We start from the raw sequence: 105,701 nt of genomic DNA on the forward strand, positions 1-105,701 counted from the left end.
AGGTGGGCGATGTGGGCCAGGAACTCGCCGCGGTCGTCCCAGCGGCCGTCGGTGCGCTGGCGGTAGTCGGGGGCGAAGTGCCGGTCGACGGCCTCGTGGAGGTCCAGGCCCGGGGTGAGGAGCAGGTCGGCGAGGGCGGTGGTGATGTCGGTGTGCTGCACGGGGTCCTCCGATGACTTGTCACGAGAAAGTGCGTGCCTCAGGCACGCATCTGACAGTACAGGAAAAGCGTGCGCAGCGCACGCTAATCTGAGGGGGTGACGAATCCGACCGGACACGAGATCGCCGAGGCCCTGGGACTGCTGCTGCGGCGCAGCACCCGCACCGGCCTGCACGCCCAGCTGACCGACGGCCTGGGGGAAGCCGTCGACGAGCTCACCTACCCGGTGCTCAGCGGCCTGGCCCGCACCGGCCCGTGCAGCGCCGCCGACCTGGGCCGCGAGATCGGGCTGGACCGCACCACCGTGACCCGCCGCGCCGACCGGCTGGAGGAGGCCGGGCTGCTGCGCCGCGAGGCCGACCCCGGTGACCGGCGCGCGACCCTGCTCGTCCTCACCGACCGCGGACGGGACGCGGTACGGGCCACCCGGCAACGCCTGGCGGCCCGCATCGAGGACTCCCTCGCCTCCTGGCCGGCGGACGACGCCCGGGCCTTCGCCCGGCTGCTGCGCACCTTCGTGGACGAGGGGCCGTTCCAGGGCTGACACCCCGGGCCCGGGGTTCCGGGCCCCGGGCCGTCGGACCAGGATCCGGGTCCGGGTCCGGGTCCGACGGCCCGGCGCGGTGATCGACCAGGCGGGTCACGGCGGGCGTCCGGCCGTTTCCCCGGGTCCGCGGGCGGTGATCCCTTGCCCCCGAACCACCCGGCCACCCGGCCACTGGCACCCGCACCGCCCTCCGGAGGATCCGTCATGTCACCGCGCCCCCGCCGCCGTCCACGGCCCGCCGTCACCGCCCTGCTGACCGCGTCGCTGGCCGCCTCGCTCGCGCTGGCCCCCGCCGCCGGCGCCGCCGCGGGCGGCGGGCCCGAGGGCCGCCAGGACGGCCGCCAGGACGGCGACCGGGCGCTGCGGGCCCGGCTGCAGGAGCTGGTGGACCGCCCGGACGGCCCGCCCGGCGCCATCGCCGTCCTGCGCGAGGACGACCGGGTCCGGGTGATCCGGGCCGGCACCGCCGAACTCGGCACCGGCCGCCCGCCCCTCGCCGAGGACCACATGCGCCTGGCCAGCGCCGCCAAGGCGTTCAGCGGCGCCGTCGCCCTGCGACTGGTGGACTGCGGACTGCTCGGCCTCGACGACACCCTCACCGCCCGGCTGCCCGCGCTGCCCGCCGACTGGGGCGCGGTGACGCTGCGCCAGCTGCTCAACCACACCAGCGGGCTGCCCGACTACAGCAGGGCCCCGGCCTTCGGCGACCTGCTGAGCGCCGACCCCCACCACGTCTTCGACTCCCGCCACCTGCTGGACTTCGTCGCCGACGAGCCCCTGGAGTTCACCCCCGGCACCCGCTACCAGTACTCCAACTCCGACAACATCGCCGTCGCCCTGATGGCCGAGGCCGCCACCGGGCAGCGCTACGAGGACCTGCTCGCCTCCGAGGTCTACCGCCCGCTCGGACTCACCCGCACCAGCCTGCCCTCCGGCTACCGGCTGCCGAGGCCCTACCTGCACGGCTACGCCGTCGAACCGCCCGCCCCGCCGCAGGACGTCAGCACCGAGTACGGCGCCTCCGGCTCCTGGGCCTCGGGCGGCCTGGTCTCCACCCCCGCCGACTTCAACGCCTTCGCCGCCGCCTGGGCGGGCGGCCCGCTGATCGGCGACGCCACCCGCGCACAGCAGCGGACCTTCGTCGACGGCGCCTCCGAACCCGCCGGCCCCGGCACCAACCACGCCGGACTGGCGATCTTCGAGTACACCACCCGCTGCGGCACGGTGTACGGCCACACCGGCAACACCCCCGGCTACACCCAGCTCGGCGCGGGCACCGCCGACGGGCGGCGCAGCCTGACCGTCTCCGTCACCACGCAGGTCAACCGGAGCGGCACACCGGACCTGCTGGCGCACCTGCGGGCGGTCGAGGAGGACTTCGTCTGCGCACTGCTGGCCCCCTGACCGGGCGCGGCCCCGGACGCGGACCGGGCGCGGGTACGGGGCTGGGCACGGGGCAGGCACGGGGGTCCGGGCCGGCGGCCGGGCCGGGATCGGTTACGGTCGACGGTCCGGCAGCGGCCGGGCCGGGAAGCGGAGCGGGAAGGGGGCGGCGAGGTGGCCGCGGTGACGGGGAGCGTGTTCCGGGGCGAGGGCGTGCCCGCGTGGGAGCGGTTCGACTGCTGGCGGGAGCTGATCGGGCGCACCCGGGCCAGCGAGATGACCAGCGAGCACGCCGACGACTTCCGGGCGGAGATGCGGCGCCTGGAGCTGGGGCCGGTGACCCTGCTGCGGTCCTCGTTCCCGCCGACGCGCTTCCGGCGCTCCGCCGCCATGGTGCGGCGCACGGACCCCGGGGTGTACCACCTGACGATGCCGCTCGACGGCGGGCTGTCACTGACCCGCGGCGCCAAGGAGCGCACCCGCACCTTCGGCCGGGGCGACCTGTACCTGGTGGACAGCTCCCACCCCTACGAGGTGCGGGCCCTCGGGGCCCGGGGCGGCGGCCGCCGGGAGCAGCGGACCGAGGCCGTGGGGATCGACTTCCCGGCCGCGCTGCTGCCGCTGCCGCCGCACCGGCTGCGCGACCTGCTGGGGCGGGGGTTCTCGGTGCGCGAGGGCACCTGCGCGCTGCTGTCGGACTTCCTGGTCGGGCTGGACCGGCAGGCGGCGGCGCTGGACCCGGCCGGGGCGGCCCGGCTGGGCACCATCGCGGTCGACCTGGTCGCCGCCTGGGTCGCCGGGGAGCTGGAGGCCGAGGCGGCCGTGCCGGAGGACACCCGCCAGCGCGCCCTGGTGGAGGCGGTGCGCGCCTTCGTGCGGCGCAACCTCCAGGACCCCGAGCTGTCGCCGGCGGTGATCGCCGCCGCCCACCACGTCTCCGTCAGCCACCTGCACCGGGTCTTCACCCGGCAGTCCGGGGAGTCCGGGGACGGCCGGACGCTGGCGGCCTGGATCCGCGGGCAGCGGCTGGAGCGGGCCCGGCGCGACCTGGCCGACCCGGCGCTGCGCACCCTGGCGGTCCAGGCCGTCGCCGCCCGCTGGGGCTTCCCCCGGGCCGACGACTTCAGCCGCGCCTTCCGGGCCGCGTACGGGCTCTCGCCCCGTGAGCACCGCCACCGGGCCGCGGCCGAGCGGGCGCGGGACGGCGACGCGTAGACGCATTGCCAAGGAAGTGGAGACGCAGGGACAACACGGGCGCCGCGCGCACTGGCATCCTCCACGAGGAACACCGCGACGCGCCGGGCCCGTCAGCCCCGCGCGGCAGAACCACCGGTGGCCCGGCACGCCACGGGGGAGCGTGCCGGGCCACCGGTTCTCCCCCAGCCGGCCGCTAGTTGCGGTAGCGGTAGCGGATCCGGCCGCGGGTGAGGTCGTAGGGGCTGAGCTCCACGAGCACCCGGTCGTGCGGGAGGATCTTGATGTGGTTCTTGCGGACCTTCCCGCTGATGTGGGCCAGGACGACGTGCCCGTTCTGCAGTTCCACCTTGAAGTTGGCGTTGCGCAGGCACTCGATGACGGTGCCTTCGACTTCGATGCCGTTCGTTGTCTTGGTCATGGTGTTCACCTCATTCTTCGTTCGTTCGTTCGGTGTCGGGGTCGTTCGTTCGATGCCGGGGCGGCCGGTGCGCGGGTCAGCGCCGGACCGGTTCCAGGGTGCTGCCCGCACGCCGGGCGGCGCCCTCCGGGGGCGCGGCGGCGGGGACGCTCGGGACAGCGGCGCTGGGGACAGCGGCGCTGGGGAGGGGAGCGCTCGGGGCAGGATGCGGCGCACTCATGGTGCTGCCTTTCGGAAGTGCCTTGCCTGAGGCGCTCCCGGGCGACGCCAACGTCAATCGCCCACCGTGGCGACGAGGGGGAGCACCCACGCGGTTCCTGCCTTCATGGGTCTCACCTCCTCGCATCGGTCGCACGGCTGGGCAGACGGTAGCAGCCGACGACCCGCCCGCCCAAACGATTTACGCCCCGGCGGGGCGCCACCGCGCTCGGCCGGACCCGGCCGCACTCGGCCGCGCTCAGCCGGACTTCTCGGCGAGCACGGGCTCGACCATGGACTCCAGGGCATCGTAGCTCTGGCCGCCGAGGGCGCGCGCCGCGAGACGGCCGCGGCGGTCGACCACCAGGGTGGTCGGGAGGGAGCCCGCGTCGAGGGTGCCCGCGGGGAACCTGAGCAGCTGGGTGCCGGCCGGGTCGAACAGGCTGGGGTAGGTCAGGCCCTGTTCCTGCTGGAAGCGCCGGGCGTTGGCGATGTCCTGGTCGCGGGTGTTGATGCCGAGGAACTCGACGTCCTGGCCCTGGTAGTGCTGCCGCAGGCGTTCCAGGGCGGGCGCCTCCGTGCGGCAGGGGCCGCACCAGGAGCCCCAGATGTTGACGACGACGACCTTGCCCCGGTGGTCGGCGAGGGCCGCCGGGCCGCCCTCCAGGGTCTGCCCGGTCACCTCGGGGGCGTCCCGGCGCCCGTCGGCGGCGGCCCGGCCGATGCTGGTGCCCTTCTCGGTGACGAAGACCGCGCCCTCGCCGCCGGAGGAGCAGCCCGCGAGGAGCGCGGCGGTGAGGGCGGCGGCGAGCGCGGCGGGGGCCGCCGCGGTCCGGCGGCGGCGCGGTGGTGGGTCGACGTCCATGGCCGAAGCCTCGCACTGCTGACGCCGGGCGGGTCATGAGGGTGCGTCATCCCCGCCGCGGGGGCGTGCTGGGACCGGCCGGTGGAGCACCTGACGCGGCGCCCGCGGACCGTACTGCCGTGCGGGGCCGGGGAGTTGACGGCCGTCGCGCCCGGGCGGTGCGGCGCGGGACGGGCGCTGAGGCGCGGCCCGGGCGCGACGGTGAGGGGTCGGTGCGCTCAGTAGCGCAGGTCGGCGGCGATGCCGCGGGCGTCGGCGAGGGTGCCGTCGGGGACGAAGGCGACCCGGGCCCCGGTGTCGAGGGCGCGCTCGACGACCTCGTCGACGATGTCCTCGCGGGCGCCGGCCTCGCCGGGCTCGGCGGGGACGAGGTGCTCGCCGGCGTCGCGGACGGTGGCGCGGTGGTTCTCCTCGACCACCAGGAGCGCGACGCGCCCCTCCCCCACCGCCTGCCAGACCTCGTCGAGGCCGGCGGCGAACCCGGAGCGGCCGCGGGCCTTGTCCAGCCGGGCGAGGGCGTCGGCGGTCTCCTGCTCGGCGTGGGCCCGCACGGCGGGCCCGACCACCTTGCGGACGGTCTCGACGTCGGCCTGGGCGAGGCCGCCGTGCGGGATCTGGGCGGTGGCCTCCTTGGCGATCGGGCCCGCGGCGTCCAGCAGGGCCAGGGCGGGCGCCTCCCCGACCACGTACAGCGGGCGGGGGTCGGCGGCCAGGACCTTGCCGAGCGCGGTGTCGGCCTGGCGCAGGAAGGTCTTGGTCTCCTCGTCGCGGAAGGTGCTGGGGGTGTCGCCGATGCGCTCGCGGCGCTCCGGGTCGGGGTTGTCGAAGAAGGCGCGGGTCAGCGGGAAGCCGTGGGCGCGGTCCTCGGTGACCCGCTCCGGGGTGCCGCTCCACAGCACGGCCCGGTCGGCGGCGACGGCCAGCACCCAGTAGGGGCGCTCGGCGGCCTGGGCGGAGACCAGGTTGCGGGTGAGGAAGGTGTCGGACAGCACCACCCGGGCGGGGGCCGTGCGGGCGAAGGTCCACACCTGGTGCTCGCCGGGCGCGGCGAGGATCGCCAGGCCGTCCTCGGCGTGCACCAGGTCGACCTCGGCGAGGGCCTTGTCGAGCTGCCCGACCACGTCGATCCGGTCGGCCCGGGAGACCTCGGGGTCGGCCTGGAGGCGCTCCTTCGCCTCGGCCAGCAGGTTGCGCAGCCGTACCGGGTCCTGGGTGTTGTCGGGTTCGCGGCGGTGGGTGGGCATCAGGACGGACACCGCCGGGTAGGGCCGGGGCCGGCGCAGTTCGGCGAGGACGGCGGGGCTGAGGGCGGGGTGCATGGGGACCCTTTCCGAAGGCGGTCGGCCTTCTCTGCGTGGGCGCACGGTGCCTGGCGCTGCTGCTGCCAAATGCCCCTAATGTAGCGATTTGCCCTCGATACCGCCGGGTCGGCCGGCCGCCGCCCCTTGCCGGCCGGGCGGCCGGGCGGCCTCCCAGCACCCAGCCCTGGCCCGCCGGCCCCCGGCCCTCGGCCCTCGGCCCCCGGCTCAGCCGACCGGGGCGGCCTCCCGTTCGGCGGCGGGCGGCCAGGGGCCGTGGGCGGCGACCTGGGCGCGCAGTCCGCGCAGGGCGCGGGCGGCGGCGATGCCCACCGCGCCGGTGACCCGGCCCTCCCGCAGACAGGCGGCGGCGAAGCGGTGCTCGGCGAGGCTGCCGTCGACCAGTTCGAAGCGGTCGGCGGCGCCCGGGCTGCCGAAGGCCTGCACCCGCAGGCCGTACTGGTCGGTCCACAGGTACGGGACCGGCGCGTAGGCCTGGCGGGTGCCGTCCGGGCCGGCCAGCAGGTTGCGGGCGGCGAGCAGGGCCTGGTCGGTGGCGTTGGTGCGCTGTTCGAGGCGCCGGCGGCGGCCGGTGCGCGGGTCGGGCCAGGAGGCGGCGTCGCCGGCCGCCCAGACGCCGGGGCCGGCGGCGCAGTGGGCGTCGCAGGCCACGCCGTCGGCCAGCGGGACCCCGCTGCCGGCCAGCCACTCGGTGGCCGGCACCGAGCCGATCGCCATCAGGACGGCGTCGGCGGCCAGCTCGCCGCCGTCGGCGAGCCGTACGCCGGCGGCCCGGCCGTGCCGCCGGAGCACGGCGGCGGCCGCGCCCCGGTGGATCCGCACCCCGTGCTCGCGGTGCAGGCCGGTCAGCAGCGCGGCCGTCTCGGCGCCCAGGACGGCGGCCAGCGGCGCGGCGGCCGCCACCAGCCAGGTCACCTCGGCGCCGAGCCCGACGGCGGTGGCCGCCGCCTCGGCGCCGAGCAGTCCGCCGCCGACCACCAACAGCCGTGCGCCCGGCCGTAGTTCCTCGCGCAGGGCGAGGGCGTCGGGCAGCGTGCGCAGCACGTGGGCGCCGGGCAGCGGCGTCTCGGCGCCGGGCAGCCGGCGCGGGCGGACGCCGGTGGCCACCACCAGGGCGTCGCAGCGCACCTGCCGGCCGTCGGCCAGGTGCAGGGTGCGGGCGCCGCGGTCCAGGCGTTCGGCCGCCACCCCCAGGCGCAGGTCCAGCCGCAGCTCCGCCAGGGCGGCGCTCCCGCGCAGGGCCAGCTTGTCCGCCGGCAGCCGGCCGTCGAGCAGCTGCTTGGACAACGGCGGCCGGTCGTACGGGGGTTCGGGCTCGGCCCCGACGAGGGTGAGGCGGCCGTCGTAGCCGGCCCGGCGCAGCGCCTCGGCGGCGTGCAGTCCGGCGGCGCCGGCCCCGACGACGGCCACCTCGCGCAGTGCGGTCACACGTTCTCCAGGGTGATCGCCGCGGCCGGGCAGACCGCGGCGGCGTCCTGGACGGCCTGGTGGAGGCCGGCCGGGGGGCGGGCGTCGAGCAGGACGACGATGCCGTCCTCGTCGCGCTGGTCGAAGACCTCGGGGGCGGCGAGCACGCAGTGGCCGGCGCCGCAGCACTTCTCCTGGTCGATCAGGACGAGCATGGGGTTCCCTTCGGGGGTGGTGGGGAGTTCGGGGGCGAGGGTTCGGGGGTGGGGGCGGGCCCGGACTACCAGGCGATGGGCAGCTCGTGGACGCCGTAGATGAGCATCTCGCCGCGGAAGCGGACGTCCTCGAAGGCGGTGGCCAGGCGCAGTTCGGGCAGGCGCCGCAGCAGGGTGTCGAGGGCGATCTGCAGTTCCAGCCGGGCCAGCGGCTGGCCCAGGCACTGGTGGACGCCGAAGCCGAAGGCGAGGTGGCGGCGGGCGTCGCGGGTCAGGTCGAGGCTGTCGCCGTCGGTGAACTGCGCGGTGTCCCGGTTGGCGGTGCTGATCATGCAGACGACGCCCTCGCCGGCCCGGATCCGCACCCCGCCGAGCTCGACGTCCTCGGTGGCGACCCGGGTGAGGCCGGAGTGCACGATGGTCAGGTAGCGCAGCAGTTCCTCGACGGCGCCGGGGACGGCCTCGGGGTGGCGGCGCAGGTGGTCGAGCTGGGCGGGGTGGCGCAGCAGGGCGAGGACGGACAGCGCGGTCATGTTGGCGGTGGTCTCGTGCCCGGCGACCAGCAGCAGCCGGCCCATCGCGCCGATCTCCGCCGTGTTGAGTTCGCCGCGTTCGACCAGGCGGCTGAGGATGCCGTCGTCGGGGTGGGTGCGCTTGGTGTCGGTGAGTTCCTCCAGGTAGTCGGTCAGCCGGGCCTGGGCGGCGATGACGTCCTCGACCGAGGAGTCGCGGCGCAGCAGGACCCGGCTGCACTCCTGGAAGAACTCGTGGTCCTGGTAGGGGACGCCGAGCAGCAGGCAGATGACCAGGGAGGGCAGCGGCAGGGCGAACTCGCGGACCAGGTCGGCCCCGGTGCGGCCCTCGGTCATCCTGTCCAGCAGTTCGTCGGCGATGCGCTGGACCTCGGGGCGCAGCGCCTCGACCTTCTTGATCATGAATTCGCCGGTGAGCATCCGGCGCAGGCGGGCGTGCTCGGGGTCGTCCATCCGGATGAAGACGGGCTGGCCGTTGTTCAGCTGGCGGGCGCCGGCGCTGACGAAGGGGAAGCCGGGGCGGGTGGAGTCGGAGCTGAACCGGGCGTCGGAGAGCACCGCCTTGATGTCCTCGTGGCGGGTGAGCAGCCAGCTGGGGGAACCGTCCCAGAGGGAGATGCGGCTGATCGGCTCGTCCTGCTGGGCCTGCTGGTAGGCCGGCGGCGGGGCGAAGGGGCAGGTGCCGCGGGCGGCGGGGTGGGTGAAGCGGGGGGTCTGTGCGGCGGTGGCCATGGGGGGCTCCCCTCTCGGAGCTGGCTGTGCCGGATGGGTCGGTCCGGTCCGGCCCGCGGTGCCGTGCGGGGCACGCGAGGGTGCGGCCGTGCGGGGCACGCGGGTGCGGCGGGCGTGCGGGCCCGGAGCATTTACGTGCCAAAAGCAACTAACTCGCTGTCACGCTAACTCGCGGTCCGTGGCGGCGAAAGGGCCCATCCGGTGGGCGCCGAATCTGTCCGAAATCCGGTGACCGGTCTGCGCCGCAGCCGGGAGGCGCACCGGCCGCTAAAGTTCCCCCATGTCGGACGCCGCAGACGATCGGACCGCCACCGCGGACACCGCCACCGCAGACCTGGAGGCCGTACTGGCCTCGCTGGCCTACCTGCTGACCCGCTCCCAGGAACACGAGCGCCGCACCGCCAAGGCCGGCATCACCGCCGCACGCTCGGACGTCTACCTGCTGCGCGCCCTCGCCGAGGCCGACGGGCCCAGCCGGGTGGGCGACCTGGCCGCCCGGCTGATGGTCAAGCCCTCCCACGTCACCCGGCAGATCGACCGCCTGGAGAGCCAGCACCTGGTGGCCCGCACCCCCGACGCCCTGGACCGCCGGGCCCGCCGGGTCGCCCTCACCCCCGACGGCCACGCTCTGCTCGAGCGGCTGAAACAGGCCAACATCACCGGCCTGACCGACGCCCTGGACGGCGTCCCGGAACCGGACGTCGCCGCGACCGTCAGCGTGCTGTGCCACCTGATCGAGCGCTACGTCCAGCGTGTACGGGGCTCCCTGCTCTCCGAGGACGACCCCGCTCCCCCGCCCCGCCCCGCCCTGCGCGACCCCGTCGAGTCCTGAGCCCGCCCCGCGCGGGGCGGGCGGTCAGGGGAGGGGGACGGCGGCCGCGGCGGCTTCGGCGGTGTTGGCGTGGTGGGCGGCCTGGCGGGTGACGGGGAGCCAGGTGGGGCGGAAGCGGTGGCGGTAGTGGGCGCACCAGGTGTCGAGGAGGGCGGCGGGGCGGGGGTCCTGGGCGGGGATGGCGCGGCGCAGCAGGGCGGCGGCGCGGACCGGGATGCGGTGGGCCCACAGGTCGATGCCGGCCAGGTGGGCGCGGGTGAGCGGGGGCGGTGCCGGGCGGGGGCCCTCGGGGGTGCGCGGGTCCCAGGCGTCGGCGAGTTGGCGCAGTGCGGTGAGCTGGGTGCGGGTGGCGCGCAGCAGCGGGGTGTCGTGCGGGTCCTCGTGCGGGGGGAGGGCGGTCAGCAGGGCGGTGAGCTGTCGGCCGCGCTCGCGCAGGTGGTCGGCGGCGGCGCGCAGGTGGCGGTCGGCGTCCTGGGCGGGGACGGGGGCGTCGTCGCCCAGGTGGTGGCTGGTCCAGGCGGGTACCTCGACGACGACGGTGCGCCCGCCGTGGCGCCGGGGGGCGAACCAGGTGGCGGCCCGGGCGCCGCCCCGGGCCTCGTCCTGGTCGGTGAGCATGCCGGTGGTGTTCTCCTGGGTGTCGATGTGCTCGGGCTCCATCAGGAAGACGCCGGGGCTAACGGCGGGCAGCCGGTGGGTGTCGAAGGAGCCGGTCTCCACCGGGATGCCGAAGGCGGCGGCGGAGCGGGCGAAGGGGGCGGCGAGGGCGGTCGGGTCGGCGGTGGCCTGGAGGAAGGTGCCGCCGACGTCCGCGGTGTGCAGGGAGAGCTGGAGGGCGGGCCGCAGTTCGTCGATCAGGTCGAGCAGGATCCGGCTCTCGGGGAGGCGGCCGCCGATCGCCGGGGCCCATTCGGGCTGCTCCTCGGCGGCGGGGCGGTAGTAGCCGGCGAAGTAGGCGGGCAGGGTGCGGGCGAGCAGGCCGCCGCCGGCCAGGTGGGCGCCGTCGGGGTCGAGGCAGAGCAGCAGGTGCCAGGTGGTGGCCGGGTGCCGGGCGGGGCGGGCCAGGGCCCGGTGGGCGAGTTCGACGAGGCCGGCGCGGCCGGAGAACTCGTCGGCGTGGGCGCCGGAGACGACCAGGACGTCGGCGCCGGGGCGGGGGCCGTCGGCGGGGCGGGGGTCGGCGGGGCCGATCGAGAGGAGCTGGAGGGGGCGCCCGGCCCGGGAGGTGCCGAGGGTGCGCAGCCGGCAGCGTCCGGGGTGGCGGGCGGCCAGGTGGTGGGCGGTGGCGGTGAGCTCGTCGAGCGTGGGGTAGCGGTCGTGGAGCAGGATCGCCCTGCCCGCGGCGGTCGAGGTGTCGGTCAGCATCGGTCCCCTGCCCTGGTGTCCGGAGGTGGTATTGGATCCGATCGGGTACGGGTCCGTCCAGGGCGCCGGGCGGGGTGGTGCGAGGTGCTCCGGACAGGGGGCACCGTGTGTTATCGACAGATCCCTTACTGTCATATGCTTGTTATATTTGCTGGTCAGGTGGGGGCGTTGGTGGACTTCCGGTTGTTGGGCTCGGTGGCCGTGGTGACCGCGGACGGGCGGGAGCTCGCCCTCGGCTCGCCCAAACGCCGCAGCCTGCTGGCCACGCTGGCGCTGAACCCCGGCGCGCCGGTCGGCATCGACCGGCTGACCGAGGCCCTCTGGGAGGAGGAGCCGCCCCGGCACGCCCGCACCGTCATCCACAACCACGTCTCCGGGCTGCGCGCGGTCCTGGCCGAGCACCGGGCCCCCGAGGCCGGGGTCGAGCTGGCCACCGACGGCAGCGGTGGCAGCGGCGGCTACCTGCTGCGGGTGCCCGAGGCGGCGGTGGACGCCCGGCGCTTCGAACGGCTCGTCCAGGAGGCCGACGCCGCCCGTGAGCCCGACCGGGCGGTGACGGCCCTGCGGGAAGCGCTCGCGCTGTGGCGCGGACCCGCGCTCGCCGGCACCGAGCCCAGCCTGCCGCTGCAGTGCGCCGCCCGGGCGCTGGAGGAGCTGCGGCTGTCCGCCGTGGAGGAGCTGGCCCGCGCCCACGGGCGGCTCGGCGACCACGGCGCGGCCGTGGGCGTGCTGGCCGCCGAGGCCGCGCTCAATCCGCTGCGGGAGTCGCTGGTCGCCGCGCTGGTGACGGCTCTCGGCCGGGCCGGACGGCGCCCGGAGGCGCTGGAGTGGTTCCACCGCGCCCGCCGCACCCTGGCCGAGCAGCTGGGCATCGACCCCGGGGCGGAGCTCGCCGAGGCCCACGAGCTGGTGCTGCTCGGCGACGTGGCACCGGGGCCCGCGACGGCATCCGGGCCCGCGACGACGCCCGCCCCCGCCCCCGCGCCGGTCCCCGCCCCCGCCCCCGTGCCGGCGGAGCCCGTCCCCGCGCCGTGGCCCTTCCCCCGGCGGCCCCGGGGGTTCTCCGGGCGCGAGGACGAGCTGGCCGCGCTCGACCGGGCCGCCCGCGCCCCCGGCGCCATCACCGTCGTCACCGGCGGGGCCGGGGTCGGCAAGACCGCCCTCGCCGTGCACTGGGCGCACCAGCGCCAGGCCGACTTCCCCGACGGGCGGCTGTTCGTCGACCTGTGCGGGCACAGTCCGCTGCCCGAACGCGCCACCGGCGCGGTGCTGCGCGAACTGCTGCTCGCCCTCGGCCTGCCCGCGGAGCAGATGCCCTCCTCCCCCGAGGCGCTGGCCGCCCGCTACCGGGAGCTGACCGCCGGGCGCCGGATGCTCATCGTGCTCGACAACGCCCGCCGCTCCGAGCAGGTCCGCCCGCTGCTGCCCGACGGGGACGGCTGCGTCACCCTGGTGACCAGCCGCGACCGGCTCGGCGGGCTGGTCGCCTCGGACGCCGCCCGGCCCGTCCCGCTGGCCGAACTGTCCGCCCCGCAGTCCGTCAGCCTGCTCGCCACCACCCTGGGCCCCGACCTGGGCCCCGACCTGGTCGGCGCCGAGCCCGAGGCCGCCGCCCGGCTCGCCCGGCTGTGCGACGGGCTGCCGCTCGCCCTGCGCCTGGCCGCCGCCCGCCTCGCCACCTGCCCGCACCAGGGGCTTGCCGCGCTCGCCGACGAACTCGCCGACGAGCAGGGCCGGTTGGGGCTGCTGGAGGTGGAGGACACCAGTGTCGCCGCCGCCCTGGCGCTGACCGTCCAGCACCTGTCCACCCCCGCCCGCCGGCTGTTCCGCCGCCTGGGCACCCACACCGGCACCACCCTCGACAGCCGCACCGCCGCCGCCCTCGCCGACGTCGAACTTCCCCACGTCGCGGGCGCGTTGGGGCAGCTGGCCACCGCCCACCTGGTGGTCGAGATCGACCGGGACGCCTACACCCTGCACGACCTGGTGCGCCTCTACGCCCGCAGCCTGCGCACCCCGCCCGAGGAGGACGACTCCGACACCCTGCCCCGGCTCCTCGACCACCTGCTGAACACCCTGCTCGCCGCGAGCGCCGCCGCCGAGCCCGGCAGCGAACCGTGCTGCGAGCTGCCCGCCGGGGCCCGGCGGCCCGTCGAGGTGCGCCCCTTCCCCGACCGGGCGAGCGCCCTGGCCTGGTACGCCGCCGAACGCGACACCCTGCGCGGCGCGGTCGAGGCGGCGGTCGGGGCCGGACTGCACGACCGGGCCTGGCGGCTGGTGCTGCTGCAGTGGCCGCTGATCGTGTGGCAGGTCCGGGACGGCTGGGTGCCGCTGCTCGAACACGGGCTCGCCGCCGCCGAGGCCGACCTCGACCCCGGTGCCCAGTCCCGGGCCCGGGCCCTGCTCGGCTGGGTGCTGCTGGAGGAGGGCCGGCCCGAGCAGGCCCTGGTCCACCTCGAACGGGCCCCCGGCCTGGCCGCCCTGGCCGGCGACCGCAGCGCCCAGGCCGTCGCCCTGGTCAACCTCGCCGCCGCGCTCGCCCGCTACGGCCGGCCCGGGTCCGGGAACGTCCCCGCCCGGGTGCGGGACCTGCTGGGCAGCGCCCTCGCCCTGGCCGAACAGGCCGGCCGCGCCGACCTCGTCGCCCTCGCCCGCCAGCACCTCGCCGACACCTGCCTGGCCGGTGGCGACCCCGAGGCAGCCGCCCACCACGCCGCCTGCGGCCTCGCCGTGGCCGAACCGCCCTTCCCGGCCGCCCGCCGGGTCGTCCTGCAGACCCTGTACGGCCGCGCCCTGGCCGCCAGCGGCCGCCGCGCGGAGGCCACCCGCCACCTCGACGCCGCCCTGCTCGCCGCCCGCGCCCACCAGTACGACGAGGGCGAGGCCGCCGCCCGGGCCGCCCTGCGGGCCCTGTCCGGCGGCGCGGGCGCGGCCCGCGGACACCACCCGGGGCCCGACCGGCGCTGCTGACGGCGGCGCAGCGGCCCGTGCCCGCCCTTCCGTTCACCGCGCGGCGGCGACAGAGTGCTGCCATGGACTGCGACCTCTACCCCGACGTGGCTGCCGCGGGCAGCCTGGCCGCGCTGCTGGAGCGGACGGCGGCCGGCCTCGGCATCGCCCTCGCGGTGACGCCCCGAGCACCGGGCTCGCTCACCGCGGCGCGCATCGCCTCCTCGACCCCCGACCGCGAGCCGCTCTCCGTCTACATCGACGAAGCCCCGCGCCGACGGTTCGGCATCGCGGGCCGCAGCGGGAGCAACCAGCTCATCGGCGGCGGGACGACCGACCTCGCGGCCGTCGTCCGGGCGGGCGTGGCCTGGGGAGCGGGCCGGAGCCTGCGGGAGATGGCGGCGGAACTGCCCTTCGAGTGCGCCGTGGAGTTCGCCGACGCCCTCGCCCAGGGGGCGGCCGCGGTGGTGGCCCTGCAGTGGCGGCACGTGCGGGAGCACGCGGCCCGGACCGAGGACTTCCCCGAGTTCACCGCCCTCGTGGAAGCGGCCCACGCCGAACCGCGGCTGCGGCGGCTCTCCGTATACCTCAGCCACTGGACGGTCGCGTTCAGCTCCTGCACCGACTTCCCGTTCCGCGACGAGGTGGCCGTCACCCCCTCGCCGAACGGCCCCTACTACGTCCGGGACAACCCGCTCTACAACTCGCCGGGCAAGGAGCCGCTCTCCCGCGTCCTCGCCGAAGCCCCCTCGGCCGCCGAGGCCGTCGCCCTGGCGGCGGGCCACCTGCCCGCCGACCTCGGCCCGGCCGTCCTGGGCCGCGGGCTCGACGACGACTGACCGCAGGACCCGGCCGGGCGTCAGCGGTAGACGCGGGCCGCCCGCCCGGGGGCGGCCAGGACGTCGGCGGCGAACAGGCCGTAGGCGTCGAAGTCCTCGGCCTCGACGAACGGGGTCGGGTCGTCGGCCAGGCCGTACCACTCCGGCGGCACCGGGTAGCGCAACTCGACGGCCTGGCCGACGGTCAGCACGCACTGCGGCTCGGCGATCCGGTGCCGGACGGTGGTGGCGGTGTCGAGGAGCAGGTCCCGCTCCCCCACCCGGATCCGCAGCCCGTCCCCGGCCCGGTAGAACACCACCAGGGTGCCGCCGAGCCGGCCGTAGTGGCCGTGCGTCGGCTGCCCGGGGTCGGCGGTGCGGTCGGGACCGAGCCGTCCGGTCGCCGGGTCGAAGTCGGCGACCCGGCCGTAGGCGTCGAAGTCGGCGATCAGCACGGTGGACCATCTCCTTGACGGGGCCGGTGCTCGGACGGCGCCCGGGGGCGGGGCTCCGGATGCCCCGCCCCCGGGTTTGCCACGAGCTGTTCCTACCAGCTGTTCCTGCCAGCTGTTCCTGCCAGCTGTTCCTACCTAGATGGCCGTGCAGTTGGGGTAGGCGTCCTTGGAGCTCCACCAGTCCAGCTGGCCCCAGGTCTGCGGGCCGACCTGGCCGTCGACCTGGAGGTTCGGCATACAGTTCTGGAAGATGCGGACGCGGCGCAGGGTGTCGTCACCGAAGACCCCGTCGACGGTGGTCTTGCCGAAGACGTCGGGGTTGAGCGAGTAGTTGAGCTCGCACTGGAGCTCCCTGACGGCGTCGCCGGTGGCGCCGTACTTGAGCAGCGGCTCGGCGGTGCTCCAGTCGCCGCAGCGGGTGCCTGCGGCCTCGGCGGTGCCGGCGGTGGCGACGGTGCCGGCGAGGAGCAGACCGGTGGCGGCCAGCCCGATGATGATCTTGCGCATGGGTTCCCTCCCGTTGGCGTGCGCCCGTTCTCGCGGCGCAGCGTGTGCCTCGACCCTAGCCAGGACCGATGCCCCAATGGGGTATCCAATTGACCGCCGGATCTGTGGGCCATTCGGGCCGGACGGGGCGGTCAGGACGGTTGTCAGGGCCGGTAGCCGGCGAGGGTGTGGCGCGGGTGCCGATCCTCGGGGTCGCTGCCGGGTGCACGGCCCCATGCTGGTGCGCGCGGCGCCGGGCCCACCCGAGTACGGGTACTCGGGTGGGCCCGGGCGGACACCCGCTCGGGTAGTGCGGGCTACCCGGACGGGAGTCGGGGGCGGCCTCAGGGGGCCGCCTCGGGGACGGCCTCAGCGGGCGGGGGTGCCCTCGGGTGAGGATGCGTCAACTGTTGTGAATGGCTTGTCCGAAGAACATTCATATCAGTTCGCGGCGACCGGCGCGGAACGGCGCCGGCCACGGCGTCGGGCGAGGGCGGGCGGCGGGGTGTCGGAGCGGCCGGGCAGACTGGGGGTGGATCACCCATACGAACCGAGGACGAGACCATGGCCGACCGGCCCCTGACCCTGATGGCAGTGCACGCCCACCCCGACGACGAGGCCACCGGCACCGGCGGCGTCCTCGCCCGCTACGCCGCCGAGGGCGTCCGCACCGTCCTGGTCACCTGCACCGACGGCGCCTGCGGCGACGGCCCCGGCGGCGTCAAGCCCGGCGAGGACGGGCACGACCCGGCCGCGGTCGCGGCGCTGCGCCGCAAGGAACTGGAGGCCAGCTGCCGGGTCCTGGGCGTCGAGCACCTCGAACTCCTGGAGTACGGCGACTCCGGGATGATGGGCTGGCCCGCCAACGACGCCCCCGGCTCGTTCTGGGGCACCCCGGTCGCCGAGGGCGCCGCCCGGCTGGCCGAACTGCTGCACCGCTACCGGCCGGACGTCGTCGTCACCTACGACGAGAACGGCTTCTACGGCCACCCCGACCACATCCAGGCCCACCGCATCACCATGGCCGCCCTGGAGCTGGTCCCGGACGTGACGTCCAAGGTGTACTGGACCACCGCGCCGCACTCGTCGATGAAGCGCTTCTTCGAGGCGATGCAGGAGTTCGGCACCGACTGGGACGAGCAGGCCGGCGAGGCCGCGGACGCCGGGGAGGCCGGGGAGGCCGCCGCCGGGGCCGGGCGGGCCCCCGAGCCCGAGCTGCCCCCGATCGGGCTGCCCGACGAGGAGGTCACCACCTGGGTGGACACCCACGCCTTCGGCGGCCAGAAGTACGACGCGCTGGCCGCGCACGCCAGCCAGGGCGAGAACATCTTCTTCCTGCGGATGGGCAAGGAGCGCTTCACCGAGCTGATGGGCACGGAGACCTTCGTCCGGGTCCGCGACACCACCGGCGCCGCCCTGCCGGAGCAGGACCTCTTCGCCGGCCTGCGCTGACGCGGGCCCGGTCGCCCCGGCCGGAGGGCGACCGGGCGCCCCGGGTCAGCCGCCCGGGGCGCCCGGGGCCGCCCGGGCCTCCAGGAGCGGGCGCGGCGCCGGTGCGCCGGCCCGGCCGGCGAGGCGGTGCACGAGGGGGTTGACCGGCAGGGTGGCCGCGAGGGCGGTCAGCAGCAGGACCGTGAACAGCCGCTCCCCGATGATGCCCAGGTCCCGCCCCAGCGTCAGGATGAGGACCTCGCCCAGGCCCTTGGTGTTCAGCAGCACCCCCAGGGTGGCGGCCTCGCGGCGGGGCACGCCGGTGAGGCGGGCGCCGAGGACGGCCCCGGCGAACTTGCCGCCCCAGGCCACGGCCAGCAGCAGCGCGGCGGCGAGCAGGCCAGCGGCGTCGATGCCGTGCAGGTCCACGGACAGCCCGGTGAGGGCGAAGAAGACCGGGACGAGCAGGGCGCCGGCGTTGCGCAGCGGCAGCTGGACGGCCCGGCGCAGCTCCTCCCCCGCGTCCCGGGGCATGGCCAGGCCGAGGGCGAAGGCGCCGATCACCGCGTGCAGGCCGAGCCGGGAGGCGGTCCAGGCGCAGAGCAGGGCGGCGCCGGCGACGGCGAGCAGGACCAGCAGCGGCCGGTCGGTGACGGCGCGCCGGGCGGGGCCGAGCAGCAGGCGGCGCAGCAGCGGGCGGACCAGCAGGACCAGGGCGGCCGCGCAGCCGGCGATCCGGGCGAGGGCGGCCGGCAGGCCGCCGTGGTCGGGGCCGTGGGCGGCGGCGGCCACGGCGGCGACGGCGCACCACAGGAGGATCTCGGTGAGGGCGCCGCAGGCGGTGGCGAGCACGCCGGTGCCGTCGGCCTGGAGGCGGTTCTCCTCGACGATGCGGGCCAGGACGGACAGGGCGCTGGCGGACAGCGCGATGCCGAGGAAGACGGTGAACAGGGCCGGGGTGGCGGCCGGTCCGGCCAGGGCGGGGTGGCGGGCGAGCAGGGCGGCCGCGAGGACGGCGGCGAGGGCGAAGGGCAGGGCGAGGGAGGCGGTGGTGACGGCCAGCACGGTGCGGGCCCGGCCGGCCAGCCGGCGCAGGTCGAGCTCCCAGCCGGCGGCGAACATGAAGAGCACGATGCCGAGTTGGGCGAGGACGGCGAGGTGGGCGCGGGCGGCGGGCGGGAAGAGCCGTTCGGTGGGGTCGCCGGGCAGCAGGCCGAGCACGCCGTGGCCGAGGACGACCCCGACGGCGATCTCGCCGACCACGGCGGGCTGGCGCAGCCGGGTGCGCAGCGGGGTCAGGGCGACGCCGGTGAGCAGGACCACGGCGACGTCGGCCAGGACGGTCGTGGCGGAGGTGCTGTCCATCGTGGCGTTCCCCTGGTCGCACGTACACGGTCGTGCACGGTTCACCGCATTGTGTGCGGTCGGCGTGGGGGCGGGTGGGGTGCGGCGCGGGCGGATCGGGGTGCGGTGCGGCGCCGTACGCCCCGGAACGCGTGCGCCCGCCCCGGCCCGCGTGGGGTGCGGGCCGGGGCGGGCGGTGCGGTTACGGGCGGTGGCAGTGGCGCGGGGGCGTCAGGCGGGGACGATGGCGAAGGCGCCGTTGCTGAGCGGGGTCTCGGTGTACTGGCCGCTGTTGATGGCCTGCGGCGAGTAGCTGTCGAAGACCTGGCCGTTGACGGTGACGCCGGAGAAGTCCAGGCGGTCGAAGGACGGGTAGCTCTGGCTCGGGGACTCTATGACGGCCTCGGCGCTGACGTTCTGTCCGTCGAGCTGCTGGTCGGTGGTCTCGGTCCAGCCCTTGGTGGTGTCGGTGATCCGCAGCGTGTAGGTGGAGCCGCCGCTGTTGACCACGGAGGCGGTGAAGCTGTCGCCGGCGTCCACCGGGTCGTTGAAGTACTGCGGCGGGTCGACGTTGGCTGCAGGAGCAGCGAGCACGAGATTGCCGATGCGGGAAAGGGTCGTGACTCCTCCCCCAGCTGACGCCGGGGGCTTCTCGCTAACCCTTCCGAGCGTCGCGACGGACCAGCCCGGCCCGTAGAACATTGACGGCTCCCACCGTGTCAGCGTGCGCCTGGTAGCCGCACACGACGCAGTGGAAGGTGTCCTGGGTGGGCCGGTTCTCCGCCGCAACGTGCCCACACTGATCACGGGGGCAAGTGCGGGAGGTGTTGCGGGGGTCCACGGCGATCACCTCCCGTCCGGCGCTTTCAGCCTTGGCGTGCAGGATCGTCAGGAACACCCCCCAACCGGCATCCGAGATCGACCGATTGAGCCCGGCCTTCGCTCTGGCCCCGTTGGGCTGGAAGCTGCCTGGCCGGTCGGAGTCGGGCTTCGGCACGGGAGCCTTGACCATGTTGCGGATCTTGAGGTCTTCGTGCGCGATCAGGTCATGTTCACGGACCAGGACTAAGGCGGTCTTGTGGGCGTGATCGAGACGCTGGCGACGAACCTTGCGGTGCAGGTCGGCTAGGGCCTGTCCGGCGGATCTTGGCAGATCAGCGCGCGGCGTTGGGCGCCCGGCTGGGCGTGCGCCCGAGTCGGCCTCGCACTGGACGTACTTGGGCGATTCGGGCGTGCGTCCAGGCGGGATGCCCGGCGTCGCGCGCCTGGCAAGATCCGCCGGACAGGCCCTAGGCGCCGGACGGCCTTCTTGCGGCGGTTGCCACGCCGCTTGCATCGTGACAGGGCCTGCTGCGCGGCTTCGAGTTTCGCGGCTGCCTTGGCCCTGTGGCGGGGGTTGGGGACGAACTCACCGTTGGAGTCGGCGAGGAAGTTGGCTATGCCCATGTCGATGCCAACCACGGAGCCGGTCGCGGGCAGCGGCTCCGGTTCACCCTGTTCGGCAGTCAGCACCACGTACCAGCGCCTGCCCTCACGCTTGACCGAGAGGGTCTTGACATTCCCCATCACCAGCCGGTGCCGATTGACTTTGACGTGTCCAACACCTTGGAACCGGACACGGGTGACCGGATCATGTGGTGTGGAATCCCAGCGGCAGCCGTCCCCGTCCCTGGGGAAGTCCACCGTGTCGAACCAGTTCACCCCACGAAAGCGCGGATAGCCCGGCGTCTCACCGGACTTGACCCGGCGGAAAAATGCGGCAAACGCCTTGTCCAACCTGCGCAACGTGGCCTGCTGCGAGGAAAACGACCAGCGGCCCTGACGCTCCGGATCGAACGCCCGGATCTCCTTGAGCTGCGCCGACTGATCGCCGTACCGGATCGTGGTCTTCGACCCGTGCCCGAAGGCGTCACGCCGTTCCTGCAACGCGCCATTGTAAAGCGAACAATGATCCCCCAACATCTGAGCAAGCGCTTGCTGCTGACCCATGGTCGGCCGCATGAGGAACTTATACGCACGGATCACCCGGCCAACCCCCTTTCGGTCAACGCGATCACCATAATGCGCCCCACTGACACTGATAGTCGCAACTGGGTCTCCGGTGGTCGTGGCTCTGCCACTGACTGACGCTCTGCTGGGCTGTCCAACGCCAGGAATACGGTGCTTCGCGCATACCCATGCGAGATCAGGTGATGGACCGCTTCGGGGCCCGGACCCGGTTCCAGACGGGCATCCAGGCGGCACGGGCGAAGCTGCTGTGACGTCCCGTCGGCATCTCCTGCGAGCGGAGCGTGCTGTCGGTCGAGGCCGTGCTGTCGGTCGAGGCCGTGGTGCCGGTCGGCGTCGTGGCGCCGGTCGGGGTCGTGGTGTCAGTCGAGGCCGAGGCGCTTGTTGAGGGCCTCACCCGAGGGCAAGGGGTCGATGAACCGGTGCAGGAAGGCGAGCATCGCGTCGGTGTCCAGGCCCTCGGCGGCGGCGTCCATCCCGGCGTATAGAGACTCCTCGATCTCGGCGACGGCGGTGGCCAGGCGCACGCCTTCGGGGGTGAGGCTGAGCTGGAGGTAGCGGCGGTCCGCCTCGTCGGGGCGGCGCTCGACCAGCCCGGCCGCGACGACGCGCTCGACCAGGCGGCTGGGGTTGGTGCCGCTCTCGCACACCAGCAACTGCCCGAGCCCGTTGAGGCTCAAGGTGCCGTGCTGCTGGAGCAGGCGCAGCACCTCGGCCTGCGACGGGGTGATGCCGTGGGGCTTGAGAGCCTGGATCAGCAGCCGGTTGCCCTCGCGCTGGGCCGCCAGGATCGCGAACCGCAGGTGTTCGGCCTTACGCACCGGCGTCCTTCCGGGTGGTGGGGTCGATGGTCGGCAGGGTGTCGAGGAAGTCCTCGACCGCAGCAGCGTAGGTGGCCGGGTGGGAGAAGCGGAACATGTGACCGGTGCGCGGCAGCACGACCTCCCGGGCGTCGGGGATGCCCGCGAGCATGACCTTGGCGGCGTCCTCGCCGATCAGCACGTCGTGCGAGGGGCTCAGAAGCAGGGTCGGGACCTGGACCCGGCCGAGCACGCCCACGTAGTCGGCGGTGAGGACGGCCCGCAGTCGGGCGCCGAAGGAGCCGGCCGGGGTGTTGACGAGGAACAGCTCACGGCTGCGCGCCTCGCTCCAGGGCACCTGCCCCTCGCCGTCGAACGGGGAGGCGAGCCGGTGGGCGTGGGCGCGCAGCGTCAGCTGCCGGTACAGCGGGCCGCGGGCCGAGCCGATCGCCCGCATCAGGGCCTTCCACGCCGTGGAGTCGACCGGGTTGGCCGCGAATCCGCCGGACAGGACCAGGGCGCGCAGGCCGCGCGGGCGGCGGGTCGCGAGCGCGAGGGCAATGTTCGCGCCGAAGGAGTCGCCGACCAGCACGTAGTCGTCCAGGTCAGCGACCGCGTTCTCGACGTGGTCGGCGTAGCGCTCGATGTCGTCGACGACCTCGGGCAGGCGCAGCGTCCGCCGGGGCGCCTCACCGTAGGGGGCGAGCTGCTCGGCGCTCCACGGAGCGCCGGAGAAGCAGGGGACGAAGACAAGGGTCGGGGTTTTCGCTGTAGTGCTCATACCGAAGACGGTACACGATATATGTCACGACACATGTGTTGTGACATATGTAATACGGATCACATTCAAGGGCCGGCGGCAGGCGCTCAGGCGAGCAGGTCGTCGAGTTCGGCGGCGTAGAGCAGGGCCGGGTCGAAGCCCATCCCGGCGAAGTGGCCGGCCAGCTCCAGGGACAGCACGCCGTGCAGGCGGGTCCACAGGCTCAGGAAGCGGTGCAGCGCCTCGGGCGGGGCGGGGTGGCCGGAGGCCCAGTCGCGGTGGTCGGCGAGGTGGTCGGCGAGCGCGGCGGGGGGCGACTCCCGCCCGGCGGGGGCGGCGGCGCAGGCGTCCAGCAGGACCGTCATGATCTCGCCGGAGATCGCGGTGGTGTCCTCGGGGGCGTGGTAGCCGGGCACGGGGGTGCCGTAGATCAGGAAGTAGCGCTGGGGGTCCGCGAGGGCCCACAGCCGCAGGGCGTGGGCCAGCGCGCGCGGGTCGGCGCCGCCCTCGGCGCCCACCCGCAGGGTGTCGGCGAGGCTGCGGTAGGCGTCGCGGACGAGTGCGGTGATCAGCTCGTCGCGGCCGGCGAAGTAGCGGTAGAGCGCGGGCCCGCTCAGACCCATCCGCTTGGCGATGGCGTTGAGGGAGAGCGCGGAGGCCCCGGCCGTGGCGATCTGCTCCCGGGCGTGCCGCTTGACCTCCTCGCGCACCTGGGCGCGGTAGCGCTCCCTGGGGGTCGCGGTGTCCGCCTCCGCCTTCGCCATGCTCCGCCGCCTTCCGTGCCGGTGGGCTACATCCTCACGTTTTGGTTAGAGGCTATCACTGGCCCTGTTGACCCCGGCCGGACTCAGGAGTTACAACTTCTAACGAACGACAGAACACCTAACGGATCCACCAGACCTCCGTCGACCCAAGGGGACCGCCATGTCCGGCATCCGCACCGCCCTGTCCGCCGCCCTGTCCGCCGCCGCCCTCGCCGCCGCCCTCGCCGCCGCCGTGCTCGGCACCGCCGCCGTGCCGGCCCAGGCCGCCACCGCCGCTTCCCCCGCCGCCCCGCTCACCTGCCGGGGACAGGGCGTCGACCCCGCCGCCCGGGTCCGCTACCGCACCGAGGCCGTGATCCACGCGCCGCTGTCCACCGTCTGGCGGCTGCAGACCGACGTCGCCCGCTGGCCGTCCTGGCAGCACGCCGTGTCGGGCGCCGAGCGCCTGGACCGCGGTCCGCTGCGGGCCGGCTCGGCGTTCCACTGGACCACCCCGCTGCCGCCCAACCCCGCCACCACCGCCCCCGCCCTGGACATCACCTCCACCGTCCGGCAGCTGCGCCCCGGCGCCTGCATCCGCTGGACCGGCCCCGCCGTCGCCGAGGGCCTGCACATCGACGGCGTGCACGTGTGGACCTTCACCCCGGTGCGCGGCGGCGTCCTGGTGCGCACCGAGGAGACCCACACCGGGCCGCAGGTCGACGCGGACGTCCCGGCCGCCACCGCGATCCTGCGTCAGGGCCTGGACGCCTGGCTGGGCGACCTGGCGAACGCGGCCGTCGACGCCCGGGGCTGACGCCCCGTCGTACTCCCCCGGCCCCGGCCCCACCCCCGCCGCCCGCGTGCGAGTGCGCAGGTCAGGAGCGGGGCCGGTGGCGCGATCCGGGGCCGGGACGCACCAGAATGGTGCGGACACCCCCCGGAAGTTGACAGAAAGTGAACCCCCACATGGATCTCGGCGTGCGCTGGAAGCTGCACGGTGACGGGCGGACGCCCGCACCGGGAGCGGTCGTCCGCCCCGACGAACGGCTCTCCTGGCCCCGTACGGCAGGGCTCGGCGCCCAGCACGTGGTCGCCATGTTCGGGGCGAGCTTCGTCGCCCCGGTGCTGATGGGGCTCGACCCCAACCTGGCGATCATGATGTCCGGCGTCTCGACCGTGATCTTCCTGCTGGCCACCCGCGGCCGGGTGCCCAGCTACCTCGGCTGCTCGCTGTCCTTCGTCGGGGTCGCCGCGGTGATCCGGGCCCAGGGCGGCACCAGCGCGACGGTGACCGGCGCGGTGCTCGTGGTGGGCGTGGTGCTGTTCCTGGTGGGCCTGGCGGTGCAGTACTTCGGGGCGCGGATCATCCACGCGACGATGCCGCCGATCGTCACCGGCGCCGTCGTCATGCTGATCGGCTTCAACCTCGCCCCGGTCACCGCCTCCACGTACTGGCCGCAGGACCAGTGGACGGCGCTGCTGGTGATGCTGTTCACCGGTCTCGCGGTGGTGTGCCTGCGCGGCTTCTGGTCGCGGGTGGCGATCTTCCTCGGGCTGGTCTTCGGGTACGGGATCTCCTGGGTCTTCGACCGGGTCTTCGGCAGGATCCACTCGGTGGGCCCGGGCGGGCAGCTGACCGACCACTGGCGCCTGGACCTCTCCGGCGTCGGCAAGGCGGACTGGATCGGCCTGCCCGCCTTCCACGGCCCCTCCTTCCAGTGGTCCGCCGTCCTGGTCGCGCTGCCCGTGGTGATCGCGCTGGTCGCCGAGAACGCCGGGCACGTCAAGGCGGTCGGCGAGATGACGGGCGAGAACCTGGACGACAAGCTGGGCACCGCGATCTCCGCGGACGGCATCGGCTCGGTGCTCTCCACCGCGCTCGGCGGCCCGCCCAACACCACCTACTCCGAGAACATCGGCGTCATGGCCGCCACCCGGGTCTACTCCACCGCCGCCTACTGGGCCGCGGCCGGCTTCGCCCTGCTGTTCGGCGTCTGCCCGAAGTTCGGCGCCGTCGTGGCGGCCATTCCGGGCGGGGTGCTCGGCGGCATCACCGTCATCCTGTACGGCATGATCGGGCTGCTCGGCGCCCAGATCTGGATCAAGTCCGGGGTCGACCTGCGCAACCCGCTGAACCTGGTGCCGGCCGCGGCGGGCATCATCATCGGCATCGGCAACGTGACCCTCAAGTTCAGCGACACGTTCAGCCTCAGCGGCATCGCACTGGGCACCCTGGTCGTCATCACCGGCTACCACGCGCTGCGGGCGCTGGCCCCCGCGCACCTCAAGACCCAGGAGCCGCTGCTGGACGAGGGCACCTCCTCGTACGACGCGCCGCCGCCCGGAAGCTCCCGGGGCGAGGGGGACTCCCGGGGCTCCGGGGGCGCAGGGCAGCGGCCCACGCCGTAGGCAGAATTGACCCGGACATGACCTAAAAGTACTTCCGCCGGTCGTTCCGCCTGGTCGGCCCGGCCGTCGGGTGGTCGAATCGCAGCCAGCGATTTCGACCACCCGATTTCCGTTGGGAGCGTCATGTCCCCCCTGTCCCGTCACCGCCGGCTCGCCGTCGGGGCCCTGGCCCTGGCCACCTGCGCGGTCTCCTGCGGCTCGGCCGCCGCCGACAGCCCCGCCGCCGCCCCGGCGGCGGCGGGCAAGGTCCTGTGGACCCCGAGCACCAAGACCGGCCCCTCCTCCTTCCCTGGCGTGCAGTGCGCCGCCCCGAGCACCTTCGGCGTCGTCAAGGACCCCGCCAAGGGCGACGTGTGGCGGGCCTTCCAGGCCGCGAACCAGGAACGCTGCGAGACGGTCGGCCCGGACCTCAGGAGCGGCGACACCTTCTACCTGGGCTGGTCCTCCACGGTGGACATCAAGGACGACCAGAGCCGGTACGTGTTCCAGCTCAAGTGCTCGCCCAGCGAGGGCACCGCCAACCACCCGATCGAGATCGACATCACCAACAGCCGGGTGCGGCTCCAGGAATGGGACACCGAGCACGTGGCGCACCCGCTGTGGACGGCGCCGGTGAACAACGGCGAGTGGCACGCGTACGCGCTCAAGATCCACCTGGGCCGCACCGACGGGACGATCGACTTCTGGTTCGACGGCAAGAAGCAGACGTTCAGCACCGGCGCGGGCACCTTCAAGGGCACCACCTGGGACGGCGACCGCAACTACCTCAAATGGGGCTCCTACCACCAGAACCCGGGCGCCGCGACGAACACCTTCACCAGCCCGGTGATGGCCACCACCCTGGCCCTGGCCACCGCCGGCTCGTAGGCACGCCCACGGCCCCGGACCCGGTCCCGGACCCGGACCGCAACGGATGCGGGCGATCGCCGCAGCCGTCCCGTCGGCCCGCCCGCCGCCCGCGCGGGCGGGCCCGTTCCCGGTAGCGTCGCGACGACCGTGGGGGACGAAAGGGGCAGGCGGACATGGCGCAGGAACAGGGTGACGTACGGGTGGTGCGGACCGAGGACGAACTGCTGGAGCTGCTCGACGGGCTGTTCGCGCAGGCCCGGCGGGAACGGGCGCCGCGACACGCCGACCGGAGCCGGCCGGTGCCGGCCCTCAGCGGGAAGCCGGACGAAAGCCTGGCGGACCTGCTGGACCGCGGGGTGATCGGGGCGTCCCCGGGTGGACGCGGACTCGACCTCGGCTGCGGCAACGGCCGCAACACCCTCCACCTGCGGATGCACGGTTTCGCCATGGACGGGCTCGACCGCGACCAGCGGGCCCTGGACCAGGCGCGCAGCCGCCAGGAGCAGTTCGAGTACCACCTCGGCTTCGACCTGGGAGTGCGCTTCCACCACGGGGACGCCTTCGGGCCGGTGGCGGCCGCCCTGACCGGTCCGTACGACCTGGTCTACGACTCGGGCCTCTTCCAGCACCTGCCGCCGCACCGCCGGCCCGGCTACCTCGCGCTGCTGGCGCGGCTGACGGCGCCCGGCGGACACCTGGGACTGGTCTGCTGCGCGCCGGACGGCGACGGGGCGGGGACGCGGACCCCGGACGCGCAGCTGTACCGGGACGGCGCCCCGCACGGCGCCCCGGCCTACACCGCCGACGAACTGCGCCGGATCTTCGTCGAGGGGCCGCTGGGCCTCCAGGAGGTGGAGCTGCGGCGGATGCGCGACGAATCGGCGCCGGACGCGAGCCGGTTCGGCCGGCCCGGCCTGTGGGCCGCACTGTTCCGGCGGCCCGAGCGATGAAGCGCCCGGCCCGCCCGCCCCAGGCGACGACGAACCGCCCGCCGAGGGCCCGGCACGGTCCCTGACGGAGCCGAGCCGAGCGCGGGCGCCCCGCCGCCGCGGGGGGGCGTCAGCGGATCCGGGCCACCCTGGCCGCCGCCACGGCTACCAGCAGGCCCAGGCCGACGCAGGCCGCGCAGACCAGGAACATCGTCCGGTACCCGGTCGCCTCGGCGACCAGCCCGAGCGAGCCGCTGCCCGCGGCGAGGCCCACGGTGAAGCAGGCCCCGAAGGTCGACAGCGCCGTGGCACGCCCGCGTTCGTCGACCGAGCGCACCACGAACAGCCCCAGCACCGGGTAGATCTGCCACATGCCGATCCCGGTGAGCACCCCGCCGACCACGCCCAGGACGAGGCCGTTCGACAGCCCGATGAGCGCGACCCCCAGGGCCTCGACGAGGAACAGGGCGGCGAGCGCCACCGGTCGCGTGGCCTCCCAGCGGATCCAGGTGCTCGCCACCCGCAGCAGCACCACGGTCAGCGAGTAGGCGGTGACCACGGCCGCTCCCCCGGCGACCCCGAGGGCGTCGAACTTGGCGACCGCGAAGCCGGAGACGGCCGCGAAGCCGAACGCGGTGAACACCAGCGCCACACTGGACAGCACCGTACCCAGCAGCGCCCGACCCCGCTCGATCCCGCCCGCCCCCTCCTTCGCCTTCGGCGGCACCCGCACCTCCGGCACGGCCAGGGCTATGGGGATGACGAGCAGGGCCAGCAGCCCGGCGATCACGAACGTGGTCGTCGTGCCCACCAGGTGCTCCACCAGCGTGCCCAGCGGGGCACCCAGGCCGATCGCCACGTAGATGACGGTGCCGGCCAGCCCCAGCGCCCAGCTCTGCCGGTCCTTGGCGACGAGTTGGACCGGCCAGACCCCGGTCGCGGCCAGCATCACGCCCATGCCGATGCCCACCAGCATGCGCAGGCCCACGAGTTGGGCGATCGACCCGGCGAGCGGGTAGGCGATGGTGGCGAGCGTGGTCACGATCGCGCCGCCGACGGTCAGGACCCGGGCACCGAGGCGGTTCATCAGCACGCCCGACACCGGGCGCGCCAGCAGGGCCGTCAGCGCGTAACCGCCGACGACGGCGCCGACCTCGGCGGGCCCGCCGTGGAGTCGTCCGGTGACGTGGCCGGGCAGGATCGGGATGGTCAGGGCGAACGGCATGTAGCCGATGCCGCTGGCCAGCGAGATCAGCAGGGCATGCCGGACGGATCTCTTGTCGGTGGTCTCGGTCGCAGGCTGCTGCGACAGCTGATCGGTCTGCACGCGCACAGGTTTCACTCCCGTTGATTGATCCTCAGCGATTCTCACACTGAGTCTCTTCCTGCTTCACCGACCTCCGCCAACTCCGGAGAGTAAGGTCTTACGTGGTCTCCACGAGGCGTTTTTCCTCTCCGGACAACTCCCCGGCGAGGGTTCTCAAGTCAGTCAGAAGTTCGGGTCGGCGAGCATCGCCGCGAGGAGGTTGCCTGCCGCGTTGTCGTCCCGGTCGTGGTGGACACCACACCCGGGACAGACCCATACGCGGTCCGAGAGGACCAGGCCCTGATTGATCCGCTTGCAGTCTCCGCAGGTCTTGGAGGAGGGGAAGCAGCGGTCGGCTGTCCAGATGCGGGAGCCGTACCAGTCGGCCTTGTACTCCAACTGCCGGACGAACTCCCCGAACCCGGCGTCACTGATGGCGCGGGACAGCCTGCGGTTCTTGACCATGCCCTTGACGTGCAGGGTCTCCACGGCGATGGCCGACTTGGTTCTCGTCAGCTCGGTAGTGGTCTTGTGCAGAAAGTCTTTACGCCGGTCGGCGACCCGCAGGTGGATTCGGCTCACGCGTCGGTGTGCCTTACCCCGGTTCTTCGATCCCTCCTTGGACTTGGACAGCTTCCGGTTCGCTTTCCTGAGAGCACGCAGAGCCGCCTTGAGTGGCTTGGGGGCGTCGATCTCCCTGCGGGTGCCATCGCTGTCGCGGATGACCGCGAAGGTCTTCGATCCGAGGTCGATGCCACACGCGGGAGCGTCGTGGCTGACCTGGCGGCGCTTGTTGACGCCATCACGGTCCACCTCGATCTGCAAGGAGACCCACCACCGTCCGGCCTGTTCGCGGACGGTCGCGCCGAGTATGCGCGCCTCGCCGGTAGCCATTCGGCTGGTGAGCCAGGACATGTCCTCACAGGTGGTCACGTCCCCGATGGCGGGCAGCCGCACGGTATTCGAGTCCAGGGGTTTGGCACGGTCGGCGTCGTAGCGGAACCGCGAACCGTCCTTGCGCTTGCGCCAGCCCGGGAAGCCCACCTTCGCGCCCTTGCGCTTGCCTTGTTTGGACTTGAGGTAGTTGGAGAATCCGGCCGCCCGGACCCGGCACGCTTCTTTCGGGATGCGGGAGGACAGCCCCTGCGGCCTACCGTGGAGTTCTCCACCACTCGGGACAGCCCGCAGTGCCGCCCCATCGACACGGCCTGGTCCGAATCGGGCGCGAGCTCGAACCTGACTCCCTGCTTGTGGGTCACTCGGTACTCTCCGCAGCCGCAGTCAACGCCCTCTCCGCTCGGTCGCGGGCGACGCGGCGACCGTACAGGCGCGCGCAGAACGAGGTGAGGACGTCCGTCATGTCCCACACCTGATAGTCATCCACCTCATCGTCGTCCACAACACGCACGGTATGGCCCTGCGCTGACAGCGCGGGTTCGATGTGCCCCACCCCGAAACAGGCCGGCCGGTAGCGGTGCTCCACCACGATCACGGGTTGACGAACGCCCTCACCGGTTGGTGACGGCCCGGACCGCAGGGGGTGCGGTCCGGGCCTACCGTTTCAGACGCTCCCGAACTCCCCGCTGCGGACGGCGGCAACGAAGGACTTCCACGCCTCGGACGGGAAGACCAGGGCCGGGCCCTGAGGGTCCTTCGAGTCGCGGACGGGAGCCAGGCCGGGGAAGTTCGGAGCCACCTCGACGCAGGTTCCGCCGTTGTTGCTGTAGGAGGACTTGAACCACCGGGCATCGGACAGATCAAGGCGGTCGGACATGGCATTCCTCTCAGATCTCGCCGAACTCGCCACTGCGCACGGCAGTAACGAACGACTTCCACGCCTCTGCCGGAAAGACCAGAGCCGGGCCGCTGGGATCCTTGGAGTCACGAACAGGCATCACCCCTGGAAAACCTGGCGCAACCTCCACGCAGTTGCCCCCGTTGTTGCTGAAACCGGACCTTCGCCATCTGGCGTCGGTCAGGTCGAGAGTGGGGCCGGTCATTCAAGGTCCTTCCGAACGGCACGGATCACATCGAGCGAAGGCATCTTGGGCAATGACTCCACCTGGAGTTGATCGTAGTCACCGTCCCAGGCTTCCACCGCCCTGTGCCCCCGCTCCACGATCCCACGTGCCTGGGACTCGGCATAGCCGACGACCGAGCGGTCGCGAAGGGTCAACAGGACTATCGGCATCGTGAACGGGACGTGCTCCCCGAGGGAGAAAGGGGCCACCTGCAGCGTGATGTGCGGAAGCTCGGCCAAACCCTCAAGGTGCAGAAGTTGCTGGAGCATGACATCACGCCCTCCCACTGACCGAAGCAGACAGCTCTCATCCATGACGGCATGCACCACTGGCGGCGGGTCGCGACGAAGCACCAGCTGACGCCCCATCAGGAAGTCGACTCGCTCCTTCGCCTGGGACTTGGTGATGCTGCCACGAAGGACGGCCGCACGAGCCAGGGCCGACGCGTACGCCTCAGTCTGAAAGAGGCCCGGCATGACGTTCAACTCAAAGGTGCGGATCTTTCGGCACCTCGCTTCGGCCTCGACGTACTCGTCGAATCCTTCCAGCAGGCTGGCGTTCGAGATTCGCCGCCACAGCTCGACGAACACTCCACCCGTCTCGAACACCTGGTCGGCCGCAACCGCAAATTTACGTGTTACAGGCTTCTTCGCTCCTTCGATGTACGAGATCAGCCCATGGCTGTAGCCCATGCGCCTGCCAAGCGCACTCTGAGACCAGCCCCTTGCGCGCCGCTGCCTGCGGAGTTCATTCCCGAAGCGCACGGCAGGAGACAACGACTGATCGTCTTCATCGATCCCCACGATCTTCCTCGTCTTGTCACTCGGCAGAACTGTGAAGGTTGAAGCCTGGCGATCGTAGAGGACGGAACGCCATCATGGCTACACCCGGTGATTCGCCGGACGCGCAGTGCAACCTCCGGAGACCCCCATGCCTTCTCCCCCCTTCCAACTCCACGAAGTGGTGCGTGACTTCAGCAATCCGAAGGAGCCTCACGAAGGGGTCTTCGTGGAGGTGCTGTTCGGCAAGGCCGTCCTTCGTCCCCTCGGGGCGACCGGGCCGGAGTGGAAGGTCGACCCGTCCTTCCTCCACTCCCTCACCCCCCGGGAGACCGCGCCGGGGACCTGTGGGAAGCCGCGTCGTCGGCCGCTGTAACACCATCGAACTCCTCATACCTGGAGCAGAGTTGAGCAGGATCCTCCTCAAGCACCGTCCGCCCGCGCGGCGTTCGGGCCACCATGTCTTCGTCCTCACCGAGGACCCCGACGGGTCGGGCGAGCCCCTCGTCCTCCTCGCCGATCCCGTCCACCAGGACGGCTTCACGCTGCCCGGCGGCAGCGCCGAGCAGGACGAGCTCCCCCACCTCGCCGCCCGCCGGCACCTCGACACCCAGACCGGGCTCGTCCTGGGCCTGCGCACCGTCCTGACCATCGACTACGTGCCCGCCGCCGAGTTCCCCGAGGGCCTCGACTTCGTCTACGCGGGCGGCACGGTCACGCCCCAGCAGGCCCAGGCCGTCCGTCGCCACGAGCCGCCGGGCGACATCCGCGGCCTCCACTGGGTCCCGCAGTCCAGGCTGCGCGAGGTCATGGCCGACGACCAGTACCGCCGCGTCGACGACGCCTGGGACGCCTGGGACCACGGCGCCTGCCTCCCCCTCCTCATCCGGGGCGTCCCGGTCCCGGTGGGCTGACCGGCACCCGCCGCACCGCGCCGCGCGGTCCGGGCCCGCGGCTCACGGTGACTTCTGACGTGCCGCCGCGGACTGGCTCCGCTGGAAACGGGACCACGCCGCGGCGATCCACAGCAGCGAGACCCACCACGCCATCCCCACCACCGCGATCACACCGGTGCCGACCATCCCGAGGAGCGCCCACCACCCGGTCCCGTCGACCAGCAGCACGAGGAAGCCGACTATTGCGAACGGCGTGGACCCCAGCAGCGCCGCGAGGCCGTAACGCGGTTTGGCGTCCGTTCCCCCACCACCACCGACAAGGCGTGGCCAACAGTGTCCCCACGGCCCGGCAGCGGGTCCTGAGTACGGGTACTCAGCTTCACTCCACCGTGCGGCGTGCGCTTCCCTCCCCTACGGTGCACCAGACCAGGACACGATGAGGGTGGGCAGGGCGGTGAGGTCCAGCGGCGGCAGGGCCCCGAGTCGTAGGCCCACCCCGACCAGTCGTAGATCCAGGCCGGTTCGGCGCCGTTCCGGTTCATCGGGGACCTCCGTGCATACCCCAGGCTTTGGCCGGGGGTGGGGTACCTCCCGCTTACGGGGGAGAAACGGACTGCCTGCGGAGCAGGTCAGGTGGCGGTGTTTCGCTGTCAGGGCGGACCGCTGTGCGGGTGGCCGCATCTGGTTGTCAGTGCCTGTCGGTAGGTTGATTTCGTGCATCTCAGGTACTCCTATCGCATCTATCCGACGAAGGGTCAGCGGCAATCGCTGGCCCGGACGTTCGGATGTGCGCGGGTGGTGTACAACGATGCGCTCGCCCTGCGGAAAGCCGCGTGGAAGGCGGACGGGTCGAGGATCCCGACCGGTGCCCTGGCCAAGTCGGTGATCACCGAGGCGAAGAGGACGGATGCCCGGTCGTGGCTGGGGTCGGTGTCGGTGGACGCGTTGCAGTCGTCCCTGCGCGATCTGGATACCGCGTACCGCAACTTCTTCGACTCGGTGTCCGGCAGGCGGGCCGGTCGCCCGGTCGGGCTGCCAGTGTTCAAGTCGAAGCGCGATGCCCGGCAGTCGCTGCGGTTCTCCCGCAACGGGTTCCGGCTGCGGGGCAACGGGAAGCTGAACCTGGCGAAGATCGGTGACGTGCGGGTGAAGTGGTCGAGGGCGCTGCCCGCCGACCCGTCGTCCGTGACGGTCGTCCTGGATGCGGCTGGCCGGTACCACGCCAGTTTCGTGGTGGACGTCGAACCCGAGCACCTGCCCGAGGTCGATGCCGAGGTCGGCATCGACCTCGGGCTGACCACCTACGCCGTCCTCTCCGACGGCAGCGTAATCGACAACCCGCGCTTCCTCCGCAAGGCGGAGAGGAAACTCAAGGCCGCGCAGCGGGCGCTGTCCCGCAAGGCGAAGGGGTCGAAGAACCGGGCCAAGGCCCGCCGCAAGGTCGCCAGGGCCCATGCCAAGGTGACCGACACCCGCATGGACTGGCTGCACAAGCAGACCACCAGGATCATCCGCGAGACCCAAGCGGTGCACCTGGAGGACCTGAACGTGCGCGGCCTCGCCCGGGGCCGTCTGGCCAAGTCCGTCCACGACGCCGGATGGGCCGCCTTCCGGCGCCTGCTCGAAGAGAAAGCGGCCCGGTACGGGCGGCACGTCGGGATCGTGCCCCGCACGTTCCCGTCCTCCCAGCTCTGCTCGGAGTGCGGACACCGCGACGGACCCAAGCCACTCGCGGTGCGCGAGTGGGTCTGCGGTGCGTGCGGTGTGCTGCATGACCGTGACCTCAACGCTGCTGTCAACATCCTGGCCGCCGGGCAGGCGGACAGGCAAAACGCCTGCGGAGGACCGGTAAGCCCCGGCGTGGCGATCCCACGCCGGGCACGGTCTGTTGAAACAGGAACCCACCGGAACACCAGCGGACCGGGGCGCAGGTCCCGTGCCGCAGGCGCGGCCGGAATCCCCGCGCTTCAGCGCGGGGAGGATGTCAACAACGACAACGTCATCGACCTGCCCCCCAGGGGCAGCCCGCCCAGTTGAGCTGGCGCCTCCCGGATCCAGGACCCCGACGCGTTCGGGCGCACCGCCGCCCGGCACCGACACACTCTTCTGCACCACGAACTGCCCGGCCAGGGGCAAGGTCTTCGCCAAGCCCGGCACCATCATCGGCTTCGGCTGGCTCAACCAGCAGTTCGCCATCAACGCCCAGAGCTACGCGGGCTACCTCCAGGCGGACGACGGCCACCTCTACACCTTCTTCGTCGGCGTCAACGGCGCGGCCGTCCCGAACATCCAGGGCTTCTTCGACGTCAACGACGACGTCGACCAGATCGCCGTCCTCCTCCAGCAGGAGGCCTGCAAGCAGGACCGCGCCGCCGGCCCGCACCGCCCGACCGCCTCCTGAACTCCGCTGCCCCGCCCGGCCGGTGGTACCGGCCGGGCGGCACCACTGAGTTCCCAGTTTCTGGACTTGTGGGTCCATTTTCGGGCGCCTACCGTGCTGGACGTCCCCTCCCGGGACGAACCCGCACAGGAAGGTGTCACCCCATGCACGCGATCCGCATCCAGGAGCACGGCGGCCCCGAGGTCATGCGCTGGACCGAGCTGCCCGACCCCGTGCCCGGCCCCGGCGAGGTGCTGGTGCGCCTGGGCGCGGCCGGGGTCAACTACCTGGACGTCGGGGCCCGTTCGCAGGGCACGGGGGGCTGGGCGGCCCCCGTCGTGCTGGGGGCCGAGGGCATGGGGTACGTCAGCGCGCTCGGGGCGGGGGTGACGGACCTGGCGGTCGGCGACCGGGTGGCCTGGTTCTACCACCCGGGCAGCTACGCCGAGTTGCTCGCGATCCCGGCCGCCGCCCTGGTGAAGGTGCCCGAGGGCGTCGACGACGCGACGGCGGCCGGCCTGCTGATGCAGGGCCTGACCGCCAACCACCTGAGCACCGAGACCTACCCGGTCGGCCCGGGCGACACCGCCGTGGTGCACGCCGCGGCCGGCGGGGTGGGCCTGCTGCTCACCCAGCTGGTCAAGGCCCGCGGCGGCCGGGTGATCGGGCTGGTGTCCCGCGCGGAGAAGGCCGCCGCGGCCGAGGAGGCCGGCGCCGACCACGTGCTGGTCCACTCCGGCGCCGGATTCCAGGAGCGGGTACGGGAGTTGACCGGCGGCCGCGGGGCCGACGTCGTCTACGACGGCGGCGGCGCCGACACCTTCGCCTCGTCCCAGCTGGCCCTGCGCCCGCACGGCGTGCACGCCTACTACGGGCCCTTCATGGGCGTGCCCACCCTGCGGCCCACCGACCTGCCCGACAGCATCCTGCTGACCTACCCGGTGGTGCACCACCACGTCCCCACCCGCGAGGCCCTGGCGCGGCGCAGCGCCGAGGTGTTCGACCTGGTGCGGGCGGGGCGGCTGACCCAGCGGATCACCGGCCGCTACCCGCTGGCCGAGGCGGCCCGGGCGCACGCGGACCTGGAGTCCCGGCGGACGACCGGCAAGCTGGTGCTGGTGCCCTGAGCGGGAAGGGCGTGGACTCCGGGAGGTACGAGGTGGCACTGACCCGCAAGGGCGTGGCGACCAGGGCGCGCATCGTCGAGGGCGCGGCCGGGCTGATCCGCGAGGAGGGGGTGTTCGCGCTGCGGCTGGAGGACGTGATGGCCCGCACGGCGACGAGCAAGAGCCAGTTGTTCCACTACTTCCCGGACGGGAAGGACGGGTTGCTGCTGGCCGTGGCCCGCCACGAGGCGGCGCGGGTGCTGGAGGACCAGCAGCCGGAGCTGGGATCGCTGGACGACTGGGCGGCGTGGCAGCGCTGGCGGGACAAGGTGGTGGCCCGCTACCGCGCCCAGGGGGTGAACTGCCCGCTGCACACGGCGCTGTCGCAGCTGGGCTCGACCACGCAGGCGGCGCGGGCGGTGGCGGCCCGGCTGCTGGAGCAGTGGCAGGAGCAGCTCGCGGCGGGGATCCGCCGGCTCCAGGAGGGCGGCGCGGTCACGGCGGAGCTGGACGCCGGCCGGGAGGCGGCGGCGCTGCTGGCCGGGATCCAGGGCGGGGTGCTGATCCTGCTGACCACGGGGTCCGTCGTCCATCTGGAGGCGGCGCTGGACGTGGGCCTGGAGCGGCTGCGCGGGGCCCGTCCGGGGGCCTGAAAGTGGCAGGTCCCACACCGTTGGGCGCCGAAAGTGACGAGGGTCACCCGTGGCGGTCCGCCGGGCGGGCGGAGGGCGGCAGGGCCCGTGAGGACTGGGCGGGGCGTAAACCGGCACGGGCGAAGGGCCTGTCCGCTTCGGGACCTTGGGCACGAATCCGGCCGACCTTCGCCCCGGTGGTTCACCCTCCGTACCCGGGCAACCGTGGACGGTCGCCCGGTGTGATCGGGCGATGGCGTCGTCCACGGTGGGCGGCGTCGTTCCCCGCCGTCTACCCGGCGCACGGCGACGCGTGCAGAGCACGTGGCCGCCGTACGTCCCGGAGGACCCGCAGACCCATGTCCCAAACGATCGACAACGCCCCGTACACCGCCTTCCACCGCAGGCTGGCCCTGGCCTGTTCCGGTGGGCCGCTGCTCGACGGCTACATCCTGAGCATCGTCGGTGTCGCCCTGATCGGGATGCGCCCCGAGCTGGGACTGTCCACCGCCGAGGTCAGCCTGATCGGCGCCGCCGCCCTGGTGGGCATGTTCGTCGGCGGCGCCGTGTTCGGCGTGCTGACCGACAAGATCGGCCGGGAGGTGATGTACACCGCCGACCTGCTGGTGATGGTCGCCTGCTCGGTGCTCTCGTTCTGGGTCGACTCGGTGTGGGCGATCACCGTGCTGCGCTTCGTGCTCGGCATGGCGGTGGCCGCCGACTACCCGATCGCCACCTCCCTGCTGGCCGAGTGGCTGCCCGCCAAGCACCGCGGGCGGCTGCTCGGCCAGCAGATCGTCGCCTGGTACGCCGGCTCGGTGCTCGCCTACGTGGTGGGCTACCTGTTCCTGGAGCTGGCCGGGCCGGGCAGCTGGCGGTGGATGCTGGCCAGCTCCACCGTGCTGTGCGTGGTCTTCCTGGTGATCCGCCGCGGCTCGCCGGAGTCGCCGCGCTGGCTGGCCGCCAACGGGCGGGTCGGCGAGGCGGTGCGCGTGGTCGAGAAGCACCTGGGGGTGCGGGTCGACGGCCGCGAGCTGATGCCCGACCCGGCCGGGCGCGCCCGCGCCGCCGGCGGGCTGCGGCTGCTGATGACCCCGCCCTACCGGCGCCGCACCCTGTTCTGCGGCCTGTTCTTCCTGTGCCAGGTCGGCCCGCTGTTCGCGATGCTCACCTTCGGCCCGCAGATCCTCTCCTCCTTCGGCATGCCCGGCGGCACCGTGACGGAGACCCTGGGCACCGGGCTGATCAGCCTGGTCTTCCTGCTGGGCTGCTACCCGGCGCTGCGCCTGATCGACACCAAGGGCCGGCGCCCCGTCATCGTCTGGTCCTTCGCGCTGATGACCGTGCCGCTGGCACTGCTGGGGGTGTGGCCCACCGCCCCGGCGGCCGTGGCGCTGACCGCGCTGTGCGCGTACGCCTTCCTGTGCGGGGGGCCGAACGTGCTGGACTGGACCTACCCCAACGAGCTGTTCCCGACCGAGATCCGGGCCACCGCCGTGGGCATGGCCACCTCGGTCAGCCGGATCGGCGCCGCGGTGGGCACCTACCTGCTGCCGCTGTCGCTGACCGGCCTGGGCACCGGCCCGACCATGCTGATCGCCGCCGGGGTGACGGCGCTGGGCCTGCTGGTGTGCGTGCTGTGGGCGGAGGAGACCCGCGGCACCGCGCTGGGCGCCTCCCCGGCCGCGCCGGGTACGGACCGGACGCCGGGCGTCCCGGCGCAGCGGGTGGCGCAGACGGCGCGCTGACGGTCGGCGTGTGAAGGCGGCGGCGCCGCCCGGGGTCCTTTCCCGGGCGGCGCCGCCGTCGCTCCTCACCATGGCTCGTCCGCCGTGTCGGCGACGCCGTTCAGGCGGTCGAGCGCGGCCCGCAGGACCCGCCGGTCGAGGTAGCCCGGGTAGCGGGGGTGGGGCGGGAGGGGGTCGTCGCGTTCGACTCCCGGGGGCAGGCCGCCGGTGGCGGGCGCGAGTTCGCGTTCGTCGCGGAAGGCGAGGGCGGCCCAGAACTCGGCGGCCAGCGGCACGGCGGCCACGCCAGGGGGTGGGGGCCAGGACTCGCCGGTGCGGGGGTGGCGCGGGACGACGGCGATGTCGGGGCGGCGGTGGGGCAGCGGTCGGCCCGGTCCGGCCAGGGCGGCCCGCAGGGCGGGGCGGGCCGGGCCGGCGGCGGGGGGCGGCAGTTGGGCGAGGAGGGGGCGGAAGGCCTGGGCGAGCGGGCCGGTGGCGAGGTCCAGGGGCGCGCCGTCGGCGGCGTGGACCAGGTGGGCCAGGGTCACGGCGGCCTCCACGTCCCAGCGGATGCTCCGGTTGCCGTCGCCGTCCGACGGGTCGGTGGCGCACCACCGGTCGGTGACGGTGTGCCAGTCGGCGATCGGGGCGTCGGGGCCGGCCGGGACGGGGCGCACCGCGGAGGGTTCCAGCCAGGTGGCCTGCCACAGCGAGCAGTCGTCGATCCTGGTGGCGACCTTGCGTCCGCAGCCGGCGCAGGTGACGTTGGGGCCGTAGCGGCCGTCGATGCCGCAGCAGGCGCCGAGTTCGCGGCGCTGGACGAGGGCGGTGCCGTGGGCGTCGCCGGGGGCGATGACGGTCGGGCGGGGCCCGCGGGCCGGGTCACCGTCGACGGCGTAGGTGCCCGGGTCCATCAGGACGGGCATGGCCACGCCGTTGCCGAAGGGCAGCCCGGCGTAGACCGGGTAGGGGACCCGCGTCAGCGGCCCGGTCAGCGCGGTGCCGCACGCCCTGCACTCGAAGACCTCCACGCCCGCCCGTTCCCCCTTCGTCCGCCCCGCCGACGGGCGAGTATCTCCGCCCTGGCGGGCCGGCGCCAGCGGATTTCCGGGGCCCGGATCTGACGGCTTGTCAAGTTCGCGCCGGAGCCGTCCGACCGGCAGTAGCCTCGGCCTCTGCGACGACGCAACGATGCTCCGAGGGCGGCGGTGGTCGAAGGAAGGTCAGAGGCGGTGCCCGCCTGGGCGCACCGCCCAGCTGGCGGCCGCGTCTGACTGTCAGTGCCTGCCGGTAGGTTGATTCTCGTGCATCTCAGGTACTCCTTTCGTATCTATCCGACGGCGGGTCAGCGGCAGCTGCTGGCACGTACGTTCGGGTGTGCGCGGGTGGTGTACAACGATGCGCTCGCCCTGCGGAGGGCCGCATGGAAGGCGGACAGGTCGAGGATTGCGACCGGTGCTCTGGCCAAGGCGGTGATCACGGAGGCGAAGAGGACGGATGCCCGGTCGTGGCTGGGGTCGGTGTCGGTGGACGCGTTGCAGTCGTCCCTGCGCGATCTGGACACGGCCTACCGGAACTTCTTCGACTCGGTGTCTGGTAAGCGGCAGGGACGCCCGGTGGGGCTGCCGGTGTTCAAGTCGCGCAAGGACAGCCGGCAGTCGCTGCGGTTCTCCCGCAACGGATTCCGGTTGCGGGGCAACGGGAAGCTGAACCTGGCGAAGATCGGTGACGTGCGGGTGAAGTGGTCGCGGCCGCTGCCTGCTGATCCGTCGTCGGTGACGGTCGTGCTGGATGCGGCCGGGAGGTACCACGCGAGTTTCGTCGTGGACGTGGAACCCGAGTACCTGCCCGAGGTCGATGCCGAGGTCGGCATCGACCTCGGGCTGACCACCTACGCCGTCCTCTCCGACGGCAGCGTGATCGACAACCCCCGCTTTCTCCGCAAGGCCGAGAAGAAGCTCAAGGCCGCACAGCGGGAGCTGTCCCGCAAGGCCAAGGGGTCGAAGAACCGGGCCAAGGCCCGCCGCAAGGTCGCCAGGGCGCACGCCAAGGTCGCCGACACCCGCAAGGACTGGCTGCACCAGCAGACCACCAGGATCATCCGCGAGAACCAAGCGGTGCACCTGGAGGACCTGAACGTGCGCGGCCTCGCCCGAGGCCGCCTGGCCAAGTCCGTCCACGACGCCGGATGGGCCACCTTCCGGCGCCTGCTCAAGGAGAAGGCGGCCCGATACGGACGTCATGTCGGCATCGCGCCCCGCACGTTCCCGTCGTCCCAGCTGTGCTCGGCGTGCGGACACCGCGACGGACCCAAACCCCTGCACATCCGGGCGTGGGCCTGTGGCGCATGCGGCATGCTCCATGACCGTGACCTCAACGCCGCTCGGAACATCCTGGCCGCCGGGCAGGCGGACAGGCTAAACGCCTGCGGAGGACCGGTGAGACCCGGCGTGGCGATCCCACGCCAGGCACGGCCCGCTGAAACAGGAACCCATCGGAACGCCGACCGCACCGGGCGCAAGCCCCGTGCCGCAGGCGCGGCCGGAATCCCCGCGCTTTAGCGCGGGGAGGATGTCAAGTTCGCCGCGTTCCGGTTCGAGGACGAGGACGGCCCCGGCCGCTCGCGGCGGCTGGCGGACTTCCACCGGATGCTGGGCGCGGTCGGCCTGGCCTTCACCGCCCTCGGCGCGGACCCGACGGCCCCGGGCGCGCCGGCCGCGGGCACGACGGCGCCGGACACGACGGCACCGGGCGCGACGGCCCCGGGCGGCGGCGTGTTCGAACACGACGGCCTGGCCCACGCGGTGGCCGTGCTGCGCTGCTGGGACCTGACCCTGCGCGGCGCCGACCGGGCGCGGGCGCTCGAACTGGCCGAGTCTGAGGCCCCCGGGCGGGCGGCCGCCGTTGAAAGTATCGTCCCGTGCAACTATTGTTTGGACATATAAAGCGCATCAGCAAGCGCCTGTGTCCTGGCGCTGCCGTTCCCACCGGGAGTCCGACATGAGCACCACCCTCTTCACCCCGTACACGCTGCGGGAGCTGACCGTTCCCAACCGGGTCTGGATGCCGCCGATGTGCCAGTACAGCGCCGCGCCGGCCGGAGAGGCCGCCGGGGCCCCCACGGACTGGCACTACACCCACCAGGCGGCGCGGGCCGCCGGCGGCACCGGGCTGATCATCACGGAGGCCACGGCGGTCAGCCCCGAGGGGCGGATCAGCCCGTACGACCTCGGGCTGTGGAACGACACCCAGGTCGAGGCGTTCCGCCGGATCACCGACTTCCTCAAGGCGCAGGGCACCGTCCCGGCCGTCCAGCTCGGGCACGCCGGGCGCAAGGCCTCCACCGAGCGGACCTGGGTGGACCGCGGACGCGCCCTGAGCCCCGACGAGGAGCACGGCTGGACCCCGGTCGCCCCCAGCGCGCTGCCCTTCTCGCCCGAGCACACCACCCCCGAGGAGCTGACGGTCGATCAGATCGCCGAGATCGTCGGCCAGTTCGCCGACGCCGCGCGGCGCGCCCTGGCGGCGGGCTTCCAGGTCGTCGAGGTCCACGGCGCCCACGGCTACCTGATCCACCAGTTCCTCTCCCCCGAGACCAACCGCCGCACCGACGCCTACGGCGGCTCCTTCGAGGGCCGCATCCGCTTCGCGCTGGAGGTCGTCGACGCGGTGCGCGAGGTGTGGCCCCAGGAGCTGCCGCTGTTCTTCCGCGTCTCGGCCACCGACTGGCTCACCGAGAACCCGCAGGACGGCCGCGAGGGCTGGACCTCGCAGGACACCGTCCGCCTGGCCAAGGAGCTCCAGGCGCACGGCGTGGACCTGCTGGACGTCTCCACCGGCGGCCTGGTGCCCGACGCCGCGATCGAGGCCGGCCCCGGCTACCAGGTGCCCTTCGCCGAGGCGGTGCGCGACCAGGTCGGCCTGCCGGTGGCCACCGTCGGCCTGATCACCGAGCCGGCCCAGGCCCAGGAGATCCTGGCCGCCGGGCGCGCCGACGCCGTCCTGCTCGGCCGCGAGCTGCTGCGCAACCCCTCCTGGGCCCGCCGCGCGGCCGGCGAGCTGGGCGGCGAGGTGCACACCCCCGTCCAGTACCACCGCTCCTGAGAACGCGCTGCGGCCGCCGCCCCCCGGCCGGGGGGCGGCGGCCGCAGTCGAGTTGACGGTGCGTCAGGAATTGACGATGCGTCAGGAGTTGCCGCGGCCCAGGAAGTGGCCCGCGGTGGTGGCGCTGGTGGAGCGGCGGTCGTGGGAGGCGTCCTCGACGACGTGGATCATGCTGCTGTCCGGGTCCGTGCCGCGGTCCTTGGCCCAGCCGCTGACCAGGTGGGTCATCTCGTTGTTGGCGTCCAGGTAGGTGTCGGAGATCTTGGCGTTGGCGACGCTGTTGTTGTGGTCCTTCATCTGGTTGTCCCACTCCCAGGCCCAGGTGTCGACCAGGCGCTGGGCGCTGTCGCCGACCCACGGGATGGGGGTGAGCGGGGCGCCGACCACGTGGTAGGCGACCTTGGCCTTCCAGTCGGCCTGGAGGTTGGCGTCGTCGCGCTGTCCCATGGCGACGTCGGCGCGGATCGCGTCGTAGACGCCCAGGCTCGCGGCGCCCTTGTTCATCACGTCCTGGATGTCGTTCTGCGAGGGGTTGGGCCCGATCGAGGACAGCTCCTGGGCGATCTTGGCGCTCTCGGCCTGGTGCAGGGTGGCGTACGCGTCGGGGTTGTCGGACAGTCCGCGCATCACCCGCACCAGGCTGTCCTCGCCGACGCCCATGTGCACCGTGCCGTTCGCGTCGGTCCACACCGTGCTGCCGTGGTCCAGGTACTGGGAGTTGCGGCCGTTGAAGATCTCGTGGCTGTCGTTGGTGTAGTCGGCCAGCGCGTTGGCCAGCGGCTGGCGCAGGTTGGCGTTGACCTTGGTGCCGCCCTGGCCCTCGTCCAGGGTGGTGACGGTGTCGTGCATGATCCGGGCCTGGGCCTCGGTGTGGTGCCCGGTGTGCGGGGCGCCGGCCGGCTGGCCGGTGGTGGCGGCCTCCAGCGCCGCGCCCAGGCCGCTCTGCGCCAGCGGGTCGGGCGTCTTGAACGGGCCGGCCATCGACGTGACCCAGCCCTCGGGCCACTTGCGGTCCTTGAGCAGGTAGTGCAGGTGCTGGTTGCCGCCGCCGGAGTTCGGGTCCAGGTAGGCGGTGGCGGCGTCCGGCTCGCGGCCCATGATCGCGAGCACGTTGTCCAGCGGGTCGGCGCCCAGCGCGGTGCCGTTGTGGTTGGCCTTGTAGGCCCACGCGTCGGGGGTCTTCTTCTCCGCCGCGGTGATGTCGTCGGCCAGGTCGCCGAGCATCCCGGCCGAGTACTTCGCGTCGCCCTTGGCCATCAGCGTGGTCAGGACCTGGTACCCGTACACCGGCTCGGTGTTGGAGCCGTAGTTGTGGTCCGCGTCGCAGCCGACCTTGGCCATGCCCGCGCGCCAGCGCCGGTAGAAGTCGGTACTGGTGTCCTGGGTGGCGGAGGCCAGCGCGTGGGTGAGGCCGCCCTGGAGGTCGGTGTAGGCGGCCTTCTTGTCGCCGCCGGGGCTGCTGAGCTTCCCGGCGAGCTTGAGCGTGCCGTCCGGGCCGAGCCGGTCCAACAGGCCCTGGGAGAAGGCGGGGTGGTCGGCCTTGTCCTTCATCAGGTCCTGCAGCTGGACCAGTTGCTCCGGGGTCAGGTCGTCCAGGTGGGTGGCCAGGTCGGCGGCGCGCTGGGCGTCACCGGCGTCGCCGCCGCCCACGGCCTGGCCGTTGAAGGTGGTGTCCAGCGGGTTGCCCGCCTTGGAGGCGCCGCGCAGGGCGGCGGCGATGCGCTGGTCGGCGCGGGTGGCGGCCTGGACGCCGGCCGCGATCGCCTTGGTCCACCTGTCGGCCGCGTCCTGGTAGGACTGCCGGCCCTCCGGGTCGTGGTGCAGGGCCTGGCGGGTGGCCGGGTCGAGCGTGCTCTCGTCGAACACCGCCGTGCCGGTGCCGGTCACCTTGAAGCCGTCCTTGACGGCGCCGTCGGCCGCGTCGCGGGTCTGCTTCTGCGCGGCGGCGAAGTCGGCGTGCGCCTCGTCGAGCAGCGAGGCCATCGCGTTGGCCTCGGTCTGGGCGTCGACGATCTGGCCCTTGGTGGCCAGCAGCGCCGTGTTGGCCAGGTTCGCGGTGCCGCCCGTCCACCAGGGGCCGCCGGTCAGGCCGTTGCCGCTGCTCGGCAGGCCGGGGCCGCCCGGGGTGAACAGGCCGTTGCCGCCGATGCCGCCGCCGTTGCCCGCGCCGCCCAGGACGTCCTGCTCCATGGTGGTCTGCATGGTGTGGAAGCGCGTCGCCATCGCGCGCCACTGGGTGGCGGCGGCGGTCAGCGCGTCCGGATTGGCGTTGATGACGTCCTCGTATCCGAGCATGGTCACTGCACCTGGAGGGACTGGGCGATGGACAGGTTGGTACTGCGGTAGTTGGCGCCGGTGCTCTGCATCGCGCCCGCGTTGGCGTTCAGCCGCCCGGTCAGCGCCTTGACCTGCTGGTGCCACTCGTCCAGCGAGTCCTTCAACGCCCCGGCGCTGTCCCAGTTCTTGAGGCCCGTGACCGCCGTCCCGGTGGCGTCGTCGGCGACCGCGCCCGCGCCCGGGCAGTCGTGGGCCAGGTTGGTCAGCGTGGCGTGCGCCTTGTCCAGCGCGGCGTGGTTGACCCCGAACCCGCCCGGTGCCGGTGTGCTCATCCGTCGTTCCCCCATGTGTGGTGACCCGGCGGTGTGGTCGCCGGGCGCCGATGATCGTAAGTCCGCGGAGCACCGGTTGACGCAAGGGAGGCATCAGAGATTTGTCACCGTTTCGTCACCGCCCGGCGCCCGGCGGACCGTTCGGGTACGGCACACCCGCCAGGCCGGGCCCGCACAGCACCCCGGCGACCGTACGGCCACCGGGCCCGGCGACCGCACGGGGCCGTCCGGGCGGGCGCGCGACGACCGCGCCCGTACGCCGTTGACGCCCGACCGGCCCCCCTCTACAACGGAGCTCAGACCCGGCCCCGAGCTCCCCGAGGAGCAAGCCCATGGCCCCGGACGCCCCCCGCTGCCCCGTGCTCGACATGACCGCCCGCACCCTCCACCAGCAGAACGCGCGGCTGCGCTGCGCCGGACCGGCCGTACGCGTCGAACTCCCCGACGGCATCATCGCCTGGTCGGTGACCCGCGCCCCGGTGATCCGCGCGCTCACCGGCGACCCCCGCGTCTCCCGCGACGCACGCCGCCACTGGCCCGGCCTGGCCGCGGTGCCCGAGGGCTGGCCGATGGACCCGATCGCCTTCCAGCAGAACTTCTTCAACCGCTACGGCGACGAACACCGCTCCGCCCGGCGCCGGATGGCGACCTCCTTCTCACCCCGGCGGGTGTCCGCGCTGCGCCCCCGGATCGAGGCCACCACCGCCGCCCTCGTTGGCGCGCTGGGCGAACTCGCCCCCGGCCAGGCCGTGGACCTGCGCCGGGCGCTGTCCCTGCCGCTGACCATGACGGTGATCTGCGACCTGTTCGGCGTCCCCGCCGACCTGCGGCCCCCGATCGGCCGGGCGATGGACGCCCTGCTGACCACCACGGCGGCCAACGAGCAGATGACGCTCTCGCGCGCCGAGATCAACGTGGCGCTGACCGACCTGCTGGAGCTCAAACGGCGCGAACCCGGCCCCGACCTCGCCAGCGACGTCGCCGCGCTCAGCACCGGCGGCGACACCGGACGCACCGAGGAGGAGTCCCGCGACACCCTGTTCCTGATGCTCGGCGCCGGGTACGAGACCGCCGTCAACCTCATCACCAGCACCGTCCAGGCCCTCCTCACCCACCCCCGCCACCTGGCCGCCGTCCGCACCGGCGCCCTCGGCTGGGAGGACGTCATCGAGGAGACCCTGCGCCACGAGAGCCCCGTCATGCACGTCCCGCTGCGCTACCCGCTGGAGGACATCGACCTCGGCGAGGGCGTGGTCATCCGCCGCGGCGAACCGATCCTGCTCGGCTTCGGCGCGGCCGGCCGCGACCCGGACCTCCACCCGGACCGGCCCGACGAGTTCGACCCGACCCGCCCCGACAAGGAGCACCTCGCCTTCGGGCACGGCCCGCACTTCTGCCTCGGCGCGCCCCTGGCCCGCCTGGAGGCCGAGGTCGCCCTGGCCGGCCTGTTCGGCGCCCACCCCGACAGCGCCCTGGACCCCTCCCGCCCGGCACCCGCCCGGCTGGAGTCGGCGATCATCAACGGCCCGGCCGAGCTCTGGATCGTCCCGACGCCCGCCGCGCCGTGATGGCCCGAGGGCCCCGCACCCCCCGTTTCCATGCGGGGGGTGCGGGGCCCTCGGGCCTTCGGGCGGGCGCCGGGCTCAGGCGAGCAGGTCGGACTGGAGGTCGACCACCTGGCGGAAGGCCGCGGCGGGCACGCCGCGCGGGTTGGTCATGGTGATCACGGCCACCACGTCGGAGGCCGACACGAACGCCAGACGGGTCGTCGGCACGTCCTTGCCGGCGGTCTCCCGGGACTCCTTGCGGGTCACCTCGACACCGTCCGGCAGCTCGCCGTCGGCCGAGGAGGGCGCGGTCCTCGCGTCGGGCGCGGCCTTGAGCTGGATCTCCGAGCGCGTCCGGGAGAAGGTGTCCCAGGCCTCGGCGGAGGTGCCGAAGCGCATCAGCCGGATCCGGGTGCTGGTGCCGTCGGAGGCGGTCCACTCCCGGACGGTGGCCGCGCGGCACACGTTCTGCCGCAGCAGGGTCCGCATCCGGGCCGGGTTCTGCAGGTCGCCGAGCAGCGCGTCGCAGGACACCCAGTTCGCCGGGGCCGCCCCCTCGGGGCTCGCGGTGGCCGTGCCGGAGGCGCTCGGGCCCGCCGTGGCCGAGGGGGTTCCCGACGGGGTGTCGGAGGGCGAGGCCGTGGGTGAGGCCGAGCCCGCCGAGCCCGCCGGGAGCGTCGGGGCCGTCGGGGCCGGGAAGACCGGCGGGTTCACCGAGCCGCCGGCCTCCTTGGGCACGGGCAGCAGCAGGTGGCGCAGGTCCGCCAGGTGCACGGCCGCGCCCTTGTCCTTGGCCTTGTCCTTGAGGTTGGGCGCGGCCTTGCCCGAGGGCAGCGGCGGCAGGGCCAGCGGCGGGAAGGTGTAGCGGCCGTCTCCGGCGGTGGCCAGGCCGGGGATGTCGGTGCGCTCGGGCGCGGTGACGGCCAGCGCGGTGCCGGTACCGGCCAGGGCGAACACCAGGACGGCGCAGCCCCAGCGCACCGCGGCCTTGCGACGGCGGGTGCGGTGGGCGGCCTGCTCCTCGGCGGCCTGCGCCGCGAGGGCCTGCTCCTCGGCGGTCGGCTCCTCGGCGGTCGGCTCCTCGGCGGTCGGCGCCGTGGTGGGGGCCGGGTCGGCGGCGGGCTGCGGGGCGGGCCCGGACTCCGGGGCGGGCTGCGGGGTGGGCTCGGACCCGGGCCCGGGCTGCGGGGTGGCGGCGTGGTCGGTCATACGGAGGCTCCGGGGCTGGCGAGGCGGTCGAGCTGCATGGTGAAGAGGGCCACGATCCTGTCCTTGGGGAGCGGTGCCACACCCTCGGCGCTCATGATCACCAGGAGGTCGCCCTCGGCGGCCGAGCACTCCAGGTAGTCGATCGGCGCGGAGGGCGGCGCGGGCATCAGGTAGCAGTGCGCCTCGGGGTGGCCGGGGACCTGCGGGCCGGAGCGGAAGATGCCGGTGTCACCGGTGAACACCGCGGTGTACTCGTTGATCCGTTGCACCTCCTGCTGGTTGAACTGGCGCAGCCGCAGGCCGACCACCAGGTTGCCGCCGTCGTTGCGGTAGGTCCGCACGCCGGTGCCCTTGACGTGCAGGCCCTGCCAGTAGGAGCGGAGCTTGTCGCGCTTGTCCTTGGGGACCTGCTGGAGTTCGGCGTCCATCTCGTCGGAGAGCTGCCCGGCGCCGAGCTCGGTGTCGTTGCCGTAGCCGCCCTCGTCGGGGCCCGGCGCGTAGCCGGCCGGGACGGGCAGCAGCAGGTCGCGCAGCGAGCCGAAGTGGCTGCCGTTGGACTTGGCGCCGAAGGGCGTGGGGGTGGCGGCCGGGGCCGGGGTGCCGGTGGGGCCGGCGGCGGCGACCGGGGCGGGGTCGTCGTACCGGGTCTTGATGATGCCGACGCCGATGACCACGCCGACCAGGGCGGCGGCGACGGTGGCGGCGCCCGCGCGCAGCAGGCGGCGGGAGGCGGGGTTCGGGGGCGAATCCGGGGTCGGGTCCGGCGTGGCGGGCGCGCCCGCCGGGGCGAACTCGCCTGCGGGCGCGGCCGGTTCGGGGGTGTGCTCGGCCGGGACGGCCGGGGTGGCCGGGGTGGCCGGGGCATGGGGCTCGGCCGGGGTGGCCGGCACGGCGCTCACGGAGTCGTCGGTCATGTCAGCCGCTCCCACTGCTGCTTGGCGAGGGCCTTGAGGTCCCCGGATTCCACCGGCTTGGGGCTGAAGACCTCCACGGTCATCAGCACCGTGCCGCGCTGGGCGGCGGCGTGGCCGTAGTAGTACTGCTCCTTGGTGTCGGACCACTGCCTGGGTTCCGGGTCCACCCGGTAGCCGCCGTCGGTGTCGTCGGCGAAGGTCTGCCCGTGGAAGGCCGCGGCCTCGTCGATGTGCTCGGGCGTGTACTGGGTGAGCGTGACCCGGTAGCGGATGTCGCCCTTCATCCAGTCCACCTCGGCGGCGCGCCGGAAGCCGGACGTGGCGAGGTCCTTGAAGACGACGGCCGCGTCGCCCTTGCGTTCGGCGAGCTCGCCGATCGACATCCAGCCGGGCTTGTCCGGGTAGTCGCCCCAGGCGGTGCTGCCGTCGGGGGCGCTGACCAGCAGCTTGCGCAGGTCGCCCTCGATGGCGGGCGGCGGGGGCTGGGCGGCGGCGAGGGCGGCCGGGTCGACCGTCTCGGCCGGGTAGGCGGGCAGGGCGACCTGGAGCGGCGGCAGCGGCGTGGGCGGGCGCTGGGCCTGGATCGCGTAGCCGACGCTGCCGCCGGCCAGCACGCCCACGACCAGGGCGCAGACGGACAGCAGCACCGGGCGGGGGCGGCGCGACGGGCGCGGGGCGGTCTCGGGGCCGGCCGACAGGAAGTCGGCGTAGATGTCCACGGCCGGGGCCGGAGCGGCGGGCTCCGGGGCGGCGGGCTCCGGCGCGGCCGGGGCCTGGTGCGCCGTCCGGTGTGCCATCGCCTCGCCTTCGGCCGACCAGGGGGACGGGGCCGGGACGGGCGGCACCGGCGGGACCGGTGGCACGGGCGGCACTGGTGGTACGGGGGGCAGCGGCGGCGTCGGCGGTTCGGCCGACGCCGCCGACGCGGACGACGCGGACGGGTCGGCGGCCGCGGCCGGCGGCTGCTCGGGTTCGGTGGTCACGGAAGCGACTCCAGAGGAGGAGGGGCGGGAGGACGTCGTGGGGCGGGCGCGCGGGCGCGGGCTCAGCCCCCGGAGGCGAGCCACTCGCGCTGGCGCTTCATCAGGTCGTTCAGCAGCGCCTTGTCCGGCGTGCCCTTGACCTCGACGTCGACGGTGTACTGGACGTCGCCCTGGCTGGAGATGCCGGTCATCGAGCCGGTGTAGGCCTCGTTCTTGGGCTTGCGGCGGAAGCCGTGGGCGTTGGGGTCGCCGTCGATGTCGATCGCTTCCTGCGACTTGACGGTGTAGCCCTGGGCGAACCGGCTCGCCAGGTCGGCGGAGCCGAAGTGCAGCAGGGTGACGGTGACTTCGGCCGTGCCGTCGGCGGTGCGGTAGGTGCGGGTGGCGCCGTCGCGGTAGCCGAGGCGGCTGAGGATGGTGTCGATGTCGTCCGGCTTGCCGAACATCTCGGAGACGTCGTCGCGGGTCATCGCCATCCCGTCGGCGGGCCCGTAGGACTCGCCGCCGGCCGGGATCGGGAGCAGGAAGTAGCGCAGGTCGCCGTCGTGCTTGCCGCCGCTGACGGTGCCCTTGACGGTGCTGGCCGGGGCGGGCTCGGTCGGGACGGCCGTCGGCACCGGGACGGGTACGGCGGAGGGCGTGGCGCTCGCGGAGGCACTCGCGCCGGCGCTCGCCGGGGCGGCGGTGGCGGTGGCACGCGGCGCGGGTGCGGCGGCCCGGTGGCCGTCCGGCTTGCCGACGGCGACGGTCACCGCGGCGCTGGCCGCCGTGACGGCGAGCAGTCCGGCGGTGGCCAGCGCGACGCCGACGGCGCGCGGCAGCCGGCGCGGGGCCGCGGTCGCCGGGGCCGGGTCGGCGGCGGGCACGGGCACGGCAGCCGCTTCCGGCGCGGCTGCGGGCTCGGGCGCGACGCCGGCCGGCTGCGGCTGCTGCTCCGGCGGCGGATCGGTGAACGCGGCGCTCTCGTTCTCGGGCGCGGGCAAAGGACTCCCCCATGGGAATGATCGGAAATGTCGCACGTGGGCCACCGTCGGAAATCCGCTCCCCCGCGGCCTTCCCGGACCGGCCATCACGTCTCTCACCAGGCAGTATGAGAGTCCGATGACATTCTCGCCAACAAAATCAATCACCGCACTCCCGTGCAATGCCCGATGAATCGGACACTCCGTGACCCAACCGCAACAGGCGCCCTGACGGGGTGTCGTGCGTCCGGGTGTCGTGGAGGCCGTGGTTCCGGGCCCGGCTTGAGTTGGAGTGCACTCCAAGTCCTACGGTTCCTTCCGTGGTCAGGGCCGGTCGGCCGGGGCCGCGGTACGGGAACGGGTACGAGGAGAGGACAGGCGCGATGGGTGCTTCGGAGCAGGGGGCCGGGCAGCGGCGGGAGCGGTTCGAGCGGGGCATGGAGGTGCTCACCCGGGTCGACGGGGAGGGCGGGCAGCGAGTGGTGGACGCGCTGGCCGACATCAGCCCGGAGCTGGCCCACCAGGTCGTCGCCTGGGGCTTCGGCGACGTCTACAGCCGCCCCGAACTCGCCTCGCGCGACCGGCAGTTGGTGACGCTGGGGATGCTCACCGCGCTCGGCGGCTGCGAGCCGCAGCTGGAGGTCCACATCAACGCCTCGCTCAACGTCGGCCTCTCCCCCGTCGAGATCACCGAGGCGCTGCTGCACTCGGCCGTGTACTGCGGGTTCCCCAAGGCGCTGAACGCGACCTTCGTCGCCAAGAAGGTCTTCGGCGAGCGCGGCCTGCTGCCGGTCACGGCCGCCTGACGCCGGACCACCCTGCCACCGGGGCGCGGCCGGTGCCATCATGCGGCCATGACGTATTCGGCAGCACGTGACGCGTTGGAGGGCCTGGCGCTCGGGGACGGCTTCGGCGAGCGGTGGTTCCCGCTCTTCCGCACACCGAAGGCGGCGTTCGCACAGATCCGGGCCCGGCGGGTGCCGCCGGAGACCCCGTGGCACTGGACCGACGACACGGCGATGGCGCTGTCGGTGTACGGGATCCTCACCGCGTACGAGGCGGTGCACCAGGAGCGCCTGGCCCAGGCCTTCGGGGCGACGTACCTGGCCGACGCCTACCGCGGCTACGGCAACGGCATGAGCCTGCTGCTGCCCCGGCTGGCCGCGCGGCCGTCGGCGTGGCGCGAGGAGTCGCGCAAGCTGTTCGACGGCCAGGGCAGCCTGGGCAACGGGGCGGCGATGCGGGTGGCGCCGCTGGGCGCCTGGTTCCACGCGGACCTGGACGAGGCCGCGGAACAGGCCGCGCTGTCGGCCGAGGTGACGCACGCCCACCCCGAGGGGATCGCCGGCGCGGTGGCCGTGGCGCTGGCGGCCGCGCTGGCCGCACGCGGACGCGGCGGCGTCGGGGCTCCGGCACCGGCACCGGCACCGGCCGGGGCCGCCTTCCTCGCCGAGGTGGCCGGGCGCACCCCGGCCGGCCCGGTGCGCGAGGGCCTGTCCCGGGCCGCCGAACTCGCCCCGGACACCGAGCCCTGGCGCGCGGCGGACCTGCTGGGCAACGGGCAGCGGGTGCGGGCCGGCGACACCGTGCCCTTCGCCCTGTGGTCGGCCGCCCACCACCTCGACAGCCTGACCGACGCCCTGTGGAGCACCGCCGAGGGCCTGGGCGACGTGGACACCACCTGCGCGATCACCGGCGGCGTGGTCGCCGCCCGCACCGGGCTGGGCGGTCCGGCCGCCGGCTGGCTCGCCCGGCGCGAGCCCCTGCCGGCCTGGGTGGCCGGCGCCGAGGACGAGACCCCGGTACGCCGCACGGGCTGAGGCCCCGGGCGGACCGGGGCGGCGGGGAGGCTCCCCGCGGCCCCGGCCGCGCGCCCCTCAGGGGGCCAGGCCCGAGGCGGTGAGGGCGGCGGCTGCGGCGGGGCCGGGGCCGTCGGGGGCGTCGGTGCGCCAGGCGAGGTGGCCGTCGGGGCGCAGCAGGGCGGCGGTGGCGGTGTCCCAGCCGGGGTGGGGGCGGGTGAGCGGGGCGCTGTGCAGGGTCAGGCCGGGGCGGGCGAGGTGGTCCGGGCGGGTGGAGCCGGTGAGGTCGAGCAGGACGGGGCGGCCGGGGCGCAGCAGGGTGAACAGGGTGGTGGCGCCGAGGTGGAGGTCGGGGGCGCGGGTGCCGGTGAGCGGGTGGGCCTCGGGTCCGTCGGGGGCGGCGGGGTAGCGGACGGCGAGGCCGGCGGAGCGGGCGGCCAGGGTGTCGGAGAAGGTGGGGACGCCGTCGATGAGTTCGCCGAGCAGGTCGCGCAGGGCGAGGGTCTCGGGGCTGTGGTCGGCCATCAGGCCGCTCTGGGCGCGGGTGCTGCGCAGCAGTTCGGCGCCGACGGGGTGGCGTTCGGCGTGGTAGCTGTCGAGGAGGGTGTCGTCGGCGGTGCCGTGCAGGACGCGGGCGAGTTTCCAGCCGAGGTTGAAGGCGTCCTGGAGGCCGACGTTGAGGCCGGGGCCGCCGGCCGGGAAGTGGCTGTGGGCGGCGTCGCCGGCCAGGAGGACGCGGCCGTGGCGGTAGTGGGCGGCCTGGCGGGCGGCGTTGCCGAAGGTGGAGAGCCGGCCGGGGTCGCGCATGCCGTAGTCGGTGCCGGCGATGTGGCGGACCTTGGTGCGCAGTTGGTCGAAGGTGGGCGGGCCGTCGGGGCGGGTGCGGTTGGTGGCGGCGTCGTTGCCGACGACGCGGTGGATGCCGCCGGGCAGCGGGAAGACCATGAGGGCGCCGCGCTCGTTGGCGAGGGCGGGGGTGCGGGGCGGGGTGTCGAGGACGACGTCGCCCATCCAGGCCCAGAAGGTGGCGGGGGTGCCGGGGAAGTCGATGCCGGCGGCGCGGCGCACGGTGCTGCGGGAGCCGTCGCAGCCGACCAGGTGGGCGGTGCGCAGGCGGTAGGGGCCGTCGGGGCCTTCGACGTGGACGGTGACGGCTTCGTCGTCCTGGGTGAGGCCGGTGACGCGGTGGCCGCGGCGCAGGTCGGCGCCGGCGGCGACGGCGTGCTCGGCGAGCAGGTGTTCGGTGCGGGCCTGGGGCAGGGCGAGGGTGTAGCGGTGGGGGGTGTCGAGGCGGGTGTAGTCGAGGCGGGCGGGCAGGGCGGCGAAGTGTCCGGCGGGGATGCGGACGCCTTCGGCGAGGAAGGGTTCGAGCAGGCCGCGGGAGTCGAGCATCTCCAGGGTGCGCGGGTGCAGGGAGGTGGCCCGGGAGTGCGGGTCGGGTTCGGTGCGGGTCTCCAGGAGTGTCACCTCGGCGCCGTGCAGGCGCAGTTCGGCGGCGAGCCAGAGGCCGACGGGGCCGGCTCCGGCGATGACGACCTGGTGGGTGGGTGTGGTCATGGGTGTCCCCTCCACGGTTCTTGGTCAGTGACCAATGGCGTTGGCCCCAGTACACTAGGTCAGTGACCAAGAAGCAAGCTCCGCCCGCCGGGCAGCCCCGGCTGGACACCGCCGCCGTGGTGCGCGCGGCCCTCGACCTGCTCGACGACAAGGGCGCCGGCGCGATGTCGGTGCGCGGCGTCGCCGAGCGCCTGGGTGTCCGGATGAACACCGTGCTGTGGCACGCCAAGACCAAGGGCCGGCTGCTGGAACTGATGGCCGACGCGATCGTCGCCGGGGTCGACCCGGACGGCCTGCCCGGGCCCTGGCGGGAGCGGGTGCGCGAGCTGTCCCACCGCTACCGGCGCGCCCTGCTGGCCCACCGCGACGGGGCGCTGATCGTCGCCGGGACGTACGCGGCCGAGCCGGCCACCCTGCGCCACGCCGACGCCGTACTGGCCGCACTGCTGGAGGGCGGGCTGGACGAGCAGCGCGCGGCCTGGACGTTCTGGAGCATCCAGTACCTGGCGCTCGGCCTGACCCAGGAGCAGCAGGCCCTGGCCGCCCAGAGCGGCGAGCACTCCCTGGCCGGGGCGCTGGCCGACGGCGCCCACCCGGCGCTGGGCCGGGTCGCGCGGCACCTGGAGGGCGACGACTTCGACGCGCGGTTCGCCTTCGCCCTCGACCGGCTCCTCGAACAGCCTGGCGCGGCGGGCTAGTTCGCGACCACCGGGCGCGGCGGGGCGGTCCGCGACCGCCGGGCCGGCGAGGAGGGCGCGGCCGGTGCGGCCGTGGCGATGTCGCAGCCCTGTCACCGTCGCGGGAGAAGCCTGGCCACGGGGGCCGGGCGGGCCCAGGATCGGGAGCGGTGGCGGGACTGCGGCGTCGGGGGCGGGTGTGACCGGGACGGGGTTCGAACGACGGTGCGTGGCGGTGACCGCGGCGGCGACGGTGACGTCGGCGCTCGCGGGCTCGGCCTCGCTGTGGCCGTGGTCGCAGGACGATCCGGTGCCCGGGTGGCTGTGGTGGCTGTGCGCCGCGGCGGCGGCGGCGCTCCCGGCGGCCTGGCTCCCGGTGCGCCGCCGCGCCCCGGAGCGGGAGCGCGGGACGGGCACCCGGGCGGTGGGGTTCCTGCTGCTGACGCTGCTCACGGTGTTCCTGGCCGCGCAGGTCGCCGGCACCGTGCGGGAGCGGCTGGGCCATCCGCGCCGTACGACGGCCTGGGTGACGGGCTGCCGGGTGAGCGGCCAGGAACCGGGCGGGGACGGCGGCGGCCTGGGCGCGAAGACCTACGCCTGCACGTTCCGCTGGAGCGTCGACGGGCGGGAGTTCAGCGCGGAGCGGCCGCAGGGGCCGTATCCGCGGGGCCACGAGATCACGGTGTGGCTGGACGAGCGGGGGCGGATGAGCACCGGCCGGCCGAGCTGGCTGTCGGTGCCGCTGTTCGCCCTGCCCCTCCCGTTCACCGTCTACGGCGCGGTGTTCCTGGGCCGCTGGACGGCCGAGGACCTGAGGGAGCGGTGGCACCGTGCGGGAGATGCGTGAACGCACCTCCCGCACGGGGACGTTGAGGGGAGCGGGGAGGCGCGCGGGACCGCACATGATGAGCAGTCAATCGACATATGTCGCCGGACTGCATATGGTGGGTGGGCGCGACCGCACCGCCGTGCCGTCGCGCCCCCGCATCCGCACGCGAGAGGACCGCCGTGCCCCAACACCCGCGCACCGCCCGTACCTTGGCCGTCGCCGCCGCCACCGTGGCGCTGGCCCTGACCGCACCGACCGCCCTGGCCGCGCCGACCGCCCTGGCCGCGCCGGCACCCGCACCGGCGTCCGCGCCGAGCGCCGGCGGCGCCGACCCGGTGCCCGCCCTGGTCGAGGGCCGGGACACCGCCGCCCCGCAGCTGGTGACCGGCCTGGCCGAACCCGCCCCCGGCGACCCGGTCCGGGCCGCCCGGGACCACCTGGCCGCCCACCCCGAGCGCTACCGCGTCGACACCGGCGAGCTGACCGAACTCGCCTCCACCCCCGGCCCCGACGGCCGGCGCACCGTCAGGTTCGAGCAGCGCCACGGCGGGATCCCCGTCCTCGGCGGCCAGTACCTGGTGCACCTCACCGGACAGGGCGACGCCCAGAAGGTCGAGTCGGTGGGCGGACGCTACTTCACCGGCCTGACCGCCCCCACCACCCCCGCCGTCCCGGCCGAGGCCCTGCGCGCCGCCGCGCTCGACGCGCTGAGCGACCCGCAGCAGCGCACCGGCGCCACCGCCGAGGACCTGGGCGCCGTCGTCCTGCCCGGCGGCCCGGGCCGCCTGACCGAGCACTACACCGTGCGCCCCGGCACCGGCGGAACCGGCGGAACCGGCGGAACCGGCGCCACCGCCCGCGAGGTGTACGTCGACGCCACCACCGGCACCGTCGCCCTCGCCCACGACGCCCGCGCGCCCCGCCCGGCGGCCGCGACCACGGCCCCGGCCCCGGCCCCCGGTGCCGCCACCGCCGACGGCCTGCGCCCCGCCACCGGCACCGCCCCCGACGCCCACGGGCGCCCCGCCGCCGTCAACATCGCCCAGCGCCCCGACGGCGGCTACCAGCTCACCGACCTCACCCGCCCCGCCGCCGTCACCACCTACGACGCCGGCGGCCGCGACGCGGGCGACTTCGACCACGTCATGCCCGCCGACGCCGTCCCCGCCTCCTCCCCCACCCCCGCCTTCCCCGCCGCCACCGGGGACGACGGCGCCACCGACGCCCACGTCAACGCCGGGATCGTGTACGACTTCTACCGCGACCGCCTCGGCCGCAACGGCCTGGACGGCCAGGGCGGCCCGATCGTCTCCGTGGTCAACGTCAGCGACCACGGCGCCCCGTTCCCGAACGCCTTCTGGGACGGCGGCAAGATGGTCTACGGCGCCCTCCCGGGCCACTACCCCTTCTCCGCCGCCCTGGACGTCTCCGGCCACGAGATGACCCACGCCGTCATCGACCACACCGCCAACCTGACCTACTTCGGCCAGTCCGGCGCCATGAACGAGGCCCTCGCCGACTACTTCGGCAACGCCATCGAGGTCACCGCCCGCGGCCTGGCCATGGACGACCCCACCGCCGCACTGCTCGGCGAGTCGCTGTGCCGCACCGGCACCCCGCAGGACTGCGCGAACCGCCGCCTGGACGACCACCGCACCACCGTCGACGACTACCTGGGCACCCTGGACGTCGACACCGGCGGGGTGCACCTGAACTCCACCATCTTCGGCGGCGCCCTGTGGGACGTGCGGCGCACCCTCGACCCGCTCACCGCCGACCGGGTCGTCTACCACGCCCTCGCCGACTACCTCACCCCCTCCGACGACTTCCTCGCCGGACGCGACGCCGTCCTCGCCGCCGGCCGCGACCAGGGCCTGGACAAGCGCCAACTGCGCGCCGTCGCCACCGCCTTCGACGCCCACGGGATCCGCGCCGGCTGGCAGCAGCGGCTCGGCATGGACGCCCGCACCCTGCTGCCCGCCGCCCCCAACGGCCAGGCCACCCCCGTCGCCGCCAACGGCCACTGGGTACTCCTGGCCGACGGCCCCGACGGCAACGGGCTGTACACCGGCACCACCGACGGCCGCGGCAAGCCCGTACGACTCAGCCCCCAGGACGGCCGCTTCCACAGCTGGGCCGCCACCGACGGCACCACCGCCGTCTGGGAGGCCCAGGGCGGAACCGGCGGCCCCGGCAAGGAGATCCTCACCGCCCCGCTCACCGGCACCGGCCCGGTGCGCAGCCTGCTGCGCACCACCGACAGCCTCGACGGGCTCCAGGTCTCCGGCCCGGACACCGCCTACGCGCTCACCGACCACACCACCGGCCGCACCCGGGCCTACCTCGTCCACGACGGGGCCCCGGCGGTCGGGATCCCGCTGCCCGAGGGGCACGGCCTCTTCGGCCTGACCCTGCGCGACGGCCTGATCGGCTGGACCGAGACCTGGCAGGACGGCGACCGGACGGTGACCGCCCCGACCGTCTACTCCATCGCGGCGGGCAAGGTCACCGCCCAGTACACCGCGCACGCCCCGGCCGGCTCCGGGCCCAGCCGCACCTCCTCCACCCTGCTGGCGGGCGGGCGCCTGGTCTGGCTGGACACCCCCGTCGACCCGGCCGGGCGCAGCACCATCCGCTCGGGCGCGGTGGACGGCTCGGGGATCGTGGACGTGCTGGCCGCGAGCTCCCCGCAGGCCCCCCGGTTCGCCACGCTGACCGCCTCCGACCAGGCCATCAGCTACCAGCTGACGTCGGCGAAGCCGGCCGGCGGCTGGACCAACGCGGCGCTGCCCAAGCTGTGGCAGGTGCCGCTGGCGGGCGGCCCGGCGCAGCGGGTCTCCTGCGACCGCGGCGGCCAGTACGCGGTGGCCGCCGACCGGGGCACCCGGGTGGTGTGGCTGGACGCCACGGCGGGGCGCGCCGACCTGGTGACCCGGGAGCGCCCGGCGGGCGGCTGCTGAGCTCCGGCCTGGACTCCCGCCCGCGTCAACTCCCCTGCCGCCGCCCGTACTTCTCCGGGCGGCGGCTCGGCCGTTCGGCGTCCAGGAGGGCGAGCACCTCGCGCACCGCCACCCGCCCGGCCCTGCGGTACGCGTACTCGCCGGTGTCCACGTCGTGCACCGTGGTGTGGTGCACGACCAGCGCCAACGCCGTTACGGTGCCGGGTAGTTGCTCGGCCAGCTCGGCACGCACACCCTCGACCAGGGCGGCGTGGCAGCGGTCGAGGTCTCCGGGCCCGGGGGTCCCGCGCACGGTGGCGCCGTCGGCGACCTCCAGGTGCACGCCCTCCTCCCACGGCTCGAAGTCGACCGTGGCGTCGGCGACGGCGCTCGGGCAGCCGCCCTGGAACACGTAGCGGGCGCGCACGCCGCGTACCGGGCGGGGCGGGAAGGCCGCCGGCCCCGGGCTCACGCGTTCCGGGCTCACGCGCTCCGGGCTCACGCGTGGGTGATCTCGACCTCGGTGATCACCACGTCCTGGACCGGGCGCTCGCCGTCGGTCTCGGCGGCGGCGATCGCGTCCACCACGGCCTTGGAGGCGGCGTCGGCGACCTGGCCGAAGATGGTGTGCTTGCGGTTGAGGTGGGTGGGGGTGCCCACCGTGATGAAGAACTGCGAACCGTTCGTGCCCGAGCCGGAGTTGGCCATCGCCAGCAGGTACGGCCTGGTGAAGAACAGCTCCGGGTGGAACTCGTCCGGGAAGGCGTAGCCGGGCCCGCCGGTGCCGGTGCCGGTCGGGTCGCCGCCCTGGATCATGAAGCCCTTGACCACCCGGTGGAAGGTCGTGCCGTCGTAGTACGGGCCGCTGCCCGGCTCCCCGGTTCGCGGGTCGGTGTACTCCCGGGCGCCCTCGGCGAGTTCGACGAAGTTGCGGACCGTCTTCGGCGCGTGGAACGGGAACAGTTCCAGCCGGATCGGGCCCGCCGTGGTGTGCAGGGTGGCGAACCGGGCGTTGGCCACGGGTGTCTCCTTCGTCGTCGGTCCTGTTCGGTGTTCGGATCCGCATCCTGGCACATGCGAGGATTCGTGGCCGAACCGGTGAAGGAAGAAGAGGGGTGACACCGAGATGGTCGGAGCGGTGCTGGTCGGGGTGCTGGTGCTGGTGCTCGCCGGGTGCGGGTGCGTGGTGTGGGCCTCGCGCGGCGGGCCGGGGTGGGTGCGCGCGGTGGCGGCGGTGACGCTCGGTGCGGGCGACCTGCTGCGCGGCGCGGAGCAGCGCCGGCGGCGGCGCAGGCAGCGGGAGCGGTGGCTCCTGGGCAGCAGCAACGGCAGCGGCAGCGGCGAGGGTGGCGGGGACGGGAGCTGAGGGGGTGCCGGACGGGCAGCGGCTGCGGCGGGTCTTCGAGGCGGTGCCGGCCGAGGCGCTGGCCGGGCGCGGGGTGGCGACCTGCCTGGGTCTGGACGACCCGACCGAGGGGGCGCTGTGGGCGGTGTACGGCGCCGCGACCGGGCACTGCGCCGGGCCCGGGGCGGGGACGGTCGAGGAGCTGGTGGCGGCCGCCCGCCGGGCCTTCGAGGGGCAGTTGGACGGCTCCGACGCGGCGCGTTGGCGTGAGCGGCTCGCGCGCAGGTTCACCGAAGGCGGGCGCTGAGCTCGGGGGCCGGACGCGGCGCGTCCCCGGCCGCCGTGGTGGGCACGGCGGCCGGGGACGCGAGCGGGGGTCAGCCCTCGGTGTGTCGGTCCCGGCGTGTCAGTCCCGGCGTGTCAGCTCTCGGCGGAGCGGCGGCGCGAGAGCGCGACCAGGGCCGCGCCCGCGGCGAGGGCCGCGGCGGCGCCGCCGGCCTCCCAGCCGAGGCCCTCGGTGCCGGTGGCGGCGAGCGAGCCGCTGCCGGTGGTGCTGGTGGCGCCGGTGACCGTGGTCCCGGTGGTGCCGGTGCTGCCGGTCCCGGTCAGGGCGGCCGGCTGGACGGTCTGCGGCTGCTGGGCGCCCTGGTCCTGCTGCCCGGCGGGCTTGTCGGCCGGCTTCTCGGCGGGCTTGCCGGCGGCGGCCTCGTCCGCGGCGCGGGCCGTGGCCCAGCCCTCGGCGAGGAACTTGACGATGTCGTCGTAGCTGCCCTCCAGCGCCTTGCCGGCCGCCGCGCGCACGGCCGGGCCGCCGGTCTCCATGAGCTGGGAGACCTTGACGCGGTTGTCGGTGGCGCGCAGCTTGGGCAGGTCGCTCAGGAACTGGGCGACGTCGGCGGGGGTGCCGGCGAGGGCCTTCTTGGCGGCCTCGGTGGTGTGCGGGCCGGTGTTCTTGTCGGACAGCGCGACGAAGAGCGCGACGCGGTCGTCCGAGGCCTTGGCCTTGGGGTAGCCCTCCGCCAGCCACTTCGCGACGTCCGCGTCGCTGCCGTCCAGCGCCTTGTTGGCGCCCTCGCGCACCTCGCGGCCGCCGGTGGCGAGCAGCTGGGAGACCTTGACGCGGTTGTCGTCGGCGCGCTGCCTAGGCAGCTCGACGTCGAGGAAGTGCCGCAGCTCGGCGGCGCCGCCCTTGAGGGCCTTCTCCCCCGCCTCACGCACGCCGCGGCCGGTGTCCGGGTCGGCCAGGAGCTTCTGGATCTCGGCGCGGTCCGCGTCCTCGGCCTGGGCGGCCGGCAGGCCCTCCGAGAGGAACTTCAGCAGCTCCGCCTCGCTGCCCTGCAGCACCTTGCCGCCGGCCGCGCGCACGGCCGGGCCGCCGCGGTGCATGTACTGGGAGACCTTCACCCGCAGGTCGTCCAGGCGGTTCTTGGGGAAGTCGATCTCCAGGAAGTGCCGCAGCTGGGCGGCGTTGCCCTTGAGGGCCTGCTCGGCGGCCTCGCGCACACCGGGGCCGGTGTTCTTGTCGTCCAGGAGCTTCTGGATCTCGGCGCGGTCGCGCTGCTCCTGCCCCTCGGGGGCCTGGGGGCGGCTGCTGGTGCCCGGGCCGCCGTTGACGCCGTCGTCGCCGGGGGTGACGTCCGGCGTGGAGCCGGAGGCGGTGTCAGGGCCGGTGAGCCCGGTGGGCTGGGGGGCGTCGGCGGCGGAGGCCGAGGAGGGGAAGAGGACGGCGGGCGCCAGGACCGCGGCGGCGACGACGGTGGACACCCGGGGCAGCTTCATGCGGGCAGACCTGTTTTTCCTGTGAAGAGATCTTGAACGCCCGACAGCATAGGTCCTTTTTTGCTATTGCCATACCAGGTATTTGCCGAGCTCTCCCAGACCGGAACAAACCGTCAGCGCCTGTCGGCGACGGCCCCTAGGGTGGGCGCGTGAGCTTTCACCTCGTCGTCGGACACGGGCCCGCCGGGGCCGCCACCACCCGCCTGCTGGCCGAACAGGGCCACGAGGTCCGGGTCGTCACCCGTACCGGGCGCCCCGCCGCCCCCGCCGACGGCGTCGAGCACCTCGCCCTGGACGCGAGCGACCCGGCGCGGCTGGCCGAGGCCGCGCGCGGTGCCGTCGCGATCCACGGCTGCGCCGCGCCGCCGCTGCCGCAGTGGGCCGGGCACTGGCCCGCGCTCGCCGCCGCGCTGTGCGCGGCCGCCGAGGACAGCGGGGCCGTCCTGGTGATGCTCGGCAACCTGTACGGCTACGGCCCGGTGGAGCGGCCGATGACCGAGGACCTCCCGCTCGCCGCCACCGGCCCCAAGGGCCGGGTCCGCGCCGCGGCCTGGGAGCAGGCCCGGGCCCTGCACGAGGCCGGGCGGATCCGCGCGGTCGAGGTGCGGGCCTCCGACTTCTTCGGCCCCGGCGTCACCGAGGGCGGCCACCTCGCCTCGCGCGCCGTGCCCGCCCTGCTCAGGGGCCGCCCGGTCGCCGTCCTCGGCGACCCGGACGCCCCGCACAGCTGGACCTACCTGCCCGACGTCGCCCGCGCCATGGTCGAGGTCGCCGGCGAGGAGCGCGCCTGGGGCCGCCCCTGGCACGTCCCCACCGGCCCCGCCCTGCCCGTGCGCACCATGGTCGAGCGCCTCACCGCCGAGGCCGGCACCGACCCCGTCCCGGTGCGCCGCCTCTCCCCCGTCCTGCTCGCCGCGGGCGGCCTGTTCTCCCCGCTGCTGCGCGAACTGCGCGAGACCCGCTACCAGTTCGACCGCCCCTTCGTCGTGGACTCCAGCGCCTACGAGGCCGCCTTCGCCGTCCGCGCGACCCCGCTGGAGGAGCAGCTCGCGGCCACCGTCGCCTGGTGGCGCGAGCGGTCGTAGCCGGGCGGGCCCCAGCGGCGGGCGGCCGCAGGGGCCCGGGGGGCGGCAGGGGCACCGGGGCGGCAGGTGACGGACCGGCGTACGGGGCGGTAGCGGCGCGTGGCAGGATGACCACCGCACGTACGCGAATCGTCGTACGTCCGTGCGCAGTTCGTCTGCCCAGGATCGGGGGGATCCTTGTGTCCACGACCAGAACTCCAGTCGCCGCCGGTGCGGTGGTCGCCGTCGCCGCAGCCGTCGCCCTGACCGGGTGCGCGGCCAACAATCTCGACCTGCCCAGCCCGCTGTCGGCGGGCAGCGCCTCGCCGTCCGGGCCCGCCGTCACGGCCGCCCCGCCCGTCGGCACCACGCCGACGATCGACGCCGCCCCGCCCACCGCCCCGCCCGTCGTCAGCTCCCCGAGCCCCACGGCGAGCGGCCCGAAGCCGCTGAGCGGGCGCCAGTTGAAGCCGCTGCTGCCCACCTCGGCGACCCTGCCGGCCGGCTGGACGATGAAGGACAGCAGCGAGACCGACACCGGCGACAACTTCGAGGACGATCCGTACCCGACGCTGACGGACAACCCTTGCAACTGGCTGACCACCGCGGGCGGGAACAGCCTCGCGATGGGCTACCAGACCGCGCACGCCGAGGAACTCGTGTCCGAGGACGTCAACGAGGCCGGGATCCACCTGGGTTCCTACTTCCCCGGCACCGCCACCAAGCAGCTCGCCCTGATCCGCGCCTACGCCGACAAGTGCAAGACCTACACCGGCCAGGACTGGGACAAGAAGCCCGTCCCGCACACCGTGACGGTCACCTCGGTGCCCAACCTCGGCGACGAGGCCATCGAGGTGAAGAACTCCCCGACGGGCCCGTACGCGACCCGGGACGTGCTCGCCGTCCGGATCGGCGACAAGGTCCTCCTCCTGGACGGCGACAACATCGTGGACCGGCTGCCGCACATCAAGGACCTCGCCGTCCCCATCGTCCAGCACATCCAGCAGGTCAGTCCCTGAGACCCGGGGCCCGGCGGCGCACTCGGCGTCCTCGACACCCCCGGCGTCCTCGGCGTCCTCGGCGTCCTCAGTGCGCCTGGAGGCTGTCCGCGCCCCGGTAGCCGGCCGGCACGCCCTCGATCAGGATGATGTCGGCGTTCATGTGCCGGGTGCGCAGCGGCAGGATCTCCCGGTAGGCGGGCGAGTCCCACCAGGCGCGGGCCCGCTCCAGGTCGGGGAACTCGATGACGATCGTGCCGCCGGTGCCCCAGTTCCCCTCCACCGTCTCGTACGTGCCGCCGTGGACGACGAAGCGGCCACCGAAGGGGTCGAGGGTGGCGTCGATGCGCTCCAGGTACTCCACGATGTCGGGGCCGAACTCGACCGAGTGGACCTGGGCGATCGCGTAGGCGGTCATGGGGTGCTCCTGGGGGTTCGCCGTGGGTGGTTCCTGCTGACGTCCCCGACGGTAGGGCGTGGGGGGTGGCGGGCGAATCGGTCGCGTATCGGTAGGTCGGTGGGTCGGTAGGTCGGTAGGTCGGTAGGTCGGCAGGGGTGACGTACGGACGCCCTCGGGGGTGCCGGGCGGGTCCGAGAAAGCTCGGATACCGGCGGGTGACGGGTTCCTGACAGGGTGGGAGTCGGTCGGCCGGCCGTACCGCCCTCGCTCCCCTGCCCCTGCCTCCTCGATCTGGAGATCCCTTGCGCTCGCTCATCCGACGCATCGTCCTCTCGGCCGCGCTCGCCCTGGGCGGCCTGGCGCTCGCCCCCGGCGCGGCCTCGGCCGACACCCCTGCGACGGTCCTGTTCAACCAGGCCTCCGAACGCTGTCCCGACGGCGCGGTGTGGGACACCCAGGACATGCACCCCTGCGCGCCCTCGAACAACCCGGGCAAGTGGGTGTTCACCCCGGTCCCGGGCTGGAACGGCGTCTACACGATCAACAACGAGGTCGACAAGCGCTCCTGCCTGACCGCCTCCGACAGCCGCCCGAGCGGCACCCAGTGCTACACGAACGTGACCAGCCAGATGTGGAGGATCACCCCGTACACGGCGGCCGGCCAGACCGCGAAGTACGACATGGTCGGGGTGCGGATCCAGAACGTCTCCAGCTCGCTGTGCCTGGACAACACCGAGAAGAACTTCGGCGGCTGGAAGCTCTACATGTTCGGCTGCAACGACGGCGCCTACCAGCAGTGGGACATCTACCGCAGCAGCTACGAGGCCCTGTTCGGCCCGGTCGGCGCCCACAAGGGCATGACCTGGGCCAACCTGGAGCAGCGCGCCGACAACGTGGTGCACGTCGGCTACGACACGGCCAGCAACCCGTACCAGGGCGACACCCCGGCCGGCACCCAGCTGCCGGTGCTGTGCCTGCGCAAGGACGGCCGCCCCGCCCCGGCGGGCGTGCCCACCAGCGGCTTCCACAGCTGGGCCGGCGGCGAGGTGAAGGCCACCGCGCCGGTGCCCGGCACCCAGCTGAGCAGCCGGGCCACCGCCGACCAGCTGTGCGCGGCCTCGTTCGGGGCGGGCTTCCGGATGGCGGAGTTCCACGACGCGTCGGGCTGGGGCCTGTGGGCCAACGGCACCCTGCCGACCCAGACCAGGTTCTGGACCGCGATCGACGACCAACCGGCCAACCCGTGGAGCTGACCGCCACGGCGGCGCGTCACGGGTGATCGGGGGCGGGGGCGGGTGCCGAGCAGTGGCACCCGCCCCCGAATTTTTCGGTCACCCTCGGCCTGCTCCCGGCCATTCGTTCGTACGTCCACCGACAACGGGGGCCCGCTTCCCTAGCCTTCGGTCCGTGGCCAAACGACGTGACATCGAGCGGGAAGTGCTGGGCACCATCGGCGAACTGGCGGCCGCCCGGCTGCCCACGGCCGAGCTGTTCCGGGAACTGCACGCCCTGCTCCAGGGCCCCCTCGGCTTCGACGGCGGGTGCTGGCACGGCACCGACCCGGTCACCGGGTTCCCCACCTCCACCGTCGCCTCCGGCCTCGACCCCGCCTGCTTCGAACAGGCCGTCCGCCTGGAGCTCCAGGGCGAGGACGCCACCACCTTCGAGGCCATCCGCGCCGCCGGGCACCGGGTGCAGAGCATCGGCCGCGCCACCGACGGCCGCCCCGAACGCAGCCTCCGCTACCGGGAGTTGCTCCAGCCCTGCGGCTACGGCGACGAACTGCGGATCAACTTCGACCTCGGCGGCGGCCGCTGGGGCAGCGCCGCGTTCATGCGCGAGAACGGCCGCGGCCCCTACGAGCTGCCCGAACTGCGCCTGGCCGCCCGCCTGGTCACCCCCGTGGGCACCGCCCTGCGCGCCGCCCACCGCGCCTCGCTGTGCCCCACCCGCACCACCACCGCACTCCCCGCCCCGGCCCCGGCCGTCGCCGTCCTCGACGTCCACGGCCGGCTGCGCTCCGCCGACGCGGCGGCCCGCGACCTCATCGCCCGGATGGCCGAACCCGGCGGCCTCGTCCCGGGCGTGCCCAGCGGCTTCCTCACCGTCGCCCGCCAGGCCGCCCGCACCGGCCGCCCCGCCGAGGTCCGGGTGTGCACCCCCGACGGCCAGTGGCTCGCCCTGCACGCCACCCCGCTCGACGGCCCGGCCGACGGTGTCGCCGTCATCGCCTCCCCCGTCTCCCCCGTCCAGCACCTGCCGCTCGCCGTCCTCGCCCACGGCCTGTCCCCGCGCGAACAGCAGGTCGCCCTCCACGCGGTGCGCGGCACCAGCACCAAGGACATCGCCGCCCTCCTGCACCTGACCGTCCCCACCGTCCAGCAGCACGTGGGCGCCATCCTCGACAAGACCGGCACCCGCACCCGCCGCGAACTCGTCACCCTCCTGATGGCCGGCCACCTCCCCACCCTGGGCCTGCCGCCGCAGTGACGGGGTTGCGGTACGTACGCCCTGACGGTTCGTGTAGCATCCGCCCAGCTCGAACACATGATCACGCGAACGGGGTGGGCTGGATGCCGCAGGAAGACGACAGCAGCGGGACGACGAAGCGGCGCCGGCAGGCCCTGGCCGTCGCGGCGGGGGCGTGCGTCCTCGGCGCGGCCGGGCTCGGCGGGGCGCTGCTGCTCACCGGCTCGCACGGCAGCACCGCCCCGGCGGCGCAGGACGCGGCGGCCACGTCCAGCCCCTCCCCCGCGGCCACGCCGTCCGGCACGCCCTCGGCCTCGCTGTCGGCCTCCCCCTCGGCCTCGGTCGAGGCGCCGACGACGGCCCCGGTGCCGGGGGAGACCGGGACGCCCACGGCCGTCCCCACCGTCGTCCCCGCGGCCGACCAGGCCGAGGACGGGGCCGAGGCCGCGCCCGAGCCCGCCGCCACCAAGCCGGCCCCGGCCCGCCCCCGCACCACCCAGGCCCCGGCCGCCCACGCCCCGGCCGCCCCGGCGAAGAAGCAGCCCGCGGCCGAGCAGCCGCCCGCCCCCGAGCCGGCCCCGGCCCCGGCCCACACTGGGAACCCGATGTTCGAACCGACCGTTCCGCCCCGGCCGGTCCCGCCGGCCCCCAAGCCGGTCCGCACCGACACCCCCTGCCCGCCCGGCCAGGCCATCACCTGGGACGGCTGCCGCCCGCTGCTCGGCCCGGTCATCACCCTGGGCCCGACCACCCCGCACGGCTGAGCGACCCGGGTCCGGCCGTCGGGGCGGTGGGGATCACGGCTGGCGCGAGCGCCACAGGTCGGGGCCCATCGACCGGTCCAGGTACTCGTCGGCGTCGGGGAACCCACCCTCGATGACGGCCGCGAGGAACTCGGCCATGCCGCCGTCGAAGCGGACCATCTCACTGATGCTGAAACGCCACACCACGACCGGCCACTCGTCGGGGTCGCCGGCCGAGGTGTCCCAGCAGAAGTAGTCACAGCCGGTGTTGTTGGCCCACGCGAGCAGGCACCCCTTCGCCGGGAACGGCTCGTACGGGCGGCCGGACACCCCGTCCCAGGTGTACCACTCCGCCAGCATCTCCCCGACGTCCTTGTTGAAGTAGTAGAGGCTGTTGAAGGTCTCCTCCTCCGGGCCTCCGGGTTCGAGCACCGGCGACGCGAACCTGATGTCCCCGCCGAACTCGAGATAGCCGTACCGTTCCACGAGCTCGCGGTAGTCCGAGGGCAGCCGGACCCCGAGCCGGTCGATCGACCCCTCCCAGTCCACCTCGGCGCGCTCCCGGCCGGAATCACCCATGATCTGTACGAGCCTGTCGATACCGCTCGTCATGTCACCCCGCACAGCGCTCAGTCCCACCAGAAGCTCCACTGGTGGGAGTCGACGAGCTGCTCGGCGTAGGCGGTGAGGGTGCCGGCGCCCTGGTGGACCTGGTCGGGGCAGAAGGCGGCGTGCTCGGCGGCGAGCGGGAGCGCCTCGGCGACGGTGGCGGGCGGGACGGGGACGCTCAAGTGGAGGGTGTCGAAGCCGACTTCGACGAGCTGCGCGCCGAAGCGGCGTTCCCAGTCGGCGAGGACGGCGGCGATCCTGGCGGTGTCGTTCTCGTGGTTCAGCGGCCCGCTCCACCCGCACGCGGCCAGCGCCTCGGCGCCGCTGCGGGCGGGCACCAGGCCCAGCCGTACGTCCTTGAAGGACGCCAGGACCTCGGCCAGGCCGCGCGCCTCGGCGTCGGCCGCACCGGCCGGGACGGTGACGGCGGGGGCGGGCCCGGGCCAGGTCCGGCCGTAGGGGGCGAGGACCTCGGCGAGTTCCCCGTCGTCGCCGCCGTCCTCGTCCTCGTCCTCCTCGCTACCCGCCTCCCACCAGGTGCGCAGCAGGGCGGCCGAGTCGTACGACCCGAAGTCGGAGACGTGCTCGGGGAACAGCTCGCCGGACAGCCAGGGGCGGAAGTCCGGGTCGCCGGCGCTCAGCGGGCTCAGCAGCAGCGGCCACAGTCCGCTGCGCGGGTGGGCGCGGTGCAGCTCGGCCCACAGGCCGGCGGGCGCGGGCCCGTCACTGATCCACAGCAACGGCTGCGTGCCCGCCCCCTCGTCCCCGACGACGGGACGGCCGGGCGGCAGGGGGACGGGCGGGGCGGTGTCGAAAGGCCAGGTCATGCGGTGAACGGTAGGGGCGGGCACTGACAGCGGGCCGGCCGGTGTCGGTCAGTCGGGGCGCTGGCCGTGGAGGAGGAGGGGGAGGGCGCGGCCGGTGAGGGCTTCGGCGGTGCGGGCGGCCTGGGAGGGGGCCATGTGGTTGGGGAGTTCGTGGACGGGGACGAAGCGGGCGCCGTGCAGGCGGCTTCGCTTCTGGGGCGGGACGGTGAGGGGGTGTTCGTCGCGCAGGGTGCCGCCGTCGAAGACGAGGTTGAAGCGTTCCAGGTAGCGGTCGGAGGGGGTGTAGTCGAGGGCGACGGCGTGGGTGAGGCGCAGGATGATGCCGGTCTGAGCGTGCAGGTGGCGGGCGGCGGCGCGGTGCGGGGGCTCGTTGGCCTTGCCGGGGCCGCCGGGCAGGATCATGCCGTCGAGGTAGTCGGGGTCGACGAGCAGGACGTCGCCGTGCTGGTTGCGGACCAGGACGAGACAGCCGAGCCGACAGATCGGGGGCTTGGCGAGGAGGCGGGGGTCGTGCACGGGGAGTTCACTTCCTGAGGACGTACAGCAGGACAGCGGAGATACAGGCCCACCAGATGAGGCGGGCGAGGAGTTCAGTCGTCATAGGTGAGGCGCTCGTAGCGCAGGCCCTTGCGCAGCAGGTCGACGATCCGAAGGAGGTCCAGCGGGCGGGCCGTGAGGTGCAACAGGTACTCGCACGTCATCTGGCCGGTGTCCCAGTCGACTTCCAGGGTGGGCAGGTGGACGCGACCCAGGGCGAGGACGGTGGTCAGGTCGTCCAGCACGGCGGCGGCCTGCCGGCGCTGCTCGGCCGTGACGCGGGAGAGGGTCACAACTCCCCCGGCCGCTTGTGGACTTCGAAGAGCCGCCAGGCGGAGAACGCCTCGGTGAAGGAGGAGAAGCCGCTGCGCTCACCGTCGGGCCTGCACAGCCACGCCCCGGTGCACTCGTTGCGCACCCGGTAGCACCGGTCCTCGGTGTCCCAACGGACACCGTAGCCATGGAGCTTGGCTGGTTGAGGGGGCTTCATGACCATGACTGATCACCTTCCGTGCGGATCTGTAGTCACACGAGTCGATTCACAACCGACTTCACTTTCCGTGCCTCAAGCGTCGCTCACCGCAGCTACCCTGACCAGCGTGGACGTGTGCCACAACGCAGCTGGACACACCGGAGGAACGCCATGGCCTTCAAGCCCAACAAGTTGGACCCAGGGCGTTCGGCCCGCGACCTGTTCGGCTGGGAGATGCGCAACCACCGAGAGCTCGCCGGCTCCATGTCGCTTGATCAACTGACCGAGATTCTCGGCTGTTTCTCGAAGGGGCATCTAGCCCGAATCGAGCGGGCGGAATCGATGCCGCCGCCCGAGCTCCCTGCCAAGCTCGATGTCGCGTTCGGCACCGACGGACGCTTCGGCCGCATCTACCTGCTCGCCAAGAACGAAAAGTTTCCCGGCAAATACCGTCAATGGTCAGAAATTGAGGCTAAGGCTGAGGCCATCGAGGAGTTTTCTGCAGCCACCATTCCAGGGCTCCTCCAAACCCCCGAGGTCGCACGCCACTCACTGCTCGCGGGTCACCCGCAGGCAACCCCGCAGGAGCTCGACGCACTGGTACTGACGCGTCTCGGCCGCCAGAAACGATTGGTTTCGTCGGCCCCTCCACACTGCTGGTTCATTCTTGACGAGTCGACTCTCCGAAGGCCTGTCGGGAGCCCCGCAGTGATGAGGCAGCAACTCGACGCCATCGCGTCGGACCAGAGACCCCACATCACAGTGCAGGTCTTGCCATTCACCGCAGGGGTCCACGCCGAGATGGGAGGATCGCTCTTCCTCTATTCGGTGCCGGGCCGTCCGTTGGTGGCATGGGAAGAAGGTGCTCGCAGCGGTGAACTCATCGAAGATGCCGAGGGCGTAGCCGCCCGCCGGAGGTCATACGATCTGCTCAGGGCCATGGCCCTGTCGCCCAGAGACTCTCGGGCGGCGATCAGGCGCATCTCGAAGGAGTAAGGCCGTGCATGTGAACCAGCACGAAAGCTGGCGAAAGAGCAGCCATAGCAACAACGACGGCGGCGCCTGTATCGAAGTAGACGATGCGCACCCGGGTCTCGTGCGAGACAGCAAGGACCCCGAGGGTCCTCGACTCCGCTTCTCGCCGACGGCCTGGCAGTCCTTCGTGACCGCCGTCCGCAGCGGCGAACTCGACGCCCCCTGACCCCCAAGCGTTCGGCCCCGCCGCCCCGGCCTCCGGGGTGGCGGGGCCGTCTCCACGCCTCCGCCAGGTTCAACTCCCCCAGGCCACCTGCGACTCCAGGGGTGATCAACCAGTGACCCTGCCGAACCCCCTCCGGGCGAACCTCAAGACCGGCCACGACCTGAAAGTCGGACCCGCCGACTTCCCACTCCTCCAGGAGGGAACCGCCATGAAGCCCAACTCACCCATCACCTGGGTCAAGTCCTCCCACAGCACCGACGGAGGCCAGTGCGTCGAGGTTGCTCCTGGCTTCCCGGACGTCATGCCGGTCCGCGACTCCAAGGACCCCAACGGCCCCACCCTCGTCTTCCCCGCCGCCGCCTGGCACTCCTTCGTCACCGCCGTACGCACCGGCGAGTTCGGCCCCCGCTGACCCCGGCACCTCAGCCCCGCCGCCCCGGCCTCGGGACGGCGGGGCCCCAACCCTCCCGCCACAAACGCCGGCTCCACGCCCACCACACCGAGACCTCGGGGTGATGAACCGTGACCCTGCCGAACATCCTCCGGGCGAACGTCAAGACCGGGCACGACCGGGAAGTCCTCGCCATCTATCCGCACCGCTCGGCCTGCCCTCGATCGGTGTGGGCGCAGCTGATCGCGGAGGCCCGGTCCGAGATCTTCCTCGCCGGGTACACCAACTACTTCGTCTGGCTGGAGCAGCCCGAGTTGCTGCAGACCCTGCGCCGCAAGGCTGAGGGTGGGTGCCGGATCCGCTTCCTGCTCGGCGATCCGGATTCCGACACGACGCGCGAGCGCGAGCAGATCGAGGACGTGGCCCTCACCGTGTCCACCCGCATCAGGGTCACGCTGGAGAGCTTGGGCAAGCTCTCCAGCGTCGAGGGGATCGAGGCCCGTTTCAGCGCCCCGGAGGACGGCCCGAACCACGTCGGCCTGTCCGTCTTCCGCTTCGACGAGCACGCCCTCGTCACCCCCCCCACCTCGCCCGCACGGTCGGCCACGACTCGCCCCTGATGCACCTGCGGCGCAGCGGGGAGAACGGCATGTTCGACCGCTTCACCGAGCACATCGAGGAACTCTGGTCCCGGGGCCGCGACATCCGCAGCACCACCACAACAGACGCATAGGAAGTCGGTCCCGCTGACTTCCCACTCCTCCAGGAGGGAACCGCCATGCACCCCGACTCCCCCATCACCTGGCGCAAGAGCACCCACAGCGGCAGCGGCGGTCAGTGCGTCGAGGTGGCGGATGCCCGTCCAGTGCGCGTGCGGGACAGCAAGGACCCGGACGGCCCTCGTCTCAACTTCTCGCCAGCCAGTTGGCAAGCGTTCATCATCGCCATACGGGCTGGCGAGTTCGACGGCGTCTGACCCAAGCGTTGGCTCCGCCCCTCCGCCAAGTCAACTCCCCGCGCCACCGCGACTCCAGAGCTGATCCACGAGAGACCCGGCAGAACCTGCTCCGGGCGAACCTCAAGACCAGCCACGCCGGAAAGTCGGCCCCGCCGACTTCCCACTCCTCCAGGAGGGAACCGCCATGGACCCCAACTCCCCCATCACCTGGCGCAAGAGCGCGTCCTGACCGATCCGGCTCGCCGACGGTTCGTGCTGCCGTTCCCGACGCGGCGTTGGTCATCGCGGGGATGCTTAACTCGGAGCGACTGGCGGGCAGTTCCGCCACCCCGCCCTACCGAGGACTTCCGGGTGACCTGACGCCGCGCCCGCCACGTCACCCGGTCGGCGACCTGGTGAATCGGCCTTCTCTCCGCGTGCTCCGAGGCCTCCTGAACCGCCCGCGGGAATCCGTCCGTCAACCCGGGTGAACGGACGTACACGGCGGGCCCGGGCGGTCGGGCAGACCGGCCGGCCCGCGGGACCCGGCAAGTCCAAGGAGCACGATGCAGTCGCCCGGCCCGATCCACCGCAGTACCCTGTTCGCCGTCGTCCTGGCGTTGTTGACCTGTCTGTTCGCGGCGTCGTCGACGACGGCAGCCCAGGCGAACACCGGGACGAACCGGCTCTTCCAGATCGACTGGAGCCTCGACGGGATCGTCCAGAACAACCCGTCCCAGGCCGCTGCGGACTACGACAGCGTGATCACCGAGCTGCGGGGTGCCGCCCGCGGCAACTCCGTCCTCATGGGGCGGATGGACGACACCGAGATCCGGCCCGACGACGACCGGCACCTCATCGAGGTCCGGCTCCAGCAGGGCGGCCAGCACATCGGCTCGGTCTACTTCCGCTCGGACAACCTGTACATCATGGGGATCTGGACCCCCAGCCAGAACTCCGGCTCGGTGAGCGGGATCCTCGGCTTCTCCGACCAGCGGGTGGCGTTGCAGCAGATCCTCGCGCGGGCCGGGTACCAGCGGGCCGTCGGGAACCTCAACGTGGGGTCCAGCTACATGGCCCTGGGGAGCGCCGCCCGCGCGACCGTGCGCATGGGCGCCACCGAGATCGCCTTCGCCACCGGGCTGATCCACTTCTACGACAGCCACTCGACGGCCACCTCGGCCACGCTGCGCAACCAGAGCTACCTCGTCCTGATCCAGGCCCTCGCGGAGGCGGCCCGCTTCGAGGAGATCCGGGCGCACGTCAGCAACAACCTGCGCACCAGGGCGAACCAGCCGGTCCCCGCCGCCCTGATCAGCTGGGAGAACCAGTGGTCGGCGGTCTCCCGCTGGCTCCACCAGGTCATGCAGGACCCGTCGACCCCGCCGTTCGAGATCAACGGCACCACCTACCGGACCCCGCAGCTGTTGCTCGGCAGCCCCATTCCGGGCTACCCGAACCGGATCGGCTACCTCCTCGCCCTCGGTTCCTCCCGGTGAACTGACCCCGCAACACCACGGCGGGCGGCCCGTGCGGGGCCGCCCGCCGTCGCTCTCGGGCACGACCGGGTCAGCTGGTCCGGACCGGCTCGCAGTGGACGCGCCTGCCCGCCGAGTACGGACGTCCACCGGGCCGGACGCCACCTCGCGGGCCTCTTCGATCCGCCCCGCCCGCTGACGGGCGTCAGTGACACGGGTCCCGGTAGGGGTTCTCGCCCAGCAGCGTGGCCGCGGCCGCGCAGAGGTCTTCGCCGAAGAGCTGATTGCTGCCCCATGCGGAGCCCCACAGGTCGGACGCGGCCTGGGCCACGGCGCGCCAGGAGTAGTCCTCGTCGCATCGCCACGTGCGGATCCGAGCGGCCATCTCCGGCGTGATCGTCGCTGGGTCGACGGTGTTGTGTGGCATGCCGGCGACCCTAGGGACGTTCCGATGACGGCGGCTACGGCTACGGCTACCGGATGGGGAACACGCCAGGCCCCGGGGCCGGGACCTCCGCACCGCCCCGGTGGGCGCACGGGAAGTCGGCCCCGTCGACTTCCCGCTCCGGTCAGGATCCGGTGGGCAGGTGGGCGGCGACCTCGGCCAGGACCTGGGCGGCCGGTTCCGGGGTGGCCAGCCACTTGAGGTGGCTGCCGGTGAGGGTGCGGACGGTGTAGGGGTTCCCGGGCGTCAGGGCGTCGGCCTCGCGGATCATCCGGTCCTGCATGGCGAGCGGGATGCTGGCGTCCTCGGTGAGGCGGACGTACGTCCTGGGGATCCGGCCCCAGGTGTCGGCGCCGGCCCGGTCGTCGGCGGTGCCGGCGTCGAGGTTCTCGTCGGGCTGGAGGGTGTTGAGGAGGACCAGGAACTCCTCGTCCGTCCCGTCGGCGAACAGGGCCGCCTTGAAGGCCGCGAGGGCGGCGGGGTCGGCGGTGCGGAAGTTGGAGCGCAGCAGCCCGAGTTCGGCGGGGTTGCCGACCAGCGCGGCGGCCAGCGCGGCGGGGTCGACCGCGGCCATCTCGGGCTCGGCGTAGTAGGCGCTGACGTCGAGGTCGACGGGGCACCAGGAGGAGACGTAGACGAGGTGGTCGATCAGGTCGGGCCGCCGGTTGGCGGCGACGGTGGCCGTCAGGCCGCCGCGGCTGTGCGAGACCAGGACGACGGGGCCGTTGCGCTTGGCCCGCTCCAGGACCGCGATGAGGTGCGCGGCGTTGTCGGCGAGCGTGACGCCCTTGATGACGCCGGGCGTCGCGGCGAGCTCGGTGAGGTCCTGCGGCGCCTGGTAGGCGCGCGGGTAGGTCGCGGCGAAGCCGTGTCCGGGGAGGTCGACGGCGACCGAGCGGTGCCCGAGGAGGCCGATTTCGGCCTGGAGCGGGGCGAAGGAGAAGGAGTTGGCGAACGCTCCATGGACCAGGACGAACGTCGGCTGCATCTGGGCTACGACTGCCTTTCCGGGGCTGCGGCGGTGTCGGCGGGACGGGGCGGGGCGCAGCCACCGGGGTGGTGTGCGAACGGCCGCCCGCTGCCGGGGGTTCACCCTACTCGGCGAAGATCATCCGCACTAGCCCCGACCGGACAGGCCGGGCAGGGCCGGCAGGCCGGGCGGGGCCGGCCGTCAGGTCCAGGGTCGTCAGGTCCAGGGCAGGGAGGAGCGGGTGTGCCAGTAGGCCTCGGCGGGTTCGGGCATGGTGGCGAGGGTGGCGAGGTCGTCCGGGGTGGGGGTGAGGTGGGCGGCGGCGAGGTTGGAGGCGAGTTGGGCGGGGGTGGCGGCGCCGGACAGGACGACGTCGGCCCAGGGCTGGGCGGCGGCGGCCGCCAGGGCGAGGGCGTCGGGGGTGGTGGCGGTGCGGGTGGCGAGGGCGCGCAGGGCGGCGGTGTCGTCCCCGGTGGCGTTGCGGCCGGCCAGGCGGCCGTTGGCCATGCCCTCCTTGACCACGACCAGCCAGCCGGCCCGGTGGGCTTCGGCGAGGGCGGGGGCGGCGGAGGTCTCCAGCAGGTTCCAGGTGGCCTGGACGGCGCTGAACAGCGGCCGGCCGTCGACGGTGACGGCCAGGGCCCGGCGGATGGCCTCGGCCTGGGCGGGGCCGCTGGTGGACAGGCCGACCCGGACGCCCTCGGCGGCGAGGGCGTCCAGGCGCCGGTGCAGGGCGGGGTCGGTGAGGGCGGGGCTGTCGGTGGTGACCGAGTGGACCAGGTAGACGTCCAGGCGGGGGCCGAGCAGGGCGCGGGTCTCGCGGATCTGCCGGTCGTACACCGCCGTGGAGTGCTCCTTGACCTCGTGGGCGGTGACGCCGGTGGTGCGCCAGTCGGCCGTGTAGGTGTAGCCCCACTTGCTGCCGACCGTCACCTCGGCGGCGGCCTCGGGGTGTTCGGTGAGCCACTGGGCGAGGAACTCCTCGGCGCGGCCGTAGGAGCGGGCGGTGTCGAGGTAGCGCACCCCGGCGGCGTAGGCGGCGTCCAGGAGGGTGTGGGTGCGCTCGCGCAGGGCCTCGACGGTGCGTTCGGCGGGCAGGTCGGCCGCGCGCCCGAGGGTGATGTAGCCGGGCCGGCCGACCGCCGCGGTGCCCAGGCCCAGCCGGGCGCGGGCCGGGGTACTGGGGGTGGGAGCGGGGGCGGGTTCGGTCGGCATGCTGGCTCTCCTCGGGTGGCGCGACGGTGCTCACCTGGGACTTTAGGGGACCGCCCGCAGGGCCGTCGGCAGCGGGGCCGGGGCCGGGTGGGGCGCGACCGGGCAGGCCGGGGTCGGGCAGGCTGCGGCCGGGGTCGCGGCCGGGCCGGTCGGCTGGTCCAGGCGCAGCACGACGTTGACGTAGTCCCGCGGTTTGCCCGGCCAGTGCCGGTCGTTGCTGGTGAGCAGCCGGCTGCGCACGCCGTCGCGTTCGGTGAGCGGTCCGGGGGTGGTGCGCAGGTTGGGTTGCCAGTCGCGGCCGCGCGGGCGGTGTTCGAGGGTGAGGGTCCAGTGCTCCCCGTCCACCTCCAGGACGGCGCCGGGGCGCCCGGGCAGCACCCGGGTGCCGTACGGGCCGCGGACGACCGCCCGTTGGGCGAAGTCGGCGTTGCAGCCGACCACGGTGATGCGCCAAGCGCCGTGGAACCTGAGCACGTTCGCCTCCCGCCCTCGCGGCGCGCCGTCGGCGACACGCCTCCGTCGGGGTCAACGGATGCGGGGCGTGCGGAGGATCAAACGGAGGGTGACCGGACGGCTGCCGGGCGTGTCGGCGGGGCGGTGCGGGCGGCGTGGGCGGTGCGGGTGCTGTGGGCGGTGTGGGCGAGCGGCGGGTAGCCGTGGGCGGTGAGGACGAGGTCGGCGTAGCGCGGGTCCTCCAGCGGGACGCCGTGGCGGCGCAGCAGGTCGAACAGCTGGGCCAGGTGGCGGGGTTCGGTGCCGCGCGGCAGTCCGTCGGGGGTGGTGCCGAGGACGCCGAGGACGGGGCCGTGGACGCGGTCCGCCCGGGAGGCGGCGGTCACGGCGGCGGCGGTCGAGGAAGCGGTGGCCGTCCGGACCGTCCGGGCCGTGCGGGCGGTCCGGACGGTCCGGGCGGGGACCAGGCGCAGCAGGAGGACGAGCCGGGCGGCGCCGGAGTCGGGGTCCTCGTCGGTCTCCATGGTGAGGGCGACGATGTCCTGCCAGCGGTAGTGGCGCGGGAGGAAGGCCCGTACCAGGGTGAGGCCTTCGGTGTCGGCGCGCAGCCAGAAGCCGTAGGGGACGGGCAGGGCGACGCCGAGGACGGCGGTGCCGGAGAGCAGCAGGGCGGGGACGGCGCCGAGGCGGGCGGCGACGCCGGTCCGGGCGAGGACGATGCCCATGGCGAGGGCGAGGACGCAACCGACGGGTGCTCCGGCGGCCCGCCACAGGAAGGCCAGTCGGACGGTCTGCGGTCGACGTCGCGGCCGCGGCAGCGCCTGTGACTGCGCCTGTGCCTGCGCCCGTGCCTGCGGTAGTGGCTGTGCCTGCGGCTGTGCTGGCGGTGCGGTCTGCCCGCGCGGCGTGGTGTCCACGGGTGCCCCCTTCTCGCGTCGTGCCGTCGGGGGTCGGGCCGGTCGGGCTGTCCCCCGCCGGGCGGCGGTACGGCGGTGCGGCACGGCGGGCTGCGGCACGTCGGGGTGGGGCGGGCGTGGTGCGGGTGCCCGGGTCCGGTGTGTCGACGCCGTGCGGTCTCGCGGGAGTCGGCCCTTCCCGGCCGGGGCGCCGAGGCCGGTCGGGCGGTCCGGTGGAGACGTCAAGTGCCATCGTTACGGGCTGATGTGAGGATTCGTCAGCTCTGGTCGGCAGCACCTGTGGGCCTGTTCGTCCAGGATGTCAGCCGACGCTACGCGGGTCAACTGGCGTTGACTGCGGGTATCTTCTGATCCATGCCAGCTGATGCCGTTCGGCTATCGTGACCTGGCCGGCCCTGTCCGTCCGCCGAGGTCGCGGCCGGAGGGCCCGGGCGTGAGAAAGGTGGGGCATGACGGAGTCGACGGGGGACGGCGTTCAGGCGGGACCGGAGGGCGCTCCACCGGAGCCCGCCCAGGACGGCACCGGGAACGCGGACACGGGAGCGGATACGGGAACGGACGCGGGAACGGACCCGGGAACGAATGCAGGCACGGACCCGGGCACGGACCCGGACGCGGGCGCCGGCACGGAGACGGACGGCCCCGCGAGCACGGAGGCCGGCGGGCTGTCGGTCCGGATCGAGGCCCTGTTCCACACCGTGCGCCGCCCCGACCGCGAGCAGTACACCAACGAGGAGGTGGCCCGGGCCTGCCGCGAGGCGACCGGGGAGTCCTTCTCCACCACCTACCTGTGGCAGCTGCGCACCGGGCGCCGGGACAACCCGACCAAGCGCCACCTGGAGGCACTGGCCCAGTTCTTCCAGGTCCCGCCCGCGTACTTCTTCGACGAGCAGCAGGGCGCCGAGATCGCCAAGGAGCTGGCCCTGCTCGGCGCGCTGCGCGACGCGGGCGTGCGCAGCCTGGCGCTGCGGGCGGTGGGCCTGTCGCCGGAGGGCCTGGACACCGTCAGTGAGCTGGTCGACGTGATCGCCCGCCGGGACGCGGCGCGCAAACGCCCCTCGCCCTGAGCGCGGGCCGCGCAACCCCGCAGGGCCGTCGGAGCACGGGGCGGGCGGGCCGCGGGGCGGGCGCAGGAGCGTCGGACGCCCGTGCGGAGGCGCCGGCGGAGGAACCGTAGGGGTGGAGCGGTGAGGGGAGCTCGGGTTGTGGGGTGACTTGTGGGGCGGCCGGGGCTACCGGTCCACGCTGCGGCGCTGTCGCCGGATGGCCGAACAGCTGGAGCTGCCGCGCCCGTTCGACCCGGTGGTGCTGCTGGAGCAGCTGGCGGTGCGGCGCGGGCGGCCGATCGAGCTGCTGCCGGTGCCCGCCCGGCCGCACGCCCCCTGCGGGCTGCTGGTCTCCACCGTGGAGGCGGACTACATCCTGTACGCGGCGGACACCGGCGTGCTGCACCAGCGGCACATCCTGGTGCACGAGATCGCGCACCTGCTGCTCGACCACGCCGGCTCCGCGCCGCTGGCCCCGGCCGCCGCACTGCTGCCCAACCTCTCCCCCGCGCTGGTGCAGCGGGTGCTGGGGCGCACCAGCTACGACGAGCCGCAGGAGCGGGAGGCGGAGCTGCTGGCCTCGCTGATCCTGAGCCGGGCGGAACGGGCCGACGCCGCCGACCAGTCGGGGACCGGGCCGACACCGGCCGGCGGGTCGCTGGACGCGCTGGGCGTCCTGCTGGCCGCCCGGCGGCACGGCGGCACCGCCCGGGAAGCCGAACCCGCCCGGGAGTCCGACGGCGGGCCGGGGACTGACGGACCGGGGGACGACACACCGCAGGACCGCAGGCCCCAGGGGCGCCGGCCGTGAGCGAACTCGCCCTCTACCCCGTCGGGTTGTTCTTCGTCCTCAGCTCCGCCCACTTCTCCCGCAGCCGGATCGACTCCCGCGCCGCCGCCCGCTTCACCTGCTACGGCACGGCCCTGCTCGGCACCGCCCTGCTGGTGCTCGCCCCGCCGACCGTACGGGCGGTGCAGGGCACGGGGGTTCCGGTGCTGGCGGTGCTGGTGATCGTGCTGGGCGACGGGCTGCGCGACGGCGCGGCCGCGGCGATGCGGCTGCTCGTGCCGGCGCTGCGGGCGGCCGATGCCGCGAGCACGGCCGGTGCCGACACCGCCGCTGAGCCCGTACGGCGGGAGGTGCGGGGCGGACTGGCCCTGCTGGCCGGGGTGCTGGGGCTGCGGCTGGCGCTGATCACCGCCGCCGCGCCGGGCCTGGCGGGCGAGGACCTGACCGTCGGCCCCGAGCTGTCCGCCCGGCTGGCGCTGGCCGGGTACACCGCCGTGGGCATGCTGCACACCGCGGTGTGCCTGACGGTGCTGCTGCGCGAGCTGGCCCGGCGTGCCCGCGCGGCCGGCCCCGGGCGGCTGGGCACCGGGCTGCGGCTGCTGGCCGGCGGGCTGGTGGCCGGGCTGCTGTGGAACGCCTGGAGCATGGACGACGTGCTGCGCGCGGCCGTCACCGGCAGCCAGGACGGCCCCGAGGACCTCCTGTGCGCGGTGCTGGGCGGGCTGTGCGCGGCGCTGATCGCGGCCGGCCTGGGCAGCACCCTGTGGCCCGCGGCGACCGGGGCGGTGCGCGGCTGGCTGCGCGCCCACCGCCGCTACCGGGCGCTCACCCCGCTCTGGCGCGACCTGCACACCGTGCTGCCGGAGATCGCCCTGGACCCGGCCCGCCGGCTGCCGCTGCCCCCGCGCGACCCCCGGTTCGCGCTCTACCGGCGGATCATCGAGATCCACGACGCCCGCCTGATCCTGCGCCAGCACCTGGACCCGCGCACCGCGCAGTGGCTCGACCGCGCCACCCGCCGCTTCCCGCCGCCCTCCGACCACGCCGCCGCCACCGCCGAGGCCGCCTCGCTGGCCGCCGCCCTGGAACTGGCCGCGGCCGGCACCCTGCCCGGGCCCGCCGCCGCACCGGAGACCGCCGCACCCGCCACGGCCACCGCACCCGCCACGACCACGACGGACACCATGGACGGGGAGGCCGACCACCTCGCCCACCTGGCCCGGGTCTACGCCACCTGCCCGGCCGTCGCCGAGGTCCGCACCCGCGCCCGCGCCGAACGCGCCCGCGCCACGACGGCCCTGCCGTAGCCTGCCGTCCGTGGAGAGCGAGGGAGGGGAAGTGGGCGACGGGCGTGGGCCCTGCTCCCGGCGGGGGCTTCGTGAGTAGGCGTCGCTACGTGGCCAGGGGCGTGCCCGGTGGCTACCGCATCTGGGACAACCGGGGGCGCCGGTGGTGGGGCGACCTCTACGAGCTCTGCCCCGACGACCTCACCGCCGAACTGAACGGCGGGGCCGCCCCGGAGAGGCTCACCGCCCTCCTCAAGCGGTACCGGGCCCAGAAGCGTTAGCACCCCACCGTCAACCCCGCTCCCGTCACCGGCCCCAGCCCCACCGGAGCATTTCGAACAGCAGCCACACGAGCAGGAGCGGGACCATGGCGAGCGGGCCGGGCCCGGCCCCCTCCACCGGGACAGGCTCGCTTTCCTCCGCCGGGACGGGCTCGGACTCCTCCACCGGGACGGTTCCCGGGTGCCACCGGAAGTGCAGCCTGAGCTCGCCCGGAGCGGTGGCCATCGAGTCCAGGCGCAGCCGCCGGTCCGCCTCGTTCGTGAAGCGCGGCGCCGCCCAGTGCATGGACACCGTGGCGATCGGAGTCTCGTTCGCCGGGGCGCCCCGGGGGGCTATCGACCAGCTGGAACCCTCCATCTGGTACGGGTAGTTGACGGCCTCGTCGATGAGCTCGCCCAAGGTGCTCGCGCCGTCGACGGTGAAGTCCCAGTGGTGGGGTGGATCGTCTCCCGGGTGCACGCTGTCGCGCGTCAGGATCACTCGCATGCCCGGCACGCTAGCCCGGCGCACCAGTTATCGTCAATCTGACATAAACGTCCGGCTGGAGACCCCATCAGCCACTCGGCCACGGCACCGGCCCGTGTGTCAGTCCCACCAGAAGCCCCAGTGGGTGGCATCGACCAGTTCCTCGGCGTAGCCGGCCAGGCTCTCCTCGGCCTGGAAGAGGTTGTCCGGGCAGAACGCGGCGTGTTCGACCGCCACCAGCAGCGCCTCCTCCCGGCTCGTCGGCGGCGCCGCGACGCTCAACTCCAGTGAGGCGGCGCCCACTCCGACGAGGCGGGCGCCGAAGCGGTGCTGCCAGCTGTGCAGCACGGCGGCGATCTCGCCGGTGTCGCCGTGGCCGTTGGTGCCGTTCCAGCCGCAGGCGGCCAGCGCGTGGGCGCCGTCGTCCGCGCGGACCAGGCCGATCCGCAGCGAGGGGCGGGCGCGCAGCAGTTGGCGGGCCAGGCGGTCGGCGCACTCCTGCGGGTCGCGCCGCGGCGCGGGGGCGGGGGCGGGGCCGGGCCAGGTGTCGCCGTAGGGGGCCAGCGTCTCCAGCAGGTCGGCCCGGTCCTGCGGGTCCCCGCTGGGGCACCACAGCACCGACGTCTGCCACCACCCACGCAGCAGGGCCGCCACCTCGTACCGGTCCGGCCGGAACTCCCCCGGCCCACCGGGTTCGCCGGGCTCGCCGGGTTCGAGCCCCAGGTCCCGCGCCTCCAACTGCGTGGCGTCGCGGCCGGGCGCCAGCAGCAGTGGCCACCGCCCCGACTCCGCGTGCTCCCGGCGCAGCCGCTCCCACACGCCCTCGGGCGCCGGCCCGTCGCTCACCCACAGCGACGGTACGACCTGACGCCCCGGCAGCAGTGGCGCCGTACGGCGTTCGGCACTGCGGTCGGGGAAGCGTCGGCGCAGGTCGCGGAGCAGCTGGGAATCGATCATGCGCCCACGGTAGGGGTACGCACCGACAACGTCCCCGGGGGCCGCCGTGGGGCCGTTCGATCGAATCTGTTGGCGGGCCGTTCCCGGACGACCCGGGCGGCCATAGGCCGAGGCTATGAATGGGTCGCCCGACCCCTCAGGACATCGACCTCAGGAGAGACATGACGCACCGCATCGCCAGGGCCGGTCTCGGCACGGCCGCCGCGCTGATCACCCTTCTCACCGCCGCCCCCGCCTCGACCGCCGCGCCGACCACCGGATCCGCCGGACCCGTCGCCCGGGACCGGGTCATCACGCTCATCGGCAAGCTCGCGCAGCAGTCGTCCTTCCCCGTCAACCCAGGAGGGGCCCCCGCCCAGGGCGACCGGACCGTCTTCCGCTCGGTGCTCTCCGATCTGGACGGCAACCAGATCGGCGAGACCGGCGGCACGTGCACCACCACCCGCACCGACAACGGCGGCGCGGAGGAGTGCACCGTGACCTACACCCTCCCGGGCGGCCAGATCACCGCCCAGGGGATGGTCTTCGGCCAGCTCAACCCGGGCCCGCCGCCCTCCTTCGACAACGCGATCACCGGCGGCACCGGGGACTTCGACCGCGCCCGCGGCTCGATCCACGCCGACACGATCGCCCCGGACACGAGGCGCTTCACGATCGACCTCGACCGCTGACCGCCTGCGGCCGTCTGCCGTCTGCCGTCTGCCGTCTGCCGACCGGACGGCGGACGGCGGACGGCGGACGGCCGCAGACGGTCGGGCGTGCGGTGACGCGCGGGGCCCGCCGGTGAGGACCGGTGACGCTCAGGAGTGCCCGACGACCAGCCGCACCAGCGCGACGGCGTCCCGGAGGCTGAGGCCGGGGTGCGCGCGGCGCAGTTCCCGGACGGCCTTGACCTCGGCCGTGCGGGGGTCGATCCCGGCGTGGGCCAGGACGTTGCGGGCCCAGCCCACCGGGGTGGGGGCGGCGGCCGGGACGAAGTCCTCGACGATCCGCAGGGCCCGGCGCAGGCCCGGCTGTTCGACCTGGTCGGCGGTGTCCAGGGCGGCGCGCAGGGCGGCCTTGAGCGGGTCGAGGCCGGCCGGCTGCGAGGGGCCGGGGAGGGGGACGAGCATGGTGGTACCTCTTTCTTCCTTCATTCGGGGTCAGTAGGCGCTCTTGGCCAGCCGCTTGCGCTCGCGTTCGGACAGGACGGAGCCGGACTCCTTGCGGGCCATCCGGCGCAGCAGGCCGGGGGCCAGCAGGAAGCCCGCCACCGCCCAGCACAGCAGCACGCCGGCGATCGGCAGGTGTTGCCAACTGCCGGACACTTCAAGGGTCTTGGCGCTGTCGGGCAGCAGGGCGGAGCGCACGCCCTGGGCGATCCAGCGCAGCGGGAAGAGGGAGCCGACGGTCTGGAGGGCGGTGGGCAGGTTGCGCAGCGGGGCGAAGGCGCCGGAGATGAACATCAGCCCGAGCATGGGCATCATGTACAGCGCGAGGGCCTCGCGGGCGGGGGGCAGCAGGGCGCCGATCGCGGCGCCCATCGGGACGACGGCGGCGGTGCCCAGCAGCAGGGTGAGGGCCAGGGTGAGCCACTGTCCGGGGGTGGCGGGCAGGTCGGCGTGCAGCAGCAGGGCGCCGCCGACCAGTAGCAGGAGGATGGAGGCGCCCATGGTCACCAGGACGAAGAGCGCCTTGGCGACCAGGTAGGCGGGCATCGCGCCGGGGACGCCGCGCAGGCGCAGCAGGGTGCCGTCCTCCCGGTCGCCGGAGAGGAACTGAGGGACGGTCATGAGGCCGAACATGAAGACGGTGGAGGCGATGCCGCCGGCCAGGCTGAGCTGGGTCAAAGCGTCTCCGGAGCCAGTGCCGCCGGAGCCGGCGCGCCAGTAGGAGATGGCGAGGAAGACCAGCGGGGTGGTCAGGTAGGAGTAGAAGTCCTTTCGGCTGCGCAGGAGTTGGCGCAGTTCGACGGCGCCGCGGCGCAGGCCGAGGACGTAGGGGTTCACGGGGGTCACGGCGTCTCCGCGGGTTCGGCGGGTTCGGCGGGTCGGGCGTCGCCGACCATGCCGAGGTAGGTGTCCTCCAGGCTGGGGCGGCGCACTTCCAGGTCGAGGATCGGTCCGCCGAGCCGCCGGTGCAGGTCCCAGACCGCCCGGGAGGGGTCGGCGGTGCGCAGGCTGCGCGGGGTGCCGTCGGGGTCGCTCCAGCGCACCTCGGACTCGGCCCGGGCGGCTTCGGCGAGTTCGGCGAGGGTGCCGCAGGCGGTGAGGCGGCCGGCTTGCAGGATGCCGATCCGGTCGGCCAGTTGCTGGGCCTCGGTGAGGTCGTGGGTGGTGAGCAGGATGGTGGTGGCGCGTTCGTCGCGCAGTTCGCGCAGCAGGGCGTGGAAGTCGCGGCGGGCCTCGGGGTCGAAGCCGGCGGTGGGTTCGTCGAGGAAGAGCAGGTCGGGGCGCCCGACCAGGCCGAGGGCCACGTCCAGGCGGCGGCGCTGTCCGCCGGAGAGGGTGGCGGCGGTGCGGTCGGCCTGGTCGGTGAGGCCGACCCGGGCCAGCAGTTCGGCGGGCGCGTAGGGGTCGGGGTAGTAGCGGGCCAGGTGGCCGAGCAGTTCGCCGACGCGCCAGCGGCCGTGGTCGCGGCTGGACTGCAGGACGATCCCGATCCGGGCGCGCCAGACGGGGTCGTCGCGGGCCGGGTCCTGTCCGAGGACGGTGACCTGGCCGGCGGAGCGGCGGCGGTAGCCCTCCAGGATCTCGATGGTGGTGCTCTTGCCGGCGCCGTTGGGGCCGAGCAGGGCGAAGAGTTCGGAGCGTTCCACCCTGAGGTCCAGGCCGTCCAGGACGTCCCGGCTGCCGTAGCGCATCCGCAGTCCGGACGTCAGGATCGCCGCTTCTCCCCCGGGCCGTTCGTCTCCGGAGCGGTCGGCCGTGCCCGCCCGTGGCGTCGTCGTCCCGGTCATGTCCTTGCCTCCCCCGTGCACATGCCCGCCACGCTAGTACTTGCCCGGCGGGAAAGTAAATGCCAGGATCTCCGGTGCTGTCAGGAGCCTTTCGGGAACGGTGAGTTGGAGCACAAGGTGAGCGTTCACGGCATCGCCCCCGAGGACGCCCTCGCGTCCTTGCGCACCGCGCACCGGGCCCGGGCGGCGGCCCGGCGGCCCAATCCGCTGCCCCCCTGGTACCCGGCCACGGCCGCGGGCCTGTTCGGGGCGGGGTTCGCCGGGACCGGCGTCTCGGCCCTGCTGCCGGAGCGGCTGTGGCTCGCCACCGCCCTCGTGCAGCTGGCCGCGGCGCTGCTGCTGGTGGGCCACGTGGTGGTCAGCCACCGGGTCGAGCACCGGCCGGGCATCGTCCCCACCCTGTCGTACCCGGGCGCGGCGCTCCAGCTGCTGCCGCTGCTCGCGGCCGGGGCGCTGGCCCTGCCGTTCGGCCTGCCCGGGTTCCTGCTCGCCCTCGGCCTCACCGGCGGCCTGACCCACTTCCTGCTGCTGCGCCGCAAGCGGGCGACCGGGGCGGCCGGAACAGCCGGGGCGGGCGCCGCGTGAGCGCCGACCCGCCGCCGGAACCGGCCTTCGACGAGCTGATCCACCAGCCCACCCGGCTCGCCGTGGTCGCCTTCCTGTCCGGCTGCGCCGAGGCGGAGTTCCGCGCCGTACGGGAGGGCTGCGGGGTCTCGGAGTCGGCGCTGAGCAAGGTGGCCGCCACCCTGGAGGCCGCCTCCTACGTCAGGCTGCGCCGCGGCTACGTCGGCAAGCGCCCCCGCACCTGGCTGCGCCTGACCCCCGAGGGCCGCCGCGCCCTGGCCGCCCACCTCGCCGAACTCCAGCGCATCGCCGCCTCCGCCACCGCCCTCGGCGCCGCCCTGGAGCAGGCGGCGGCCGAGGGGTAGCCCGGGAGGGCCCGCGCATCCGGCTCACGGCTTCATGTCGTGCGCGGCGGCGGGCGCGCACTCGCACCACACCGCCTTCCCCACCCCGCCCGGGCGCGGGAAGTGCCCCCACTCGGCGGCCAGGGCCGCCACGAGCAGCAGCCCGCGCCCGCCCACAGCACCGGGGTCGGACTGCTGAGGCACCGGAGGCCGGTCACCGGCGTCGTGCACCTCGATGCGCAGCCGGGTGGCGTTCACGTCGAAGGACACCCAGATCAGCCGCCCCGGCATGCCCGAGTGGAGGACGGCGTTGCCCACCAGCTCCGAGGTGAGCAGCTCCCCGACCTCGCGGTAGCGGTCGCCGTCCGGCGCCGTGGCGAGCAGCTCGCGCAGCATCCGCCGCGCGAGCATCGGCGAGCGGCGCGAACGCGGGAACCAGCAGCCGCGGCCGGCGGGCGGGCTGACGGGCTCGTCGGTTTCAGGCATGGCGGAGCCACCTCCGGTGGGGTTGGGGGTCGAGATCGGGCGGGAACACCCGGTAACGGATCGAGGCATGGGGATGCCCGGCAGCAAGCTCGCAATGATCACTCTCTGTATCGCGCCTAGCTACGCCAGGTAGCATGCATCGACCTTAAGATCATCCGCAACGTTGCTTGAAGAAGAGATGCGAGAAGCTGGGGTTGCCTGCGCGGCTACTGTGAGCGCAGATGACTGCTGATCAGAGGAGGCTGCGTGCAACCGGATCGCGTGGCGAGCGCGCCGTCCACCGTGCTGGGACGGCAGTTGGGCGAGGAACTGCGAGGCATGCGGGAGCGTGCGGGCCTGAGCACCAACGCGGTTGCCGAGGCGCTGGATTGCACCAAAGGCAAGATTTCGCGAATCGAGAACGGTCGCAGCCCCGTTCGGATTCCGGATCTCACTGCGATGCTCCGGCTGTACCGCGTCGATGAGCCGACCGTTCACGAGCGCCTTGCCGAGCTTGCTCGCACAGCCAACAAGCGGCGGCGCGGGAGCGGCTGGTGGAACGAGTACGGCGACGTGCTCGCGGACACCTACCGTGACTTCATTGCGCTGGAGGCCGTGGCGTCCTCGGTGCGCACCTTCCAAAGCCAGATGATCCCGGCGCTGTTGCAGACTCCGGACTACGCACGCGCGCTCACTTCGGCAGGTCGCCGCTGGAAGCGGCCGGAGGAGGTCGAGCAATTCGTGACCGTTCGATTGAAGCGACAGGAGCGATTGACCGCCGATCCGCCACTGTCCCTGTCGGTCGTGCTGGCCGAGGGCGCTCTGCGCCAACAGGTCGGCGGACCCGCCGTCCTGCGGGAGCAGCTCGCACACTTGGCGAATGCGGCGTCCATGCCCAATGTGACGATCCGGGTGGTTCCGTTCAGCGTCGGCGCGCACGCCAGCATGGCGGGGCCCTATGTGATCCTCGGATTCCCCTCCGAGGCCGCCATGGACGTCGTCCTGCTGGACAACCCTTCGGGATCCATGTGGCTCGAGGGCGCGACGGAGGTGGAGGGGTATTCGGAGCTTTGGGACGATGTCTGCACCAAGGCACTACCAGCTGCGGAATCCCTGCAACTGATCACCTCTATCAAGGATCTCGGCACATGAGGCACATACCCGACTTCTCCACCGCCGCTTGGCGGAAGAGCTCGTTCAGCGGCCCCGACAACGAGTGCGTCGAAGTCGCCGACGGGTTCCCGGGGGTGCTTCCCGTCCGTGACTCCAAGGACCCCCAGGGGCCTTCCCTCCTCTTCACCGCCGACGCCTGGACCGCCTTCATCGGCGCTGTCCGCGCAGGAGACTTCCCGGCGTAGGAAGTCGGCCGGGCCGACTTCCTGTGCAGAGGGCCGGACGATGCCGTCGCTGCTTCGGCCGGCCGAAGCAGCGACGGGGCACAGGGGTGGGTACTGTCCGGCGGCCCGGGCGGCGGGGCGGCCGGGGGCTGTCGGTGGGAGGGAATATCGTCCGTCTTCGTCGAGGGTGTCGATCCGCGCGGGCGCCGTTCGACCTTGGGGTGGAGAGGGTCGGAAAGGCGGCCCCCCGTCGAAGGAGGTTTGTGATGGCGAAGTACATGCTGATCATGCGGGGCACGGACGAGTCCATGGCCAAGATGATGGAGACGCCCTTCGAGGAGATGCTGGAGACCGTGGGGCGCTTCAACGAGGAGCTGATCCGGGCCGGCGTGCTGGTGGCCGCCGAGGGGCTGGACGACCCGTCGCAGGGCGTGGTGGTCGACTTCGACGGGGAGGCGCCGGTGGTCACCGACGGCCCGTACGGGGAGACGAAGGAGCTGTTCGGCGGCTTCTACCTGATCGACGTGGCCTCGAAGGAGGAGGCCGTGGAGTGGGCCAAGCGGCTGCCGGCCCTCCCCGGTTCCAAGTGCGAGGTGCGCCGGGTGCCGGGCATCGAGGAGTTCCCGCAGGACAACGAGTGGATCGTCAAGGAGCGGGCCTGGCGCGAGCGGACCGGCCAGCTCTGATGCCCGCAGCCACCGACGGCCCGCCGGGCACCGAGGACGCCCGGCGGGCCGTCGAGGCCGTGTGGCGGATCGAGTCCGCCCGGATCGTGGGCGCGCTGGCCCGCTACACCGGGGACTTCGCCCTGGCCGAGGACGTCGCCCAGGAGGCGCTGGCCGAGGCCCTGGTCTCCTGGGCGCGCGACGGCGCCCCGGCCGACCCGGTGGGCTGGCTGCTGGCCTGCGCCCGGCGCCGGGCCATCGACGCCTTCCGCCGCGCCTCGGCCCTGGACGAGCGCTACACCGCGCTCGCCGGCGGCCTGGCCGAGGGCCAGTTCAGCGCCGGCTCGGCGGCCGGGCCCGCACCGGCGCCGGACCTGCCGTTCGACCCGGACCGGGTCGACGACGACGTCCTCGCCCTGATGTTCACCGCCTGCCACCCGGTGCTCTCCCCCGAGGCCCGGGTGGCGCTCACCCTGCGGGTGGTCGGCGGCCTGTCCAGCGAGGAGATCGCCCGGGCGTTCCTGGTGCCGGTGCCCACCGTGCAGGCCCGGATCACCCGCGCCAAGAAGACCATCGCCGCCGCGCACGTGCCCTTCGAGCTGCCGCCGCGGCGGCAGCGGCGCGAGCGCCTGGGCGCCGTCCTGAGCGTCCTGTACGTGGTCTTCACCGAGGGCTCGACGGCCACCTCCGGCACCGACCTGCTGCGCCCCGACCTCGCCTACGAGGCGCTGCGGCTGGCCCGGACCCTGGCCGCCCTGCTGCCCGACGAACCCGAGGTGCACGGGCAGCTCGCCCTGTTCGAGCTCACCGCCTCGCGCTTCCCGGCCCGCACCGGCCCGGACGGGGAGGCGGTGCTCCTGGAGGACCAGGACCGGCGCCGCTGGGACCACTCGGCGATCCGCCGCGGCCTGGCGGCCCTGGGCCGGGCCGCCGCCCTCGGGCGGGGCCTGGGCCCGTACGGCCTCCAGGCGGCGATCGCCGCCTGCCACGCGGCGGCGCCCGGCGTGGCCGACACCGACTGGGAACGGATCGTGCTGCTCTACGAGGCGCTCGGCCGGGTGGCGCCGTCCCCGGTGGTCGAACTCAACCGGGCGGTGGCCGTCGCGATGGCCGAGGGGCCGAGGCCCGCGCTCGCCCTGGTCGACGACCTGGCCGTCTCCGGGCGCCTGGCCGGCTCCCACCTGCTGCCGGGCGTGCGCGGCGAACTGCTGACCCGCCTGGGGCGCACCGGCGAGGCCCGGGCGGAGCTGGAGCTCGCGGCCCGGCTGTGCCGCAACGCCCGCGAGCGGGCGGTGCTGCTGCGCAAGGCGGCCGCGCTCGACGGCGCGGGCTGACTCCGCAGGCCGACTCTGCGGGTTGACTCTGCGGGCCGACTCTGCGGGCTGACTCCGCGGGTGACTGCACCGGCTGACTGCGCAGGGTGACCGGACGTACGGCCCGGCGTCCGAGCTGCGGACGCGGGGCCGTACGGACCGGCCGTTCAGCCGTTCAGCACTGGGGCCGGCGGCCGTGGTTGGCCCCGCGCTTGGCCCGGGCCTTCTTCTTGCGGCGGCGCTTCGACGACATGGCGACTCCTCTCGCAACCGGCCCCCTGATCCCCCGGCCTTCCACCGTTCCACACCCGGGCCGCCCCGGCCCGTCGAAGGGCCCCGCGCCCCGGGACCGGGTCAGGCCCGGCCCGCCAGGGCGGCGCGCCAGGCGGGGCTGTCCACGTAGTGGTTGTCGAAGCGCTCGGCGGAGGCGGCGATCGCCCCCGGGTCGGCCTCGCCGCGCATGACGGTCCCCAGCAGGCGCAGGTAGTCGAAGCGGTCCATGCCGGGGGCGAACACGAACAGCACGTCGGCCTCGGAGCCCGGGGCGGCGGCGAAGGCGTGCGGGGTGTGCGGGGGCACGGCCAGGAAGTCGCCCGCGTCCAGGACGGTGACCTCCTCGCCGACCAGGACCCGCAGCGAGCCGCTGATCACGAAGAACAGCTCCGTCGCCCGGGTGTGGAAGTGCGCCGGGGCCCCGACCGCGCCCCGGGCGAAGGCGGAGCGGTAGACGGTGAAGCCGCCCTCGCCGGGGGCCGTCTCGGCGAGCAGGGTCATGGTGGCGCTCGGGTCGGCGCAGGTCTCGGCCTCACCGTGGCGGGCCAGGACCGGGGCGGTGGCGGGGGTGGCAGCGGGGGCGGGGGCGGTGTTCTCCGTCGTCGTCATGGGACCAGCCTAGGAGCGGAAAGACCCACGATCATGGGGCAATCGAGCACCGTTTCCATGGGTCAATCGGATCCGGCAGGTGCGCCCGCGCGACGGCACGGGGCCCTCCTCGGGCCGCCAACCCCCCTACGGCACGGGGACTTTAGGGTGGACGCCATGAAGCCCGCCCTGGTACTCGCCGCCGCCCTGGCCCTGTCCGCGGCCGCCGCTCCCACCGCCACCGCCGCCACCCCGGCCGCACCGGCCGCACCGGCCGACAAGGCCGCCGCCGCCGATCCGCCGGAGCGCTTCCGGCACCAGGCCCTCGCCTGGGGCCTGTGCCAGGATCCGGAGTTGGCCGCCGCCGGCGCCGAGTGCGCCACGCTCACCGTCCCGCTGGACTACCGCGCGCCCGAGGGCCGCACCCTGCCCCTCGCCGTCTCCCGGATCCGCTCCGCCGACCCCGCCGCCCGGCACGGCGTCCTGCTGTCCAACCCGGGCGGCCCCGGCGAGCGCGCACTGGCCCTGCCGGTCGCGCTGCGCGACCGGCTGGCCCCGGCCACGGCCGCCGCCTACGACCTGATCGGGATGGACCCGCGCGGGGTGGGTGCCAGCGGCGGCCTCGACTGCGGCCTGAACCACGGCACTTGGCTGCGCTCGGCGGGCAGCGGCACGGCCGGCTTCCGGGAGAGCTGGCGCCTGGCGAAGGCGGACGCCGACGCCTGCCTGGACAAGTACCCGGACCTGCTGCCGCACCTGACCACCCGCAACACCGCGCGCGACCTGGACGTGCTGCGATCGGCCCTGGGCGAGCCGCGCGCCTCCTTCTTCGGCCAGTCCTACGGCGCGCTGCTGGGCGCGGTGTACGCGCAGCTGTACCCGGGCCGGGTGGACCGCCTGGTGCTGGACAGCGCGCCGGACCCGGACCGGTACGGGGTCCGGACGCTCCAGGACATGGGGGCCGCCAACGAGCGGGCGCTGGACGACTTCGCCGCCTGGGCCGCGCCCCGCGACGGCCGGTACCGGCTGGGCGCGACGGCGGCGGCGGTGCGCGCCACCGTGCAGGGCCTGGTCCGGCGCGCCGAGGCGGCGCCGATCGGCATCGACGGGTTCCGCCTCGACGGCGCCCTGCTGCCGTTCCTGCTCACCGTCTGCCAGGGCGACGACCGCGACAGCGCCGACTACGCGGACGTGCTGCGCCAGTTGCTGGACGCCGCCGACGGCAGGCCGGTGCAGGCGAGCCCGACCCTGCACGCGCTGCTGACGGCCGTCCTGGCGCCCGACCCGCAGGCCGGCGCCGACCTCGCCGCCGCGATCGGCTACCTGTGCGACGACGTGGCGATGCCGCGCTCCCCCGGGTGGTACGCGGCCGCCGTCGAACGCTCCCGCGCCACCCGGCCCCTCTTCGGACCGGTGTTCAACGGGCCGACGCCGTGCGCGAGTTGGCCGACCGACCCGCAGGAGCCGTTCGTCCAGGTGCGCAACGCGGTGCCCGCCCTGCAGATCCAGTCCACCGGCGACACCCACGCCCCCTACGCCGGCGCCCTGGCCCTGCACGCCCGGCTGTCCGCCTCCCGGCTGCTGACCGTCCCCGGCCGGATCCACACCGTCCTCCTCAACGGCTACAGCCCCTGCGCCCAACGCGCCGTGGACGCCTACCTGTCCACCGGCGTACTGCCGCCGGCCGACGCCACCTGCTGACGGCAAGGGGCGCCGGGGCCGCCGGGGCACCGGCCGCCCCGGCAGCCCTCACGCTCACGTCACTGGCCCACGCGGCCGTCCACGCACTCGCGCAGCAGGTCGGCGTGGCCGCAGTGGCGGGCGTACTCCTCGATGCGGTGCACCTGGACCTCCCGGACCGACAGCCGCTGCTTGCCGAGGCGCTCGCCGAGGTCCGGATGGGCGGCCAACGCGGCGTCCAGGGCGGCCTGTTCGCGCTCCAGGTCGCGCCAGGCGGCCTCGACCAGGGCCGGGTCGGGGAGCGCCCCGTCGAAGTCGGCGTCGCGGGCGCCGTAGAGCTTGGGCTGCGGCTCGCCCTCGCGGATCCAGTTGTGCCAGTCGCGTTCCACCTCGGCCAGGTGGCGCACCAGGCCGAGCAGCGACATGGTCGAGGGCGGCACCGAGCGCCGGGCGAGCTGCTCGGCGTCCAGGCCCTCGCACTTCATCCGCAGGGTGAGGCGGTAGTTGACCAGGTAGTCCTCGAGGGTGGCGGCCTCGCCGTCCGGGGCGGGGCCTTCACTGTTGCGCGGATCGTCGGCCGGGTCGGCCCACATGTCGGGGTAGACGGTGGCCTGGGTCCATCGCTCGGGTCGCTCGCTCATCCCCGCATGATCGCCCGCAACCACCGCGCCCTTCAACCGAGTTAACGCGCCACCCGGCCACCCTGCCCGGTTGACGGTCGCGGTGCCGCCGGCCCGGACGGTGGAGGCGGCGGAGCGCCGACTCCGGCCAAGCGCCGGCCCCGGTGGGAGCCAACTCCGGCGAGCGCCAGCCCCGGTGGGCGTCAGCCCCGGTGGGCGTCGGCTGCCGCCCGCAGGAAGCCGAGGAAGCCGGCCACCGCGGGCGGCACCCGCTGCCCCCGGCGGGTGGCGGTGCAGACGTGGCGCACGGGGGTGTCCTGGGGGTGGAGGGGGACCAGGGCGATGTCGGGGCGGGCGGCGCGGGCGGCCAGGGCGGGGATGAGGGTGGGGCCCAACCCCGCGGCGACCAGGCCGAGTTTGGCGGCCCAGGCGCCGACGGCGTACTCGATGCGGGGCTGGAAGCCGCTGCGCAGGCAGGCGGCGAGCAGGGTGGATCCGGGGTCGCGGCGGGCGGCGATCCAGGGTTCGTCGGCGAGTTCGGCCAGCCGCAGGCGGCACCGGCCGGCGAGCCGGTGGCCGCGTGGGAGGGCGACCAGGACGGGGTCGGCGAGCAGCGGGTGCAGCTCGAACTGGTCGGTGTCGTAGGCGTCCTGGGGGTCCTCGGCGTAGGAGGCGACCACGGCGAGGTCGATGGTGGCGTCGGCGAGGCGCTCCAGCAGCTGGGCGCTGAGGCCTTCGGTGAGGGTGGTCTCGACCTGCGGGTGGGCGGTGCGGAAGGCGGCGAGGGCGGCGGGGACGAGTTCGGCGTTGGCGCTGTCGAAGGCGCCCGCTCGCAGGCGTCCGGCGTCGAGTTCGGTGAGGGCGACGAGGTCGCGGCGGGTGGTGTCGAGGCGTTCCAGCAGGGCCTCGGCGTGCGGGAGCAGGGCGCGGCCGTGTTCGGTCAGCCGGACCCCGCGGGCCAGGCGGTCGAACAGCGGGGCGCCCAACTCGGCTTCCAGGGTGGCGATCTGGCGGGAGACGGCGGACTGGGTGAAGCCCAGGCGCTCGCCGGCGGCGGTGAAGGAGCCCAGGTGGGCGACGGTGCGGAAGACGTCCAGCCAAGCCATGTCCATTTCGCATGAGTACCATGCGAGACATTCGTTTGTCGCCTGGCTCGGGGCTGCCTAGCGTGGGGGCCATGGAAAAGATCGCCTTTCTGGGCCTGGGCCGGATGGGGCTGCCGATGGCCCGTCGCCTGGCCGCCGCCGGCTACCCGTTGACGGTGTGGAACCGCACTCCCGGCCGCTCCGACGGCCTGACCGAGGCCGCCGACCCGGCCGGGGCGGTGGCCGGGGCCGGCATCGTCGTCACGATGCTCTCCGACCCGCAGGCCGCCGCCGAGGTCGCCGGGCGCTTCACCGCCGCGCTGGCCCCCGGCACCCTGTGGATCGACATGTCCTCGATCGGCCCGCGCGCCCTCGCCGGGCTGCGGGAGCGACTGCCGGAGGGCGTGGCCCTGGTGGACGCCCCGGTGCTGGGCAGCGTCGGCCCGGCCGCCCGCGGCGAGCTGACCGTCTACGCGGGCGGCGAGGACGCCGACCTGGAGCGCGCCGAGCCGGTGCTGTCCCGCCTGGGCCGGGTGCGGCGCTGCGGGGGCCCCGGTGCGGGGGCGGCGTTGAAGGTGGTGGTGATGGGCGCGATCGTCACCTCGGTCGCCGTCCTGGACGAAGTGCTGTCGGTGGCGGGCGAGTTGGGTGTGCCGCAGGAGCAGGCGCTGGAGGTGCTGGCGGCCGGGCCGCTCGCGGGGGTGGTGGCCCGGGCGCGCAGCGCGGAGTCGGACTTCCCGGTGCGGCTGGCCGCCAAGGACCTCGCCCTGGCGGGCGGCGGCCCGCTGCTGGCGGCGGCCCGTCGGGCGCTGCTGGCGGACCCGTCGATCGCGGACCGGGACCTGTCGGCGGTGGTGCGGGCGCTGCGGGAGGACTGACGCCCGCCGCCGTGGAGGGCGGGCCTGCGGCTCGGAGGAACGTCCAGCGCCGCCCCGCCCGCGGCGCGGCCGGCTTGGTGCCGCCGCCGATGGCCGGGCGCGCGCGCCGTCCGGTGTAGTGGGGGGCGTCCGCCGCGACCACCGATGAAGGGCGCCCCTTGTCCGCTCGCACCGCCGTGCAAGGCGTCGTCCGACTCGCCGGGCCCCGGCTGCCCCTGGTGTCCTTCCTCGCCCGGCTGCCCGCCGCGCTGTGCCCGACCGGGACGCTGCTGATGGTGACCGCGCTGGACGGGGTGGGCCGCGGCGGGGTGGTGGCGGGCCTGCTGTGGGGCGGGCAGGCGGTGGGCGGGCCGCTGCTGGGCCGGCTGGCCGACCGGCGCGGCCACCGTCCGGTGATCCTGGCGGCGTCGCTGGCCAACGCGCTGCTGACGGCCGCCCTGGTGGTGGCCTCGGTCGGCGCCCTGGCGCCGGCGGTGCAGGCCGGGTGCGCGGCGCTGGCGGGTTTCACCGTGCCGCAGATCGGGCCGCTGTCGCGGACCCGCTGGATCGCGCTGGCGGGCGGGCGCCGTGACGGCCACGAACTGGTCGGCCCGGCGCTGGCCTTCGACGCGGTGGTGGACGAGACGAGTTTCGTGGCCGGCCCCGCCCTGGTCGGGGTGCTGGCCTGGGCGGTGCACCCGGCGGCGGGCCTGGTGTGCGCGGCGGTGCTGATGGCGGTGTTCGGCACGGTGTTCGCGCTGCACCCGACGGCCCCGGCGCCGGCGCCCGCGGTGGCGGCAGCGGCGCCCACGGCGGCGGGGCGCACGGCGGCGGCGGGGCGGGTGCTGTCGGGGCCGCTGCTGGTGCTGATCGCCGTGACGGTGCTGCAGGGCGTGGTGTTCGGCGCCGCCAACACCGGGGTGCAGTACCTGGCCCGGGGGGACGCGGGCGTCGGCGGCCTGGTCTGGTCGGCGATGGGGGTGAGCAGCGCGGCGGCCGGGGTCCTGCTGGCCTCGTTCGCGGAGCGTTTCGACCTCACCGCGCGGCTGCGCACGGCGGTGGCGGCGCAGGCGGTGCTGCTGCTGGGGCTGCTGCCGGTGGACGGGGTGGCGGGTGCGGCGGTGGCGGTGGGGGCGGTGGGGTTCGCGGTGGCGCCGGCGCTGATCGCGGTGTTCGGCCTGGTGGAGCGGGTCGCGCCGGCGGGCCGGATGGCGGAGGCGATGACGCTGCTGGGCAGCGGGCTGATCGCGGGGCAGGGGCTGGCGGTGACGGGGGTGGGGCCGCTGGTCGGTGCGCACGGGCCCCTCGCGGCGTTCGCGCCGGCCTGTGCGGCCGGGGCGCTGGCCCTGCTGCTGGTGCTGGCGCTGGTGCGGCTGCGGCGGTTCCCGCCGGCCCGGCCGGCGCCGGTCCCGGCGCTCGCGGCGGCGGCCGCGTCCTCCTGAGGCCCGGGGCCTCCTGACGCCCGAACGCTCCCGAGTCCCCGGGGCCGTCAACCGCGGGCCTCCCCCGGTTCCACCCGGGGGCCGGTCAACCACCGCCTCCCCGTTCACCCGATCAGGGGGGCTGGTGTGCGGGCCCGGGGGCGTGGGCCGTAGCGTCGTGGCGGCGGACGGCAACGGCCCGGGGAGGCGGCACGCGTGCAGGTCATGAGGGTTGGGCGGGGCGCGGCGGCGCTGGCGCTGGCGGCGGTGGTGCTGGCGGCGTCGGCGTGCGGGGCTCCCCCCTCCGGGGGCGGCCCGGACGGCGCCGCCCGGGCCGGCCGGGCGCCGCGCGCGGACGCGGGCGGCGGGGCCGCGCCGGATCCGCAGGGCCGTCCGCCGGCGCTGGTCTACCGGGGCCCGGCGGCCTGCGAGGGCTGCCCGGAGGCGGCGCACGACCTGCTGGAGCACGACGGCTTCGCGGTGCGCTACATCGGGCCCGAGGAGGAGGTCCGCTTCGGCCCGGACGCGCTGTCCGGCGCGGCGCTGTACGTGCAGCCGGGCGGCACCAACGGGCAGGAGGTGTCCACCGCCTGGCGCCTGCTGCAGCAGGACCCGGGCTTCTCCCCCGAGCTGGTGCGCGCCTACGTGCGCGGCGGCGGGCACTACCTGGGGCTGTGCATGGGCGGCTACCTGGCCGGCCACGACCCCGGCTACGGCCTCCTGCCGGGCGACTCCGGGCAGTACATCAGCTCCGGGGGCGCCACCGTCACCGACGAGCAGGACCACCTGGTCGACGTCTCCTGGCGCGGGCGGCCGCAGCGGATGTACTTCCAGGACGGCCCGTACTTCGACCTGGAGGGCCCGGGCGCCCAGGTGCTGGCCCGCTACACCAACGACCGGGCCGCGGCCGCGGTCGCCCCGTACGGCTCGGGCCGGGTGGCGGTCAGCGGCCCGCACCCGGAGGCCCCGGCCGAGTGGTACCGCGACTACGGCCTCTCCGACGAGTCCCCGGCCGGCCTGGCCCTGGGCGGGGACCTGGTGCACACCCTGCTGGGCACGGCGCCGAAGTCCTGACGCCCCGGGCCCGGCCTGACCCTGACCCACCCCTGAGTCAACGGGCTGCACTCCACGGTGCACCGCCTGGCCTTCGGCCCCGAACAGGACCACTACCGCTCCATCGGCGGCTACCACTGCTGGTTGGCCGTCCACGACTCGACGCTCGCCCGCGAACTGGACAGCTGGTTCGTCAACTTGACCCGAGCTTGAAGGGACCGGGCCTGTGGGTAGGGCGCGGCTGGCTGTCGCGTGGCCTCCCACGTCTGAGCCACCTGGGTTGCGGTGGCTGGGACGCGTGACTCACGCCCCGCGGTCCACACGGTCTCGCCTTTGCGGGCGATGTTGTGGGACGCGTTTGTATCCGCGTGCAGGACGGTCCCGCAGGACCGGCAGGCGAACGTTGCCTGGTCGACGCGGTTCTTCCGGTCGATGTGGTGGCACTGGGAGCATTCCTGGCTGGTGTACGCCGGATCGACGTACACCAGCGGCACCCCGGCCCGCTTCGCCTTGTACGCGATATACCGGCCGAGCTGGTGGAAGCCCCACGAGTGCAACTGGGTCCGCTGGTCCTTGCGGAGCCGTACCCGACTGCGGATGCCCGTCAGATCTTCCAGGGCGATACCGAAGCCGGTGCGTTCAGCGGCAGTAACAATGGTCTTGGAGACGATGTGATTGACGTTGGCGGTGTGCCGGGCTTCCTTCCGCGACCGCTTCTTGAGGAGGCGCTTGGCGGACTTTGTGCCCTTGGCCTGCAACTTGCGCCGCAGGTCGAGCTGGCGCTTACGGTGCCGGTTCAGGCCGCGTCCGGCGGCCCGGTAGCCGGTGCTGATGGTGGCGATGTCGGCGATGCCGAGGTCCACTCCGATGAAGGCGGCCGGGCTCTGGTTGAGCGGCTTCTCCGGTACCTCACAGGTGGCGATCAGGTAGAACTCGCCGTCGCGCTCGATGAGATCGGACTCGCCCCTGCGGTGCTCGCGGAGCATCGTGAGCGCGTCGGGCGAGCACCGCACGCGAATCGCACACCCTTGAGCCGTCCGGCCATTGTCCAGATGCTGACGGTCCGATGGTCCAGCTGCCAGCTCAAACACCTGTCGTCATACGGCTGTGCGGCCTCGGCCCGGAACGTGATCGGCTTCGACTCCGCCTTGACCCGTCGTTCGGAGCCCGGCCTGCCGAGGTTCCCGGCGCGGATGTTGGCCTTCAACGTGGTGTAGGCGTCACGGGTCTTCTTGATGACGTGCTGGGCGGCCTGCGCCCCCAGCCCTATCGCCTTCAATCCGGCGTAGGTGTGCTTGCGGAGCTCGTACTCACGCGGGACCCCGCGCTCGAACGCAACCGCCGACACCCAGCACGCGGCCTCGTTGACCGCGCGCAGGGTCGAACGCAGCGCGGTGGCCTGGTCAGCCTCCGGCACCAGCTTCACCCGCACCACGATCTTCATGCCCGAGAACATAACCTGACCCACTGACAACAGGCGCCCCCGACAGCGCCCTGATGATCCGCCTGCGCGCCGCCTCGATGCGCTGGATGGGCCGCTGGCCGCTGCGCGCCGTCCTGGCCGCCCAGTTCGCCAAGGCCGGCGACACCGCCCTGCCCGACTACCCGCTGCCCGCCCGTGCCGCCTGAGGTGCGCCCCTGGGGGCTTGCACCTCACGCGGCGTCAGAAGGGATGCTCGTGCCATGCCCTCCTCCGAACAGACCTGGAAGGTCGGCCCGCTCGCCGAGGCGAGCGGACTGACCGTACGCACCCTCCACCACTGGGACCAGCTCGGCCTGCTCTGCCCCTCCCGGCGCACCGCCTCCGGCCACCGCGCCTACACCGAGCAGGACGTCGTGCGGCTCTACCAGATCCTCGCCCTGCGCCGCCTGGGCCTGGGCCTGGAGACCATCGCCACCTGCCTGGACGCCGGCGTGGACGTGCGGCGCCTGGTGCGCGAGCACCTGGCCGCCACCGAGGCCTCCCTGGCGGCGCTGCGGGAGCTGCGCGAGCGCCTGGGCCACCTGGACGGCGAGCTCGCCGCCGCACGCGAGCCCGGCACCGAGGACCTGCTGCGCCTGGTGCGGGCCGCCGGCGCCACCCGGCCCGCCGCCGACGAGGCCCTGCGCCGCCACCTCGACGAGGACCAGCTGCACGCCCTCGCCGACCACGCGGCCGCCCTCGGCCCGGCCGCCCACTACCTGCTGGAGGTCGAGTGGCCCCAGCTCTACCGCCGCGCCGAGGCCCTGCGCGCCGCCGGCACCGACCCGGCCGACCCCCGGGTGCGCCGCATCGCCGCCCGCCTCGACGAGCTCTCCCGGCTGTTCAGCGGCGGCGACACCACGCTGTCCGCCGCCGTGCGCACCGCCTGGCGCGAGGACCCGGCCGCCCTGTCCGGCGACCCCGCCGCCCCCGCCGACGCCTGGGCCGACCTGCGCACCTTCCTCGACCGGGCCCGGGAGGCGTCATGATGCCCCGCCGGGTGCGGCTGCGCGTCGCCCTGCTGAGCACCCTGCCCGTCCTGGCGGTGACCGTCCTGGCGCTGTTCCCGCTGGCCCTGGCCGGCCTGCTGCCCTGGTCGGTGCCGCCGGCCGTGCTGCTGGCCCAGGGCGTCCAGGCCCGGCTGGTCCTGCACCGCCTGGGCCGCCCGGCCGGAAGGCCCTGAGCGCTACCTGGCGCGCGGCTGGTTGAAGCGCAGCATGTTGCCCGCCGGGTCGCGGAAGGCGCAGTCGCGCACGCCATAGGGCTGGTCCATCGGCTCCTGGAGGACCTCGGCGCCGGCGGCGCGGATGCGCTCGAAGGTGGCGTCGCAGTCGTCGGTGCGGAAGATGACGCCGCGCAGCAGCCCCTTGGCGAGGAGTTCGGCGGCGGCCCGGCGGTCGTCCTCGGAGGCGTGCGGGTCGGCCAGCGGGGGTTCCAGGACGATCTCCACCCCGGGCTGCTCGGGCGAGCCGACGGTGACCCAGCGCATGCCCTCGAAGCCGACGTCGTTGCGCACCTCGAAGCCGAGGACGTCGCGGTAGAAGGCGAGCGCCTTGTCGTGGTCGTCGACGGCGATGAAGCACTGCGCGAGTTCGATGCTCATGCACGTCAACTTACGGGAGAGGGGCCGCTCTTCGCCTCAGGTGCGGCGCGCGGGGCGGGTGCGGATCTTGGCGATGCAGGCGGGGATGGGCTCGCCGTCGGCGTGGTCGCGGGAGCGGTAGGCGCTGGGGCTCTCGCCGACCAGTTCGGTGAAGCGGCTGCTGAAGGAGCCGAGCGAGGTGCAGCCCACCGCCATGCACACCTCGGTGACGCTGAGGTCGCCGCGCCGCAGCAGCGCCTTGGCCCGTTCGATCCGGCGGGTCATGAGGTAGCTGTACGGGGTCTCGCCGTAGGCGGTGCGGAAGCTGCGCGAGAAGTGGCCGGGCGACATCAGCGCGGTGCGGGCCAGGGCGGGCACGTCCAGCGGCTGGTCGTACTCGCGGTCCATCCGGTCGCGGGCCCGGCGCAGCCGGACGAGGTCTTCGAGGGGTACGCGGGTGGGCACAGCAGCCACCGTACCGGGCCGCTCGGACACCCTGCCCCGCCCGGCGCGCGCCCGGCAACCGGGCGGTGGCGCCGGGCGGGCCGGCCGCCACCGCGGCGAGGTGCGTGCCCCGACGCCGCGGACCCGGCGGGGATCCGGGAGACAGGCGTCAGGCGGTGCGCGGGCCGCGGGCGAGCAGCGGGGCACCGCCGTCGTGCGGCAGGACGACGAGGTAGCGCCAGGGGCCGTCCTCGGCCACGGCCAGCGAGAGGGTCTGCGCCTCGAAGGCCGCGGCGGCGGGGGCGGCGCCCTCGGTCAGTTCGTCGAGGCGGGCGTGCGACGCCAGGAAGTCCGCGGGGCCGTTGAACCACTTGGGGACGGGCGCGCCGCGGCGCAGCGCGGCCAGCAGGTCCGCGCGCAGCGGCCCCTCGGCGGCGTCCAGGACGCGTTCGTGCAGGCGTTCCTGGACGCCGGGGCGGGTCGGGGCGGCGGCGGCGAGGTGCCGGCAGCGCGGGCAGAACCGGGCGCCGACGCGCACGCCGAACGGGTGGCGGTAGCGGACGATGGTGCGTGGCTGTTCCTGGCACAGTGTCCGGTCGTCGCCGACCGCGGCGTGCTCCGGTTCGTCCGGTTCGCCCTCGACGGTGCAGGCCCCGAAGGTGGCGGGTTGCCGGGCGGTGGCGAAGGACCAGCCGGTGGGCGTGTCGGTGTTCATGCGCGCGACCCTGCCACGGCGGCGGGGGCGCGGGCATCCGCTTTTCCGTGGCACCCGGCCCCCGGCTGCGGGTCCCGGCGGCGGCGATCTAGGGTGGCCGCATGATCTCCTCTCCGATATCCGGCCCGATATCCGACCCCGCCGAGGCGCTGCGGGTGCTGCTGGAGGGCAATGCCCGTTTCGTCGGCGGCAGCCCCGAACACCCCAACCAGGACGCCGGGAGGCGGGCCGCGCTGGGGGCGGCGCAGAAGCCGTTCGCGGTGCTGTTCGGCTGTTCCGACTCCCGGCTGGCCGCCGAGATCATCTTCGACCGGGGCCTGGGTGACCTGTTCGTGGTGCGCACCGCCGGTCATGTGACCGGCGCGGAGGCGCTGGGCAGCATCGAGTACGGGGCGGCGGTGCTGGACTGCCCGCTGGTGGTGGTGCTCGGGCACGACTCGTGCGGCGCGGTGGCGGCGGCGCTGGACTCCCTGGAGCAGGGCAGGCTGCCCGGCGGCTTCGTGCGGGACGTGGTGGAGCGGGTGACGCCGAGCGTGCTGTCGGCGAAGGCGGCGGGCATCGAGGACCCGGACGCGATCGTGGACGAGCACATCCGCCAGACGGTGGACCTGCTGCTGGAACGCTCGCAGCTGCTGGCCGCCCGGGTCGCCGAGGGGCGGGCCGCGGTGGTGGGCCTGTCGTACCGGCTGACCGACGGCCAGGCCCGTACGGTCGCCGTCCGCGGCCTGGGCTGACCCCCCGGCGCCGGGAGCTGCGGGTGCGGGAACGCGGTGTCCGATCCCCGCCAGCGCCGGGGCGCGGGCGGGGGCAGAGTCGGTGTCCGGTCGCGGACCGTCCGGTCCGGGCCACCGACTCATCCGATGCGAGGACGGCTCTTCCCGTGCACAAGGTCACCGATCTCAAGGTTCTCTACTTCGGCACCCCGGTGGTGCTGATCGGCTCGCGCAACGAGGACGGCAGCGCCAACCTGGCGCCGATGTCCTCGGCCTGGTGGCTGGGGCAGACCTGCGTGCTGGGGCTGGGCAACAGCTCCCAGACGTCGGTCAACCTGCGGCGCGAGGGCGAGTGCGTGCTCAACCTGCCCTCGGCCGGGCAGGTCGACGCCGTGGACGCGCTGGCGCTGCTGACCGCGAACCCGCGGATCACCGAGCACCGGCTCGCGCAGGGCTACCGGCACGAGCGGGGGAAGTTCGCCGCCGCGGGGCTGACCGAGCTGCCCGGTGAGCTGGTGGCGGCGCCGCGGGCGGCCGAGTGCCCGGTGCAGTTGGAGTGCCGGCTGGAGGAGGCCCGGCCGCTGGCGGGCAACCCGGGGTGCACCGCCTTCGAGGTCTCGGTGGTGCGCGCGCACGTGGAGGAGCGGCTGATCGTGCCGGGCACCGACCACTACGTGGACCCGGTCGGCTGGGACCCGCTGATCATGAAGTTCTGCGAGTTCTTCGGCGAGGGCCGGCGGCTGACGCCCTCGCGGCTGGCGGAGGGCTGGCAGATGCCGGGGAGGATGCCGGCCGCGGTGTGAGGCGGCCGGGCCGCACCCCGGGCCGCGTCCTGGGCCGTGTCCCGGGCCCCGGCTCAGGCGACGGTCGCCCCGCAGGAGTCGCACACCCGGGTCGCGGGCAGTTCCAGGAAGCAGTTGGGGCAGATCGCCGGCGGGCGCGGGGTGGTCGCGGTGGCCGCGGCGGCCGCGGGGGCGGCGGCGGCGCTCTTGCGGCGGGTCACCGTGGTCTTCAGGCGCGGGGCCAGGGCGGGGATGCCGCCGTCGGCGGGCAGGTCGGCGCCGAAGTGCCGGTAGCAGGCGAGCCTGGCGGCGGCGGCGTGCTGCTCGCGGTCCATCTCGTCCAGGACGGGCGGCTGCCCGGCGACCTCCAGCACGTCCTGGTAGCCGGCCCCGACCATGCCGTCGGTGGCGTTCACGACCAGGGCGGTCAGCGGCGGGTCGCCGCGCCGGTGGGCCTCGCGCACCACCAGGGCCAGCACCTTGCCGATCCAGTGCCGCTGGTTGACGCTGGTGCGCACCCCGGAGGCCTGCTGGACGGCCTCGGCCAGCTCGGCGTAGGTGATCACCGCGTGGTAGCGGTGGGCCACGTCCACCAGGGCCGGGTAGGCCGCCCTGGTCCACACGATGTGCGCCTGGCTGACGGCGACGGCCGTGCCGTCCGCCTCCCGCCAGTAGCCGCGCTGCTGCTGCGTCATCCCGTCCGCCCCTCGTCCCGTCGCGCCTGTCGGCCCCCGCCGGGAGCGAGGCTACCCCGCGGCGGTGTCCGGTTTCCTGTCGGGGGCGCGGCCGGGGGGCTTGACTTCAAGTGCTGTTGAAGTCGTCGAATGGGTGCCGACCGCAGCCGTACGGGCTTTCCGCGGTCGATGCCCCGCCCGTACGGGAACGGACCGGGGCCGGGGCCGCCTCCCTTCGATCGTGCCGTTGGCGGCCCCGGCCCTCGTCGCCGTTGCCTCACCGGTGCCTCACCGCCGCGCGGCGAGGCCGTCCAGGGTGAGGTCGAGCAGACGCTCGGCCTGCTCGCGGTGCCCGGCGCCCGCCGAGGTGAGGGCGATGCCCTCCAGGGCGGCGGCGAGGTCGGTGGGCCGGATGTCGGTGCGGATCGCGCCGGCGGCCGCGCAGGCGTCCATGAGCGCGGTGACGGCGGCCCGGATCATCTCCCGGCTGCCGCCGTAGGGGTTGGCCCCGGTGGCGGCGATGGCGCGCAGGGCGTCGATCATGCCGTACTTGGCGGTGGCGTAGTCCAGGAACAGGCGGGTCCAGGCGCGCAGCGCCTGCTCGGGCGGCCGCTCGGCGAGCAGGGCGGGGGCGGCCTCGCACAGCTGGGCCACCTCGTTGCGGTAGACCGCCTCGATCAGGTCCTCCCGGGTGGGGAAGTTGCGGTAGAGGGTGGCGCTGCCCACGCCCGCCTCCTTGGCGATGCGCTCCAGGTGCGCGTCCGGCCCCTGCTCCCCGAACACGCGCGCGGCGGTGGTGAGGATCTTCTCCCGGTTGCGCCGCGCGTCGGCCCGCAGCGGCCGGGGGGCTGCGTCGGTCATCGGTGGTCGCCGTTCCCTTCGTCGATGGTCCGCGACTTGATAAACGGAGGCTCCCCCACTTAACGTGGAGAAAGCGGGGGCGCCTCCGTTTTCACTGTAGGCCAGGGCGCCCGCCGCGCACGCACCGGGGAGAAGGAGGAGCTCATGTCGGGCATCCAGGGCAAGGTCATCGCAATCACGGGCGCCAGCAGCGGCATCGGGGAGGCGACCGCGCACCACCTCGCCGAGCGGGGCGCCCGCCTGGTGCTCGGGGCCCGGCGCCGGGAGCGGCTGGACGCCGTCGTGGACGCCGTCACCGCCCGGGGCGCCGACGCCACCGGCGTCGTCGTCGACGTCCGGCGCCGCGAGGACCTGCGGCTCCTGACGGACACGGCCCTGGAGCGGTACGGGCGGCTCGACGCGCTGGTCTCCAACGCGGGCACGATGGCCGTCTCGCCGTTCGACGAGCTGCGCCAGGACGACTGGGACGCCATGGTCGCCACCCACGTCACCGGCCTGCTCAACGGCATCGCGGCGGCCCTGCCCGTCTTCCGCCGCCAGGGCGCCGGCCAGTTCGTCAACGTCGGCTCCACCGCGGCGTACGCCGTCAGGCCCCCGCAGGGGGTCTACGCGGCCACCAAGGCGGCGGTGAAGGTGCTCACCGAGGGCCTGCGCCAGGAGGCGGGGCCCGACCTGCGCGTCACCCTCGTCTCCCCCGGCTTCACCCACACCGAGGGCGTCGGCAAGGGGGCCGGCCCCGAGGTCGCGGCCGCGCTGGTGCGCCGGCGCGACGAGATCGCCATGCCGCCCTCCGCCGTGGCCTCGGCCATCGGCTACGCCGTCGCGCAGCCGGACGGCGTCGACGTCAGCGAGATCGTCGTGCGCCCCACCGCCCAGGACTGACCCCCGCCGCCCAAAACCGACCCCGCCGCCCGGCCTTCTTCACAATTGCCGTGGACATGGCGTTCTTCTCCCAAGTCCGGGCAAAGCGAAGGCGGTGGGGGGCCGGGGGGGGGCCGGGGGGCCCCCCCCGGGGGGGGGGCCCGGGGGGGGGGGGCCCCCCCCCCGGGCCAGGGAGAG

At 74.3% G+C, this 105,701-nt stretch carries 117 protein-coding genes and 4 pseudogenes (1 of these 121 only partly in view); 61 read left to right on the forward strand and 60 right to left on the reverse strand.

Annotation, left to right across the window (positions count from 1 at the left end):
• On the reverse strand, positions 1 to 161 hold the 5' portion of the coding sequence (locus ACFY2K_RS13325) for a nuclear transport factor 2 family protein (protein ID WP_375897373.1). It extends 232 nt beyond the left edge of the window; the window shows 161 of its 393 coding nt (coding positions 1-161); the start codon lies at positions 159 to 161; the stop codon falls past the left edge of the window.
• A gap of 96 nt (positions 162 to 257) precedes the next feature.
• Between ACFY2K_RS13325 and ACFY2K_RS13330 the strand changes: the two genes are divergently transcribed.
• The 3 genes from ACFY2K_RS13330 to ACFY2K_RS13340 all read left to right on the forward strand — a co-directional run bounded on the left by ACFY2K_RS13330 (position 258) and on the right by ACFY2K_RS13340 (position 3,305).
• Positions 258 to 704: a MarR family winged helix-turn-helix transcriptional regulator gene (locus ACFY2K_RS13330; RefSeq protein ID WP_380525329.1), complete on the forward strand. Its 447-nt coding sequence runs from the start codon at positions 258 to 260 to the stop codon at positions 702 to 704.
• A 207-nt stretch (positions 705 to 911) separates the two neighbouring features.
• Positions 912 to 2,111: a serine hydrolase domain-containing protein gene (locus ACFY2K_RS13335; protein ID WP_380525328.1), complete on the forward strand. Its 1,200-nt coding sequence runs from the start codon at positions 912 to 914 to the stop codon at positions 2,109 to 2,111.
• Between the two features lie 162 nt (positions 2,112 to 2,273).
• Entirely contained in the window at positions 2,274 to 3,305 is a 1,032-nt protein-coding gene (locus ACFY2K_RS13340; protein WP_387711320.1) for an AraC family transcriptional regulator, read from the forward strand.
• A 175-nt stretch (positions 3,306 to 3,480) separates the two neighbouring features.
• On the opposite strand, the gene infA is transcribed toward ACFY2K_RS13340, so the two are convergent.
• The 6 genes from infA to ACFY2K_RS13370 form a co-directional block, all read right to left on the reverse strand.
• The gene (gene infA, locus ACFY2K_RS13345) at positions 3,481 to 3,705 is read right to left on the reverse strand and encodes a translation initiation factor IF-1 (RefSeq protein WP_188306513.1); all 225 of its coding nucleotides are present in this window, start codon (positions 3,703 to 3,705) and stop codon (positions 3,481 to 3,483) included.
• Positions 3,706 to 4,162: 457 nt separating this feature from the next.
• Entirely contained in the window at positions 4,163 to 4,768 is a 606-nt protein-coding gene (locus ACFY2K_RS13350) for a TlpA family protein disulfide reductase (RefSeq protein WP_380525326.1), read from the reverse strand.
• 218 nt (positions 4,769 to 4,986) lie between these two features.
• Positions 4,987 to 6,087 carry a chemotaxis protein gene (locus ACFY2K_RS13355; RefSeq protein ID WP_375895748.1) on the reverse strand — a complete coding sequence of 367 codons (1,101 nt, stop codon included), beginning with the start codon at positions 6,085 to 6,087 and terminating at the stop codon, positions 4,987 to 4,989.
• Positions 6,088 to 6,294: 207 nt separating this feature from the next.
• The gene (locus ACFY2K_RS13360; RefSeq protein WP_380525324.1) at positions 6,295 to 7,515 is read right to left on the reverse strand and encodes an NAD(P)/FAD-dependent oxidoreductase; all 1,221 of its coding nucleotides are present in this window, start codon (positions 7,513 to 7,515) and stop codon (positions 6,295 to 6,297) included.
• Complete coding sequence (locus ACFY2K_RS13365) at positions 7,512 to 7,709, reverse strand: ferredoxin (protein ID WP_375895754.1); 198 nt, start codon at positions 7,707 to 7,709, stop codon at positions 7,512 to 7,514. The genes ACFY2K_RS13360 and ACFY2K_RS13365 overlap by 4 nt, the downstream gene beginning before the upstream one ends.
• Before the next feature lie 65 nt (positions 7,710 to 7,774).
• Positions 7,775 to 8,974 (reverse strand): cytochrome P450, encoded by a 1,200-nt coding sequence (locus ACFY2K_RS13370; protein ID WP_375895757.1) that lies wholly within the window; start codon positions 8,972 to 8,974, stop codon positions 7,775 to 7,777.
• Positions 8,975 to 9,254: 280 nt separating this feature from the next.
• On the opposite strand from ACFY2K_RS13370, the gene ACFY2K_RS13375 reads away from it, so the two are divergent.
• Positions 9,255 to 9,806 (forward strand): MarR family winged helix-turn-helix transcriptional regulator, encoded by a 552-nt coding sequence (locus tag ACFY2K_RS13375; protein WP_387711323.1) that lies wholly within the window; start codon positions 9,255 to 9,257, stop codon positions 9,804 to 9,806.
• A gap of 24 nt (positions 9,807 to 9,830) precedes the next feature.
• On the opposite strand, the gene ACFY2K_RS13380 is transcribed toward ACFY2K_RS13375, so the two are convergent.
• Positions 9,831 to 11,171, reverse strand: coding sequence for a M14 family zinc carboxypeptidase (locus ACFY2K_RS13380; protein WP_387711325.1), 1,341 nt, complete (start codon positions 11,169 to 11,171; stop codon positions 9,831 to 9,833).
• A 159-nt stretch (positions 11,172 to 11,330) separates the two neighbouring features.
• On the opposite strand from ACFY2K_RS13380, the gene ACFY2K_RS13385 reads away from it, so the two are divergent.
• Positions 11,331 to 14,141, forward strand: a complete 2,811-nt coding sequence (locus ACFY2K_RS13385; RefSeq protein WP_387711326.1) for a BTAD domain-containing putative transcriptional regulator — start codon at positions 11,331 to 11,333, stop codon at positions 14,139 to 14,141.
• Between the two features lie 62 nt (positions 14,142 to 14,203).
• Complete coding sequence (locus ACFY2K_RS13390; protein WP_387711328.1) at positions 14,204 to 14,959, forward strand: DUF6193 family natural product biosynthesis protein; 756 nt, start codon at positions 14,204 to 14,206, stop codon at positions 14,957 to 14,959.
• Positions 14,960 to 14,979: 20 nt separating this feature from the next.
• Here the strand turns inward: ACFY2K_RS13390 and ACFY2K_RS13395 are convergent, their stop codons facing one another.
• The gene (locus tag ACFY2K_RS13395) at positions 14,980 to 15,393 is read right to left on the reverse strand and encodes a hypothetical protein (RefSeq protein ID WP_387711330.1); all 414 of its coding nucleotides are present in this window, start codon (positions 15,391 to 15,393) and stop codon (positions 14,980 to 14,982) included.
• Positions 15,394 to 15,528: 135 nt separating this feature from the next.
• Positions 15,529 to 15,900 carry a peptidoglycan-binding protein gene (locus tag ACFY2K_RS13400; protein WP_375895775.1) on the reverse strand — a complete coding sequence of 124 codons (372 nt, stop codon included), beginning with the start codon at positions 15,898 to 15,900 and terminating at the stop codon, positions 15,529 to 15,531.
• A 543-nt stretch (positions 15,901 to 16,443) separates the two neighbouring features.
• On the opposite strand from ACFY2K_RS13400, the gene ACFY2K_RS13405 reads away from it, so the two are divergent.
• Positions 16,444 to 17,331 (forward strand): PIG-L family deacetylase, encoded by an 888-nt coding sequence (locus ACFY2K_RS13405; RefSeq protein WP_387711332.1) that lies wholly within the window; start codon positions 16,444 to 16,446, stop codon positions 17,329 to 17,331.
• A gap of 45 nt (positions 17,332 to 17,376) precedes the next feature.
• Here ACFY2K_RS13405 and ACFY2K_RS13410 read toward each other — a convergent pair whose 3' ends face one another.
• The 6 genes and pseudogenes from ACFY2K_RS13410 to ACFY2K_RS13435 form a co-directional block, all read right to left on the reverse strand.
• Complete coding sequence (locus ACFY2K_RS13410; protein WP_375895780.1) at positions 17,377 to 18,675, reverse strand: cation:proton antiporter; 1,299 nt, start codon at positions 18,673 to 18,675, stop codon at positions 17,377 to 17,379.
• A gap of 210 nt (positions 18,676 to 18,885) precedes the next feature.
• Positions 18,886 to 19,248 carry a hypothetical protein gene (locus ACFY2K_RS13415; protein WP_380593601.1) on the reverse strand — a complete coding sequence of 121 codons (363 nt, stop codon included), beginning with the start codon at positions 19,246 to 19,248 and terminating at the stop codon, positions 18,886 to 18,888.
• A 61-nt stretch (positions 19,249 to 19,309) separates the two neighbouring features.
• Positions 19,310 to 20,655: pseudogene (locus ACFY2K_RS13420) on the reverse strand (RNA-guided endonuclease TnpB family protein); the annotation flags it as partial.
• A gap of 368 nt (positions 20,656 to 21,023) precedes the next feature.
• Positions 21,024 to 21,482 (reverse strand): MarR family winged helix-turn-helix transcriptional regulator, encoded by a 459-nt coding sequence (locus ACFY2K_RS13425; RefSeq protein WP_380525312.1) that lies wholly within the window; start codon positions 21,480 to 21,482, stop codon positions 21,024 to 21,026.
• On the reverse strand, positions 21,475 to 22,242 hold the full coding sequence (locus ACFY2K_RS13430) for an alpha/beta fold hydrolase (protein WP_380525311.1): 768 nt from the start codon (positions 22,240 to 22,242) through the stop codon (positions 21,475 to 21,477). Before ACFY2K_RS13430 ends, ACFY2K_RS13425 begins: the two co-directional genes overlap by 8 nt.
• Positions 22,243 to 22,328: 86 nt before the next feature.
• Positions 22,329 to 22,985: a TetR/AcrR family transcriptional regulator gene (locus ACFY2K_RS13435; protein WP_387711335.1), complete on the reverse strand. Its 657-nt coding sequence runs from the start codon at positions 22,983 to 22,985 to the stop codon at positions 22,329 to 22,331.
• Positions 22,986 to 23,145: 160 nt separating this feature from the next.
• Here ACFY2K_RS13435 and ACFY2K_RS13440 point away from each other — a divergent pair, with 160 nt between their 5' ends.
• The 4 genes from ACFY2K_RS13440 to ACFY2K_RS13455 all read left to right on the forward strand — a co-directional run bounded on the left by ACFY2K_RS13440 (position 23,146) and on the right by ACFY2K_RS13455 (position 27,175).
• The gene (locus ACFY2K_RS13440) at positions 23,146 to 23,781 is read left to right on the forward strand and encodes an SRPBCC family protein (protein WP_387711337.1); all 636 of its coding nucleotides are present in this window, start codon (positions 23,146 to 23,148) and stop codon (positions 23,779 to 23,781) included.
• A gap of 152 nt (positions 23,782 to 23,933) precedes the next feature.
• On the forward strand, positions 23,934 to 25,376 hold the full coding sequence (locus ACFY2K_RS13445; protein ID WP_387711339.1) for a uracil-xanthine permease family protein: 1,443 nt from the start codon (positions 23,934 to 23,936) through the stop codon (positions 25,374 to 25,376).
• 123 nt (positions 25,377 to 25,499) lie between these two features.
• Positions 25,500 to 26,243 carry a heparin lyase I family protein gene (locus ACFY2K_RS13450; protein ID WP_375895796.1) on the forward strand — a complete coding sequence of 248 codons (744 nt, stop codon included), beginning with the start codon at positions 25,500 to 25,502 and terminating at the stop codon, positions 26,241 to 26,243.
• A 155-nt stretch (positions 26,244 to 26,398) separates the two neighbouring features.
• A complete protein-coding gene (locus ACFY2K_RS13455) occupies positions 26,399 to 27,175 on the forward strand; it encodes an SAM-dependent methyltransferase (RefSeq protein WP_380593596.1) in 777 nt (258 codons plus the stop codon).
• Positions 27,176 to 27,284: 109 nt separating this feature from the next.
• Here the strand turns inward: ACFY2K_RS13455 and ACFY2K_RS13460 are convergent, their stop codons facing one another.
• The 6 genes and pseudogenes from ACFY2K_RS13460 to ACFY2K_RS13485 form a co-directional block, all read right to left on the reverse strand.
• Complete coding sequence (locus tag ACFY2K_RS13460; protein ID WP_387711342.1) at positions 27,285 to 28,481, reverse strand: MFS transporter; 1,197 nt, start codon at positions 28,479 to 28,481, stop codon at positions 27,285 to 27,287.
• Positions 28,482 to 28,643: 162 nt separating this feature from the next.
• On the reverse strand, positions 28,644 to 29,741 hold the full coding sequence (locus ACFY2K_RS13465) for an RNA-guided endonuclease InsQ/TnpB family protein (RefSeq protein ID WP_387711434.1): 1,098 nt from the start codon (positions 29,739 to 29,741) through the stop codon (positions 28,644 to 28,646).
• Positions 29,716 to 29,949: pseudogene (locus ACFY2K_RS13470) on the reverse strand (IS607 family transposase); the annotation flags it as partial. The pseudogene ACFY2K_RS13470 and the gene ACFY2K_RS13465, both read right to left, overlap by 26 nt.
• A 72-nt stretch (positions 29,950 to 30,021) precedes the next feature.
• The gene (locus ACFY2K_RS13475) at positions 30,022 to 30,234 is read right to left on the reverse strand and encodes a DUF397 domain-containing protein (RefSeq protein ID WP_380525303.1); all 213 of its coding nucleotides are present in this window, start codon (positions 30,232 to 30,234) and stop codon (positions 30,022 to 30,024) included.
• Between the two features lie 10 nt (positions 30,235 to 30,244).
• Positions 30,245 to 30,460: a DUF397 domain-containing protein gene (locus ACFY2K_RS13480; protein ID WP_380525302.1), complete on the reverse strand. Its 216-nt coding sequence runs from the start codon at positions 30,458 to 30,460 to the stop codon at positions 30,245 to 30,247.
• Positions 30,457 to 31,284 carry a helix-turn-helix domain-containing protein gene (locus ACFY2K_RS13485; RefSeq protein ID WP_380525301.1) on the reverse strand — a complete coding sequence of 276 codons (828 nt, stop codon included), beginning with the start codon at positions 31,282 to 31,284 and terminating at the stop codon, positions 30,457 to 30,459. Before ACFY2K_RS13485 ends, ACFY2K_RS13480 begins: the two co-directional genes overlap by 4 nt.
• Positions 31,285 to 31,411: 127 nt before the next feature.
• On the opposite strand from ACFY2K_RS13485, the gene ACFY2K_RS13490 reads away from it, so the two are divergent.
• Both ACFY2K_RS13490 and ACFY2K_RS13495 read left to right on the forward strand, forming a co-directional pair.
• Positions 31,412 to 31,636 (forward strand): hypothetical protein, encoded by a 225-nt coding sequence (locus tag ACFY2K_RS13490; RefSeq protein WP_380525300.1) that lies wholly within the window; start codon positions 31,412 to 31,414, stop codon positions 31,634 to 31,636.
• 31 nt (positions 31,637 to 31,667) lie between these two features.
• Positions 31,668 to 32,174 carry an NUDIX domain-containing protein gene (locus tag ACFY2K_RS13495; protein ID WP_387711345.1) on the forward strand — a complete coding sequence of 169 codons (507 nt, stop codon included), beginning with the start codon at positions 31,668 to 31,670 and terminating at the stop codon, positions 32,172 to 32,174.
• A 42-nt stretch (positions 32,175 to 32,216) separates the two neighbouring features.
• Here the strand turns inward: ACFY2K_RS13495 and ACFY2K_RS13500 are convergent, their stop codons facing one another.
• Complete coding sequence (locus tag ACFY2K_RS13500) at positions 32,217 to 32,384, reverse strand: hypothetical protein (RefSeq protein WP_380525296.1); 168 nt, start codon at positions 32,382 to 32,384, stop codon at positions 32,217 to 32,219.
• A gap of 486 nt (positions 32,385 to 32,870) precedes the next feature.
• Here ACFY2K_RS13500 and ACFY2K_RS13505 point away from each other — a divergent pair, with 486 nt between their 5' ends.
• The 5 genes from ACFY2K_RS13505 (at position 32,871) to ACFY2K_RS13525 (ending at position 38,022) form a co-directional block, all read left to right on the forward strand.
• Complete coding sequence (locus ACFY2K_RS13505; RefSeq protein WP_380525295.1) at positions 32,871 to 34,193, forward strand: RNA-guided endonuclease InsQ/TnpB family protein; 1,323 nt, start codon at positions 32,871 to 32,873, stop codon at positions 34,191 to 34,193.
• The gene (locus tag ACFY2K_RS13510; protein ID WP_380593592.1) at positions 34,138 to 34,557 is read left to right on the forward strand and encodes a hypothetical protein; all 420 of its coding nucleotides are present in this window, start codon (positions 34,138 to 34,140) and stop codon (positions 34,555 to 34,557) included. Before ACFY2K_RS13505 ends, ACFY2K_RS13510 begins: the two co-directional genes overlap by 56 nt.
• 143 nt (positions 34,558 to 34,700) lie before the next feature.
• Positions 34,701 to 35,663 (forward strand): quinone oxidoreductase family protein, encoded by a 963-nt coding sequence (locus ACFY2K_RS13515; RefSeq protein WP_387711348.1) that lies wholly within the window; start codon positions 34,701 to 34,703, stop codon positions 35,661 to 35,663.
• A gap of 32 nt (positions 35,664 to 35,695) precedes the next feature.
• On the forward strand, positions 35,696 to 36,295 hold the full coding sequence (locus tag ACFY2K_RS13520) for a TetR/AcrR family transcriptional regulator (RefSeq protein WP_380593591.1): 600 nt from the start codon (positions 35,696 to 35,698) through the stop codon (positions 36,293 to 36,295).
• A gap of 338 nt (positions 36,296 to 36,633) precedes the next feature.
• Positions 36,634 to 38,022, forward strand: a complete 1,389-nt coding sequence (locus ACFY2K_RS13525) for an MFS transporter (RefSeq protein WP_387711350.1) — start codon at positions 36,634 to 36,636, stop codon at positions 38,020 to 38,022.
• A gap of 65 nt (positions 38,023 to 38,087) precedes the next feature.
• Here the strand turns inward: ACFY2K_RS13525 and ACFY2K_RS13530 are convergent, their stop codons facing one another.
• On the reverse strand, positions 38,088 to 39,032 hold the full coding sequence (locus tag ACFY2K_RS13530) for a hypothetical protein (RefSeq protein ID WP_387711352.1): 945 nt from the start codon (positions 39,030 to 39,032) through the stop codon (positions 38,088 to 38,090).
• 273 nt (positions 39,033 to 39,305) lie between these two features.
• Between ACFY2K_RS13530 and ACFY2K_RS13535 the strand changes: the two genes are divergently transcribed.
• The 3 genes from ACFY2K_RS13535 (at position 39,306) to ACFY2K_RS13545 (ending at position 42,105) form a co-directional block, all read left to right on the forward strand.
• Positions 39,306 to 40,562, forward strand: coding sequence for an RNA-guided endonuclease InsQ/TnpB family protein (locus ACFY2K_RS13535; protein ID WP_387711354.1), 1,257 nt, complete (start codon positions 39,306 to 39,308; stop codon positions 40,560 to 40,562).
• 87 nt (positions 40,563 to 40,649) lie between these two features.
• On the forward strand, positions 40,650 to 40,946 hold the full coding sequence (locus tag ACFY2K_RS13540; protein ID WP_387711356.1) for a hypothetical protein: 297 nt from the start codon (positions 40,650 to 40,652) through the stop codon (positions 40,944 to 40,946).
• A gap of 55 nt (positions 40,947 to 41,001) precedes the next feature.
• Positions 41,002 to 42,105: an NADH:flavin oxidoreductase/NADH oxidase gene (locus ACFY2K_RS13545; RefSeq protein ID WP_375897118.1), complete on the forward strand. Its 1,104-nt coding sequence runs from the start codon at positions 41,002 to 41,004 to the stop codon at positions 42,103 to 42,105.
• Between the two features lie 81 nt (positions 42,106 to 42,186).
• Here the strand turns inward: ACFY2K_RS13545 and ACFY2K_RS13550 are convergent, their stop codons facing one another.
• Both ACFY2K_RS13550 and ACFY2K_RS13555 read right to left on the reverse strand, forming a co-directional pair.
• Positions 42,187 to 44,400, reverse strand: a complete 2,214-nt coding sequence (locus tag ACFY2K_RS13550) for a hypothetical protein (protein WP_387711358.1) — start codon at positions 44,398 to 44,400, stop codon at positions 42,187 to 42,189.
• Positions 44,401 to 44,402: 2 nt separating this feature from the next.
• Positions 44,403 to 44,714, reverse strand: coding sequence for a hypothetical protein (locus ACFY2K_RS13555; protein WP_375897123.1), 312 nt, complete (start codon positions 44,712 to 44,714; stop codon positions 44,403 to 44,405).
• A gap of 332 nt (positions 44,715 to 45,046) precedes the next feature.
• Between ACFY2K_RS13555 and ACFY2K_RS13560 the strand changes: the two genes are divergently transcribed.
• The gene (locus tag ACFY2K_RS13560; RefSeq protein WP_387711360.1) at positions 45,047 to 46,282 is read left to right on the forward strand and encodes a cytochrome P450; all 1,236 of its coding nucleotides are present in this window, start codon (positions 45,047 to 45,049) and stop codon (positions 46,280 to 46,282) included.
• A 75-nt stretch (positions 46,283 to 46,357) separates the two neighbouring features.
• On the opposite strand, the gene ACFY2K_RS13565 is transcribed toward ACFY2K_RS13560, so the two are convergent.
• The 4 genes from ACFY2K_RS13565 to ACFY2K_RS13580 all read right to left on the reverse strand — a co-directional run bounded on the left by ACFY2K_RS13565 (position 46,358) and on the right by ACFY2K_RS13580 (position 50,350).
• A complete protein-coding gene (locus ACFY2K_RS13565; RefSeq protein WP_387711362.1) occupies positions 46,358 to 47,470 on the reverse strand; it encodes a hypothetical protein in 1,113 nt (370 codons plus the stop codon).
• Positions 47,467 to 48,384 carry a hypothetical protein gene (locus ACFY2K_RS13570; RefSeq protein ID WP_380593119.1) on the reverse strand — a complete coding sequence of 306 codons (918 nt, stop codon included), beginning with the start codon at positions 48,382 to 48,384 and terminating at the stop codon, positions 47,467 to 47,469. Before ACFY2K_RS13570 ends, ACFY2K_RS13565 begins: the two co-directional genes overlap by 4 nt.
• A complete protein-coding gene (locus tag ACFY2K_RS13575; protein ID WP_387711364.1) occupies positions 48,381 to 49,367 on the reverse strand; it encodes a hypothetical protein in 987 nt (328 codons plus the stop codon). Before ACFY2K_RS13575 ends, ACFY2K_RS13570 begins: the two co-directional genes overlap by 4 nt.
• Positions 49,368 to 49,429: 62 nt before the next feature.
• Positions 49,430 to 50,350 (reverse strand): hypothetical protein, encoded by a 921-nt coding sequence (locus ACFY2K_RS13580; RefSeq protein WP_387711365.1) that lies wholly within the window; start codon positions 50,348 to 50,350, stop codon positions 49,430 to 49,432.
• Positions 50,351 to 50,712: 362 nt separating this feature from the next.
• On the opposite strand from ACFY2K_RS13580, the gene ACFY2K_RS13585 reads away from it, so the two are divergent.
• Together ACFY2K_RS13585 and ACFY2K_RS13590 are read left to right on the forward strand one after the other, a co-directional pair.
• A complete protein-coding gene (locus ACFY2K_RS13585; protein WP_387711367.1) occupies positions 50,713 to 51,135 on the forward strand; it encodes a carboxymuconolactone decarboxylase family protein in 423 nt (140 codons plus the stop codon).
• A gap of 48 nt (positions 51,136 to 51,183) precedes the next feature.
• Positions 51,184 to 52,149, forward strand: a complete 966-nt coding sequence (locus ACFY2K_RS13590; RefSeq protein ID WP_380525789.1) for an ADP-ribosylglycohydrolase family protein — start codon at positions 51,184 to 51,186, stop codon at positions 52,147 to 52,149.
• Between the two features lie 57 nt (positions 52,150 to 52,206).
• Here the strand turns inward: ACFY2K_RS13590 and ACFY2K_RS13595 are convergent, their stop codons facing one another.
• Positions 52,207 to 53,685 (reverse strand): FAD-dependent monooxygenase, encoded by a 1,479-nt coding sequence (locus ACFY2K_RS13595; protein WP_380525790.1) that lies wholly within the window; start codon positions 53,683 to 53,685, stop codon positions 52,207 to 52,209.
• Between the two features lie 62 nt (positions 53,686 to 53,747).
• Here ACFY2K_RS13595 and ACFY2K_RS13600 point away from each other — a divergent pair, with 62 nt between their 5' ends.
• The 3 genes from ACFY2K_RS13600 to ACFY2K_RS13610 all read left to right on the forward strand — a co-directional run bounded on the left by ACFY2K_RS13600 (position 53,748) and on the right by ACFY2K_RS13610 (position 58,151).
• Positions 53,748 to 54,383, forward strand: a complete 636-nt coding sequence (locus ACFY2K_RS13600) for a TetR/AcrR family transcriptional regulator C-terminal domain-containing protein (RefSeq protein ID WP_387711369.1) — start codon at positions 53,748 to 53,750, stop codon at positions 54,381 to 54,383.
• A gap of 208 nt (positions 54,384 to 54,591) precedes the next feature.
• The gene (locus tag ACFY2K_RS13605) at positions 54,592 to 55,209 is read left to right on the forward strand and encodes a hypothetical protein (RefSeq protein WP_387711371.1); all 618 of its coding nucleotides are present in this window, start codon (positions 54,592 to 54,594) and stop codon (positions 55,207 to 55,209) included.
• A 161-nt stretch (positions 55,210 to 55,370) separates the two neighbouring features.
• On the forward strand, positions 55,371 to 58,151 hold the full coding sequence (locus ACFY2K_RS13610) for a M4 family metallopeptidase (protein ID WP_387711373.1): 2,781 nt from the start codon (positions 55,371 to 55,373) through the stop codon (positions 58,149 to 58,151).
• A gap of 25 nt (positions 58,152 to 58,176) precedes the next feature.
• On the opposite strand, the gene ACFY2K_RS13615 is transcribed toward ACFY2K_RS13610, so the two are convergent.
• Both ACFY2K_RS13615 and ACFY2K_RS13620 read right to left on the reverse strand, forming a co-directional pair.
• Complete coding sequence (locus tag ACFY2K_RS13615) at positions 58,177 to 58,617, reverse strand: hypothetical protein (RefSeq protein WP_387711375.1); 441 nt, start codon at positions 58,615 to 58,617, stop codon at positions 58,177 to 58,179.
• An 11-nt stretch (positions 58,618 to 58,628) separates the two neighbouring features.
• Positions 58,629 to 59,150, reverse strand: coding sequence for a peptidylprolyl isomerase (locus ACFY2K_RS13620; protein ID WP_387711376.1), 522 nt, complete (start codon positions 59,148 to 59,150; stop codon positions 58,629 to 58,631).
• Between the two features lie 106 nt (positions 59,151 to 59,256).
• Between ACFY2K_RS13620 and ACFY2K_RS13625 the strand changes: the two genes are divergently transcribed.
• Complete coding sequence (locus ACFY2K_RS13625) at positions 59,257 to 59,496, forward strand: hypothetical protein (protein ID WP_380525799.1); 240 nt, start codon at positions 59,257 to 59,259, stop codon at positions 59,494 to 59,496.
• 4 nt (positions 59,497 to 59,500) lie between these two features.
• The gene (locus ACFY2K_RS13630) at positions 59,501 to 59,782 is read left to right on the forward strand and encodes a hypothetical protein (RefSeq protein WP_380525801.1); all 282 of its coding nucleotides are present in this window, start codon (positions 59,501 to 59,503) and stop codon (positions 59,780 to 59,782) included.
• Between the two features lie 113 nt (positions 59,783 to 59,895).
• On the opposite strand, the gene ACFY2K_RS13635 is transcribed toward ACFY2K_RS13630, so the two are convergent.
• A complete protein-coding gene (locus tag ACFY2K_RS13635; RefSeq protein ID WP_380525803.1) occupies positions 59,896 to 61,254 on the reverse strand; it encodes a hypothetical protein in 1,359 nt (452 codons plus the stop codon).
• A 149-nt stretch (positions 61,255 to 61,403) separates the two neighbouring features.
• On the opposite strand from ACFY2K_RS13635, the gene ACFY2K_RS13640 reads away from it, so the two are divergent.
• Positions 61,404 to 62,339, forward strand: a complete 936-nt coding sequence (locus ACFY2K_RS13640) for an NAD-dependent epimerase/dehydratase family protein (RefSeq protein ID WP_380525805.1) — start codon at positions 61,404 to 61,406, stop codon at positions 62,337 to 62,339.
• 179 nt (positions 62,340 to 62,518) lie between these two features.
• Positions 62,519 to 63,337, forward strand: a complete 819-nt coding sequence (locus ACFY2K_RS13645) for a hypothetical protein (RefSeq protein ID WP_380525806.1) — start codon at positions 62,519 to 62,521, stop codon at positions 63,335 to 63,337.
• Between the two features lie 67 nt (positions 63,338 to 63,404).
• Here the strand turns inward: ACFY2K_RS13645 and ACFY2K_RS13650 are convergent, their stop codons facing one another.
• Positions 63,405 to 63,734 (reverse strand): DUF1330 domain-containing protein, encoded by a 330-nt coding sequence (locus ACFY2K_RS13650; RefSeq protein WP_375897036.1) that lies wholly within the window; start codon positions 63,732 to 63,734, stop codon positions 63,405 to 63,407.
• Between the two features lie 284 nt (positions 63,735 to 64,018).
• On the opposite strand from ACFY2K_RS13650, the gene ACFY2K_RS13655 reads away from it, so the two are divergent.
• From ACFY2K_RS13655 to ACFY2K_RS13665, 3 genes are all read left to right on the forward strand, one after another.
• A complete protein-coding gene (locus tag ACFY2K_RS13655; RefSeq protein ID WP_380525808.1) occupies positions 64,019 to 64,969 on the forward strand; it encodes a hypothetical protein in 951 nt (316 codons plus the stop codon).
• Positions 64,970 to 65,123: 154 nt separating this feature from the next.
• Complete coding sequence (locus tag ACFY2K_RS13660; protein WP_387711380.1) at positions 65,124 to 66,206, forward strand: response regulator transcription factor; 1,083 nt, start codon at positions 65,124 to 65,126, stop codon at positions 66,204 to 66,206.
• 83 nt (positions 66,207 to 66,289) lie between these two features.
• Positions 66,290 to 66,949: a hypothetical protein gene (locus ACFY2K_RS13665; RefSeq protein ID WP_387711382.1), complete on the forward strand. Its 660-nt coding sequence runs from the start codon at positions 66,290 to 66,292 to the stop codon at positions 66,947 to 66,949.
• Positions 66,950 to 66,982: 33 nt separating this feature from the next.
• Here ACFY2K_RS13665 and ACFY2K_RS13670 read toward each other — a convergent pair whose 3' ends face one another.
• The 5 genes from ACFY2K_RS13670 to ACFY2K_RS13690 form a co-directional block, all read right to left on the reverse strand.
• The gene (locus ACFY2K_RS13670) at positions 66,983 to 67,507 is read right to left on the reverse strand and encodes an SMI1/KNR4 family protein (protein ID WP_380525814.1); all 525 of its coding nucleotides are present in this window, start codon (positions 67,505 to 67,507) and stop codon (positions 66,983 to 66,985) included.
• Positions 67,508 to 67,557: 50 nt separating this feature from the next.
• On the reverse strand, positions 67,558 to 68,364 hold the full coding sequence (locus ACFY2K_RS13675; protein WP_387711384.1) for a DUF4253 domain-containing protein: 807 nt from the start codon (positions 68,362 to 68,364) through the stop codon (positions 67,558 to 67,560).
• A 48-nt stretch (positions 68,365 to 68,412) separates the two neighbouring features.
• Positions 68,413 to 68,880: an NUDIX domain-containing protein gene (locus ACFY2K_RS13680; RefSeq protein ID WP_380400224.1), complete on the reverse strand. Its 468-nt coding sequence runs from the start codon at positions 68,878 to 68,880 to the stop codon at positions 68,413 to 68,415.
• 74 nt (positions 68,881 to 68,954) lie between these two features.
• The gene (locus ACFY2K_RS13685; RefSeq protein WP_387711386.1) at positions 68,955 to 69,194 is read right to left on the reverse strand and encodes a hypothetical protein; all 240 of its coding nucleotides are present in this window, start codon (positions 69,192 to 69,194) and stop codon (positions 68,955 to 68,957) included.
• On the reverse strand, positions 69,191 to 69,397 hold the full coding sequence (locus ACFY2K_RS13690; protein WP_380525821.1) for a hypothetical protein: 207 nt from the start codon (positions 69,395 to 69,397) through the stop codon (positions 69,191 to 69,193). Before ACFY2K_RS13690 ends, ACFY2K_RS13685 begins: the two co-directional genes overlap by 4 nt.
• A 147-nt stretch (positions 69,398 to 69,544) precedes the next feature.
• Here ACFY2K_RS13690 and ACFY2K_RS13695 point away from each other — a divergent pair, with 147 nt between their 5' ends.
• The 6 genes from ACFY2K_RS13695 (at position 69,545) to ACFY2K_RS13720 (ending at position 73,401) form a co-directional block, all read left to right on the forward strand.
• A complete protein-coding gene (locus ACFY2K_RS13695) occupies positions 69,545 to 70,369 on the forward strand; it encodes a Scr1 family TA system antitoxin-like transcriptional regulator (RefSeq protein WP_387711388.1) in 825 nt (274 codons plus the stop codon).
• A gap of 10 nt (positions 70,370 to 70,379) precedes the next feature.
• Positions 70,380 to 70,574 carry a DUF397 domain-containing protein gene (locus tag ACFY2K_RS13700; protein ID WP_380525879.1) on the forward strand — a complete coding sequence of 65 codons (195 nt, stop codon included), beginning with the start codon at positions 70,380 to 70,382 and terminating at the stop codon, positions 70,572 to 70,574.
• Positions 70,575 to 70,782: 208 nt separating this feature from the next.
• Complete coding sequence (locus ACFY2K_RS13705) at positions 70,783 to 70,986, forward strand: DUF397 domain-containing protein (RefSeq protein ID WP_387711390.1); 204 nt, start codon at positions 70,783 to 70,785, stop codon at positions 70,984 to 70,986.
• Between the two features lie 110 nt (positions 70,987 to 71,096).
• The gene (locus tag ACFY2K_RS13710; RefSeq protein ID WP_387711392.1) at positions 71,097 to 71,585 is read left to right on the forward strand and encodes an XRE family transcriptional regulator; all 489 of its coding nucleotides are present in this window, start codon (positions 71,097 to 71,099) and stop codon (positions 71,583 to 71,585) included.
• Positions 71,586 to 71,743: 158 nt separating this feature from the next.
• On the forward strand, positions 71,744 to 71,941 hold the full coding sequence (locus ACFY2K_RS13715) for a DUF397 domain-containing protein (protein WP_375897063.1): 198 nt from the start codon (positions 71,744 to 71,746) through the stop codon (positions 71,939 to 71,941).
• A 527-nt stretch (positions 71,942 to 72,468) separates the two neighbouring features.
• Positions 72,469 to 73,401, forward strand: coding sequence for a ribosome-inactivating family protein (locus ACFY2K_RS13720; protein WP_375896892.1), 933 nt, complete (start codon positions 72,469 to 72,471; stop codon positions 73,399 to 73,401).
• 184 nt (positions 73,402 to 73,585) lie between these two features.
• Here ACFY2K_RS13720 and ACFY2K_RS13725 read toward each other — a convergent pair whose 3' ends face one another.
• The 5 genes from ACFY2K_RS13725 to ACFY2K_RS13745 form a co-directional block, all read right to left on the reverse strand.
• Positions 73,586 to 73,807: a hypothetical protein gene (locus tag ACFY2K_RS13725; protein WP_380525828.1), complete on the reverse strand. Its 222-nt coding sequence runs from the start codon at positions 73,805 to 73,807 to the stop codon at positions 73,586 to 73,588.
• 142 nt (positions 73,808 to 73,949) lie between these two features.
• Positions 73,950 to 74,813, reverse strand: a complete 864-nt coding sequence (locus ACFY2K_RS13730; protein WP_380639942.1) for an alpha/beta fold hydrolase — start codon at positions 74,811 to 74,813, stop codon at positions 73,950 to 73,952.
• Between the two features lie 198 nt (positions 74,814 to 75,011).
• Positions 75,012 to 76,010, reverse strand: a complete 999-nt coding sequence (locus tag ACFY2K_RS13735) for an aldo/keto reductase (RefSeq protein ID WP_380593103.1) — start codon at positions 76,008 to 76,010, stop codon at positions 75,012 to 75,014.
• Between the two features lie 42 nt (positions 76,011 to 76,052).
• Positions 76,053 to 76,484 (reverse strand): hypothetical protein, encoded by a 432-nt coding sequence (locus ACFY2K_RS13740; RefSeq protein WP_375896882.1) that lies wholly within the window; start codon positions 76,482 to 76,484, stop codon positions 76,053 to 76,055.
• A 77-nt stretch (positions 76,485 to 76,561) separates the two neighbouring features.
• Complete coding sequence (locus ACFY2K_RS13745) at positions 76,562 to 77,380, reverse strand: hypothetical protein (protein ID WP_380593102.1); 819 nt, start codon at positions 77,378 to 77,380, stop codon at positions 76,562 to 76,564.
• Positions 77,381 to 77,829: 449 nt separating this feature from the next.
• Here ACFY2K_RS13745 and ACFY2K_RS13750 point away from each other — a divergent pair, with 449 nt between their 5' ends.
• The 4 genes from ACFY2K_RS13750 to ACFY2K_RS13765 all read left to right on the forward strand — a co-directional run bounded on the left by ACFY2K_RS13750 (position 77,830) and on the right by ACFY2K_RS13765 (position 80,783).
• Positions 77,830 to 78,447, forward strand: coding sequence for an XRE family transcriptional regulator (locus ACFY2K_RS13750; protein ID WP_380525837.1), 618 nt, complete (start codon positions 77,830 to 77,832; stop codon positions 78,445 to 78,447).
• A gap of 196 nt (positions 78,448 to 78,643) precedes the next feature.
• Positions 78,644 to 79,237 carry a ParH-like protein gene (locus tag ACFY2K_RS13755; RefSeq protein ID WP_387711397.1) on the forward strand — a complete coding sequence of 198 codons (594 nt, stop codon included), beginning with the start codon at positions 78,644 to 78,646 and terminating at the stop codon, positions 79,235 to 79,237.
• Entirely contained in the window at positions 79,234 to 80,523 is a 1,290-nt protein-coding gene (locus tag ACFY2K_RS13760; RefSeq protein WP_387711399.1) for an MAB_1171c family putative transporter, read from the forward strand. The genes ACFY2K_RS13755 and ACFY2K_RS13760 overlap by 4 nt, the downstream gene beginning before the upstream one ends.
• 71 nt (positions 80,524 to 80,594) lie before the next feature.
• Entirely contained in the window at positions 80,595 to 80,783 is a 189-nt protein-coding gene (locus tag ACFY2K_RS13765; protein ID WP_375896868.1) for a hypothetical protein, read from the forward strand.
• Positions 80,784 to 80,808: 25 nt separating this feature from the next.
• Here ACFY2K_RS13765 and ACFY2K_RS13770 read toward each other — a convergent pair whose 3' ends face one another.
• Positions 80,809 to 81,270 (reverse strand): hypothetical protein, encoded by a 462-nt coding sequence (locus tag ACFY2K_RS13770; RefSeq protein WP_387711400.1) that lies wholly within the window; start codon positions 81,268 to 81,270, stop codon positions 80,809 to 80,811.
• Between the two features lie 99 nt (positions 81,271 to 81,369).
• Positions 81,370 to 82,206: a DUF4253 domain-containing protein gene (locus tag ACFY2K_RS13775; protein WP_387711402.1), complete on the reverse strand. Its 837-nt coding sequence runs from the start codon at positions 82,204 to 82,206 to the stop codon at positions 81,370 to 81,372.
• Positions 82,207 to 82,367: 161 nt separating this feature from the next.
• Here ACFY2K_RS13775 and ACFY2K_RS13780 point away from each other — a divergent pair, with 161 nt between their 5' ends.
• The gene (locus tag ACFY2K_RS13780; protein ID WP_387711403.1) at positions 82,368 to 82,877 is read left to right on the forward strand and encodes a hypothetical protein; all 510 of its coding nucleotides are present in this window, start codon (positions 82,368 to 82,370) and stop codon (positions 82,875 to 82,877) included.
• Between the two features lie 129 nt (positions 82,878 to 83,006).
• Here ACFY2K_RS13780 and ACFY2K_RS13785 read toward each other — a convergent pair whose 3' ends face one another.
• Genes ACFY2K_RS13785 through ACFY2K_RS13795 form a run of 3 tightly spaced genes read right to left on the reverse strand, consistent with a single transcriptional unit; the run spans position 83,007 to position 85,144 of the window.
• The gene (locus ACFY2K_RS13785) at positions 83,007 to 83,318 is read right to left on the reverse strand and encodes a hypothetical protein (protein ID WP_387711405.1); all 312 of its coding nucleotides are present in this window, start codon (positions 83,316 to 83,318) and stop codon (positions 83,007 to 83,009) included.
• 30 nt (positions 83,319 to 83,348) lie between these two features.
• Entirely contained in the window at positions 83,349 to 84,203 is an 855-nt protein-coding gene (locus tag ACFY2K_RS13790; protein ID WP_387711407.1) for an ABC transporter permease, read from the reverse strand.
• The gene (locus tag ACFY2K_RS13795; protein WP_387711409.1) at positions 84,200 to 85,144 is read right to left on the reverse strand and encodes an ABC transporter ATP-binding protein; all 945 of its coding nucleotides are present in this window, start codon (positions 85,142 to 85,144) and stop codon (positions 84,200 to 84,202) included. Before ACFY2K_RS13795 ends, ACFY2K_RS13790 begins: the two co-directional genes overlap by 4 nt.
• A 117-nt stretch (positions 85,145 to 85,261) precedes the next feature.
• Between ACFY2K_RS13795 and ACFY2K_RS13800 the strand changes: the two genes are divergently transcribed.
• Both ACFY2K_RS13800 and ACFY2K_RS13805 read left to right on the forward strand, forming a co-directional pair.
• Positions 85,262 to 85,729 carry a hypothetical protein gene (locus ACFY2K_RS13800; RefSeq protein WP_387711411.1) on the forward strand — a complete coding sequence of 156 codons (468 nt, stop codon included), beginning with the start codon at positions 85,262 to 85,264 and terminating at the stop codon, positions 85,727 to 85,729.
• Positions 85,726 to 86,073 (forward strand): transcriptional regulator, encoded by a 348-nt coding sequence (locus tag ACFY2K_RS13805; RefSeq protein ID WP_387711413.1) that lies wholly within the window; start codon positions 85,726 to 85,728, stop codon positions 86,071 to 86,073. Before ACFY2K_RS13800 ends, ACFY2K_RS13805 begins: the two co-directional genes overlap by 4 nt.
• A gap of 24 nt (positions 86,074 to 86,097) precedes the next feature.
• Here the strand turns inward: ACFY2K_RS13805 and ACFY2K_RS13810 are convergent, their stop codons facing one another.
• Positions 86,098 to 86,538, reverse strand: coding sequence for an ATP-binding protein (locus tag ACFY2K_RS13810; protein WP_380593093.1), 441 nt, complete (start codon positions 86,536 to 86,538; stop codon positions 86,098 to 86,100).
• A 246-nt stretch (positions 86,539 to 86,784) separates the two neighbouring features.
• Here ACFY2K_RS13810 and ACFY2K_RS13815 point away from each other — a divergent pair, with 246 nt between their 5' ends.
• From ACFY2K_RS13815 to ACFY2K_RS13830, 4 genes are all read left to right on the forward strand, one after another.
• Positions 86,785 to 87,669 carry a helix-turn-helix domain-containing protein gene (locus tag ACFY2K_RS13815; RefSeq protein ID WP_380644672.1) on the forward strand — a complete coding sequence of 295 codons (885 nt, stop codon included), beginning with the start codon at positions 86,785 to 86,787 and terminating at the stop codon, positions 87,667 to 87,669.
• On the forward strand, positions 87,666 to 87,875 hold the full coding sequence (locus ACFY2K_RS13820) for a DUF397 domain-containing protein (protein WP_380593091.1): 210 nt from the start codon (positions 87,666 to 87,668) through the stop codon (positions 87,873 to 87,875). Before ACFY2K_RS13815 ends, ACFY2K_RS13820 begins: the two co-directional genes overlap by 4 nt.
• 245 nt (positions 87,876 to 88,120) lie before the next feature.
• Positions 88,121 to 88,540 (forward strand): YciI family protein, encoded by a 420-nt coding sequence (locus ACFY2K_RS13825; RefSeq protein WP_375896843.1) that lies wholly within the window; start codon positions 88,121 to 88,123, stop codon positions 88,538 to 88,540.
• Positions 88,540 to 89,853 (forward strand): RNA polymerase sigma factor, encoded by a 1,314-nt coding sequence (locus ACFY2K_RS13830; protein ID WP_387711416.1) that lies wholly within the window; start codon positions 88,540 to 88,542, stop codon positions 89,851 to 89,853. Before ACFY2K_RS13825 ends, ACFY2K_RS13830 begins: the two co-directional genes overlap by 1 nt.
• Positions 89,854 to 90,186: 333 nt before the next feature.
• Here ACFY2K_RS13830 and ACFY2K_RS13835 read toward each other — a convergent pair whose 3' ends face one another.
• A complete protein-coding gene (locus tag ACFY2K_RS13835; protein WP_387711418.1) occupies positions 90,187 to 90,714 on the reverse strand; it encodes a cupin domain-containing protein in 528 nt (175 codons plus the stop codon).
• Positions 90,715 to 90,870: 156 nt separating this feature from the next.
• On the opposite strand from ACFY2K_RS13835, the gene ACFY2K_RS13840 reads away from it, so the two are divergent.
• A complete protein-coding gene (locus ACFY2K_RS13840) occupies positions 90,871 to 92,394 on the forward strand; it encodes an alpha/beta hydrolase (RefSeq protein ID WP_387711420.1) in 1,524 nt (507 codons plus the stop codon).
• A gap of 59 nt (positions 92,395 to 92,453) precedes the next feature.
• Here ACFY2K_RS13840 and ACFY2K_RS13845 read toward each other — a convergent pair whose 3' ends face one another.
• Positions 92,454 to 93,014, reverse strand: a complete 561-nt coding sequence (locus tag ACFY2K_RS13845) for a DinB family protein (RefSeq protein ID WP_375896792.1) — start codon at positions 93,012 to 93,014, stop codon at positions 92,454 to 92,456.
• A 182-nt stretch (positions 93,015 to 93,196) separates the two neighbouring features.
• Positions 93,197 to 94,105: a LysR family transcriptional regulator gene (locus ACFY2K_RS13850; protein WP_387711422.1), complete on the reverse strand. Its 909-nt coding sequence runs from the start codon at positions 94,103 to 94,105 to the stop codon at positions 93,197 to 93,199.
• 65 nt (positions 94,106 to 94,170) lie between these two features.
• Between ACFY2K_RS13850 and ACFY2K_RS13855 the strand changes: the two genes are divergently transcribed.
• From ACFY2K_RS13855 to ACFY2K_RS13865, 3 genes are all read left to right on the forward strand, one after another.
• Positions 94,171 to 94,956 (forward strand): NAD(P)-dependent oxidoreductase, encoded by a 786-nt coding sequence (locus ACFY2K_RS13855; RefSeq protein ID WP_387711424.1) that lies wholly within the window; start codon positions 94,171 to 94,173, stop codon positions 94,954 to 94,956.
• A 158-nt stretch (positions 94,957 to 95,114) separates the two neighbouring features.
• Entirely contained in the window at positions 95,115 to 96,377 is a 1,263-nt protein-coding gene (locus tag ACFY2K_RS13860; RefSeq protein ID WP_380593085.1) for an MFS transporter, read from the forward strand.
• A 204-nt stretch (positions 96,378 to 96,581) separates the two neighbouring features.
• A complete protein-coding gene (locus ACFY2K_RS13865) occupies positions 96,582 to 97,430 on the forward strand; it encodes a BPL-N domain-containing protein (RefSeq protein ID WP_387711437.1) in 849 nt (282 codons plus the stop codon).
• Positions 97,431 to 97,696: 266 nt separating this feature from the next.
• Here the strand turns inward: ACFY2K_RS13865 and ACFY2K_RS13870 are convergent.
• Positions 97,697 to 98,865: pseudogene (locus ACFY2K_RS13870) on the reverse strand (RNA-guided endonuclease InsQ/TnpB family protein); the annotation flags it as partial.
• Between the two features lie 41 nt (positions 98,866 to 98,906).
• Between ACFY2K_RS13870 and ACFY2K_RS13875 the strand changes: the two are divergent.
• From ACFY2K_RS13875 to ACFY2K_RS13885, 3 genes are read left to right on the forward strand one after another with little or no spacing between them, the layout of a single operon-like run.
• Positions 98,907 to 99,038 carry a hypothetical protein gene (locus tag ACFY2K_RS13875; RefSeq protein WP_387711426.1) on the forward strand — a complete coding sequence of 44 codons (132 nt, stop codon included), beginning with the start codon at positions 98,907 to 98,909 and terminating at the stop codon, positions 99,036 to 99,038.
• Between the two features lie 54 nt (positions 99,039 to 99,092).
• Entirely contained in the window at positions 99,093 to 99,860 is a 768-nt protein-coding gene (locus ACFY2K_RS13880; protein ID WP_375896780.1) for a MerR family transcriptional regulator, read from the forward strand.
• Positions 99,857 to 100,054, forward strand: a complete 198-nt coding sequence (locus tag ACFY2K_RS13885) for a hypothetical protein (RefSeq protein WP_387711427.1) — start codon at positions 99,857 to 99,859, stop codon at positions 100,052 to 100,054. The genes ACFY2K_RS13880 and ACFY2K_RS13885 overlap by 4 nt, the downstream gene beginning before the upstream one ends.
• A 3-nt stretch (positions 100,055 to 100,057) precedes the next feature.
• Here ACFY2K_RS13885 and ACFY2K_RS13890 read toward each other — a convergent pair whose 3' ends face one another.
• The 3 genes and pseudogenes from ACFY2K_RS13890 to ACFY2K_RS13900 form a co-directional block, all read right to left on the reverse strand.
• Positions 100,058 to 100,474 carry a VOC family protein gene (locus ACFY2K_RS13890; RefSeq protein WP_380525872.1) on the reverse strand — a complete coding sequence of 139 codons (417 nt, stop codon included), beginning with the start codon at positions 100,472 to 100,474 and terminating at the stop codon, positions 100,058 to 100,060.
• Between the two features lie 5 nt (positions 100,475 to 100,479).
• Positions 100,480 to 100,861, reverse strand: a pseudogene (locus ACFY2K_RS13895) (helix-turn-helix transcriptional regulator).
• A gap of 205 nt (positions 100,862 to 101,066) precedes the next feature.
• Positions 101,067 to 101,612: a hypothetical protein gene (locus ACFY2K_RS13900; protein WP_380644678.1), complete on the reverse strand. Its 546-nt coding sequence runs from the start codon at positions 101,610 to 101,612 to the stop codon at positions 101,067 to 101,069.
• A 101-nt stretch (positions 101,613 to 101,713) separates the two neighbouring features.
• Between ACFY2K_RS13900 and ACFY2K_RS13905 the strand changes: the two genes are divergently transcribed.
• The gene (locus ACFY2K_RS13905) at positions 101,714 to 102,346 is read left to right on the forward strand and encodes a carbonic anhydrase (RefSeq protein WP_375896771.1); all 633 of its coding nucleotides are present in this window, start codon (positions 101,714 to 101,716) and stop codon (positions 102,344 to 102,346) included.
• A 146-nt stretch (positions 102,347 to 102,492) separates the two neighbouring features.
• Entirely contained in the window at positions 102,493 to 103,128 is a 636-nt protein-coding gene (locus ACFY2K_RS13910) for a flavin reductase family protein (protein ID WP_380525875.1), read from the forward strand.
• A gap of 53 nt (positions 103,129 to 103,181) precedes the next feature.
• Here the strand turns inward: ACFY2K_RS13910 and ACFY2K_RS13915 are convergent, their stop codons facing one another.
• Together ACFY2K_RS13915 and ACFY2K_RS13920 are read right to left on the reverse strand one after the other, a co-directional pair.
• On the reverse strand, positions 103,182 to 103,802 hold the full coding sequence (locus ACFY2K_RS13915) for a hypothetical protein (RefSeq protein WP_375896766.1): 621 nt from the start codon (positions 103,800 to 103,802) through the stop codon (positions 103,182 to 103,184).
• 267 nt (positions 103,803 to 104,069) lie between these two features.
• Positions 104,070 to 104,642: a TetR/AcrR family transcriptional regulator gene (locus ACFY2K_RS13920; protein WP_387711430.1), complete on the reverse strand. Its 573-nt coding sequence runs from the start codon at positions 104,640 to 104,642 to the stop codon at positions 104,070 to 104,072.
• 144 nt (positions 104,643 to 104,786) lie between these two features.
• Here ACFY2K_RS13920 and ACFY2K_RS13925 point away from each other — a divergent pair, with 144 nt between their 5' ends.
• On the forward strand, positions 104,787 to 105,524 hold the full coding sequence (locus tag ACFY2K_RS13925) for an SDR family oxidoreductase (protein ID WP_387711432.1): 738 nt from the start codon (positions 104,787 to 104,789) through the stop codon (positions 105,522 to 105,524).
• Positions 105,525 to 105,701: the final 177 nt, after the last annotated feature.

Origin of the sequence: Kitasatospora sp. NPDC001309 (assembly GCF_042896295.1) — a bacterium.
In the GTDB taxonomy this organism is placed as follows: Bacteria; Actinomycetota; Actinomycetes; order Streptomycetales; family Streptomycetaceae; genus Kitasatospora.

Coding starts and splice junctions, on each gene's coding strand:
- ACFY2K_RS13675 (WP_387711384.1), bottom strand. CDS start 68,364: ATGACCTGGCCTTTCGACACCGCCCCGCCCGTCCCCCTGCCGCCCGGC.
- ACFY2K_RS13715 (WP_375897063.1), top strand. CDS start 71,744: ATGCACCCCGACTCCCCCATCACCTGGCGCAAGAGCACCCACAGCGGC.
- ACFY2K_RS13450 (WP_375895796.1), top strand. CDS start 25,500: ATGTCCCCCCTGTCCCGTCACCGCCGGCTCGCCGTCGGGGCCCTGGCC.
- ACFY2K_RS13810 (WP_380593093.1), bottom strand. CDS start 86,538: ATGCCTGAAACCGACGAGCCCGTCAGCCCGCCCGCCGGCCGCGGCTGC.
- ACFY2K_RS13785 (WP_387711405.1), bottom strand. CDS start 83,318: ATGCTCGTCCCCCTCCCCGGCCCCTCGCAGCCGGCCGGCCTCGACCCG.
- ACFY2K_RS13565 (WP_387711362.1), bottom strand. CDS start 47,470: ATGACCGACCACGCCGCCACCCCGCAGCCCGGGCCCGGGTCCGAGCCC.
- ACFY2K_RS13780 (WP_387711403.1), top strand. CDS start 82,368: ATGACGCACCGCATCGCCAGGGCCGGTCTCGGCACGGCCGCCGCGCTG.
- infA (WP_188306513.1), bottom strand. CDS start 3,705: ATGACCAAGACAACGAACGGCATCGAAGTCGAAGGCACCGTCATCGAG.
- ACFY2K_RS13365 (WP_375895754.1), bottom strand. CDS start 7,709: ATGCTCGTCCTGATCGACCAGGAGAAGTGCTGCGGCGCCGGCCACTGC.
- ACFY2K_RS13410 (WP_375895780.1), bottom strand. CDS start 18,675: ATGGACAGCACCTCCGCCACGACCGTCCTGGCCGACGTCGCCGTGGTC.
- ACFY2K_RS13405 (WP_387711332.1), top strand. CDS start 16,444: ATGGCCGACCGGCCCCTGACCCTGATGGCAGTGCACGCCCACCCCGAC.
- ACFY2K_RS13635 (WP_380525803.1), bottom strand. CDS start 61,254: ATGAAGCTGCCCCGGGTGTCCACCGTCGTCGCCGCCGCGGTCCTGGCG.
- ACFY2K_RS13585 (WP_387711367.1), top strand. CDS start 50,713: ATGGGTGCTTCGGAGCAGGGGGCCGGGCAGCGGCGGGAGCGGTTCGAG.
- ACFY2K_RS13445 (WP_387711339.1), top strand. CDS start 23,934: ATGGATCTCGGCGTGCGCTGGAAGCTGCACGGTGACGGGCGGACGCCC.
- ACFY2K_RS13650 (WP_375897036.1), bottom strand. CDS start 63,734: ATGACCGCCTACGCGATCGCCCAGGTCCACTCGGTCGAGTTCGGCCCC.
- ACFY2K_RS13835 (WP_387711418.1), bottom strand. CDS start 90,714: ATGACGACGACGGAGAACACCGCCCCCGCCCCCGCTGCCACCCCCGCC.
- ACFY2K_RS13510 (WP_380593592.1), top strand. CDS start 34,138: ATGTCAACAACGACAACGTCATCGACCTGCCCCCCAGGGGCAGCCCGC.
- ACFY2K_RS13375 (WP_387711323.1), top strand. CDS start 9,255: ATGTCGGACGCCGCAGACGATCGGACCGCCACCGCGGACACCGCCACC.
- ACFY2K_RS13480 (WP_380525302.1), bottom strand. CDS start 30,460: ATGACCGGCCCCACTCTCGACCTGACCGACGCCAGATGGCGAAGGTCC.
- ACFY2K_RS13540 (WP_387711356.1), top strand. CDS start 40,650: ATGCTGGGCGCGGTCGGCCTGGCCTTCACCGCCCTCGGCGCGGACCCG.
- ACFY2K_RS13730 (WP_380639942.1), bottom strand. CDS start 74,813: ATGCAGCCGACGTTCGTCCTGGTCCATGGAGCGTTCGCCAACTCCTTC.
- ACFY2K_RS13550 (WP_387711358.1), bottom strand. CDS start 44,400: ATGCTCGGATACGAGGACGTCATCAACGCCAATCCGGACGCGCTGACC.
- ACFY2K_RS13705 (WP_387711390.1), top strand. CDS start 70,783: ATGAAGCCCAACTCACCCATCACCTGGGTCAAGTCCTCCCACAGCACC.
- ACFY2K_RS13905 (WP_375896771.1), top strand. CDS start 101,714: ATGATCTCCTCTCCGATATCCGGCCCGATATCCGACCCCGCCGAGGCG.
- ACFY2K_RS13695 (WP_387711388.1), top strand. CDS start 69,545: ATGGCCTTCAAGCCCAACAAGTTGGACCCAGGGCGTTCGGCCCGCGAC.
- ACFY2K_RS13335 (WP_380525328.1), top strand. CDS start 912: ATGTCACCGCGCCCCCGCCGCCGTCCACGGCCCGCCGTCACCGCCCTG.
- ACFY2K_RS13830 (WP_387711416.1), top strand. CDS start 88,540: ATGCCCGCAGCCACCGACGGCCCGCCGGGCACCGAGGACGCCCGGCGG.
- ACFY2K_RS13885 (WP_387711427.1), top strand. CDS start 99,857: ATGATGCCCCGCCGGGTGCGGCTGCGCGTCGCCCTGCTGAGCACCCTG.
- ACFY2K_RS13455 (WP_380593596.1), top strand. CDS start 26,399: ATGGCGCAGGAACAGGGTGACGTACGGGTGGTGCGGACCGAGGACGAA.
- ACFY2K_RS13370 (WP_375895757.1), bottom strand. CDS start 8,974: ATGGCCACCGCCGCACAGACCCCCCGCTTCACCCACCCCGCCGCCCGC.
- ACFY2K_RS13720 (WP_375896892.1), top strand. CDS start 72,469: ATGCAGTCGCCCGGCCCGATCCACCGCAGTACCCTGTTCGCCGTCGTC.
- ACFY2K_RS13820 (WP_380593091.1), top strand. CDS start 87,666: ATGAGGCACATACCCGACTTCTCCACCGCCGCTTGGCGGAAGAGCTCG.
- ACFY2K_RS13840 (WP_387711420.1), top strand. CDS start 90,871: ATGAAGCCCGCCCTGGTACTCGCCGCCGCCCTGGCCCTGTCCGCGGCC.
- ACFY2K_RS13435 (WP_387711335.1), bottom strand. CDS start 22,985: ATGGCGAAGGCGGAGGCGGACACCGCGACCCCCAGGGAGCGCTACCGC.
- ACFY2K_RS13845 (WP_375896792.1), bottom strand. CDS start 93,014: ATGAGCGAGCGACCCGAGCGATGGACCCAGGCCACCGTCTACCCCGAC.
- ACFY2K_RS13825 (WP_375896843.1), top strand. CDS start 88,121: ATGGCGAAGTACATGCTGATCATGCGGGGCACGGACGAGTCCATGGCC.
- ACFY2K_RS13440 (WP_387711337.1), top strand. CDS start 23,146: ATGTCCGGCATCCGCACCGCCCTGTCCGCCGCCCTGTCCGCCGCCGCC.
- ACFY2K_RS13725 (WP_380525828.1), bottom strand. CDS start 73,807: ATGCCACACAACACCGTCGACCCAGCGACGATCACGCCGGAGATGGCC.
- ACFY2K_RS13670 (WP_380525814.1), bottom strand. CDS start 67,507: ATGGGTGATTCCGGCCGGGAGCGCGCCGAGGTGGACTGGGAGGGGTCG.
- ACFY2K_RS13515 (WP_387711348.1), top strand. CDS start 34,701: ATGCACGCGATCCGCATCCAGGAGCACGGCGGCCCCGAGGTCATGCGC.
- ACFY2K_RS13545 (WP_375897118.1), top strand. CDS start 41,002: ATGAGCACCACCCTCTTCACCCCGTACACGCTGCGGGAGCTGACCGTT.
- ACFY2K_RS13590 (WP_380525789.1), top strand. CDS start 51,184: ATGACGTATTCGGCAGCACGTGACGCGTTGGAGGGCCTGGCGCTCGGG.
- ACFY2K_RS13690 (WP_380525821.1), bottom strand. CDS start 69,397: ATGGTCATGAAGCCCCCTCAACCAGCCAAGCTCCATGGCTACGGTGTC.
- ACFY2K_RS13875 (WP_387711426.1), top strand. CDS start 98,907: ATGATCCGCCTGCGCGCCGCCTCGATGCGCTGGATGGGCCGCTGGCCG.
- ACFY2K_RS13400 (WP_375895775.1), bottom strand. CDS start 15,900: ATGCGCAAGATCATCATCGGGCTGGCCGCCACCGGTCTGCTCCTCGCC.
- ACFY2K_RS13755 (WP_387711397.1), top strand. CDS start 78,644: ATGGCCGAACAGCTGGAGCTGCCGCGCCCGTTCGACCCGGTGGTGCTG.
- ACFY2K_RS13915 (WP_375896766.1), bottom strand. CDS start 103,802: ATGACGCAGCAGCAGCGCGGCTACTGGCGGGAGGCGGACGGCACGGCC.
- ACFY2K_RS13525 (WP_387711350.1), top strand. CDS start 36,634: ATGTCCCAAACGATCGACAACGCCCCGTACACCGCCTTCCACCGCAGG.
- ACFY2K_RS13355 (WP_375895748.1), bottom strand. CDS start 6,087: ATGCACCCCGCCCTCAGCCCCGCCGTCCTCGCCGAACTGCGCCGGCCC.
- ACFY2K_RS13775 (WP_387711402.1), bottom strand. CDS start 82,206: ATGATCGATTCCCAGCTGCTCCGCGACCTGCGCCGACGCTTCCCCGAC.
- ACFY2K_RS13555 (WP_375897123.1), bottom strand. CDS start 44,714: ATGAGCACACCGGCACCGGGCGGGTTCGGGGTCAACCACGCCGCGCTG.
- ACFY2K_RS13920 (WP_387711430.1), bottom strand. CDS start 104,642: ATGACCGACGCAGCCCCCCGGCCGCTGCGGGCCGACGCGCGGCGCAAC.
- ACFY2K_RS13350 (WP_380525326.1), bottom strand. CDS start 4,768: ATGGACGTCGACCCACCACCGCGCCGCCGCCGGACCGCGGCGGCCCCC.
- ACFY2K_RS13665 (WP_387711382.1), top strand. CDS start 66,290: ATGCCGCAGGAAGACGACAGCAGCGGGACGACGAAGCGGCGCCGGCAG.
- ACFY2K_RS13865 (WP_387711437.1), top strand. CDS start 96,582: ATGAGGGTTGGGCGGGGCGCGGCGGCGCTGGCGCTGGCGGCGGTGGTG.
- ACFY2K_RS13890 (WP_380525872.1), bottom strand. CDS start 100,474: ATGAGCATCGAACTCGCGCAGTGCTTCATCGCCGTCGACGACCACGAC.
- ACFY2K_RS13900 (WP_380644678.1), bottom strand. CDS start 101,612: ATGAACACCGACACGCCCACCGGCTGGTCCTTCGCCACCGCCCGGCAA.
- ACFY2K_RS13880 (WP_375896780.1), top strand. CDS start 99,093: ATGCCCTCCTCCGAACAGACCTGGAAGGTCGGCCCGCTCGCCGAGGCG.
- ACFY2K_RS13390 (WP_387711328.1), top strand. CDS start 14,204: ATGGACTGCGACCTCTACCCCGACGTGGCTGCCGCGGGCAGCCTGGCC.
- ACFY2K_RS13925 (WP_387711432.1), top strand. CDS start 104,787: ATGTCGGGCATCCAGGGCAAGGTCATCGCAATCACGGGCGCCAGCAGC.
- ACFY2K_RS13735 (WP_380593103.1), bottom strand. CDS start 76,010: ATGCCGACCGAACCCGCCCCCGCTCCCACCCCCAGTACCCCGGCCCGC.
- ACFY2K_RS13475 (WP_380525303.1), bottom strand. CDS start 30,234: ATGTCCGACCGCCTTGATCTGTCCGATGCCCGGTGGTTCAAGTCCTCC.
- ACFY2K_RS13430 (WP_380525311.1), bottom strand. CDS start 22,242: ATGAGCACTACAGCGAAAACCCCGACCCTTGTCTTCGTCCCCTGCTTC.
- ACFY2K_RS13595 (WP_380525790.1), bottom strand. CDS start 53,685: ATGACCACACCCACCCACCAGGTCGTCATCGCCGGAGCCGGCCCCGTC.
- ACFY2K_RS13850 (WP_387711422.1), bottom strand. CDS start 94,105: ATGGACATGGCTTGGCTGGACGTCTTCCGCACCGTCGCCCACCTGGGC.
- ACFY2K_RS13380 (WP_387711325.1), bottom strand. CDS start 11,171: ATGCTGACCGACACCTCGACCGCCGCGGGCAGGGCGATCCTGCTCCAC.
- ACFY2K_RS13560 (WP_387711360.1), top strand. CDS start 45,047: ATGGCCCCGGACGCCCCCCGCTGCCCCGTGCTCGACATGACCGCCCGC.
- ACFY2K_RS13625 (WP_380525799.1), top strand. CDS start 59,257: ATGGTCGGAGCGGTGCTGGTCGGGGTGCTGGTGCTGGTGCTCGCCGGG.
- ACFY2K_RS13750 (WP_380525837.1), top strand. CDS start 77,830: ATGACGGAGTCGACGGGGGACGGCGTTCAGGCGGGACCGGAGGGCGCT.
- ACFY2K_RS13570 (WP_380593119.1), bottom strand. CDS start 48,384: ATGACCGACGACTCCGTGAGCGCCGTGCCGGCCACCCCGGCCGAGCCC.
- ACFY2K_RS13795 (WP_387711409.1), bottom strand. CDS start 85,144: ATGACCGGGACGACGACGCCACGGGCGGGCACGGCCGACCGCTCCGGA.
- ACFY2K_RS13855 (WP_387711424.1), top strand. CDS start 94,171: ATGGAAAAGATCGCCTTTCTGGGCCTGGGCCGGATGGGGCTGCCGATG.
- ACFY2K_RS13490 (WP_380525300.1), top strand. CDS start 31,412: ATGCCTTCTCCCCCCTTCCAACTCCACGAAGTGGTGCGTGACTTCAGC.
- ACFY2K_RS13770 (WP_387711400.1), bottom strand. CDS start 81,270: ATGCGAGTGATCCTGACGCGCGACAGCGTGCACCCGGGAGACGATCCA.